The organism is Pseudomonas sp. UBA6315, assembly GCF_002438125.1.
In the GTDB taxonomy this organism is placed as follows: domain Bacteria; phylum Pseudomonadota; class Gammaproteobacteria; order Pseudomonadales; family Pseudomonadaceae; genus Aquipseudomonas; species Aquipseudomonas faucium.
In genome coordinates, this window is record NZ_DJTF01000043.1 from 1 (window position 1) to 90,638 (window position 90,638).

Annotated in this window: 74 protein-coding genes and 1 pseudogene; 41 read left to right on the top strand and 34 right to left on the bottom strand. The window is 65.5% G+C overall.

Annotated elements, in window-relative coordinates; all coding sequences use genetic code 11:
- The first annotated feature begins 7 nt into the window (after window positions 1-7).
- Window positions 8-1,252 carry a saccharopine dehydrogenase family protein gene (locus B3E94_RS05225; RefSeq protein WP_016394970.1) on the top strand — a complete coding sequence of 415 codons (1,245 nt, stop codon included), beginning with the start codon at window positions 8-10 and terminating at the stop codon, window positions 1,250-1,252.
- A gap of 102 nt (window positions 1,253-1,354) precedes the next feature.
- On the opposite strand, the gene B3E94_RS05230 is transcribed toward B3E94_RS05225, so the two are convergent.
- The gene (locus tag B3E94_RS05230) at window positions 1,355-2,401 is read right to left on the bottom strand and encodes a class I SAM-dependent methyltransferase (RefSeq protein WP_286912591.1); all 1,047 of its coding nucleotides are present in this window, start codon (window positions 2,399-2,401) and stop codon (window positions 1,355-1,357) included.
- Window positions 2,402-2,511: 110 nt separating this feature from the next.
- Entirely contained in the window at window positions 2,512-4,101 is a 1,590-nt protein-coding gene (gene mqo, locus B3E94_RS05235; RefSeq protein WP_286912592.1) for a malate dehydrogenase (quinone), read from the bottom strand.
- 209 nt (window positions 4,102-4,310) lie between these two features.
- Between mqo and B3E94_RS05240 the strand changes: the two genes are divergently transcribed.
- The 3 genes from B3E94_RS05240 to B3E94_RS05250 are packed head-to-tail and all read left to right on the top strand — an operon-like array spanning window position 4,311 to window position 6,519.
- Window positions 4,311-4,982 carry a histidine phosphatase family protein gene (locus B3E94_RS05240; protein ID WP_286912593.1) on the top strand — a complete coding sequence of 224 codons (672 nt, stop codon included), beginning with the start codon at window positions 4,311-4,313 and terminating at the stop codon, window positions 4,980-4,982.
- 2 nt (window positions 4,983-4,984) lie between these two features.
- Window positions 4,985-5,830 (top strand): phosphatase PAP2 family protein, encoded by an 846-nt coding sequence (locus B3E94_RS05245; RefSeq protein ID WP_286912595.1) that lies wholly within the window; start codon window positions 4,985-4,987, stop codon window positions 5,828-5,830.
- Between the two features lie 26 nt (window positions 5,831-5,856).
- Window positions 5,857-6,519 carry a class I SAM-dependent methyltransferase gene (locus tag B3E94_RS05250; RefSeq protein ID WP_286912596.1) on the top strand — a complete coding sequence of 221 codons (663 nt, stop codon included), beginning with the start codon at window positions 5,857-5,859 and terminating at the stop codon, window positions 6,517-6,519.
- A 70-nt stretch (window positions 6,520-6,589) separates the two neighbouring features.
- On the opposite strand, the gene B3E94_RS05255 is transcribed toward B3E94_RS05250, so the two are convergent.
- Window positions 6,590-7,468 (bottom strand): SMP-30/gluconolactonase/LRE family protein, encoded by an 879-nt coding sequence (locus tag B3E94_RS05255; RefSeq protein WP_236236501.1) that lies wholly within the window; start codon window positions 7,466-7,468, stop codon window positions 6,590-6,592.
- A gap of 228 nt (window positions 7,469-7,696) precedes the next feature.
- Here B3E94_RS05255 and B3E94_RS05260 point away from each other — a divergent pair, with 228 nt between their 5' ends.
- The 4 genes from B3E94_RS05260 (at window position 7,697) to B3E94_RS05275 (ending at window position 11,715) form a co-directional block, all read left to right on the top strand.
- Complete coding sequence (locus tag B3E94_RS05260) at window positions 7,697-8,677, top strand: aliphatic sulfonate ABC transporter substrate-binding protein (protein ID WP_286912597.1); 981 nt, start codon at window positions 7,697-7,699, stop codon at window positions 8,675-8,677.
- Between the two features lie 16 nt (window positions 8,678-8,693).
- Complete coding sequence (locus tag B3E94_RS05265) at window positions 8,694-10,058, top strand: LLM class flavin-dependent oxidoreductase (protein ID WP_286912598.1); 1,365 nt, start codon at window positions 8,694-8,696, stop codon at window positions 10,056-10,058.
- 132 nt (window positions 10,059-10,190) lie between these two features.
- The gene (locus tag B3E94_RS05270; protein WP_176515184.1) at window positions 10,191-11,027 is read left to right on the top strand and encodes a bifunctional allantoicase/(S)-ureidoglycine aminohydrolase; all 837 of its coding nucleotides are present in this window, start codon (window positions 10,191-10,193) and stop codon (window positions 11,025-11,027) included.
- An 88-nt stretch (window positions 11,028-11,115) separates the two neighbouring features.
- Entirely contained in the window at window positions 11,116-11,715 is a 600-nt protein-coding gene (locus B3E94_RS05275; RefSeq protein ID WP_176515186.1) for an START domain-containing protein, read from the top strand.
- Window positions 11,716-11,721: 6 nt separating this feature from the next.
- Here the strand turns inward: B3E94_RS05275 and sodC are convergent, their stop codons facing one another.
- A complete protein-coding gene (sodC, locus tag B3E94_RS05280; RefSeq protein ID WP_286912599.1) occupies window positions 11,722-12,237 on the bottom strand; it encodes a superoxide dismutase [Cu-Zn] SodC in 516 nt (171 codons plus the stop codon).
- A 136-nt stretch (window positions 12,238-12,373) separates the two neighbouring features.
- Here sodC and B3E94_RS05285 point away from each other — a divergent pair, with 136 nt between their 5' ends.
- From B3E94_RS05285 to B3E94_RS05300, 4 genes are all read left to right on the top strand, one after another.
- Window positions 12,374-13,237, top strand: a complete 864-nt coding sequence (locus B3E94_RS05285; RefSeq protein WP_176515190.1) for a LysR family transcriptional regulator — start codon at window positions 12,374-12,376, stop codon at window positions 13,235-13,237.
- A 103-nt stretch (window positions 13,238-13,340) separates the two neighbouring features.
- Window positions 13,341-14,258, top strand: coding sequence for an AEC family transporter (locus tag B3E94_RS05290; protein WP_176515192.1), 918 nt, complete (start codon window positions 13,341-13,343; stop codon window positions 14,256-14,258).
- Window positions 14,259-14,306: 48 nt separating this feature from the next.
- Window positions 14,307-14,918, top strand: a complete 612-nt coding sequence (locus B3E94_RS05295; protein ID WP_236236506.1) for a cell wall hydrolase — start codon at window positions 14,307-14,309, stop codon at window positions 14,916-14,918.
- 201 nt (window positions 14,919-15,119) lie between these two features.
- A complete protein-coding gene (locus tag B3E94_RS05300; RefSeq protein ID WP_176515195.1) occupies window positions 15,120-15,971 on the top strand; it encodes a CAP domain-containing protein in 852 nt (283 codons plus the stop codon).
- A 162-nt stretch (window positions 15,972-16,133) separates the two neighbouring features.
- Here B3E94_RS05300 and B3E94_RS05305 read toward each other — a convergent pair whose 3' ends face one another.
- On the bottom strand, window positions 16,134-17,096 hold the full coding sequence (locus B3E94_RS05305; RefSeq protein WP_286912601.1) for a GlxA family transcriptional regulator: 963 nt from the start codon (window positions 17,094-17,096) through the stop codon (window positions 16,134-16,136).
- A 102-nt stretch (window positions 17,097-17,198) separates the two neighbouring features.
- Here B3E94_RS05305 and B3E94_RS05310 point away from each other — a divergent pair, with 102 nt between their 5' ends.
- The 5 genes from B3E94_RS05310 (at window position 17,199) to B3E94_RS05330 (ending at window position 24,697) form a co-directional block, all read left to right on the top strand.
- Window positions 17,199-17,810, top strand: a complete 612-nt coding sequence (locus tag B3E94_RS05310) for a LysE family translocator (RefSeq protein WP_286912602.1) — start codon at window positions 17,199-17,201, stop codon at window positions 17,808-17,810.
- A 145-nt stretch (window positions 17,811-17,955) separates the two neighbouring features.
- Window positions 17,956-18,309: a cupin gene (locus tag B3E94_RS05315; protein WP_286912603.1), complete on the top strand. Its 354-nt coding sequence runs from the start codon at window positions 17,956-17,958 to the stop codon at window positions 18,307-18,309.
- Between the two features lie 124 nt (window positions 18,310-18,433).
- Window positions 18,434-20,638 carry a TonB-dependent receptor gene (locus tag B3E94_RS05320; RefSeq protein WP_286912604.1) on the top strand — a complete coding sequence of 735 codons (2,205 nt, stop codon included), beginning with the start codon at window positions 18,434-18,436 and terminating at the stop codon, window positions 20,636-20,638.
- A 239-nt stretch (window positions 20,639-20,877) separates the two neighbouring features.
- Complete coding sequence (locus tag B3E94_RS05325; protein ID WP_236236511.1) at window positions 20,878-23,295, top strand: glucose/quinate/shikimate family membrane-bound PQQ-dependent dehydrogenase; 2,418 nt, start codon at window positions 20,878-20,880, stop codon at window positions 23,293-23,295.
- A 142-nt stretch (window positions 23,296-23,437) separates the two neighbouring features.
- On the top strand, window positions 23,438-24,697 hold the full coding sequence (locus B3E94_RS05330; RefSeq protein WP_286912606.1) for a carbohydrate porin: 1,260 nt from the start codon (window positions 23,438-23,440) through the stop codon (window positions 24,695-24,697).
- A gap of 78 nt (window positions 24,698-24,775) precedes the next feature.
- On the opposite strand, the gene argE is transcribed toward B3E94_RS05330, so the two are convergent.
- Both argE and B3E94_RS05340 read right to left on the bottom strand, forming a co-directional pair.
- Window positions 24,776-25,939, bottom strand: coding sequence for an acetylornithine deacetylase (argE, locus tag B3E94_RS05335; protein ID WP_286912608.1), 1,164 nt, complete (start codon window positions 25,937-25,939; stop codon window positions 24,776-24,778).
- Window positions 25,932-26,609: pseudogene (locus B3E94_RS05340) on the bottom strand (DUF1028 domain-containing protein). Before B3E94_RS05340 ends, argE begins: the two are co-directional and overlap by 8 nt.
- A 304-nt stretch (window positions 26,610-26,913) precedes the next feature.
- Between B3E94_RS05340 and B3E94_RS05345 the strand changes: the two are divergent.
- The gene (locus tag B3E94_RS05345; RefSeq protein WP_286912610.1) at window positions 26,914-28,233 is read left to right on the top strand and encodes a flavin-containing monooxygenase; all 1,320 of its coding nucleotides are present in this window, start codon (window positions 26,914-26,916) and stop codon (window positions 28,231-28,233) included.
- The gene (locus B3E94_RS05350) at window positions 28,233-28,649 is read left to right on the top strand and encodes a RidA family protein (RefSeq protein WP_176515215.1); all 417 of its coding nucleotides are present in this window, start codon (window positions 28,233-28,235) and stop codon (window positions 28,647-28,649) included. The genes B3E94_RS05345 and B3E94_RS05350 overlap by 1 nt, the downstream gene beginning before the upstream one ends.
- A gap of 348 nt (window positions 28,650-28,997) precedes the next feature.
- Here B3E94_RS05350 and B3E94_RS05355 read toward each other — a convergent pair whose 3' ends face one another.
- Window positions 28,998-29,903 (bottom strand): LysR family transcriptional regulator, encoded by a 906-nt coding sequence (locus tag B3E94_RS05355; RefSeq protein ID WP_176515217.1) that lies wholly within the window; start codon window positions 29,901-29,903, stop codon window positions 28,998-29,000.
- 217 nt (window positions 29,904-30,120) lie between these two features.
- Between B3E94_RS05355 and B3E94_RS05360 the strand changes: the two genes are divergently transcribed.
- Both B3E94_RS05360 and B3E94_RS05365 read left to right on the top strand, forming a co-directional pair.
- Window positions 30,121-30,507 carry a VOC family protein gene (locus B3E94_RS05360; RefSeq protein WP_176515221.1) on the top strand — a complete coding sequence of 129 codons (387 nt, stop codon included), beginning with the start codon at window positions 30,121-30,123 and terminating at the stop codon, window positions 30,505-30,507.
- 77 nt (window positions 30,508-30,584) lie between these two features.
- Window positions 30,585-31,154: a hypothetical protein gene (locus tag B3E94_RS05365; RefSeq protein ID WP_286912612.1), complete on the top strand. Its 570-nt coding sequence runs from the start codon at window positions 30,585-30,587 to the stop codon at window positions 31,152-31,154.
- Between the two features lie 62 nt (window positions 31,155-31,216).
- Here B3E94_RS05365 and B3E94_RS05370 read toward each other — a convergent pair whose 3' ends face one another.
- The 3 genes from B3E94_RS05370 to B3E94_RS05380 all read right to left on the bottom strand — a co-directional run bounded on the left by B3E94_RS05370 (window position 31,217) and on the right by B3E94_RS05380 (window position 34,542).
- Window positions 31,217-32,896 (bottom strand): MFS transporter, encoded by a 1,680-nt coding sequence (locus B3E94_RS05370; RefSeq protein WP_236236517.1) that lies wholly within the window; start codon window positions 32,894-32,896, stop codon window positions 31,217-31,219.
- A 230-nt stretch (window positions 32,897-33,126) separates the two neighbouring features.
- On the bottom strand, window positions 33,127-33,540 hold the full coding sequence (locus tag B3E94_RS05375) for a VOC family protein (protein ID WP_286912613.1): 414 nt from the start codon (window positions 33,538-33,540) through the stop codon (window positions 33,127-33,129).
- Between the two features lie 75 nt (window positions 33,541-33,615).
- The gene (locus B3E94_RS05380) at window positions 33,616-34,542 is read right to left on the bottom strand and encodes an alpha/beta fold hydrolase (RefSeq protein WP_286912614.1); all 927 of its coding nucleotides are present in this window, start codon (window positions 34,540-34,542) and stop codon (window positions 33,616-33,618) included.
- A gap of 192 nt (window positions 34,543-34,734) precedes the next feature.
- Here B3E94_RS05380 and B3E94_RS05385 point away from each other — a divergent pair, with 192 nt between their 5' ends.
- Entirely contained in the window at window positions 34,735-39,600 is a 4,866-nt protein-coding gene (locus B3E94_RS05385; protein WP_286912615.1) for a dermonecrotic toxin domain-containing protein, read from the top strand.
- A gap of 6 nt (window positions 39,601-39,606) precedes the next feature.
- On the opposite strand, the gene B3E94_RS05390 is transcribed toward B3E94_RS05385, so the two are convergent.
- Window positions 39,607-42,111 (bottom strand): UvrD-helicase domain-containing protein, encoded by a 2,505-nt coding sequence (locus tag B3E94_RS05390; protein ID WP_286912616.1) that lies wholly within the window; start codon window positions 42,109-42,111, stop codon window positions 39,607-39,609.
- 186 nt (window positions 42,112-42,297) lie between these two features.
- Between B3E94_RS05390 and B3E94_RS05395 the strand changes: the two genes are divergently transcribed.
- Window positions 42,298-42,996, top strand: a complete 699-nt coding sequence (locus B3E94_RS05395; RefSeq protein WP_236193795.1) for a pirin family protein — start codon at window positions 42,298-42,300, stop codon at window positions 42,994-42,996.
- 120 nt (window positions 42,997-43,116) lie between these two features.
- On the opposite strand, the gene pgm is transcribed toward B3E94_RS05395, so the two are convergent.
- The 6 genes from pgm to B3E94_RS05425 all read right to left on the bottom strand — a co-directional run bounded on the left by pgm (window position 43,117) and on the right by B3E94_RS05425 (window position 53,056).
- The gene (gene pgm, locus B3E94_RS05400) at window positions 43,117-44,754 is read right to left on the bottom strand and encodes a phosphoglucomutase (alpha-D-glucose-1,6-bisphosphate-dependent) (RefSeq protein WP_286912618.1); all 1,638 of its coding nucleotides are present in this window, start codon (window positions 44,752-44,754) and stop codon (window positions 43,117-43,119) included.
- A gap of 85 nt (window positions 44,755-44,839) precedes the next feature.
- Window positions 44,840-47,101: an ATP-dependent DNA helicase gene (locus B3E94_RS05405; protein WP_286912619.1), complete on the bottom strand. Its 2,262-nt coding sequence runs from the start codon at window positions 47,099-47,101 to the stop codon at window positions 44,840-44,842.
- Window positions 47,098-48,747, bottom strand: a complete 1,650-nt coding sequence (locus B3E94_RS05410; RefSeq protein ID WP_286912621.1) for a VRR-NUC domain-containing protein — start codon at window positions 48,745-48,747, stop codon at window positions 47,098-47,100. The genes B3E94_RS05405 and B3E94_RS05410 overlap by 4 nt, the downstream gene beginning before the upstream one ends.
- Window positions 48,748-48,873: 126 nt before the next feature.
- Window positions 48,874-50,193, bottom strand: a complete 1,320-nt coding sequence (locus B3E94_RS05415; RefSeq protein ID WP_286912623.1) for an aminotransferase class I/II-fold pyridoxal phosphate-dependent enzyme — start codon at window positions 50,191-50,193, stop codon at window positions 48,874-48,876.
- Window positions 50,193-51,545, bottom strand: coding sequence for a hypothetical protein (locus B3E94_RS05420; protein WP_286912625.1), 1,353 nt, complete (start codon window positions 51,543-51,545; stop codon window positions 50,193-50,195). Before B3E94_RS05420 ends, B3E94_RS05415 begins: the two co-directional genes overlap by 1 nt.
- Before the next feature lie 488 nt (window positions 51,546-52,033).
- Window positions 52,034-53,056 carry a zinc-dependent alcohol dehydrogenase family protein gene (locus B3E94_RS05425; RefSeq protein WP_176517866.1) on the bottom strand — a complete coding sequence of 341 codons (1,023 nt, stop codon included), beginning with the start codon at window positions 53,054-53,056 and terminating at the stop codon, window positions 52,034-52,036.
- A 206-nt stretch (window positions 53,057-53,262) separates the two neighbouring features.
- On the opposite strand from B3E94_RS05425, the gene B3E94_RS05430 reads away from it, so the two are divergent.
- Entirely contained in the window at window positions 53,263-54,177 is a 915-nt protein-coding gene (locus B3E94_RS05430) for a LysR family transcriptional regulator (RefSeq protein WP_236193791.1), read from the top strand.
- Between the two features lie 11 nt (window positions 54,178-54,188).
- On the opposite strand, the gene B3E94_RS05435 is transcribed toward B3E94_RS05430, so the two are convergent.
- Window positions 54,189-54,713 carry a hypothetical protein gene (locus B3E94_RS05435; protein ID WP_176517867.1) on the bottom strand — a complete coding sequence of 175 codons (525 nt, stop codon included), beginning with the start codon at window positions 54,711-54,713 and terminating at the stop codon, window positions 54,189-54,191.
- Window positions 54,714-54,917: 204 nt separating this feature from the next.
- Between B3E94_RS05435 and B3E94_RS05440 the strand changes: the two genes are divergently transcribed.
- The 5 genes from B3E94_RS05440 to B3E94_RS05460 all read left to right on the top strand — a co-directional run bounded on the left by B3E94_RS05440 (window position 54,918) and on the right by B3E94_RS05460 (window position 62,783).
- Window positions 54,918-55,331: a low affinity iron permease family protein gene (locus B3E94_RS05440; protein ID WP_286912626.1), complete on the top strand. Its 414-nt coding sequence runs from the start codon at window positions 54,918-54,920 to the stop codon at window positions 55,329-55,331.
- Window positions 55,332-55,401: 70 nt separating this feature from the next.
- Entirely contained in the window at window positions 55,402-57,051 is a 1,650-nt protein-coding gene (locus B3E94_RS05445; RefSeq protein ID WP_286912627.1) for a LuxR C-terminal-related transcriptional regulator, read from the top strand.
- A 99-nt stretch (window positions 57,052-57,150) separates the two neighbouring features.
- Entirely contained in the window at window positions 57,151-60,855 is a 3,705-nt protein-coding gene (locus B3E94_RS05450; protein WP_286912628.1) for an MBG domain-containing protein, read from the top strand.
- Between the two features lie 2 nt (window positions 60,856-60,857).
- On the top strand, window positions 60,858-62,597 hold the full coding sequence (locus B3E94_RS05455; protein WP_286912629.1) for a ShlB/FhaC/HecB family hemolysin secretion/activation protein: 1,740 nt from the start codon (window positions 60,858-60,860) through the stop codon (window positions 62,595-62,597).
- Between the two features lie 15 nt (window positions 62,598-62,612).
- Window positions 62,613-62,783, top strand: a complete 171-nt coding sequence (locus tag B3E94_RS05460; RefSeq protein WP_286912631.1) for a hypothetical protein — start codon at window positions 62,613-62,615, stop codon at window positions 62,781-62,783.
- Between the two features lie 90 nt (window positions 62,784-62,873).
- Here B3E94_RS05460 and B3E94_RS05465 read toward each other — a convergent pair whose 3' ends face one another.
- The 4 genes from B3E94_RS05465 to B3E94_RS05480 all read right to left on the bottom strand — a co-directional run bounded on the left by B3E94_RS05465 (window position 62,874) and on the right by B3E94_RS05480 (window position 67,894).
- Window positions 62,874-64,178, bottom strand: coding sequence for an MFS transporter (locus B3E94_RS05465; RefSeq protein ID WP_236236532.1), 1,305 nt, complete (start codon window positions 64,176-64,178; stop codon window positions 62,874-62,876).
- Window positions 64,179-64,230: 52 nt separating this feature from the next.
- Window positions 64,231-65,388, bottom strand: coding sequence for a tricarballylate utilization 4Fe-4S protein TcuB (gene tcuB, locus B3E94_RS05470; protein ID WP_286912633.1), 1,158 nt, complete (start codon window positions 65,386-65,388; stop codon window positions 64,231-64,233).
- Window positions 65,375-66,823, bottom strand: coding sequence for an FAD-dependent tricarballylate dehydrogenase TcuA (tcuA, locus tag B3E94_RS05475; RefSeq protein ID WP_236236534.1), 1,449 nt, complete (start codon window positions 66,821-66,823; stop codon window positions 65,375-65,377). The genes tcuB and tcuA overlap by 14 nt, the downstream gene beginning before the upstream one ends.
- A 135-nt stretch (window positions 66,824-66,958) precedes the next feature.
- The gene (locus tag B3E94_RS05480; RefSeq protein WP_236236535.1) at window positions 66,959-67,894 is read right to left on the bottom strand and encodes a LysR family transcriptional regulator; all 936 of its coding nucleotides are present in this window, start codon (window positions 67,892-67,894) and stop codon (window positions 66,959-66,961) included.
- A gap of 141 nt (window positions 67,895-68,035) precedes the next feature.
- Here B3E94_RS05480 and B3E94_RS05485 point away from each other — a divergent pair, with 141 nt between their 5' ends.
- The 7 genes from B3E94_RS05485 (at window position 68,036) to B3E94_RS05515 (ending at window position 73,681) form a co-directional block, all read left to right on the top strand.
- Window positions 68,036-68,575, top strand: a complete 540-nt coding sequence (locus B3E94_RS05485) for a type 1 glutamine amidotransferase domain-containing protein (protein WP_176517869.1) — start codon at window positions 68,036-68,038, stop codon at window positions 68,573-68,575.
- 83 nt (window positions 68,576-68,658) lie between these two features.
- The gene (gene napE / locus B3E94_RS05490) at window positions 68,659-68,826 is read left to right on the top strand and encodes a periplasmic nitrate reductase, NapE protein (protein WP_176517870.1); all 168 of its coding nucleotides are present in this window, start codon (window positions 68,659-68,661) and stop codon (window positions 68,824-68,826) included.
- Between the two features lie 11 nt (window positions 68,827-68,837).
- A complete protein-coding gene (locus B3E94_RS05495; protein WP_176517871.1) occupies window positions 68,838-69,098 on the top strand; it encodes a chaperone NapD in 261 nt (86 codons plus the stop codon).
- Complete coding sequence (gene napA, locus B3E94_RS05500; protein WP_286912636.1) at window positions 69,095-71,599, top strand: nitrate reductase catalytic subunit NapA; 2,505 nt, start codon at window positions 69,095-69,097, stop codon at window positions 71,597-71,599. The genes B3E94_RS05495 and napA overlap by 4 nt, the downstream gene beginning before the upstream one ends.
- Window positions 71,600-71,610: 11 nt before the next feature.
- Window positions 71,611-72,096 carry a nitrate reductase cytochrome c-type subunit gene (locus B3E94_RS05505; RefSeq protein ID WP_286912637.1) on the top strand — a complete coding sequence of 162 codons (486 nt, stop codon included), beginning with the start codon at window positions 71,611-71,613 and terminating at the stop codon, window positions 72,094-72,096.
- A 9-nt stretch (window positions 72,097-72,105) separates the two neighbouring features.
- Window positions 72,106-72,702: a cytochrome c3 family protein gene (locus B3E94_RS05510; RefSeq protein ID WP_286912638.1), complete on the top strand. Its 597-nt coding sequence runs from the start codon at window positions 72,106-72,108 to the stop codon at window positions 72,700-72,702.
- Between the two features lie 91 nt (window positions 72,703-72,793).
- The gene (locus tag B3E94_RS05515) at window positions 72,794-73,681 is read left to right on the top strand and encodes an AraC family transcriptional regulator (RefSeq protein ID WP_286912640.1); all 888 of its coding nucleotides are present in this window, start codon (window positions 72,794-72,796) and stop codon (window positions 73,679-73,681) included.
- A gap of 5 nt (window positions 73,682-73,686) precedes the next feature.
- Here the strand turns inward: B3E94_RS05515 and B3E94_RS05520 are convergent, their stop codons facing one another.
- The 11 genes from B3E94_RS05520 to B3E94_RS05570 form a co-directional block, all read right to left on the bottom strand.
- On the bottom strand, window positions 73,687-74,400 hold the full coding sequence (locus B3E94_RS05520) for a TetR/AcrR family transcriptional regulator (protein WP_286912641.1): 714 nt from the start codon (window positions 74,398-74,400) through the stop codon (window positions 73,687-73,689).
- Between the two features lie 80 nt (window positions 74,401-74,480).
- Window positions 74,481-75,647 carry an OmpP1/FadL family transporter gene (locus B3E94_RS05525; RefSeq protein ID WP_286912642.1) on the bottom strand — a complete coding sequence of 389 codons (1,167 nt, stop codon included), beginning with the start codon at window positions 75,645-75,647 and terminating at the stop codon, window positions 74,481-74,483.
- A 152-nt stretch (window positions 75,648-75,799) separates the two neighbouring features.
- Complete coding sequence (locus B3E94_RS05530; protein ID WP_286912643.1) at window positions 75,800-76,735, bottom strand: 3-keto-5-aminohexanoate cleavage protein; 936 nt, start codon at window positions 76,733-76,735, stop codon at window positions 75,800-75,802.
- 39 nt (window positions 76,736-76,774) lie between these two features.
- On the bottom strand, window positions 76,775-77,644 hold the full coding sequence (locus B3E94_RS05535) for a fumarylacetoacetate hydrolase family protein (RefSeq protein WP_286912644.1): 870 nt from the start codon (window positions 77,642-77,644) through the stop codon (window positions 76,775-76,777).
- A gap of 34 nt (window positions 77,645-77,678) precedes the next feature.
- Window positions 77,679-78,608, bottom strand: a complete 930-nt coding sequence (locus tag B3E94_RS05540; protein ID WP_286912645.1) for a VOC family protein — start codon at window positions 78,606-78,608, stop codon at window positions 77,679-77,681.
- Window positions 78,609-78,654: 46 nt separating this feature from the next.
- On the bottom strand, window positions 78,655-79,164 hold the full coding sequence (locus B3E94_RS05545) for a flavin reductase family protein (protein WP_286912647.1): 510 nt from the start codon (window positions 79,162-79,164) through the stop codon (window positions 78,655-78,657).
- Window positions 79,165-79,204: 40 nt separating this feature from the next.
- On the bottom strand, window positions 79,205-80,425 hold the full coding sequence (locus B3E94_RS05550; RefSeq protein ID WP_286912649.1) for an acyl-CoA dehydrogenase family protein: 1,221 nt from the start codon (window positions 80,423-80,425) through the stop codon (window positions 79,205-79,207).
- Between the two features lie 259 nt (window positions 80,426-80,684).
- Complete coding sequence (locus tag B3E94_RS05555; protein ID WP_286912650.1) at window positions 80,685-81,500, bottom strand: helix-turn-helix transcriptional regulator; 816 nt, start codon at window positions 81,498-81,500, stop codon at window positions 80,685-80,687.
- Window positions 81,501-81,553: 53 nt separating this feature from the next.
- Window positions 81,554-82,972 carry an aminotransferase gene (locus B3E94_RS05560; RefSeq protein WP_286912651.1) on the bottom strand — a complete coding sequence of 473 codons (1,419 nt, stop codon included), beginning with the start codon at window positions 82,970-82,972 and terminating at the stop codon, window positions 81,554-81,556.
- 36 nt (window positions 82,973-83,008) lie between these two features.
- Entirely contained in the window at window positions 83,009-84,112 is a 1,104-nt protein-coding gene (locus tag B3E94_RS05565) for a polyamine ABC transporter substrate-binding protein (protein ID WP_176517878.1), read from the bottom strand.
- Window positions 84,113-84,212: 100 nt separating this feature from the next.
- A complete protein-coding gene (locus tag B3E94_RS05570; protein ID WP_286912653.1) occupies window positions 84,213-85,094 on the bottom strand; it encodes a LysR substrate-binding domain-containing protein in 882 nt (293 codons plus the stop codon).
- A 130-nt stretch (window positions 85,095-85,224) separates the two neighbouring features.
- On the opposite strand from B3E94_RS05570, the gene B3E94_RS05575 reads away from it, so the two are divergent.
- The 5 genes from B3E94_RS05575 to B3E94_RS05595 all read left to right on the top strand — a co-directional run.
- The gene (locus B3E94_RS05575; protein WP_286912654.1) at window positions 85,225-86,616 is read left to right on the top strand and encodes an FAD-dependent oxidoreductase; all 1,392 of its coding nucleotides are present in this window, start codon (window positions 85,225-85,227) and stop codon (window positions 86,614-86,616) included.
- Window positions 86,617-86,750: 134 nt separating this feature from the next.
- Window positions 86,751-87,917, top strand: a complete 1,167-nt coding sequence (locus B3E94_RS05580; RefSeq protein WP_286912655.1) for a 2-aminoethylphosphonate--pyruvate transaminase — start codon at window positions 86,751-86,753, stop codon at window positions 87,915-87,917.
- A gap of 236 nt (window positions 87,918-88,153) precedes the next feature.
- Complete coding sequence (locus B3E94_RS05585) at window positions 88,154-89,494, top strand: MFS transporter (protein WP_286912656.1); 1,341 nt, start codon at window positions 88,154-88,156, stop codon at window positions 89,492-89,494.
- Window positions 89,495-89,524: 30 nt separating this feature from the next.
- The gene (phnX, locus tag B3E94_RS05590) at window positions 89,525-90,352 is read left to right on the top strand and encodes a phosphonoacetaldehyde hydrolase (RefSeq protein WP_286912657.1); all 828 of its coding nucleotides are present in this window, start codon (window positions 89,525-89,527) and stop codon (window positions 90,350-90,352) included.
- A 57-nt stretch (window positions 90,353-90,409) separates the two neighbouring features.
- On the top strand, window positions 90,410-90,638 hold a 229-nt coding region (locus B3E94_RS05595; protein ID WP_286912658.1), incomplete at its 3' end, for an aldehyde dehydrogenase family protein.

Genomic DNA, 90,638 nt, shown 5'->3' on the forward strand with positions numbered 1-90,638 from the left:
AGGTAAATTGAAGAAGAACGTTCTTATCATTGGTGCAGGAGGTGTCGCCAAGGTGGTGGCCCACAAGTGCGCGCAGCATAACGACGAACTGGGTCGTATCGCTATCGCGTCACGGAACATCTCCAAATGCCAGGCCATCATCGACAGCGTCAAGGCCAAGGGTAGCCTCAAGGTACCCGCCGACATCCAGGCCTTCTCGCTCAATGCCCTCGATGTCGAGGCGACCAAGGCACTGATCCGCGAGACCGAATCGCAGATCGTGATCAACGTCGGTTCCGCCTTCCTCAACATGTCGGTGCTGCGTGCCTGCATCGATACCGGTGTCGCCTACCTGGACACCGCCATCCACGAAGAGCCGGGCAAGATCTGCGAGACCCCGCCGTGGTACGGCAACTACGAGTGGAAACACCTCGAAGAGTGCCAACAAAAGAACATTACCGCCATTCTCGGCGTCGGTTTCGACCCGGGTGTGGTGAACAGCTACGCAAAACTTGCGCAGCAGCAGTATTTCGACAGCATTGATTCGATCGACATTCTCGACGTCAATGCCGGTTCCCATGGCAAGTACTTCGCCACCAACTTCGACCCGGAAATCAACTTCCGCGAGTTCACCGGGCAAGTCTGGAGCTGGCAGAACAGCCAGTGGACCAGCAACACCATGTTCGAAGTCAAGCGTACCGACGACCTGCCGGTGGTAGGTTCGCAGAACCTGTACCTCACCGGCCACGACGAAGTCCACTCGATCTCCAAGAACCTCAACGTGCCGAACGTGCGTTTCTGGATGAGCTTCGGCGAGCACTACATCAACGTGTTCACCGTGCTGAAGAACCTGGGCCTGCTCTCCGAGCAGCCGGTCAAGACCGCCGAAGGCCTGGAAGTGGTACCGCTCAAGGTGGTCAAGGCCGTGCTGCCTGACCCGGCCTCGCTGGCCCCCGGCTACACCGGCAAGACCTGCATCGGTGACCTGGTCAAGGGCACCAAGGACGGCCAGCCGCGCGAAGTGTTCATCTACAACGTGGCCGACCACGAAGAGGCCTACGCCGAGACCGACAGCCAGGGCATTTCCTACACCGCTGGTGTGCCGCCTGTGGCCGCCGCCTTGCTGGTCGCCCGTGGCGAGTGGGATGCCAAGCGCATGGTCAACGTCGAGGAGCTGCCAGCCGAGCCGTTCCTCAAGGCGCTGGACGTGATGGGCCTGCCGACCCGCGTGAAAGATGAGAAAGGCGATCGTCCCTGGGACGCTGAAGCCTAAGCAGTAGACAGAAGGGGCGCCCATAGGGCGCCCCTTCTTTTTTGCCTGTTGCGGCCCTATCGCCGGCAAGCCGGCTCCCACGGGTATCTGTGGGGGCAGTCGCTACTTCCTGGCCTCCAGAATCAGGTTGAACGGGGTCTGCGTTGCTCGCCGAAACTTCTTGAACCCCGCCTCCTCGAACACCGCTCGCAAGCGTGCCTCACCCGCCTGCGCACCCAACCCCAGCCCCACTTCCTGGGACAGCGAGTTCGGCGTGCAGATGAAGGTCGATGCGGCATAGAACAGGCGACCCACCGGCGTCAGGTTGCCGTCCAGGGAATCCTCGGCATACGGCTCCACCAGCATCACCGTACCGTCGGCCTTCAGCGCCCGGTAGGCGTGCCGCGCCGCACCGACCGGGTCGCCCATGTCATGCAGGCAGTCGAAAAAGCACACCAGGTCATGGTCATGGCCCGGGTAATCCTTGGCCGAGGCCTGCTGGAAGCTGACGCGCCCCTCCAGCCCAGCCTCGCGCGAGCGCGCAGTGGCCGTGGCGATGGACGGCGCATGGTAGTCATAGCCAACGAACGTCGATGCAGGGAACGCCTGGGCCATCACCAGCGTGGAAGCGCCATGCCCGCAGCCCACATCCGCCACTTTCGCCCCGGCCTGCAGTTTGGCGACGACGCCGTCGAGCGCCGGCAGCCACTGGGCTACCAGGAAGGTGCGATAGCCCGGCCGGAAGAACCGCTCGGTGCCGCTGAACATGCAGGGGTGATGCTCGCCCCAGGCCAGCCCGCCGTCACCGCGCATGGCGGCCACCAGCTTGTCCTTGTCGTGGAACAGCGCCGCCACCACCGCCGCGCCGCCGGCCATGTAGGCGGGGGAATCCTCCAGCGCCAAGGCCATGGCCTGCTCCTCGGGCAGTACGAACTGGCCTTTGTCGTGGGTCATGTAGCCCGACGCCGCCTGGGCATTGAGCCATTCGCGCACCAGGCGTGGGTGGCAACCGGTCCGGGCGGCCAGCGCCTCGGGCGTGGTCGGCTGGCTGTCGGCCATGGCCCGATAGAGCCCCAGTTCGTCACCGAGGATGACATTGGCCAGGGTCGCCGCCGCGCCCATGTCGCCCACCAGCTTGCCCATGAAATCGTGAAGCCTTGCCTCGTCCATGACCAGCCCTCCTCTGCAAGAAGGCCACCGTCGACGGGGGAAGTCCGGTCCGAGGGGGCGGTGGTCATTTTTCATAGATGATGATGTCTCGTCGTAAGTCTAGCCCTCGCCTAGGGTGCGGTCGCTGGTGCGGCCGCAGCCGTCGGCGGGTTCAGCTGCAGCACTTCGTTGGTATACGCCCACTCCTTGAGCACCTCGTCAGGATGATCGTTCAGGTGCATGCCATACGAAGGGATGATCTGCTTGATCTTCGCCTGCCAGGCCGCCGAGGCCACCTTGTCCTTGAACACCTTGTTCAGCAAATCGAGCATGATTGGCGGCGCCGTGGAAGCGCCTGGCGAGGCGCCGAGCAGGCCGGCGATGCTGCCGTCCTTGGAGGTGACGACTTCGGTGCCGAGCTTGAGCACGCCGCCCAGCTGTGGGTCTTTCTTGATGATCTGCACGCGCTGGCCCGCCTGCCACAGGCGCCAGTCAGCCTTGTTCGCCTTGGGGAAGTAGGTGCGCAGGGCGTCGAAGCGGTCATCGTCGGACTGCAGCACCTGGCCTACCAGGTATTGCACCAGGTCGAACTCGCGCACGCCCACACGCACCATCGGCCAGGTGTTGTGCACGCTCACGCTGGCGAACAGGTCGAGCAGCGAGCCCTGCTTGAGGAACTTGGTCGAGAACGTGGCGAACGGCCCGAACAGGATCATGCGCTTGCCATCGAGCACACGGGTGTCCAGGTGCGGCACCGACATCGGCGGCGCACCGGTGGCGGCAATGCCATAGGCCTTGGCCATGTGCTGCTCGGCAATGGTCGGGTTGTCGGTCACCAGGAACGAGCCGCCCACCGGGAAGCCGGCATAGTCCTTGGCCTCATCGATGCCGGACTTCTGCAACAGCGGCAACGCCGCACCACCGGCGCCGATGAACAGGAACTTGGCATCGCTGGCGGCCTTGTTGCCATCCTTGAGGTTCTTGTACTCCACATGCCAGGAGCCATCATCGTTGCGGGTGATGGCCTCGACTTCGGTGGAGAGCTTGAGGTCGAAATTGGGCCGCGACTGCAGGTAGGCCACGTACTGCCGGGTGATCTCACCGAAGTTGACGTCGGTACCGATGGGCGTCCAGGTCACCGCGAGTTTCTGGTTCGGGTCGCGGCCTTCCATCATCAGCGGTACCCACTTGCGGATCTGCGCGGGGTCTTCGGAGTACTGCATGGGCTTGAACAGGGGGCTTGCCTGCAGCGCTTCGTAGCGCTTCTTGAGGAAGCGGATATTGTCGTCACCCCAGACGAAACTCATGTGCGGGGTGGTGTTGATGAAGGAGTGCGGGTTCTTCAGCACACCTTGCCTGACCTGCCAGGCGAGGAACTGGCGGGTGATCTGGAACGACTCGTTGATCTCCACCGCCTTGCTGATGTCGATCTTGCCGTCCTTTTCCGGGGTGTAGTTGAGCTCGGCCAGGGCCGAGTGGCCGGTGCCGGCGTTGTTCCAGCCGTTGGAGCTTTCCTCGGCCACCTTGTCCAGGCGCTCGACCATCTGCATCGACCAACCAGGCTCCAGTTCGTTGAGCCACACAGCAAGGGTCGAGCTCATGATGCCGCCGCCCACCAGCAGCACATCGACCTTCTTGCTCTCGGCGGCCTGGGCGCTGAGCATGCCCCAGGCCAGCGTCATGCCGGCCACCAGCAGCTTCGATTTGAGCGTGATGTTCATTTCTACTCCCGCGAACTCGCTGTCGGAAAAGTTCTGCACAAGCTTAGCTGACGGATTTTGTCGGGTATGGCCAGCGTCCAGGCTGTGCGTCCTGCATATTTTTCACATCCGCTTCACTCCAGCGCCACAAACACAAGGCTAATGTGCCGCCAGTTTCGGGTGACAGGCCAGGCGGCCCACCCTTCGGACCCGAGCCCTGGAGTGCCAGCATGCTGGAGAATGTGATCGATACACCCCTGCGCCCCGCGCGCCTCAAGCGTCGGCGCTTGCACTGGCTGTTTGGCGGGCTGCTGGCGGTGTCGTTGCTTGGCCTTTGGCATTTTTCCCGCCCCCAGGTCAGCGACCTGGGCAGCGTGCAACAGATGAGCGAGCACGGCGTCTACGCGGCCTGGGCCAAGGGCCAGGTGATTGTGCTGGTGCGCCATGCCGAACGCTGCGATCGCTCCAACCATGCCTGCCTCGATGACCCCAGCGGCATCACCGTCGATGGCAGCCAGGCAGCGCAGGCCGTGGGCGACGGCATCAGGCAACTGGGCCTGGGCGCGGCCGATGTGCTTGCAAGCCCGGAAGTGCGCACCCGCCAGACGGCATCGTTCATTTTCGGCAAGGCCATCGAAACCCAGGACTGGCTGATGCGATGCGACAGCACGTTCGCCGACGCCGCGTTTGCCCACAAGCGTGATGCCCGCAACCTGATCCTGGTGACCCACAGCGGCTGCATCGACCAACTGGAGCGCCAGTTGGACGTACCTGGCGGCCAGCGTGACAGTGGCTACGCCAGCGCGCTGTTCGTCACCAAGGGCAGCGACGGCAAACCCCATATCCTGGGCCAACTCAATGCCAAACAATGGCGCGAACTCGTCAGCGTCACAGGGAAGTAACCATGTCCAGAACCATGTCCAAAACCACACCAACCCCTTCACGCACCACGTTCTACATCAACAACCTGGCATTGCCGCTGGCGCTGGCTGTGGCGGTCTTCTTGCTGTTCGACCTCACCGAGCTGGACCGCTGGATCAGCAACCTGCTGATCGACCCGGCCACCGGCAGCTTCCCGCTGCTGCATGACCAGTGGTTCGAGAAGGTCACCCACAAATGGCCACGCATCCTGCCGGACTGGACCGGCGAGGCGGCGGTGATCGGCTCGCTGCTGTCGTTCATCTGGCCACGCCTGCAAAACCACCCGAACGCGAGGATCACCCGCCTGTTCGACAAGACCCGTATCAGCCCGGTACTGCGCTTTACCGCCCAGCATCGCCGCGACTTGCTGTATGTGGTGGTCGCCTTCGCCCTGAGCACCACGGTGATCCACTACCTGAAAAGCCACACCAGCGTGTATTGCCCGGTGGAAACCACCCTGTACGGTGGCCATGAGCTGCAAAAGGAGTGGTATGAGAACTTCACCCTGCTGAGCAAGGCCGGCGATGGCCGCTGCTGGCCTGGTGGCCACGCCTCCAGTGGTTTCACCCTGCTGGCCCTGTACTTCGTGGCATTGCGCCACCGCTGGCAGCATGCACGCAAGCTGCTGGTTGCGATCCTCTTGATTGGTTTCGTGTACGGCACCACGCGGGTGCTGCAGGGCTGGCACTACATGTCGCACACCTTCTGGGCCGGGATCGTCGTCTGGTTCGCCAGTTGGGCGACCGCGCTGCTGTTCTATGGCCGGCCAGCCCTGCAAGGCATCGAGCAGGCGGCAGCGCAAAACCCTGCGGCGGACGCCTATGCTTGAGCAATCCCACTGCACTGGAGGGTGCAATGCCCAGCCGCGAAACCGCCGTGCTGCGAAGCTGGCAGCACAATGCCCAGGCCTGGATCGACGCCGTGCGCAGCGGCGCCATCGAAAGCCGCCGGCAAGTGACCGACCAGGCGATCCTGCTGGCCATCCTGGCGCGCCAGCCTGAGCGGGTACTGGACCTGGGCTGCGGCGAAGGTTGGCTGCTGCGCGCCCTGGCCGATCGCGGCATCGACGCCACCGGCGTGGATGGCGATGCTGCGCTGGTCGCCGCGGCGCAGGCGGCCGGTTCGCCGCGGGTGTACCAGGCCAGCTATGAGCAGTTGGTCGAAAGCGCCAAAGGCGTAGGCGCCGGTTACGACCTGATCTGCGCCAACTTCGCCCTGCTGCAGCAGGACATCATCCCCCTGCTCACCACCCTGAAGACGCTGCTGGTCCCCGGGGGCGCGATGCTGATCCAGACCTTGCACCCCTGGAGCGTGGCCAACGGCGACTACCAGGATGGCTGGCGCGAGGAGTCCTTCAGCGGCTTCGCCGGGCACTGGAAGCCGATACCGTGGTACTTCCGCACCCTGGCCAGCTGGCTGAATGCACTGGACATGGCCGGGTTCAGGCTGGCCAGCCTGCAGGAGCCGCAACACCCGCAGAGCGCCGTGCCGCAGTCGCTGTTGCTGGTGGCCGAGTAACGCCGCCGCGATTCTGCTTGAGCGGCTGCGTGATGAGCGCCACCACCTAAGTTCGTCGTGACGCTGGTAGTTAGCGCTGGGCGGTGCTTTGCTCCGCTGGCGGCGTCAGGTGCAAGACCCGGTTGCGGCCGCCTTCGGCCAGCAGGTAACCGCCCTTGCCGTCCGGGGTGATGGCCTGGGGCGCCTTGAGGAAGGTCAGCACCGTGTGTTGGGTGCCATCGGCATCGACCCGCAGCAGGCGGGCACGGTGGGTGCTGTCTTCGCTGATCCACAGGCCACGCTGGTCGCACAGCAGGAAGGTGGGGTTGCGCAGGCCCTCGACCACCACCGGGTCCTGGCCATCGTCGGCCAGCGCACGCACCTTGCCGGTGGCCTTTTCGGTGTAGAGCAGGCGCCCGTCGGCGCAGCGGGTCAGGCCTTCGGTTTCGGTCAGGTTGGCGCGCAGCACCTCGAGCTTGCCGCTGGCCCACTCGTAGCGCATCAGCCGGCCATTGCCCTTGCGGTCCTCGATCGCGTACAGGTGGTCGCCATCGTTCCACAGCCCTTGCACGCTGTCGCCGTCGAACAGGTGGGTGACCTGGCCATCACGCGACAGGCTGACCGGCGCCTGCCCGCCCTCCTGGCTGAACACCCAACCGCCCTGGGCCGCGACCATGCCGTCGGGTTTGGACAATTTGTCGATCAGGACCACGCGCTCGCCCTGGGCGGTGATCTTGAGGATGCTGCCGCGGCCATCGTCCAGTTCACGGCTGACCAGCAGGCTGCCATCGGCCTGCACCAGCAGCGAGGCGGCCTTGGTCACGTCGCGGTGCAGCACATCGACGCCCCAGCCATTGCTGGCCTGCACCGGATAGAAACTTTGCCAGGCGAAGAAACCGAGGGTGGCGGTGAGCACTGCAGCGGTGGTGGTCAGGGCGATACGGGTGCCGCGCTGGCGCAGGATGGGCATGGGCTTGGGGCTCCTGGAAAGTGCAAAGGATCCTAGCAGTGGAATGTGAAAAAAATGTCAATGCGCGGGAACCTTCTCGCGGGCGTGGCGTCATGCGAAATCATCCACACACAAAAGGATATAAAAAGAACAAATCAATCTAACCAAATGGAATTAAAAAATTGAAAGCCAAACGCCATCTCCTTAGGCTGGAAACATCCCCAGCCAGCCGTTCAAGGAGCTTCTCCCATGCCCGCCCGTGCCTTCTCGCCCCTGCGCCGCCTGCTAGTCGGCGGCCTCCTGGCCACCGTCGCCAGCGCCCTGCTGCCCTGGTCCAGCGCCGTCGCCGATGACGCCAAGACCCTGCGTATCGGCTACCAGAAGTTCAACAGCATCAACATCCTCAAAGGCAGCGGCGCCCTGGAAAAAGCCCTGGCCCCGCAAGGCGTGAAAGTGACCTGGCACGAGTTCGCCGCCGGCCCGCAACTGCTCGAAGCGCTGAGCACCGGTGCCATCGACCTGGGCCATGCTGCCGATGCGCCTTCGGTGTTCGCCCAGGCCGCCGGCAAACCGGTGGTCTACCTCGCCGCCGAACAACCCTACCCACGCGGCATCGGCCTGGTAGTGCGCGAGCAGGACCACCTGGCCAGCGTGCAGGACCTCAAAGGCAAGCGTGTGGCCACCGGCCGTGGCTGGAATGCCCAGTACCTGCTGGCCGTGGCCCTGGAGCAGGCCGGCCTGAGCTACCAGGACATCACCCCGGCCTACGTCAACAATGCTGCCGATGCCGTGGCCGCCCTGCAGTCGGGCAGCGTGCAGGCCGCCACCCTGTGGGACCCGTTCCTCGCCGCCGCGCAAAGCCAGCCGGGCCTCAAAAGCCTGCGTGATGGCAGCGGGCTGACCAACAACCGCACCTTCTACCTGTCTACCGCGGCTTTCGCCGACCAGCACCGCGCGCTGCTCAAGACCTTCTTCACAGAGCTGGGCAAGGTCAGCCAGTGGGCCAACGCCAAACCTGCCGAGGTTGCCGCCTTGCTGGCGCCGCAGCTGGGCATCAACCCCAGCGTGCTGCAGGTAGCCAGCGAGCGGCGCAACTACAACGCCGTGGCCATCACCCCGCAGATCGTCGCCGAACAGCAGAAGCTGGCCGACACCTTCCAGGGCCTGGGCCTGATCCCGCACAAGCTGCAGGTGGCCGATGCCGTCTACCCGACCTCCGTGCTGCCTTGACCGAAGAGCCCCAGCCATGCCCCGCCCGATCCGCTTCAACGCCTTCAGCATGAATGCCGCCAGCCACCAGTCGCCTGGCCTGTGGCGCCACCCACGCAACACCAGCGTGGCCTTCAACCGCCTGGACTACTGGACCGATTTGGCACGCCTGCTCGAACGCGGGCTGTTCGATGCGCTGTTCATCGCCGACGTGCTGGGCATCTACGACGTCTACCAGGGCGGCCCGCAAGCCGCCCTGCGCGGCGGCGTGCAAGTGCCGGTCAACGACCCGCTGCTGCTGGTACCGGCGATGGCCGGGGTAACCGAGCACCTGGGCTTTGGCGTGACCTTTTCGCTGACCTACGAGCACCCGTATCCCTTCGCCCGGCGCATGTCCACCCTCGATCACCTGAGCAATGGCCGGGTTGGCTGGAACATCGTCACCGGCTACCTGGACAGCGCCGCCCGCAACCTGGGCCTGGCCCGCCAGCTTGGCCACGACCAGCGCTACGACCTGGCCGAGGAATACCTGCAGGTGCTGTACAAGCTCTGGGAAAAAAGCTGGGAAGACGACGCCGTGCGCCTTGAGCGCGACACCGGCCGCTACATCGACCCGAGCAAGGTGCACGCCATCGGCCATGCCGGCGAGCATTTTCAGGTGCCCGGCATGCACCTGTGCCAGCCGTCACCACAGCGCACCCCGGTGCTGTTCCAGGCTGGTGCCTCGGCGCGTGGCCAGCAGTTCGCCGCCCGCCATGCCGAGTGCGTGTTCATCAGCGGGCCGACGCCCACGGTACTGCGCCGCTATGCCGACGGCATCCGCCTTGCCAGCGAAGAGGCCGGGCGTGGCCGCGACGAGGTGCTGATCTATGCCCAGGCGCTGCTGATCGTCGCCCCTACCACGCAAGAGGCCCAGGCGCGCTTTGCCGAGTACCGCCGCTACGTCGATCTGGACGCCGCCCTCGCCCTGCTGTCGGGCTGGACCGGCATCGACTTCGCCGGCCTCGACCCTGACACCCATATCGAATACGTCGAGAACGACGCCGGCCGCGCCGCGCTGGCGGCCTTCACCGCCGCCGACCCGAACCGGCGCTGGACCGTGCGTGAAGCGGCAGAGTTCGTCGGCCTTGGCGGCCGCGGCCCGGTGCTGGTGGGTGACCCGCAGGCCATCGCCGACCAGCTGGAGCACTGGCTGGACCAGACCGGCGTGGACGGTTTCAACCTGACCTACGCCGTGCAGCCGGACGACCTCACCCACGTCGTCGAGCTGCTGATACCGGAGCTGCAACGCCGCGGTCGCTATCCCCTGAGCTATGCCGAGGGCACCTTGCGCCACAAGCTGTTCGGCAAGGGCGACCGCCTGCCAGAGGCCCATGCAGGCCAGCAGGTGCACATTCAGTAAGCAAATACCGGGTATTTCAACATTTAATTTGTGGATGCCGCGGGCTGGCCCATATGCTGTCCGCACATCCCCTGCACGCACCGGCCGGTGTGGTCCAAGGCACGGGGAGAGAACAACAAGTCGAGACCGTTCATGTCGAATCACTCCTACTTCGCCCCCCACGGTGGGCACCCGGCTCAAACCGAGCTGCTGACTGACCGTGCCATGTTCACCGAAGCCTATGCCGTCATCCCCAAGGGCGTGATGCGTGACATCGTCACCAGCCACCTGCCGTTCTGGGACAAGATGCGCATGTGGGTCATCGCCCGCCCGCTGACCGGTTTCGCCGAAACCTTCGCCCAGTACATCGTCGAAGTGGCCCCGGAAGGCGGCAGCGAGCGCCCTGAGCAAGACCCGAACGCCGAAGCCGTAGTGTTCGTCGTCGAAGGCGAAATCGACATCACCGTCGAAGGCAAGCTCCACACCCTGGGCCAGGGCGGCTACGCCTTCCTCGCCCCAGGCGCCGAATGGAGCCTGCGCAACAACAGCAAGTCCAACGTCACCTTCCACTGGCTGCGCAAGCACTACCAGAAGGTCGAAGGCCTGGACATCCCCGAGTCGTTCGTCACCCACCGCGACAACGCCACCGTCATCGAAATGCCGGGCACCGAAGGCCGCTGGGTCACCACCCGCTTCGTCGACATGGCCGACATGCGCCACGACATGCACGTCAACATCGTCACCTTCCAGCCGGGCGGCGTGATTCCGTTCGCTGAAACCCACGTCATGGAACACGGCCTGTACGTGCTCGAAGGCAAGGCGGTATACCGCCTGAACCAGGACTGGGTCGAAGTGGAAGCCGGCGACTTCATGTGGCTGCGCGCCTTCTGCCCGCAGGCGTGCTACGCCGGCGGCCCAGGCAAGTTCAGCTACCTGCTGTACAAGGACGTCAACCGTCACGTGCACCTGACCCTCAACCCCAAGCGTTGATCCCAGGTTGCTGAACGAAGCCCGCCAACCTGGCGGGCTTTGTTTTTGCCGCGCATACTGCAGTTTCCCCTTTTGCGCGGTACTCGCCATGAACCGCTGCCTGCTGCTTGGCGCCCTGCTGCTGGCCACCAGCGCCCTGGCCGACGATGGCTGGAACCTGGCCTACGACCGCGAAGGCATTCGCGTCTACCTCAGCGGCGCGGCAGATTCCCCCTACCAGCAATTTCGTGGTGTCAGCACCATCAAGGCCAGCGTGCGCACCCTGGTCGACCTGCAGGAGAACCTGCGCGTGGCCTGCAAATGGCTGTATGCCTGTGACCAGATGCGCCTGGTCGGGGTCGACGGCGACAGCACCTGGGTGTACCTGACCACCAACCTGCCGTGGCCGACGCTGCCGCGCGACATCATCCTCAAGGTCACCACCGAACGCCTGGACGACGGCACCCTGGTGCGCCACCTGAGCGCCGAGCCCAACAAGCTGCCCGAGGAACCCGGGCTGATCCGCGTGCAACACCTCAATGGCGAGTGGGTGATGAAGCCGCTGGGCGAGCGCGAAACCGAAGTGACCTACCAGTTGCAGGCCGACCCGGCCGGCGATGTGCCCGGCTGGCTGGCCAACCGCTTCGTGGTGGATGCGCCGGTCGTTACCCTGCGCACCTTGCGGGCGGTGGCCGAGCGCCAGCCCTGAGGCGCTTTACTGCACGACGCCGCAGGCGAAGCGGGCACCACCGCCGCCGAGTTTTTCCGGATGGTCGCTGTGGTTGTCAGCGCCGGCATGCACCATCAACGCGTGGCCCTTGAAGTCGTCAGCCTTGAGCCGCGGCGCCAGCACCGGGTAGCTGGCCTTGCCGTCTGCACCGACATAAAGCGCCGGCAAGTCGCCGCGGTGGCCGCTGTCGTCATACGGGCCCTTGTGCGCATTGCTCTTGCCCGGGTCCCAATGGCCGCCTGCCGCGCCGGCGGGCACGGGCTTGCCGTTTTCTTCGCTGGGGGCGCAGGACGGGTTCTGGTGCAGGTGGAAGCCATGCACCCCCGGCGGCAGGTCTTTGAGGTCGGGGGTGAGCAGGGTGCCGTATTTGTTCTGCTCGATGCTGATGGTGCCGATCGACTTGCCGGGGCCGTCTGGCCCGGCGAGCTTCAACTCCACGGTCTGCGCGGCCTGGGCGAGGCCGGTAGAGGCCAGTAATGCGGTCAATAGCGCTGCTTTCATCGGTTTTCTCCATGGCAGGTGACACGGGCATAGCGCCCGCGCAAGAGATCGGACTGCCAAGGCTTGCAGGCATTCCCTCCAGCCACAGACTGAAACACAATAGCGCCTCGCCCGCTCAACCCCGGAGCCTGCCCGCGTGTCTCTCAAAGCCCTGCGCACCCTGGTGACCATCGCCCGCCACGGCACCTTCGCCCGTGCCGCCGACCTGCTCAGCCTGACGCCGTCGGCGGTGAGCCTGCACATCAAGACCCTCGAAGACGAACTGCAGGTGGTGCTGTTCGACCGCAGCCGGCGCCAGGTGGTGCTGACCGAGGCCGGGCAGCTGGCGGTGGCGCGCGCCGAAACCATCCTGGCGGCCTACGACGAACTGGCCGATGCCCTGGCCAGCGGGCCGAGCCTGCGTGGCCGCCTGCGCCTGGGCGCGATCCACACCGTGCTGGCGCGCCGCCTGCCCAAGGCGCTGGTGTGGATCAAGGCGCACCACCCGGACCTGCACATCAGCGTGGCCTCGGGCATGTCGGCAGAGCTGGCGCGGCGCGTGGAGGACGGCGAGCTGGATGCGGCGATCACCACCGAGCCGGTCATGCCCTACCCGCAGAGCCTGGACTTCACCCCGCTGTTCGAAGACCGCTTCTGGGCCATCGCCAGCCCCGAACTCGCCGGCCAGAGCCTGCCCCAGCTGTTGGCCAGCCAGCCTTTCCTGCGCTTCGACAAGCGCGCCTGGGCGGGCCGGCAGATCGAGCAGGAGCTGCGCCGCCAGCACCTGCAGGTCAGTGAACAGATGGAGCTGGACAGCCAGGAAGCGCTGGCGAGCATGGCGGTCATGGGGCTGGGGGTGGCGATCATCCCGATGGCTGACGACGACTTGCAAAGGCTGCCAGCGGCAACCTGCCTGCCCTTCGGCGAGCCACAGCTCAAACGCCGGGTAGTGTTGCTGGAACACGAGAAAAGCCAGCGGCGGCATTTGAGCGCGGTGCTCAAGACTGCACTTGAGGCGTGACTTACCGTGCAGTTTTCCTCAACGGTGGCTGCAGAAATACGCGTTTTTAATGATTGATCGGTGCCGCTAACCTGTGCCCGTACCCGATCACGGAACGCCCGCCATGCTCCACCTGCTGCTGACCACCTTAGTGCCCATCATCCTGCTGATTGCCCTGGGCACGCTGCTGCGCATCCGCGGCTTTCTCGCCGAGAGCTTCTGGCCAGGTGCCGAACGCCTGAGCTACTACGTGCTGCTGCCGTCGCTGTTTCTCCATGGCCTGGCCACCGCCAACCTCGATGGCGTACCGGTGCTGGGCATGGTCGGTGTGCTGATGCTCTCGACCCTGCTTGGCGCCGTGCTGCTGGTGCTCTACCAGGGCGCGGTGAACCACGATGGCGCCGATTTCACCTCGGTGTTCCAGGGTGGCGTGCGCTTCAACAACTACATCGGCGCCACCCTCGCCGCCGGCATCTACGGCAGCGCCGGCATCGCCCTGGCGGCCGTGGCCAACGCTGCCATCGTGCCGCTGGTGAACCTGCTGTGCGTGCTGGTGTTCGCGCGCTTCAGCGCCCGCCACAGCTCGCCGGCCACGGTGCTGCGGGCCATTTTTGCCAACCCGTTGATCGTCGGCTGCGCCGGCGGGCTGCTGCTACGGGTGACCGGGCTGGGCCTGCCGGCGGGCCTGGAGCCGACGGTCAAGGCCCTGGGCCAGGCGGCCCTGCCCCTGGGCCTTCTGTGCGTAGGCGCGGCGCTGGGTGGCGCGAGCGTTGGCCAACAGGTGCGGCCGCTGATGGCGGCGTCGATGTTCAAGTTCCTGGTCATGCCGCTGACCACCTGGGGCCTGTGCCGGCTGCTGGGCCTGGGTGGCCAGGCGGCGGTGGTGGCGGTGTTGTTCCAGGCGCTGCCGACGGCTTCATCGTCCTATGTCATGGCCCGGCAGATGGGCGGGAACGCCCCGTTGATGGCCACCATCATCGCCCTGCAGACCGTGCTTGCCGCCGTCACCCTGCCTTTGGTGCTAATGCTTACGCTCAAGTGATGGCGCTTGGCTAGACTGTGAGGCAACGCACATTTGGGAAGCTCAACCATGCGCTGCTCGTGGATGGTGATCGGATTGACCACGGCCCTGCTCGCAGGCCCCTTGCATGCCGCCGACACTGCCAAGGCCGCAGTGGCCGAAGACAAGGCGCAGGTGCTCGAAGAAAAGGTGGCCAATGACGCCCCACCGCCGAAAAAAGCCGAAACCCTGAGCCCCGGCGAGGTCAAGGCAGTCGACCCCGCAGGCCAGGCGCCGATGGATGACAGCATTACCTGCCTGGCCCGCACCATCTACTGGGAAGCCAAGGGCGCCGATGCGCAGGACATGAGCGCGGTCGCCAGCGTGGTGCTCAACCGCCTGGGCCACGAGGGCTTCCCCAACACCATCTGCGGCGTGGTCAAGCAAGGGGTGGAAAGCAAGTCGTGCCAGTTTTCCTGGTGGTGCGACGGGCGCCCCGACCAGGTCGAGGAGGCGCAGCGCTACGACGTGGCCAAGGAAATCGCGCGCAAGGCGCTCAACCAGCAGCTCAAGGATACAACCGGCGGCGCGCTCTACTTCCATGATCGCAACGTACATCCCGACTGGGCCAAGGCCTACCGCAAGACAGCCGAAACCCGGCACTTCCTGTTCTACAAACCCAACCAGGCCCTGGCACGCTGAGCGCATCGGCAGCAGCTGATGGTGCGAATGATTACCACCCATTCGCACTTTTCTGGCGACCCATGGTCTACTCCCTCTTTTGCCGCCCGCAAGCCTTTGCCGGCGCTCAACTTTGCTTCGCACGATTCCGGGCCAAAAACCTTGGGCTTGTGTAGGATGAGCAGCGCATACCAAGACGCTGCCAGTCACAGGGAGATCCACATGCGCGTCCTGTCATCCGTTGCCGCCTTGTCGCTGGGCCTGGTCATCTCGACCGGGAGCCTGGCTGCCACCGGCGAAGAGGCGCAGCTGATCGATTCGATCAATGCCTACCGCAGCCAGGCCCAGCCCTGTGGTGGCGAGGCATCGCTGGAACTGCCGCCGCTCAACAGCGACACCCGCCTGGACCTGTCGCCGGAAGGTACCCGCGACCTGCAACAGGCCATGACCCGCGCCGCCTACCCGATGGTCAATGTCCAGGCCATCAGCCTATCTGGCCCGCGCGATGCCCGCGCCGCCATGCATGCCATCGAAGAGAGCTTCTGCCAGGTGGTGCTCGACCCGCAGTTCGTCGATATCGGTGTCAGCCAGGAGGGCCGCGACTGGCGCATCGTCCTCGCCCGCCCGCTGCTCAGCGGGCGCCTGGGCGACTGGCAGGCCGAGGGGCAGAAGCTGCTGCAGGCGATCAACGTTGCGCGCAAGGCGCCGCGCCAATGCGGCGGCCAGCCGTTCGCCGCAGCGCCGGCGCTGAGCTGGAACACCACCCTGGCCGGCGTGGCGGCGACCCATACGCGGGCGATGGCCAACCAGAACTTCTTCGACCATATCGACCGTGACGGGCGCACCCCGGGCGACCGTGCGGAGCTGGCAGGCTACCTGTACCAGCAGATTGGCGAGAACATCGCCGCCGGGCGTGACACCGCGCAGAAGGTGGTGGATGGCTGGCTGGCCAGCCCCGGGCATTGCGCGACGCTGATGAATCCGGACTACCGCGAGCTCGGCGCCGCCTATGCCGTGGACCCGAAAAGCGACGCCGGCATCTATTGGACGGGGCTGTTCGGCACCCCGCAGTGAACAGGCTGTGCTTTATGCTGCGCAAGTGCCTTGATTGTGGGAGCGGGCTTGCCCCGCGAACACGGGCGTAGCCCGTGCCAAGCAGCGCAGGTGTAAGGGCGGGCCTCTTCGCGGGGCAAGCCCGCTCCCACCAATACCCCACAAGCTCTAACCTCTGCGCCCTCAAGCGCCCCTGCGCAACGCCAGCGCCGTGCAACCAAAACGCTGGCGCACGCAGCGCCCCAGGTAGCTGGCATCGCCCAGCCCTACCTCGTCGGCAATCTGCCCCAGGCTGTGGCTGGAGTTGAGCAACCGCCAGCGCGCCTGCTGCAGGCGCATCTCCTGCCACCAGGCCTTGGCGCTCATGCCATGGCTGGCCTGGAACTGGCGGTCCAGCTGGCGCCGGCTGATGCCCAGATCCAGCGCCAACTGCTCGATGGAAAGGCGCGCCGCCAGGTGATGACGCATCAGTGCCAGGGCGCGCTGCACCTGGCGCCCCTGGCCTGGGCCGGCCTCCAGCGAGCGCAAGGCATGGCGGCTGTCCCTGGACTCGTCCACCAGCATGTCGGCCAACCCCTTGAGCGCACGCGCGCGTCCACAGCTGCGTGACAACAGCTCGACCGCCAGGTCGATGGCCGCAGTGCCTCCCGCGCAGGTGATGCGCGCCCCGTCGATGCAGTACAACTGCTCGGGCAGCAGCTCCAGGTGGGGGAAACTGGCGCGGAACTCGGCCTCGTGCCGCCAGTGCACCACCACCTTGTGCCCGTCCAGCAAGCCGCAGGCCGCCAGCAGGAACGCGGCATTGTCGATGCCGACCAGCTTCACGCCGGCCCGGGCTGCGCGCGTGAGCAGGCTTTTGTACTGCCCCGCCAAGCGCGCCGTTGCCTCGGCATTGCGACCGCCGAACAGCACCAGGTAGTCGTAGTCGGCCAGGCGCTGCTCGGCAATGGCCTCGACCTGCAGCACCGCGCCGCTGCTCGACACCACGGGTTCGCCGGCCAAGCCGCCGAGTGTCCAGGCGCAATAGCGCTGGCGGCTGTAGTCCTCATCGTCTGCACTGAAACGCAGCTTGTCGAGAAAGGCGCCAAAGGGCAGCAGGGCAAAGTCCGGCAACGGCAGAACCAGCAAGCGGATATCGGGGGTCATGACCGGCGCGTCCAGATAACACCATGGAATGTCTAGATAATACCCTCGGCATCGCGCGCCGTCCCTTAAACTGGCGGCCATCTCGAACTCAAGGCATTTTCCATGGCACTGGATACCTGGCTCCTCTACCTGCTGGCGAGCATCGGCCTGTCGCTCACCCCCGGCCCCAACAGCTTGCTGGCCCTGACCCACGGTGCGCTGTATGGCGCCCGGCGCACCTTGTTCACCATCGTCGGCGGGGTGTTCGGCTTCAGTGCGCTGATTGCCTTGGCCATGTTCGGTTTGAGCGCCCTGCTGCAAACCTCGGCTTCGGTGCTGACCGTGCTCAAATGGGTGGGCGGGGCCTATTTGCTGTGGCTGGGCATCCAGCTCTGGCGCAGCCCGGCCTTGCAGCTGGAGGCCAGCCAGCGCACGGCCAGCCTGGGCAACGCCGACCTGTTCCGCCAGGGCCTGCTGTCGGCGGTGGCCAACCCCAAGGTGCTGTTGTTCTATGGCGCATTCCTGCCGCAGTTTCTCGACCCGCAACGCGGGTTGCTGCTGCAGTTCGTGATCATGGCGGCGACTTTCGCCAGCGTGGAGTTCGTGGTCGAGTACCTGCTGGCACGGATGGCATTTCGCGTGCGCCCTTGGCTGGCCAAGGGCGGCAAGGGCTTCAACCGCTGCTGCGGCAGCCTGTTCGCGCTGATTGGCGTGGCCTTGCCGCTCAGCCGATAACGCGCAGAATCGGCAGAAACTTGTCCATATGTATCCTTTTGCCTAGCGCCTCAGAAAAGTCCTACACGCTGAGTAGGTGCCCATGAGGCGCGCCGATTTTCGATGAAGTCCATAGTGAATGAACTCCTGTAGAGCGAGATTCCCTATGACACCCTCCAACCTCCTCACCCCTCTCCCTTCCTGCAACCCCGCCGCGCCGGAGTGGGTCGACGACCTGCTCAAGCGCCCCGGGTTGCGTATCGAACGCATCGTTTCCAGCGGCCAGTGCAGCCCGTCCGGCTTCTGGTACGACCAGCCCGAAAACGAATGGATCCTGTTGCTGAGCGGCAGTGCCGGCCTGCGCCTGGAGCATGAAGCCCACACCCGGCTGCTGGCACCCGGCGATTGCCTGGACATCCCGGCCCACTGCCGGCACCGCGTGGAGTGGACCGCCCAGGGCAGCCATACCGTTTGGCTAGCCGTGTTCTACGGCACCGCAACGCCCTGGCCTGCCAGCTGACCTGATCGCCCCGACACTTTTTTCTTGAACCCCTGCGCGGCCCTTGGCCATGGCGCAGTGCCCCCGCTCGCCTGTGAAAACCACTCACAGCCCGGCTTCACTCACCAACGCTGGACATTCACGCATGCACCACCTTACAACCGACCGTACCCTGCGCAGCGCGCTGCGCAGTTCCGCCCTTGGCCTGGGCGCCGCCTCCCTGTGTGGCAATGCCCTCGCCGTGCAACCCTTGGTCGAGCTTGAAGAGACGCAGGTCAACGCGCCCGCCTCGACCAGCCCCCGTACCGAACGCTCGGCCTCGATCAAGCAACTGGCCCCATTGCTCGACACCCCGCAGACCATCACCGTGGTCCCGGCCCCGGTGCTTGCCCAGCAGCAGGCGCTGGGCTTGCGCCAGGTGCTGTCGAATGTTTCCGGCATCACCTTCAACGCCGGTGAAGGTGGTGGCGGCTCTGGCGACAACATCAACATCCGCGGCTTTTCGGCGAGCAACAGCATCCAGGTCGACGGCTTGCGCGACAGCGCCCAGACCACGCGCTCCGACACCTTCAACCTCGAACAGGTAGAGGTGATCAAAGGCCCCAGCTCAGTGTTCGGCGGGGCCGGCGCCACCGGCGGCAACATCAACCTCGTCAGCAAGCAGCCCGACCACCAGGCCTTCACCCGCCTGGGCGGCAGCCTGGGCAGCGCCGGCTATCAACGCCTGACCCTGGACAGCAACCAGCCGCTGGCCGCTGTCGGCCAGGGCAGCGCGGCGCGCCTCAACCTGATGGCGCACCGCAACGAAGTGCCCGGCCGCCCCGGCATCGACCAGCAGCGCTGGGGCATCGCCCCGGCCCTGCAACTGGGCCTGAGTGACGCCACCTGGCTGACCCTGAGCGCCTTGCACCAGGTCGACGACAACCTGCCCGACTACGGCGTGCCGGCGCTGGACGGCAAGCGCCTGGCGGGTGTCGAGCGCGACCAATACTTCGGCTGGAAGAACCTCGACAAGGAGCACATCGAGCAGAACCAGCTGACGCTCGATCTGCAACATGACTTCAACGAACAACTGCAGTTGCAGCAGTTGGCCCGCTACAGCCAGCTCAGGCGTGACACCGTGGTCTCCGCCTCCCACGTCAGCACCCGCGGTTTGCCCCCCGGGCGTTACCTGCCGGCCGGCCCGCAGGGCTACGGCCGCGACGCCACCACGCAGATGTGGATCAGCCAGACCAGCCTGCGTGGCCACCACCGGCTGCTGGGCCTGGAACATGACTGGGTGATGGGCGTGGAGCTGTCACGCGAAACGCTGGCGCTGAAAACCTACAACCATGGCCTGGGCACCCCGCGCTACCCCGCCAACGGCTACGCGCTGGAGAACCCGCCCGGTTACTGGAGCGGCCCCGTGCAAAAGGCAGTTTCGGGCTACACCGAAACCGCGCTGGACAACCAGGCCCTCTACCTGTTCGACACCATCGCCTTGAACGAGCGCTGGGACCTGCACTTGGGCCTGCGCCATGACCGCTTCGCCGGCAGCGCCAAGGGGTACTCCCCGGCCCACGAGCGCACCTCGGCCTTCGACAGCCTCGACCATACCGTCAGCAGCCGGGCCGGGCTGGTCTACAAACCCACCGAGCACGGGCGCGTCTACCTTGCCTGGGGCACCTCCTTCAACCCTTCGGCCGAGTCACTGGCCAGTAACGCGCGGGGCCTGAGCGCAACCACCGAAGGGCTCGCGCCGGAAAGGAATCAGACCTGGGAACTGGGCAGCAAGTGGCTGATGCTCGACCAGCGACTGGAGCTGGACGCCGCGCTGTTTCATATCGTCAAGAGCAACGCCCGCGAAACGCTGGCGGACGGCTCCACCGTGCTGTCCGGCAAACAACGCGTGCAAGGCCTGGAACTGGGGCTCACGGGCCACCTGAGCGAACGCTGGACGGTATTCGCCAACTACACCTTCCTCGACAGCGAGACCCTCAAGGCGGCCGCAGGTAGTAACGGCTTCGCCAGCAAGGGCCAGGCGCTGGGCAACACCCCGCCGCGTTCGCTGAACCTGTGGACCACCTACCAGCTCACCCCCACATGGACCTTCGGCTATGGCGCCCGCTATGTCAGCGAACGCAACGTCACCTCCAGCACCAACGCCAAGCTCGATGCCTACTGGCTGCACAACGCCATGGTCGGGTACCAGGTCAACCGCCAGCTCGACCTGCAGTTGAACGTCAACAATCTGTTCGACAAAGCCTACGTGGAGCGCGTGCGTCAGCAGAACGGCAACGCCGCACGTTCGTCGGCCATCGAGTATGGCGCCAGCCGAGCGGCCATCCTCACCGGCACCTATCAGTTCTAGGCAAAAAAGGGGCCTGCTTGCGGCAGGCCCTCCTTGCCTAATACAAAAGTCTGAGCAGCATTCGGAACACGAACAAACACCCACTTTTAAGGCATTGTTCACTGCCTGATCTAAACTTTTCGCGACAAACCTGCAAGTTCAAGCCTGCGACAATCAGCCTCACAAGATTATGTACTAACTTGTTAATTAGCTTGCTAAGGGCTTAAACTGCGCGCATTCCACCTGCTGAGATCCCTGGCATGAACGAAACACCGCGCGCCGTTGGCGCCACAAAAATCCTCCTGGTCGGCTTGGGCGTGGTCATCGCCCTGCTCGGCCTGCTCCTCGCCGCTGGCGGCGTCAAGCTGGCCGGCCTGGGCGGTTCCTGGTACTTCCTGATCGGCGGCCTGGCCATGGCCATCGCCGGTGTGCTCATCGCCCGCCGCAAGAAGGCCGGCGCCTGGCTGTACGCAGCCTTCCTGCTCGGTACCGCGATCTGGGCAGTGGTCGACACCGGCCTGGTGTTCTGGCCGCTGTTCTCGCGCCTGTTCATGTTCGGCGCGATCGGCATGGTGGTGGCGTTGGTCTACCCGCTGCTGGCACGTGCCAGCGGCGCCAGCGCCGGCCGCGGTGCCTACGGCATCGCCGGCGTGCTGGCCGTGGTGCTGGTGATCGCCGCCGGCAACATGTTCGTTGCCCACCCAAGCGTCGCCCCCAACGGCAAGGGCCCGGGCATGACCCCGGTCGAAGCCGGCAAGGCGCAGAAAGACTGGGCGCACTACGGCAACACCGAAGGTGGCAGCCGCTTCGCCGCGCTCGACCAGATCAACCGCGACAACGTCGACAAGCTCAAGGTGGCCTGGACCTACCACACCGGTGACGTGGCCATCAGCGACGGCAACGGTGCCGAAGACCAGCTGACCCCACTGCAGATCGGCAACAAGGTGTTCATCTGCACCCCGCACAACAACCTGATCGCGCTGGATGCCGACACCGGCAAGGAGCTGTGGAAGAACGCCATCAACGCCCAGTCCAAGGTCTGGCAGCGTTGCCGCGGCATGGCCTATTTCGACGCCACCGCCGCCATCGCCCAGCCGACCCAGCCGAACAGCTCGCCGATCACCGGCGGCAGCGTGCCGGCCGGCGCCAACTGCCAGCGCCGCCTGCTGACCAACACCATCGACGGCCGCCTGATCGCCGTCGACGCCGACAACGGCGAGTTCTGCCAGGGCTTTGGCAACAACGGCCAGGTCAACCTCAAGGCAGGCCTGGGTGACGTGCCGGACTCCTACTACCAGCTGTCGTCCGCGCCGCTGATGGCCGGTACCACCGTGGTGGTGGGCGGCCGTGTTGCCGACAACGTCCAGACCGACATGCCAGGCGGCGTGATCCGTGGTTTCGACGTAATCACCGGGCAAATGCGCTGGGCCTTCGACCCGGGCAACCCCGAGGATCGCCAGGCACCGCAGGGCGACAGCACCTACGTGCGCAGCACCCCGAACAGCTGGGCGCCGATGTCCTACGACCCGGCGATGAATACTCTGTTCCTGCCGATGGGCTCCTCGTCCACCGACATCTACGGCGTTGAACGCAACACCCTGGACCACACCTACGGCGCTTCGGTGCTGGCCCTGGACGCCACCACCGGCAACCAGAAGTGGGTGTACCAGACCGTGCACAACGACCTGTGGGACTTCGACCTGCCGATGCAGCCGAGCCTGATCGACTTCACCAAGGACGACGGCCAGACCGTGCCTGCGGTGGTGATCGGCACCAAGGCTGGCCAGATCTACGTGCTCGACCGCGCCACCGGCAAGCCGCTGACCCAGGTCGACGAAGTGCCGGTCAAGCCAAGCAACATCCCCAACGAGCCGTACTCCCCGACCCAGCCGAAATCGGTCGGCATGCCGCAGATCGGCGCGCAGACCCTGACCGAGTCGGACATGTGGGGCGCCACCCCGTATGACCAACTGCTGTGCCGCATCGACTTCAAGAAGATGCGCTACGACGGCCTGTACACCGCGCCAGGCACCGACCTGTCGCTGAGCTTCCCGGGTTCGCTGGGCGGCATGAACTGGGGCAGCATCTCCACTGACCCGGTGCATGGCTTCATCTTCGTCAACGACATGCGCCTGGGCCTGTGGATCCAGATGATCCCGTCGCAGAACAAGGCCGCAGCCGCCTCCGGTGGCGAAGCCCTGAACACCGGCATGGGCGCCGTGCCGCTCAAGGGCACCCCGTATGCGGTGAACAAGAACCGCTTCCTGTCGGTCGCCGGCATCCCGTGCCAGGCGCCGCCGTTCGGTACCCTCACCGCCATCGACATGAAGACCCGCCAGGTGGCCTGGCAGGTACCGGTCGGCACCGTGGAAGACACCGGCCCCCTGGGCATCCGCATGCACCTGCCGATCAAGATCGGCCTGCCCACCCTGGGCGGCACCCTGTCGACCCAAGGCGGCCTGATCTTCATCGCCGGCACCCAGGACTTCTACCTGCGCGCCTACGACAGCAGCAACGGCAACGAGATCTGGAAGGCGCGCCTGCCAGTCGGCAGCCAGGGCGGCCCGATGACCTACGTTTCGCCCAAGACCGGCAAGCAGTACGTGGTCATCACCGCCGGTGGCGCCCGCCAGTCGACTGACCGTGGCGACTATGTGATTTCTTACGCACTGCCATAAGCCGTACCGACCTCTTCGCGGGGCAAGCCCGCTCCCACAGGGATCACAGCTTCTTCAAGCTGCAAGGAGATCCTGTGGGAGCGGGCTTGCCCCGCGAAGAGGCCATGAATAACAGCAAAAAACCCCAGGAAAGAACCTCGCAATGCGCTACACATCCTCTGCCCTGCTTCTCGCCCTGGCCAGCACCACCGCCCTGGCCGATGGCGACCTGATGACCCGCAACACCCTGACCGGCGACTGGGGCGGCCTGCGCCACCAGCTCGAGGAAGACGGCGTCAAGCTGACCGGCGACTACAGCGGTGAAGCCGCCTACAACGCCCATGGCGGCCTGCACCGCTCGGCCCGCTACTCGCAGAACATCAAGCTGGGTGCGCAGTTCGACCTGTCGAAACTGTACGGCCTGGACAACGGCGGCAAAATCCAGCTGACCATCAACGACCGCCGCGGCAACAGCGCCTCGGAAGACCTGGTGGGCAACCGCCTGCCGATCCAGGAAAACTACGGTGGCCTGTACACCCGCCTGACCGAGCTGAGCTACGAGCGCACGCTGTTCACCCCCGCGCTCAACGTCAAGCTCGGCTACATGGCCATGGGCAACGACCTCGGCGGCCTGGACAGCGGCATCCTGTGCAACTTCATGAACGCCGGTTTCTGCGGCCACCCGCTGAACATGTCCGGCGGCAGCGGCTGGACCAACTACCCCAACGCCCACCTCGGCGCGCGGGTGAAGTACGACCTGTCGCCGTCCTGGCAGCTGCGCGTGGCGGCGTTCAACGTCGACCCGCAAAGCAACGGCAACTCCAGCCGCGCCTGGCACCTGGGGCCCAAGCACACCACTGGCACCGTGCTGCCGGTGGAGCTGGTGTACAAGCTGCAGGGCGAGCTGCCCGGTGAATACAAGCTGGGTTACTACTACGACAGCTCCGACGTGAAGCGCATCGGCAGTGACAAGCAAGTGTCCGGCCGTGGCGGCCATTACCTGCTGGTCGACCAGGCGGTGTGGAACGATGCCGGCTCGCCGGGCCGCAGCCTGCACGCCTTCGGCCAGTACTCGGCGTCGAGCGAGGCGGCGTCGCCGTTCACCAAGTGGTATGGCGCAGGCGTGGTGCTGTACCAGCCGTTCGCCGGCCGCCCACGTGACACCGTGGCGCTGGGCTATGGCCGCGCCGTGCCCAACCCGCGCAGCCGTGACGTGCTGGAAGACGCCGCGTTCAATGCCGGGCAGCCGTTCCCCAACATCGACAACGCCGAGCAGTTGATCGAACTGAGCTATGGCTACCAGGCCACGCCGTGGCTGAACCTGCGGCCCGATGTGCAGTACATCATCGAGCCAGGCGCGTTCTCCGGGAAGGACATCGACAACGCGCTGGTAGTGGGGCTGCAGGTCAAGGCGACCTTCTAAGCCCTGCGGCCCCATCGCCGGCAAGCCAGCTCCCACACCCATCCTGTGGGAGCCGGCTTGCCGGCGATGGGGCCAGCACTACTCCCCCTGCCTGAGGTAATCCACCAGCCTCAGCAACATCGCATCACATCCCTGCAACTGCTCGACACTGACGAACTCATCCGGCTTGTGCCCCTGGTCCATGCTCCCTGGCCCGCACACCACCGTGGGAATGCCGGCCTGGTCGAACAGCCCACCTTCCGTACCAAACGCCACCGTGCCGAACGCCTCCGAGCCACTGAGCAGCGCCACCAACCGCGCCGCTTCGCTGTCTGCCGGCGTGGCCAGCCCCGGGTAGGCACTCAAGGGCGCCAAACGGATCGCACTGGCGCCATTGACCTTGCGCATGCGCGGCAGCAACTCGGCCTCGGCATAGGTCTGCAACTGGTCGGCCACGGCCTGCGCCTCGAACCCTGGCAAGGCACGCACTTCGAAGTCGAATGCACATTCCTCGGGCACGATGTTCAGCGCCCTGCCGCCATTGATCACGCCGGTCTGCACCGTCGAGAACGGCGGATCGAAGCGCGCGTCATGGTGCTCGGGCAGTGCCAGTGCCTCGCCGATTTCACCCAGCTTGCCGATCAGCTTGGCGGCGTACTCGATGGCATTGACCCCATAAGGCGCATACGCCGAATGGCACGCCGCGCCCTGCACCTGGCAGCGCATGGCCAGCTTGCCCTTGTGCCCGAGCACAGGCTTGAGCTCGGTGGGTTCGCCAATCAGGCACAGCCGCGGCTTGTTCGGCCGCTGTTGCAGCGCCGCCAGCATCGAGCGCACGCCCAGGCAGCCAACCTCTTCGTCATAGGAAAACGCCAGGTGCACCGGCATGCGCAGCGGCTGCGCGAGAAACGCCGGCACCGCCGCCAGCACCGAGGCAATGAAGCCTTTCATGTCGGCGGTGCCACGGCCATACAGGCGGCCATCGCGCTCGGTCAGGCTGAACGGCTCGAGCGTCCAGGCCTGGCCGTCCACCGGCACCACATCGGTATGCCCCGACAGCACCACGCCGCCCACACCGTCGGGGCCGATGGTGGCGAACAGGTTGGCCTTGGTGCCTTCCGGGTTGAGGAACAGCTCGCTGTGCACGCCAAGCCCGGCTAGGTAGTCGCGCACGAACTCGATCAGTTGCAGGTTGGAATCGCGGCTGACCGTGGCAAAGCCGACCAACCGCGCAAGCAACGCGCGGCTGCTGAACTCACTCATCGCCCGGCACCCCGTAGCTTGGCGCGGTGGTGGGGTCCAGGGCGCGGGTGACGTAGTCCTGCATCTGCGGGCGGTAGGCCTGCCACAGGCCGTCGAGTTCACCGATCGGGTCTTGCTCGGCCTAGTCCACGCGCAGGTCCACCAGCGGCCAGGTCAACTCGCCGGCGATCTTTATCGCCGCCGAATGCACCGGCCCGGCCTCGCCACCGGCGGCCATCGCCGCGTGCATGGCCGCCAGCAGGCGATCGGCCAGGTGCCCACCGGCCTGCTCGAAGGCCTGCACCATGGCCTCTATCACCTGCACCGAAGACAACAGGTTACCGGCCGCCGCGCACTGCTCGCCGGCCACGGCGTTGTGCACGCCCAAAGCTTCTTTACCGGTGAACAGCGCCACCTGGCCGTTGCTGTCGATCACCGTGACCTGGCGGTATTCGCTCCAGCCATTGGCGCTGAGTACCCGGTCCAGCGCCGCCGCGGGTGGCAGCTGGCCTTGCTCCAGGGCATCGAGAATCTGTGGGCCCAGTGCAGGCAAGGTGATGTTCTGGGTGGCAACGGCGCCGACACCGGCCCGCACCCACGGGCAACGGGCGCCCACGGCGATGCTCGACGAGCTGATGGCAATGCCGACCTGGCCGGTTTCCTGGCAGCGCCCGATGATGGAAAAGGTCATGTGAATGCTCCTGTTGTTCTGTGCGATTGCAGGCAATCTGAACAGAACCCTCTAGTGCGCGAAACGACCTTTTTCCTGTGCCTTGAAGAGGAAAAAACTAAGGCCGCGCAGCGCCCTCGAAAACACTCGAAAAATGCCCTGAATCATCGCTGCAAGCCTTGTCTTTCAAGGCCTTCGCCGTTTTATCGGCAAGCACTAGCTAAATACTATTTTCGCGATTTCGGCGGCATCCCTAGTCTGGCCCCAGGTAACGGCGGTCCTCCACAACCGACCTGACAAAAACCGCCTGAACAAGGGCTCGGACATGACACTGAACAATATCGAAATCGACACCCTGGTAGTCGGCGCCGGCCAGGCCGGCGTGGCCATGAGCGAACACCTGAGCAAGCTCGGCGTGCCGCACCTGGTGCTGGAGCGCAAGCGCATCGCCGAGGCCTGGCGCACCGGCCGCTGGGATTCGCTGGTGGCCAACGGCCCGGTCTGGCACGACCGCTTCCCAGGCCTTGAATTCAACCTCGACGCCGATGCCTTTGCTGGCAAGGACCAGGTTGCCGACTACTTCGAGCAGTACGTGCGCAAATACAACCTGCCGGTGCGCACCGGTATCGAAGTGAAGAAGGTGGTGCGCAACGCCGACCGCCCAGGCTTCACCGTCGAAACCAACGAAGGCGTGATCCGCGCCAACCGTATTGTTGCGGCCACCGGCCCATTCCAGCGCCCGGTCATCCCGGCCATCGCGCCCAAGGATGAGCAGCTGCACCAGATCCACTCCGCGGCCTATTTCAACCCCGAGCAGCTGCCGCAAGGCGCGGTGCTGGTCGTCGGTGCCGGCTCCTCGGGCGTGCAGATCGCCGAAGAATTGATGCGCGCCGGGCGCCAGGTGTACCTCTCGGTCGGCGCCCATGACCGCCCGCCGCGTGCCTACCGCAACCGTGACTTCTGCTGGTGGCTGGGCGTGCTGGGCGAGTGGGATGCAGAAATCGCCAAGCCTGGCCGCGAGCACGTGACCATCGCCGTCAGCGGTGCCCGCGGCGGCCACACCGTGGACTTCCGCGCCCTCGCCCACCAAGGCATGACCCTGGTCGGCCTGACCCAGTCGTTCGAAAACGGCGTGGCGCGCTTCCAGGACAACCTGGCCGAGAACATCCAGCGTGGCGACGAAAACTACCTGGCCCTGCTCGATGCCGCCGATGCCTACATCGAGCGCAACGGCCTGGACCTGCCGCTGGAGCCCGAAGCACGCAAGCGCCTGCCCGACCCGGCGTGCGTCAGCAACCCGCTGCTGGAGCTGGACCTGGCCCAGGCCGGGGTCACCAGCATCATCTGGGCCACCGGCTACGGCGTGGACTTCAGCTGGCTGCAGGTCGACACCTTCGACGCCAACGGCAAGCCCCAGCACCAGCGCGGCGTATCGCGCGAGCCTGGCGTGTACTTCCTCGGCCTGCCTTGGCTGTCGCGCCGCGGCTCGTCGTTCATCTGGGGCGTGTGGCACGACGCCAAGCACGTCGCCGGCCACATCGCCACCCAACGCACCTACCTGGCCTACCGCGACCGCGAACAGCGCGAAGCGCAAGACCAGCACACCCCATCGATCAGCAACGTCAGCACCCTCGGAGCCCACTGATGCCTACTCACACTCGCATCCGCATGTTCAACACCAAGGAAACCTACCCCAACCAGACCCTGGACAACGACCTGTGCCAGGCCGTGCGGGCGGGCAACACCGTCTACGTGCGTGGCCAGGTAGGCACCGACTTCGAAGGGCGCCTGGTAGGCCTGGGTGACCCACGGGCGCAAACCGAGCAGGCGATGAAGAACGTCAAGCAGCTGCTCGAGGAAGCCGGCTCGGACCTGTCGCACATCGTCAAGACCACCACCTACATCACCGACCCGCGCTTCCGTGAGCCGGTGTACAAGGAAGTGGGCAAATGGCTCAAGGGCGTGTACCCGATTTCCACCGGGTTGGTGGTGGCGGGGTTGGCCCAGGCCGAATGGCTGATGGAAATCGATGTGATTGCCGTGGTGCCGGATCAGCAGTGATTCGTTGCTAGGGCCGGGGGCGCTTTGCGCCCCATTCGCCGGCAAGCCGGCTCCCACAGAAGCTCCACGGTCATCAGGCATGTGGGGTTTGTGTGGGAGCCGGATCAGCAGTGATTCGATGATAGGACCGGGGGCGCTTGCGCCCCATTCGCCGGCAAGCCGGCTCCCACAGAAGCTCCACAATCATCAGGCACGTGGGGTTTGTGTGGGAGCCGGATCAGCAGTGATTCGATGATAGGACCGGGGGCGCTTTGCGCCCCATTCGCCGGCAAGCCGGCTCCCACAGAAGCTCCACGGTCATCAGGCATGTGGGGTTTGTGTGGGAGCCGGCTTGCCGGCGATGCTGTTTCAGAACTTGGCCAGTTCTTCGCGGCAGAACTCCACGAACAACTGTGCAGGCTTGGTCAGTTGCACCCGCTTCAGCCGCGCCGCAGCCAGCCCCGACAGCGCAACCGGCTCGGCAATGTCCAGCGTCACCAGCTTCTGCCCGTCATAGGTGCACTCCGAATGCGGCCGGGTCACCAGCAGCGAAAAGCCGAAGCCCTGCCCCACCATCCCGCGCACCATCTCGATCGAGGGCGAGCTGAAGACGATGTTCGGCGTCAGGCCCAGCTCGTTGAACAGGCTCACGAAGTAGGTGCGGCTCGGCGCCACGTCGAGCAGGATCATCGGCTCCGGGCACAGGTCGCGCAGCGAGACCTGCGCCTGGCCGGCAAAGCGGTGTTTCTCCGGCAGCAGCACGTAGGGCTTTTGCGGCGGCATCAGCGGTTCGGCCTCGATGGTGCCGTCCAGGTCGTGGTCGTAGAGAAACGCCAGGTCGAAGGTGCCCGCCGTGAGGCCCTGGATCAGGTCTTGCTGCTCGCCATCGCGCAAGCGAATGTCAACGCCTGGGTAGCGCTGGCGAAAGCCTGCGATCAAACGCGGCAGGTACAACGGCGCCACGGTCTCGAAACAGCCGATGTCGATCTGCCCGGCCACGGTGTCGTTGTCGGCCAGGGCGTTCTGCTCGAACTCGTGGGTCATCTGCAACAGCGTCTTGGTCTTGGCGTAGAAGCGCTTGCCACTGGGGGTCAGCGACACGCCCTGGGCGTGGTGGCGGATGAACAGCTGCACGCCGAAGCTCTCTTCCAGGCTCTTGATCGCCGTGGAGATCGAGGGCTGCGCGATGTACAGCTGGCGCGAGGCCTCGGCGACGCTGCCGGCCTCGACGGTGGTGACGAAGTATTTGAGTTGTCGCAAGGTATAGGAAGCCACAGGCACCTCTTTGGCGCCGCCAGGTGGCGCCTTTGGAATTATCCTGCCACTTTACCGCGCCGCCGCAGGCGCTGGCTGCAGGATGATCAAGGATTTGCCTAAGCCTTGAGCATATTTTGCTGCGCCAGGCAGGCAGGCCTGCGCGTGCAGCAAGCTGGTGAAATGATCCAGAGGGTCTTTACTCATAGCTAACGGCCCACAGGTAGGGAGTTTGCCTATGAAGATCGTTGTCACCAGCATCCTCGTCGACGACCAGGCCAAGGCCCTGGCGTTCTACCACTACGTGCTCGGTTTCGAGCCCAAGGACGACATCCCCATGGGCCAGTACCGCTGGCTCACCCTCACCTCGCCCAACGACCCCAACGGTGTGCAGCTGGTGCTCGAGCCCGACATGCACCCCGCCGCCAAGACCTACAAGGCCGCCCTCAAGCAAGATGGCATCCCCGCCACCTCGTTCGGCGTGCGCGATATCCAGGCCGAGTACACCCGCTTGTGCAAGGCGGGCGTGAAGTTCACCAAAGAGCCCACCCACCTGGGCCCGGTCACCGTGGCGGTGTTCGACGACACCTGCGGCAACCTGATCCAGATCGCCCAGAAGCATTAGCGGCCGGCCCCTGGCAGGCCAACCAGCCTTTCGCTACATTGGCTGCTGTTGCCCGTGCGCCACAACAAGGAAAACAGATGCGCCACGAATTCAGCGAAGTGCTCAACGACCTGGTCGACTACTTTCTGGTCGGCGACATCCAGTTGCTCGAACGCTTCAAGCACCAACACCAGCTGCCCGACGACTTGGCCAGCGAGTTCACTCACCACGACAGCGGCGACCGGGCGGTGCAGGAAGGCATCGTGCTGCCGCTGGCCGGGGTCGACAACCTGCCCTACCACATCCTCTTCACCCTCGACGGCCACCCGCCCGCGCTGCTCGAACCGGGCAGCCGGCTCAAGCATCGGCGCAACGGCTATGTGCTGCAGGTCGAGAACCGCGCCGTGATGCTCTACACCTGGCGCATCCTGCAGCATTTCACGCCCAAGACCCTCGGCGACCTGCTGGCCCGCTACCAGGTGCCGGGGCGGCCGATCATCGAGCTGGACAATGGCTGGTACGACGTCGAGGTGCTGGCGGGGGCGCTGGTGCGTGACGGCTTGTACGAGCCGGCCTTCGAGTTCGTCATGAAAAAGCGCTGGAGCCGGGGTGAAGCCAAGGCTGTGGACATTGGCTATGCCTACAGCCTGCGCGGCTATTTCGACTGAATGCACTGGCCTCATCGCCGGCGAGCCGGCTCCCACAAGAGCCGGCTACCTGCCCACAAACCTCAGGTGTGGTTGATGTCCCGGTCCTTGGTCTCGGGCATGAAGAAGATCCCCAGCACCGCCGTCATCAGCGCGATGACGATCGGGTACCACAGCCCGTAGTAGATATCCCCGGTCGCCGCCACCATGGCAAAGGCCACGGTCGGCAGGAAGCCGCCGAACCAGCCATTGCCGATGTGGTACGGCAGCGACATCGAGGTGTAGCGGATACGCGCCGGGAACAGCTCCACCAGCCAGGCCGCGATCGGCCCGTACACCATGGTCACGTAGATCACCAGGATGGTCAGCAGCAACAGCACCATCGGGTAGTGGATCTTCGCCGGGTCGGCTTTTTCCGGGTAGCCGGCCTCTTTCAAGGCGCCGGTCAGGGTCGCGGTGAAGGCATCGCTCTGGGCCTTGAGGTCTGCCGGCGCCAGGGTGCTGCCGTCGAAGCTTGGGATCACCCGCTCACCGATGCGGATCTGCGCCACGCTGCCCGGCTCGGCCTTCTGGTTCTCGTAGGGGATCGCGCGCTTGGCCAGCAGGCTCTTGGCGATGTCGCAGGAGCTGATGAATTTGGCCTTGCCCACCGGGTCGAACTGGAAGGCACACTGGCCAGGGTCGGCCACCACCACCACCGGGTTCTGCTCCTGGGCGACGAACACGTCCGGGTTGCCGTACTCGGTCAGCGCCTTGAAGATCGGGAAGTAGGTCAGCGCGGCGATGATGCAGCCCGCCATGATGATCTTCTTGCGGCCGATGCGGTCGGACAGGCTGCCGAACACGATGAAGAACGGCGTGCCGATCAGCAACGAGCCTGCGATCAGCAGGTTGGCGGTCTGTGGGTCGATCTTCAGGGTCTGCAACAGGAAGAACAACGCATAGAACTGCCCGGTGTACCACACCACCGCCTGGCCGGCGGTGCCGCCGAGCAGCGACATGATCACCACCTTGAGGTTTTCCCAGCGGGCGAACGACTCGGTCAGCGGCGCCTTCGACGCCTTGCCCTCGGCCTTCATCTTCATGAACACCGGCGACTCGTTGAGCTGCAGGCGGATGTACACCGAAATCGCCAGCAGCAGGATCGACAGCAGGAAGGGAATGCGCCAGCCCCAGGCCTCGAAGGCTTCGGTACCCATCGCCGTGCGGCAGGCCAGGATCACCAGCAACGACAGGAACAGGCCGAGCGTCGCGGTGGTCTGGATCCATGCGGTGAAGAAGCCTCTGCGCCCTTTCGGCGCGTGCTCCGCCACATAGGTTGCCGCGCCGCCGTACTCGCCACCCAGCGCCAGGCCCTGCAGCAGGCGCAGGCTGATCAGGATGACCGGCGCCGCCACGCCAATGCTGGCATAGCTGGGCAGCAGCCCGACGATCGCGGTGGACAGGCCCATGATGATGATGGTGATCAGGAAGGTATGCTTGCGCCCGATCATGTCGCCCAGGCGGCCGAACACGATGGCGCCGAACGGCCGCACGGCAAAACCTGCGGCAAAGGCCAGCAAGGCGAAGATGAATGCGGTGGTTTCGTTGACACCGGCAAAGAAGTGCTTGGCGATGATCGCCGCCAGTGAGCCATAGAGGTAGAAGTCGTACCATTCGAACACGGTGCCCAGGGAGGAGGCGAAGATGACCTTGCGTTCCTCCTTGGTGATGCCACGTTGGGGCGCGCTACTGCCCGTGGATGCGCTGTCGAGAACCGCCATGGGTTGCCTCCGTCTTGTCGTGATCGCAGGCCGGAGTACCTCACACCCATTTCACCGTCGCACCCAGGCCCTAGGGCTTGCTTTGGTTGCGCGAAGCACGACGAGGCGGGCCGCCTCGAATCGCAGCAAGGTATCTGAAGCATAATCGGCTTTGCCGGGATATCCACTTGCCAGCATCGGCGGATGCCATCACCCCAGAAACCGGTGCACCCTGGCAAGGCGTCTCGCCGTCAAACCGGCACCGGGCCCTTGAGCTCGACCTGATTGCCGTCGGGGTCGTAGCAATACAGCGACAGCCCCTCGCCTTCTGCGCCATAGCGTTTTTCCGCAGGCTCGACCGCCACACCGGCTGCCTGCAGGTAGGCGGTAATGGCCTGCTCGTCGAACGGCTCGATGCGCAGGCAGAAATGGTGCAGGTTGCGCCCCTCGGCTCCCGGCGCCGCGCCGCCTGGGCGCCCCAGCGGGCCATCGAGGGTCACCAGGTCGATCATCGCCGTGCCGGTCGCCAGGTGGACCATGCCTAAGTCCGCGCGCTCGCGGCTGACCGTGCAGCCCAGCAGGTCGCGGTAGAACGCCACGCTGCGCGGCAGGTCACTGACGCGCAACACCAGGTGGTCGATGTGCTTGAGGCTGAACGGTCGCATGCCAGGTCTCCTTGTGGCGGTTGCTCGGTGGCGTCAGCCACCATAGCCCAGCCAGCGGCAGGCTGGCCATGTTGCTCACTCGTTGACCAGGCGTTGCAACAGCCCGCCTTCATGGCGGCTGAGGATACGCAGGATCTGCTCGGCCAGCGCACGCTCCGGCGCCTCCAGGTGCAGATGGTGCCCGCCCGGGTGCCAGGAAACCCGGGCGTGGTCAGGCAAGGCCGGCTGGCGCTGCTCGAAGGCAGCGCCGCTGAACGCACCCTGGCGGCCCAGCAGCAGGTACAGCGGGCAGCGGATTTCGCGCAGCAGGTCGCAAGCCTCGCGCTCGGTCAGCGGCATCGGCTCGGGCAGTACCAGGCGCGGGTCATGCCGCCAGCAATAACCCTCGCCCACTTGCAATAGGTCGCGCAGCGCCAAAAGCCGCGCCGCCTCTTCCGACAGCTCGCCATCCAGGCGCTTGCGCCGCTGCTCCAGGGCCGCTTCGAGGTTGTCGAAGCGGCTGCCATCGGCCTCAGCAAAACCCTGCAGCTGGCTGCGCTGTACCATGCGCTTGAGCCGGTAGGCGCGGGCCAGATGCTGCACGCGGTCGCTCTCGGCCACGGTGAACGGCGCGCCCATGCCGTCGAGGAAGATCATGCTGGCGATGCCACTGCTCATGGCCGCCAGCAGCGAGGCGATGCCGGTGCCCATGCCATGGGCCAGCACATGGAACTGGCCCAGGCCCAGGCTTTCGGCCACCGCCAGCATGTCCTCTGCGTGTTCCCACAGGTAGTAGCCGCTGTCGTGGCGGCGATGGTCGGAGCGGCCGTGGCCGACCAGGTCCGGGGCCACCACGAAGCAGCCTTCGAGCATCGGTGCCAGGCGCTCGAACGAGGCGGCGTTGTCGAGCCAGCCGTGCAAGGCCAGCACCGGCATGCCGTCTTGCGGGCCCCAACAGCGCACGGCAATTTCTATTCCGTCGAGGTCCAGCAGATGGTCCTTGGGACTGAACGGCGAACGCATGCTCTCTCTCCCTGGCTGGTGCCTGGCGCGTACTCGTCAGGCCGGCACCCTACCATGGCCCAGCCGGCCGGCCGCCGCTGGCCCCTCGCCGACAGCCGCATATGTGTGACCGACGCCCCTCACGCAACTAATTACCGCACGGCAAGCGCTCTGCTGCGGCCCCATGGCGCCTCCTTCGACTGGAGAAACGCCATGACTTACACGCCGTACCACCACGCCCAGATCCTGCGTACCCTGCCTGGCTGGAGCAAGGCCCTGCACCCGGATCATGCCAGCCGCATCGTGCAGAGCCTGCGCAAGGACTACCTGGATGCCGACGGTGTCGCCTATCCCTGGTACGAGGCTGCGGACATGCCCACCCGCCAGGCACTGCAGCGCACCATCGCCCAGCGTGACGCCAGCCGCCAGGCTTTGCAGGCGGCCTTGGGCGCCCTGCAGAACCTCGCCACGTTCTGCACGCCGCTGCTGCAACAGCAGTTGAACCTGAACATCCCGGTTGACCGGGCGCAGTACGTGTACCAGCCCACCGAAGTGAAACTTCCCATTGGCGTGCCCCCTGGGTCTCGCCCCCCATCAGAGCTCAACGAAATCGTGCCTAAGGGCCCTGCGCAGTATCGCAGCCTGCTGGAAGCCGCCCTGCACAACTTCGAAGGGCCCGCCGACACCACCTCGCTCAGCCGCCTGCAGCGCAGCCACCAGGACATTCTGCCAATCGAGGGCCTGAGCCTCGGCGAGTTCATCGAACAGACCCGTGCGCTGGACCTGGGCCAGCGTTATCAAGCGCATCTGGACGCCATCTTCGAAGGCCCCGAAAAAAGCCGGCTGCATGATCTGGCCGTAGCCGCACGGCGTGATGCGTTTCGCGTGCAGGTGCGCATCGCCGCCTGCAAAGGTTTGCTTGATGCCACCGCCTCGGACGCCCTACACCAGCTGTGTGCCGACGAAGCGAACCCCACTTATGACGGCCGCCCCCTGCGCTGCTGGCAGGTACAGCTGTTTGGCGCCCCCATTCATGAAGTGCTGTTCATCGCACCTGAAGAAAACCGCAGCCATGACCCGGTGTTCCTCTACAACCCCGCAGACGAAGACTCGGTCAATGGTTTCGCCTCTCTGGGCGAGGCCTACCAGCATCTGCGTACCCAGCTGCTGAACAGCGACTACCGCCGGCGCTTCGTGGCGTTGGCCCTGCAGGCCCAGCAACCCGACCTGAACACGCGCCTGCAGCAGGCACTGTTCAGCAACGCCGACAAATTGCCCGACGAACCGCCACAAGTGCGCGACTCCATCCACCTTGAAACCCAGGAACACCCCCTGCCCACCCGCCCCTGGTCGGCACTGGAGGCAAGCCACCTGGTGCGGCTCAGGGCAGATGCCCGCAAGATCGCCGTACCCACCGCCGATGTCGATGCCCAGGTACGCCTGCGCAATCTGGCGTACTGGTTCGACATCGGCCTGAACGTGGTCAACGTCGCGGCCATGTTCGTGCCCTGCCTGAACCCGATCATGCTCACCCTCGGTGCCTCGCAGATCCTGCAGAGCGTGTTCGAGGGCGTCTCGGCCTGGGAGGACGGCGACAATGCCCAGGCCCTGGCGCAGCTGGAGTCGGTGTTGCTGAACGTCGCCGTGGTCGGTGCGGTAGGCGTCGGGGGCGTTGCGCTGAAGGCCTCCGGTTTCGTCGACGGCCTGCAGAGCATCGTCAAGGACGGCAAGGAGCAGCTCTGGAGCGGTACCTTGAAAGGCTATGCCAACGCCCAGTCGATTCCAGAACACCTCGAACCTGACGCCCAAGGCCGCTACACGCTCGAGGGCCGCTACTACGTGCGAATGGAGGGTGAGCTGTTCGAACAGGTGCAACAGGACGGCCGCTGGCAGGTGAACCACCCGCAAGATCCACAGGCTTATCGGCCAGCGCTGCTGGGCAACGGCGAAGGCGCCTGGCGCACCGTTCATGAAAACCCCGCCGAATGGGACCAGCGCCGCCTGCTGCGGCGCCTGGGGCCGATCAGCGAAGGCCTGGATGACAGCGCGCTGAACGCCGCGATGCAATGCGCCGGGGAACACGCCGACACCCTGCGCCACGCCCAAGTTGGCGCACAACCCACCCCCGCGCTGCTGGCCGATATCCTCGACCGCCTCAGGTCCACTCGCCAGGTGGACGACATCATCGACCGTGTGCGCCATGACAAGCCGCTTGCTGCCTACAAGAACTTCGCCCTACCAAGCATCACCGAGCTCGAAGACTGGCCCCAGCAGCACGTGATCAAAGCCTACAGCGGGCCGGAAAGCTGGGGAGACTACACGCGCTACGGCAAGGCGGATGAAGCCTACCCGGTGCAGATCGAGATCAACCGCAGCGAACTGGAGAACGGCCAGCTCAGCGCACGGATCGTGGCGCAACTCGATGAGCAAGCCATCAACGGGCTGGGGCTGGAAGGTAGCGACACGGCCGCCCAGGCCAAGGCGTTGAGCGATAAACTCGCCCGCCACCTTCACAGCAATCGCCAAGCGCTGTTCGAGCGCGTTTACAGCCGCCATGCATCCGCCCTGCCCCAGGAGGCCCAGACCATTGCCGGGCAGTTTCCCGGCGTACCCCACCGGGCCCTGCAGCAGGTCATGGCCAGGATCAGCGCCGGCGAGCGTCAGCAGCTGGGCAATGGCCGGGTGCCCCTGCGCGTTGCCGAGGAAGCGCGTGCGCTCCAAGCTCACGCCCGGTTGAACAAGGCACTGCTGGGGCTGTACCGGCCAGAACTGGCCAACGCCGACAGCGCAACGCTCGATGCGGCCCTGAAGGCCGAGCATCCCGACGCCGATGCCCAGCAACGCTTCGAACGCGCTGCCGCCGACCGCGCCCATGCGGCCAAGCTGATCGGCCAGCATCCGATCCGGCCTGGCTACCGTTCGCCCATGCGCCTGGCGGATGGGCGCGCGGGTTATCTGCTCAGTGGCCGGCGGCCCTTCGCCAACCCGGCGCAGCGACAGCTACGCGCACTGTATCCGGGCCTGTCCGAGCCTGAGCTCAGCGCATTGCTGCGCCAGCTGCGCCAGCGCGGCGATCTCGCCGGGCAAATTCGTGCGCTGCAATTCGAGCGAGACACCCTCGCCGATGCCTTGCGCCAATGGCAGGAACAAGCGCCCGAGCCAGAGCGCGCCAGGCGCGCCTCGGCGAGCGATCTGTTCAACCGCGCCTGGCGCCGGGACGACCCCGACAGCCTGAACCTGGAAACCCTGGAGATCGGAGGCCTGCCCTCGCTGCCGGCGCGCTTCGACCACATCACCTCGATGAACATCCGCAACATCGGCATCCGCACCCTGCCCGGAGACTTCTTCCAGAGCTTCCCCTCGCTGCGCACGCTTCGCGTCGCGCAAAGCCCGGAGCTGGACTTCGAACAGCTGTTCGCGGCACTTGCCTACACCCCGCAGCTGGAAGTGCTGGAGCTGGGCAACAACCAGCTCGATGCCCTGACCGCGAACATGCGCCAGCGCCTGGCTGGGCTGACCCGCTTGCGCCGGTTGAACTTGCGCCTCAATCAGCTGCAACTGACGGATGCAGATCTGCAGACCCTTTCCCAGCTGCCCATCGAATACCTTGATCTGGAAAACAACCAAATCGCCCTGACACCAGACTTGGCCGCGCGCTTCTCCAGCCTGGCCCAGTTGCGCGAGCTGCGCCTGACCAACAACCCCCTGCAGCACGCACCGGATGTGACCGGCCTGGCCCAGTTGGCCAACCTGCAACTGCGCAACTGCGTGTTGCACAGCTGGCCAAACGGGCTCACGGCGCTGATGACCCGGGCTGACCTGCAACTGCGCATGCTCAGCCTGAGCTACAACCCCATCACCGCGCTACCAGACCTGGAGCCAATTCTCGCCAGCCCGTTCGCCCAGGCCCTGCACACTGGCCGGGTAAACGGTGGGTGGGACTTCAATGCCAATGACCTGGACGCGCAAAGCAATCGCAGGCTGCGTGCCACGGGCGTGGAAATTGACAGCGACAGCGAACTGTCCGACGCCAGCGAAGACTTCTGGCCGCAGCACGCCAGCCCTGATCGGCGCGCGCTCTGGGACGAACTGTTCGCAGGCAATGCCAATCCCCATTTGCGCGACGTCGTGGAACGTGTCGCAGGTTCGGCGCAGGCCCGGGACAACCTGCCGGAGATGACCAATCAGGTCTGGCAGCTGCTGGAACAGGCCGGGAGGGATCAAGCGCTGCGCAGCCACCTGGAGACGGTCGCGCAAGAATACCCACCGACTTGCGGTGATGCCGGTGCCGATGGTTTCAGCGCCCTCGAACTCGAAGCGCTGGCCTTCAGGGAGCTTGCCCAGGAGGCCGACCGCCCCTACTACCTGTTCAATTTCTTCAGAAGGCTCTATCGCCGCGAAATGGTCAACGCACTGGCCGAGCAGATCCAGCTCGCCCGCCTGGCGCGCCAGGCACGTTTGCTGGAGCTGGAACGCCTGCCGCCCGAGGCGCCGCTTGAAGACCTGGCCCTGCCCGCTCTGGATGAACTCGATGGGCTGGCTGACGATCGACTGTTGCTAGGCGGCACGGACCTGATCGAAATCCGCCTGGCATTGCGCCAGTCATTGGCGTACGTACTGGATTTTCCGGAAACCCGCCAAGGCATGCTCTACCGTGCCGAGGCGATGGTTTCAGAGTACGTGGTAAGAAACGTGGAGTACGCGGTGCTCGCCCTTGACCAGGCGGCAGCCCAGCGCCGGGCCTGGGTGGCGCGCCTGCCCATTTGGCAACGCTATCTCAGCCAGCACTTCGCCGAACAGTTTGCGGCCTTCGATGAACGCTGGTACCAGGGCTTGCAGTATCTGGACTACTGCCTGGACGCGGAAAACGAAGCGGTGGCCTCGCTGGATCAGGCGGTCTTGCAGGCCATCACCGACGTGATGCCCCAGCCGCCGCTGGATGAAGCCGGCCAATTGCGCCGGATGGACCTCGACAGCCAGGCCTACGACCAGGCCAGCCGGCGCCTGAACGCCGGCCGCGACCTGGCTCGCCAGGCCTTGTTCGAGCAACTGACCGGCGAGCAGGACCCCAACAACTGAGGCCCGCTACTGGCCGCGCAGGTCTTCGAAGTACACCTGCCGGCCATCCACCTGGCTCGACGCACGCGGCAACGCCGCCACTTCGCCGTTGGCCGCCTCCACATGCCAGTAGCAGTGCCTGACCGCGCGGGTTACCGCCACGTAGGCCAGGCGCTGCACCTCCTCCTTCTGCGCCGTGTCGAACGGCTGGGCATCGCCGGCACGCCCCAGGCCGGCCTGGCGATAGACCTGGTTCTTGTAGGACGAGCTGGTCAGGTACTGGCAGTCGCCCAGCATGAACACGGCATCGGCCTGCAGGCCCTTGGCGCTGTGGTAGGTGAGCTGGCGCAGGCGGCGCTGCTCAGGCGCAAGCCCAGCCTCGGCCTGCAGCACCGGCTGCAGGTGCTCGCCCATCAGGGCTTTGTCGCTGCCTTTGCGGTACAGCATCATCACCGATTCGCCGCGCTGGTAATGCTCGATCAGCGTTTGCCCCAACGCCGCCTCGTCGCGCTCGAACACTTTCACCGGCGAGCCCGCAAGCTGTGCCGCAGGCCCGGCAGCGCGGGCTTTCTTGCCCGCGATGGCCGGCGTGCCCTTGACCAGGTGCTCGGCGGCGTCGATCACCTGCTGCTGGCAGCGGTAGTTGTCGACCAGCATCACCCGGGTGTTGGCCGGCGACGGGAAGGCCTTGGCGAACTCCATGAAATACTTCGGCGAACTGCCGCGCCAGCCATAGATCGACTGCCAGTCATCGCCCACGCACATCAGCGAGGAGTGCTGGGCGTGGCGCCCGGTGTGCATGGCCGGGCCACGCCGGCGGATTTCGGCGAGGCTGGCGCGCAGCCAGCTGACGATCTGTGGCGATACGTCCTGGAACTCGTCGATCATCAGGTGCGCCAGCGGGCGCAGCAGAGGGTCGGGCAGCAGTTGCAGGTTTTCCGGGTTGTTCTCGCCGAACAGGGCGAACATGCGGTTGTAGCTCATCACCGGCGGCGACTGGCTCAGCAGGTGGGCTTCCAGCGCTTTCCAGTACAGCGCCAGGGCCTCGAAGAACAGCGCGTCGGGGTCGCCGGTGGGGAAGCTCATCGCGGCCACCGCGCTGTTCACCTCCAGGCCCAGGTTCTCGATGAAGTTGGCGGCGCCGACGAAGGCGTCCAGCAACGGCGCCGGGGCCAGTTCGCCCTTGACCTTGTATTCGAAGCCAGGGCCGGCCACTGCATCGCCCGCCAAGGAGGCCGCCAGGCGCCGCGCCATGGCGTAGTTATCCAGCCAGATCAACGGCTTATCGCAGAAAGCTTGAAGTAACGTGCGCTTTACCGCCCACTCCGCGCGCACCGCGAGCTTGGCCCCAGGGCGCTGGTACTGCGCGCTTTCAGAAGGGTCGAAACCCAGCACCACCCAGGCATCGAGCCCTTCCAGGCGGCCGTGGACGTGGAAGCGACTGCCGCGGATTTCGAGCGTTTCGCGGCACGGCTCGATGCCCTTGATCGGCCAGGCGCCGGCGGCGAACCACAGATCCTCGATCACATCGCACAGTTCTTCGTCGCGCTGGGCGGCCAGCTGCGTCACCTGCACGCGCTTCTGCACATCGGGGTGGTCCGGGTCCAACGGCTTGAGCTGCAAGGCTTCACGGCGCAGGGTGGCGATGATCTGGGCAAAGCGCGGGCTTTCGCCGAGCAGGTCGCGGTAGCACAGGTTGAGCTGCTGGCGCTGGGCGTCGTTCAGGCGCAAGTCGAACGGGTTGCTGTCGGCTTCGGCTTCCTGCCCGGCCGGCATCTCGTTGCCCAGGGTCTCGAACGCACGCAGCTGGCCGAAGCCCGGCAGGCTGCGCACCAGCGGCAGGATGCGCGAATGGAAGGTGCGCACCAGTTCGCGGGCGCGGGCCGCTGGCAGGTCGAGCTGCCACAGGGCGAACACCTGCATCAGGCGCTTGATGAAGTCCTTGCGCGACTCGCGGGTGAAGGTGACCACGGTCATGGCGTCCAGTTCGTAGCCCAGGTAGTGGCGCAGCAGCAGGATGCGCAGCACCAGCGAGGTGGACTTGCCCGCCCCGGCCCCTGCGACCACGCAGGTGGAGGGCGTGTCGCTGAAGATCAGCTTCCACTGCGCGGCGCTGGGCTGGGCCTCGGCGGGCAGGCGCTGGGCCACGTCGGACTTGAAGCGCTTCTTCAGCTCGGCGGTCAGCGGCAGGCGCCAGTCGTCGAACAGCTTGTCGTCCTGGCCGGGCACGGCGGCGATGTCGGGGCGCGAATCGCGGATCACCAGCACCTGGCGGCCAGCTTCGTAACCCTCCACCCGCCCCTGCTCGAAGCCTTCGCGCACGCCATCGGCATGGCCGCTGCGCTGGCCACTGGCGTGGCCGTGAAACCAGGAGTCGCGGTGTTGCGCCTGCAGGCCGGTCAGGCCACGGCCCAACAGGCGCGCCAGCAGGCGACGGAACCAGGGCAGCTGGGCGGGCGGGGTCAGTTCGGCGAGGGCCTGGGGTTGCTCGTGGGCCACGGTCACTCCGTTGAAATTCCAATCAGCGGGCATGTTCGCCCCATCTGCCAAAAATCGCCAGCGAATGCTTGCAGATCAGTGGATTAGGCGACGAACCGGAGAATGAATCGCGGATATAAATATCGATTTAATCGATTATAATAAGCCGATATTTACGCTTATTTTCGATCTTTCTTTGGCGCATCATGGCTCCATTCCACCGATTCAAGGAGCACGACCATGCTGCAACTGCGACCCTTCGAAAGCCTGGGCCATGCCAACCACGGCTGGCTCGACGCCCACCACCACTTCTCGTTCGCCGAGTACCACGACCCGGCGCGCATGCACTGGGGCAACCTGCGGGTCTGGAACGACGACCTGATCGCCGCGGGCAGCGGTTTCCCGCCGCACCCGCACCGCGACATGGAAATCATCACCTATGTGCGCGAAGGGGCCATCACCCACCAGGACAACCTGGGCAACAAAGGCCGCACCGAGGCCGGTGACGTGCAGGTGATGAGCGCCGGCAGCGGCATCGTGCACAGCGAGTACAACCTGGAGAAGGTCGACACGCGGATCTTCCAGATCTGGATCATCCCGGAGCGCGTGGGCGATGCACCGTCGTGGGGCACGCGGCCATTTCCCAAAGGTGAACGTGGCGAAGGCTTCGTGACCCTGGCCAGTGGCCGCGCCGGCGATGAGGACAGCCTGCAGATTCGCACCGATGCACGGCTGCTGGCAGCGACGCTGAAAGCGGGCGAAACGGCCGAATACCGCTTCGATGCCGGGCGCCGGGGTTACCTGGTGCCGGCCAAGGGGCTGGTGGAGGTCAATGGAGTGCAGGCCAAGGCCCGGGATGGGCTGGCCATCGAGGATGAAGCAGTGCTGCGGGTGACCGCAGTGCAAGACAGCGAGATCGTGCTGGTCGATGTCGCTTGAGTGACCGGGGCCGCTTAGCGGCCTCATCGCCGGCAAGCCGGCTCCCACAGGGTTAATTGCCCTGTGGGAGCCGGCTTGCCGGCGATTGGGCTGCAAAGCAGCCCCCGGCTCACCCCTCAATCAGGCAATCGCGGCATCCACCAACACCTGCGCTTCTGCCACCAGGCGCTGCAGGTGCGCCTCGTCGATGAAGCTCTCGGCGTAGATCTTGTAGATATCCTCGGTGCCCGAAGGCCGCGCGGCGAACCAGCCGTTGGCAGTCATCACCTTCAGGCCACCAATCGCCTGGCCGTTGCCGGGCGCGTGGCTGAGGATCTGCACGATCGGTTCGCCAGCAAGCTCGGTGGACTTCACCTGCTCCGGCGCCAATTTGCTCAGCAGTGCTTTCTGCCGTGGGTCGGCCTTGGCCTCGACCCGCGTGGCGAACGGCTTGCCCAGCGCCGCGGTGAGGTCGGCATAGGCCTGGCTCGGGTTGCGCCCGGTGCGTGCGGTCATCTCGGCCGCCAGCAGCGCCGGAATCAGGCCGTCCTTGTCGGTCGCCCAGACCGAACCGTCCCTGCGCAGGAACGAAGCACCCGCGCTCTCCTCGCCGCCAAAGCCCAACGAACCGTCGAACAGGCCCTGGGCGAAGAACTTGAAGCCCACTGGCACTTCATACAGCTCGCGCCCCAGGCGCTCGGTCACCCGGTCGATCAGGCCGCTGGACACCACGGTCTTGCCCACGGCCGCGTCGCTGCGCCATTGCGGGCGGTTGCGGTACAGGTAGTCGATGGCCACGGCCAGGTAGTTGTTCGGCTGCAGCAGGCCATCGGCGGTGACGATGCCGTGGCGGTCGTGGTCCGGATCGCAGGCGAAGGCCACGTCGAAACGCTCGCGCAAGCCGATCAGGCCCTGCATGGCGTAAGGCGAGGATGGGTCCATGCGGATCTGGCCGTCCCAGTCCACGGTCATGAAGCGGAAGGTCGGGTCGACCTCGGTGTTGACCACTTCCAGGTTCAGTTGGTAGCGCTCGGCGATCGCCGACCAGTAGCGCACCCCTGCCCCGCCCAGCGGGTCGACGCCCAGGCGCAGGTTGGCGGCGCGGATCACCTCGAAATCGATGACATTTTCAAGGTCGGCCACGTAATGCGCGACGTAGTCATGGCGCTGGGTGGTCGCGGCCTGCAGCGCCTGGGCGTAGGCCATGCGCTTGACCCCGGCCAGGTCCGCCGCCAGCAGTTCGTTGGCCTTGGCCTCGATCCACTTGGTCACGTCGCTGTCGGCCGGGCCGCCATTGGGCGGGTTGTACTTGAAGCCGCCGCTTTGCGGCGGGTTGTGCGACGGGGTGATGACGATGCCGTCGGCCAGGCCCTGGGCGCGGCCACGGTTGTAGCAGAGGATGGCGTGGGACACCGCCGGCGTCGGGGTGTACTCATCGTCCTTGGACAGCATCACCTGCACGCCATTGGCCGCCAGCACTTCCAGGGCACTGGCGGCAGCCGGGGCGGACAGCGCGTGGGTGTCGGCGCCGATGAACAGCGGGCCATCGATGCCCTTTTCCTGGCGGTACAGGCAGATGGCCTGGGTGATCGCCAGCACGTGGTTTTCGTTGAAGCTCAGGTCGAACGAACTGCCACGGTGCCCCGATGTGCCGAAGGCCACGCGCTGGGCCGCCACGGCGGCGTCGGGGCGGCCGGTGTAGTAAGCGGTGAGCAGGCGGGGGATATCGACCAGCACGCTGGCCGGAGCCGGCTTGCCTGCCAAAGGACTGAGCGTCATGCAAAAACCTCGAGTTCAACGAATGTTGGGGTTGGAACACGCAGTGTACTGGGAGTTGCAAAGCCGCGCGACGGCCCGTCGGGGATTATTCGCTGGCCGTTCGCCACCAGCTGGGAAACATCTGCTGCACCCGGGCTTCGGCGAAGCGCTGGTCGATCAGCACCAGCACGCCGCGGTCCTGGTCGCCGCGAATCACGCGGCCTGCCGCCTGGATCACCTTGCGCACGCCGGGGTACAGGTAGGCATAGTCGAAGCCTGCGCCAAACTGGCGGCCCAGGCGCTGCTTGAACTGCTCGTTGACCGGGTTGACCTGGGGCAGCCCGAGGGTGGCGACGAAGGCGCCGATCAGGCGCGTGCCGGGCAGGTCCACGCCTTCGCCGAAAGCGCCACCGAGCACGGCAAACCCGACCCCCTGGCCATCGGCAACGAAGCGCTCGAGAAACGCCTGGCGCGCGGCTTCGTCCATGCCGGGCGCCTGGGCCCACAGCGTGATGCCCGGGTGCTGCTCGGCCAGCAGGCCGGCCACTTGCTGCAGGTATTCGAAGCTGCTGAAGAACGCCAGGTAGTTGCCGGGCTGGCGCTGGTACTGCTCGGCAATCAGCGCGACGATCGGCGCCAGCGAGGCGTGGCGCTCGTGGTAACGGGTCGACACCTGGCTGGCGATGCGCACTTGGAGCTGCTCGGCCCGAAACGGCGCGGCCACCTCCAGCCAGGCGGTATCGGCCGGCATGCCCAGCAGGTCGGTGTAGAAATGCCGGGGGCTGAGAGTGGCGGAAAACAGCGTGACGCTGCGCGCCGCCTGCATGCGCGGGCCAAGCAGCCGGGCCGGGTTGACGTTGCGCAGGCACAAGGTGGCCAGCCGGCGCTTGCGCGGGCCCTCGCGCTGGGTGATGTCGAACAGGAAATGCTCGTCGAACAGCTCGGCAACCCGGCTGAACTGCAGGGCCTGGTAGAAAAACTGCAGCACCTGCGGGTCCAGCTCGGTGGGCTGCTGGTTGAGCCGCTCCTGGATCAGCCCGATGCATTGCTGCAATGCGCTCAACAACCCCTCGGGCAAGCGCTCGCTGGCTTCATACGGCGCCCGCTGCGCCTTGTACAGGGCATTCCATTGGCGGTTCAGGCGGTCCAGCGCGCTGGTCAGGCCCGGCGGTTTGCTCTGGCGCAGGGCGAGCAACTGGCCCTGGTCGAGGCTGGCGCTGTACATGCCACGGCCGCGCTCGACCAGGTTGTGCGCCTCGTCCACCAGCACCGCGACCCGCCACTGGTTGGCCTGGGCCAGGCCGAAGAGCAAGGCATGGGCATCGAAGTAGTAGTTGTAATCGGCGACCAGCACATCGACCCAGCGGGCCATCTCCTGGCCCAGGTAATACGGGCAGACCTGATGCGCCAGGGCCACCTCGCGCAGGGTGTCGCGATCGAGCAAGGGTCGCTGCGCCGCTGCCTCGCGTGCCGCCGGCAGGCGGTCGTAAAACCCCTGGGCCAGCGGGCAGGACTCGCCGTGGCAGGCCTTGCCCGGGTATTCGCAGGCCTTGTCCCGGGCGATCAGCTCCAGGGTGCGCAGGGCCGGTTGGGGCGACGCCGCGTGCACCTGGCGCAGGGCATCCAGGGCCAACGCCCGGCCCGGGGTCTTGGCGGTCAGGAAGTACAGCTTGTCGAGCTGCTGCGGGACCATGGCCTTGAGCAGCGGAAACAGCGTCCCCAAGGTCTTGCCGATGCCGGTGCTGGCCTGGGCCATCAGGCAGCGCCCGGTGCTGACGGCCTTGTACAGGGTCTCGGCGAGCTGGCGCTGGCCCTGGCGAAACTGCGGGTAAGGGAACGCCAACGCCTGCAAGGCCCTGTCGCGCTCGGCCAGGCGCTGCTCCTGGCCCTGGGCCCAGGCCAGAAAACGCCTGCACTGGGTTTCGAAGAATTCGCGCAGCACTTCAGCGCGGTAAGGCTCGCTGATCAGCGTCTGGCCGTCGTTGTCCACGTCCAGGTACACCAGCGCCACCTCGATGGCGGGCAACTGCCGCGCCTGGCACATCAGCCAGGCATAGACCTTGGCCTGGGCCCAGTGCAGCTGGCGATGGTTGGCGGGCTGGCGGGCGAGGTCGCCGCGGTAGGTCTTGATCTCTTCCAGGCGGTTGGCGACGGGGTCGTAGCCATCGGCGCGGCCGCGCACCTGCAGGCCTTGGTACTGGCCTTCGAGGGCCACTTCCGCCTCATAGCCCGCGGCACGCCGCGCCACGACCCGGCGGTGGCCTTCGATGCCCTCCTGGGCGGTGGGCGACGGCGTGAAGCGCAGGTCCAGGTCACCGACCTTGGCACTGAACTCGCACAAGGCGCGCACCGCCACCTTGTAACTCACGCCGGCTCGCTCCAGCGCACATGGCAGACCGCCACCTGCAGGCCGTGTTCGGCGCAGAAGGCCAGCCAGCGCAGTTGGTTGTCTTGCAGGCGATCGCCCGGCCCCTTCACCTCGACCATGCGGTAGGCCCCCTGCTCGGGCCAGAACTGGATCAGGTCGGGCATGCCGGCGCGGTTGTTGCGGATGTCCTGCAGCAGGCGCAGGAAGCACTGCTTCAGGTGCGCCGGCGGCAGGCAGGCCAGGGCCTGTTCGAGCAAGGCCTGGTCGAGCATCGGCCAGAACACGAACGGAGATTGCAAACCGTGCTTGGCGGCAAAGCAGTCGAGGATGGCCTGGCGGTGGCTGCCATCGTCGAGCCGCCCCAGGCAGGCGTCGAACAGCGCGGCGCGGCGCAGCTGGAAGTCGCTGTCGTGCAAGTCTTGCGGCGCGGCCTGGAACGGGTGGAAGAAGGCGCCGGGGATCGGCGCGAAAATCGCCTCCCAGCACAACAGCCCGAACAGGCTGTTGAGCAAGGTGTTTTCCACGTAGTGCACCTGCCCGCCGGCTTCGGCCAGGTGCTGGCGCACGGCCTCCTCGACGCCCAGCGCAGCGAGTTCACGCGGCAGTTCCAGCTCGATCAGGTGCGGCGCCGTGCTGCGCTGGCGCGGCTGTGCAGGCCCGCCGAGCTTGCGCGCCAGGCGCGGCAACATGCGCTGCAGGGCCTGCACTTCGAGGGCATTGGCGGGTGCTGCGGCCAGTTGCATGGCCAGTTCGTGGGCTTGGGGCCAGCGCTCGCAGCGTTCCAGCACGCGCACCTGGCGGATGCGTGCTTGCGCATGGTTGCTGCGGGCATAAACCGCCAGGGCCAGGTCCCAGTCGCCTAAGCGTTCGCACTGCTGGCCCAGGGCGAACAGCAGCCGCCCGTGGCGCCGCGCCAGCCAGGGGTTGTCACTGCGCCAGTGGGCCAGGGCCTCGAGGATCACCGCCGGCGCCTCGCCCTGCTCCAGGCGCTCGGTGCAGTGGTGCAGGGTCATTGCCAGGTCGATTTCGCTGCGCTGCTGCAAGGCTCGGGAACCGGGGCTGAACGGCACCTGCTCGTAGCGCAGCAGGCCCAGGTCGGCCAGCACGAAGTCCGACCAGTCCTGGTACAGGTTGCCGAAGAACAGCAAGCGCATGCGGTCGCACAGCGGCTGCAGGCACCACTGCAAGATGCCCACCGGCGCCTCGGCGAACCAGTGCGCCAGCGGCCGGGGTGGCAGGGCCAGGGCTTGCAGCTGGGCGAACAGCTCGCTCTTGGCGGCGCGCGGCCGGCTCAGTTGCCCGGCAAAGCCGTGGGCGAGTTCGTCCTTGCGTAGCAGCGCGAACAGCTGCTCCAGGCTCAATTGTTCAGGCTCGCGTACCCAGCCCAACGCCTGCAGGGGCTGCAGTGCGTGCAAAGTATCGCCAATCTCGGCGTAGTCGAGCCGGTCACTGCGAAACAGCTCGCCCTTGCGCATCACCATGCGCACCATCAGCGCCTGGGCCGGCTGCTCCAGGGCGGTGAAGGCCTGCAGAAAAGCCAGCTCCTGGGCGTCGAGCAGGTCGGCGTAGCGCTGTTCGACCCACTGCAATACCTGGCGGAAGTTGTGCAGGTAGTACAAAGGGTCTTCGACGGAATGGGCGATCACGGGCAAGGTCGGGCAGCAGGAATGGACACTGTTTATACATACAGATAACACGCACTGGCAAGCACCATGGATCGCATTCCCCCACGGCCGCGCATCGGCCGACGAAAGGTGCCTGCTCGCCCTTCTTCAGCCGCCTGGCATCGCCAGCGCTTCGCCCAACCTGCCCAAGGCCTCGGGCAGCGCGCCCAATTGCTCCCCGGTCCAGGTCAGCAACAGGTAGTGCTGGTAGCGCCCCTGCAGGCTGAACTGCGACCCCGCCAGAACCAGCAACGCGGTGCCCGCCGTCGCCGACTCCAGGCGCTGCGCTGGCACCGGCTGCAGCATGCGCACCCACACGCCATGGCCGCCTTCCGGCAGGCTGAAGGCCAACTGCCCACCCAGCTGTGCGTGCAATAGCTGGCAAAGCTGCCGCATCACCTGGCCCAGCGCCACGCGCCGGCGGCTGAGGTGCTGGTCGATCTCGCCCTTGCCTAACATCTGCGCCAGCGCCTGCTGGCGCAGCGGCGGCAACTGGTAGGCACGCCGGGCAAACGCTTCGCCCAACACCGGGTGACGACCCAGCACATAAGCGTAAGGCGCCTCGGCGCCCACCGTGGCCTCCAGCGAACCCAGCACCAGCAACCAGCGCTGATCGACGCGGTCGCGCAGGCGCATGGCGGGTAATGCGGCAAAGCAGCGTTCGCTGTCCAGGTCGTTTTCCAGCAGCCACACCGGGTGCCCTGCCAGCATCCGGGCCACTTGCTGCTGATCCTGCACCGAGATCATCTGCCCACCCGGCAGGCTCAGGCACGACGGCATGATCAGCATGCGCACCGAACCTTGCCCGAGCATCTGTGCAAGGCTTGCCAGGTCCAGGCCGCCCTGGCTGTCCCAGGGCACTTCCAGCACCTGCATGCCAAGGCGCTGCAACACCTGCAGCAGGCGCCAGCAGCAAGGTGATGCCACCACCACCGTGCCGCCCTGCAGCGCCAACGCCGTCAGCAGCGTTTCCAGCACGGCCTGCACGTCGGGGCCCAGGTGCACGTGGTCGGCCTTCCAAGGCGGGTGGGCCGCGCGGTTGTAGCGGTGGGCCAAGGCCTCGCGCAGGCGCACGCCTGCGCCGCCCGGTGCTACCGGCAAGGCTTGCGCACGTTGGCGCGCCAGGCGCCGTTCATGGGCGAACAGCGTGCGCTCCAGGCCCGACTGCAGCGGCTCGGTACTGCGCTGCACACGCGCCTGGGCGGTGTTCACGACAAGCTGGGCGAAGTAGCCGGATTTGGCCACCGAGCGCACACGTCCCTCATTTTCCAGAAGGCCATACGCGGCCTGCACAGTGGCCAGCGACACCCGCAGGCGCCGGGCCAGGGTGCGCAACGACGGCAGGCGCTGCTCGCCGCCACGTTGCGCCTGATCGACCAGCGCCTGCAAGTAGCGATACACCTTGTGGTAGGCGAACTCTCGCCCCATCAGCGGGCTGCCTCGCGAGCCAGCCAGCGCAGTTGCACATCACGCCGCGCCAGGCCCGTCAGCAGACGCCGGGTGGCGCTGTGCAGGCGCCCGCCATAGATGGCGCGCAAGTGCCCAAGGGCAAGGCCACTGGTGTTGACCAGCCAGTGCTTGACCGCATCCGGGCAGGTTTTGCCCTGCAGGGCGCGGTGCAGGTAAGGCAAGGCCACCAGCATGTCCGGGTGGCGACAGCGCAAGAAGCGCTCAAGGCCCCGCCCGCGCTCGGCGAACGGGCCATACAGCATGCAGATGAGCTGGGCCTGGTCGATGCCATAGGCCTGGGTGAAGCGCGCCTGTTGCGGCCCTGGCTGACTGCCCGACGCCCGCTGCCCGACCAGGCGCAGGGCCTCGCGCCGCGGCGAAGGCGCCAGGCAGCGGGCGTGCAGCTCCTGCAACTGGGTCAGTGCCAGCGGGTCCAGGTAGGCCGCCAGCGGCGTGGCATCGTGGGCAGGCTCGGTACGGTGGCCTATCATGCGGTCGAGTTCACCTTCGTTCACCAACTGGGGCAACAGGTCGTCGATCGCCAGCAGCCTCAGCGGTGCCTGTTCGGGTTGCTCATGGCCGGGCATTTCCGGCTCACCCACCGGCAGGCTGGCCAGCCCATGCAATTGGCCCAGGCGCTCGGCCAGGGCCGCCAGGCAGGGCTGCTCGATGACCAGGCCGTTGTCCCCCGCCAGGCGCAGGCTCCGGCGCGCCCAGGCCAGGTAGCGGCGCCGCTGGCGCAAGGGCATGGCAGTGACCAGTGCGTCCGCACACGGCTGGCCTTCGCACGCCAGGCCCACCGCCGCCGCTAGCTCCAGGTGCAGCCGGCTGCCCAGCAGCGCCTCGGGCCGCGCGTCGGCCAGGTGGCCGAACAGCAGCAAGGCATCGCGGGCCAGCAGCCAGGGCTCGCCGACCCGGGGCTGGCGGTTGAAGGGTTCGACCATGCCGGTGTTGACCATCTGCAAGTCAACGCGCGGGTCGTCATGCATGAACAGCGCATCGAAATTGCGCTCGTGGTGCTGCAGCAAGGCGCCGCTGGCTGCCGGCAGGCCCACCACCCGCACCTGCAGTTGGAAGGTCACCGGCGCGCGCAGGGCGATGCTCAACTGCGCCGCGCGCAAGATGGCCAGCAGGCGCGTGCTGCGGGTATCGGCGCCCTGCACCACCAGCAACCTGAAGGTGCCGATGTAATCCGGCCCTCCGGCCGCCAACAGCAGGCGCTGGATCAGCAGCTGCAAGGAAGCGCGCTGGGGTTGCGACATATGGGCCAGCAAGCGTTCCAGAACTTGTTGGTAGATATAGTGCATTGCCTGATCGTGAATATTGCTCACGGCTTACCTCACTGCTTCAGTCATGCACCGCACAGTTAGTGTCTGCACGAACAATTGCGCGGTGAAATTAATCTGGGAAATTTCCTGTTTGAAGTCAGGAAAACTGAAGTAGCTAAACGCTGTCGCCAAGCCATGGAGAAAAAGCACCCCCTTCGCCCACCCACCGCCTGGCGCCCAGAGCCGCCGCGGGGCCTCGCCCTCTCCATCGCACGCTCCTTGCGTAAACTGTCATTGCGCCATTATCAAGTGTTGCCGAATGAATAAAAGATACAGACAGCGGTAAAAAAACCATGCAGGTTCAAGGACAAAACCAACCCACACAATCTCTTTATCTATAGGCGGCAGACGTTTGAAGGCAATAACATTGCGCAGCAATTTTCACTCGGAATGGATATAGGAAGATTGAACTTTAAATGTAGGAATTTTCTGTTTAACAGGCAGAAAAAACCCGGGACTCAGCCCGGGTCACTTTCAGGATGACAGCGCGTTCAGGGTTGCCCCATGTCCAGCACCACGCGCCCGCCACAAGGGCATTCGTCCATGCAGCGATGCGCCTCGACCACCTGGCTGAACGGAAACACCTTGATGATCTGCGGCGTCAGCAGCTGGTCGGCGGTGAACTGGTTGATGTCGCGCAAGGCCCGCTGCAAGGCCACCTGGTCCTGGCTGATGCCAAGCTCCGGCTTGCCGGTGAAGTTGCCGATGCAATGCACGTAGAACTGAATGTTCTTCTGGAACGCCGCACAGGCTGGGAACGGCGTCTGGTTGCCGCCCTGCAGGCCATACAGCACCAGGCTGCCGCGCGGCGCCAGCACATCGCCGAGCAACGACATCTGCGGCCCGCCCATGCCATCGAGCACCATGTCCACGCCACGCCCGTCGGTGTACTTGCCCACCTGCATCAGCAGGTCCTGCTCTTCGGTGACGATCACCTTGTCGGCGCCCAGCCCCAGCAGGTATTCACGCTGCTCGGGCTCCTTGGTGGCGGCGAACACCTTCAGCCCCAGCGCCTTGCCCAGCTGCACGAAGGCAGGCCCGGCGCAGTGGCTGGCGTCGGTCACCAGGGCGGTCTGCCCGGCCTTGGCCCGGGCCAGGTCGACGTAGGCGAAGTAGGCGATGAGCAACGGCGTGTAGTGCACGCTGGCCTCGATCGGCGTGAGCACGTCGGGGTAACGGGTGATGGCCGTGCGCGGCAGCACGATCACATCGCCATACACCGGGTGCTCGTTGGCGCTGGCGGCCGGGAAGCTGGCCACCCGATCGCCCACCGCGATATCGTCGACACCCTCGCCGACCGCCGTCACCACGCCCGCCATCTCACTGCCGATCCCGGCTGGCAGGCGGGCCTGGGTCGGTGCCAGGTTCTGCCGCCAGAGCACGTCGTACCAGCTCACGCCGATCGCCTCGACGCGGATCTGCACCTCGCCGACGGCTGGAGACGGTTCGGCCTGCTCCTCGCAACGGAGCACATCGGCAGCGCCGAACTTGTGGAAACGGATCATGCGGGACATCGCATACCTCGCCTTTGTGAATCTCGTATTACCACGGACTTTATCCGGGCTTTAGCCGTTAGACCATCAGTGGCCGTTAATAGTCGACATGCCTGTCATCGATTGGGCACCTGACTTTGCTGTGCATTGGCCCCCGGAAATCGGTGCAGGGTAACAGCCTTTGGCCTTAAGATTCACCCCTGCCCCACTTTAGGCGAAGCACACCGATGAATCGAAACGACCTGCGTCGCGTAGACCTCAACTTGCTGATCGTGTTCGAAACCCTGATGCACGAGCGCAGCGTGACCCGCGCCGCCGAGAAACTGTTCCTCGGCCAGCCGGCGATCAGCGCGGCGCTGTCGCGCCTGCGCAACCTGTTCGACGACCCGCTGTTCGTGCGCACCGGCCGCAGCATGGAGCCTTCGGCGCGCGCCCACGAGATCTTCGCCCTGCTGTCGCCGGCGCTGGACTCGATCTCCACCGCGGTCAGCCGCGCCGCCGAGTTCGACCCGGCCACCAGCAACGCGGTGTTTCGCATCGGCCTGTCGGACGACGCCGAATTCGCCCTGCTGCCGCAACTGCTCAAGCGCATTCGCGCCGAGGCGCCCGGCATCGTCCTGGTGGTGCGCCGGGTCAACTACCTGTTGATGCCGACCTTGCTGGCCTCGGGCGAAATCTCGGTGGGCGTGAGCTACACCAGCGATCTGCCGGCCAACGCCAAGCGCAAGGTGCTGCGCCGCAGCATGCCCAAGCTGCTGCGCGCGGACAGCGTGCCCGGCAGCATCACTCTGGACGACTTCTGCGCCCGCCCCCATGCGCTGGTGTCGTTCGCCGGCGACCTGTCCGGGTTCATCGACGAAGCGCTGGAAGAAATCGGCCGCAAGCGCCATGTGGTGCTGGCGGTGCCGCAGTTCAACGGCCTGGGCAGCCTGCTGGCCGGCACCGATATCGTCGCCACGGTGCCGGACTACACCGCCGATGCGCTGACCGCCGCCGGCGGCCTGCGCGCCGAAGACCTGCCAATCGAGGTGCGCAGCTTCGAGCTGCACATGGCCTGGCGCGGCGCCCAGGACAATGACCCGGCGGAGCGCTGGCTGCGCTCGCGCATCCAGATGTTCTTCGGCGACCCCGACAGCCTGTGACAGGCCCGCGATCACGCCAACTGGATATAAACCGCGTAAATCCCCAGCAAGATCCAGAAGCCGAGAAAGATCCAAGGCGTGCGCAGCGAGAACAGTAGCGATTTGCGGTGCCCTTCCCGTGAAGTCTCAGCCTCGCAGAACAGCGGCGATTCGTCATACGCCAGGCCCATCATCGGCTCGCTGCGCAGCAGGTGGCTCTGTTTGAGCTGCCAGTGCTCGATGATCCGGTAGGCGGCGCGGATGCCCGGCCAGGCATTCAATGAACTGAGCACGCCGAGCGATGCCAGAAACACCGGCATGAACAAGGTGAACATCTCGCCCCAGCTGGGGTTGAGGTTGTTCATCGATGCCACGAAGGCAATGACCAGGAACGACTGGGCGGCCAGGTAGGCGTCGGTGCGATTGGCCAGGATCGTGGTTTCGTACTGGATTTCGCGCCGGTAGAAATCCAGGCGCTCCTTGGGCGTGCCGAACATCCGCGCACTTTTCTGCTCGATCTCATGTTCAGGTGTGGCGGGCGTGATGATGCGAGGCACTCGGACACTCCAGGAAGTCGTTGGGCGGTGCCTGACCTGCGGATCTGGCCTGCACGCCGCCATTCCCTACAGTGATGCCAGGCCGGGCTGCTAAGTTCAGGCCAAATTGCTGGCTGGGCAGGATTTCCATCGGCGGGGTAAATGTAAAAAAAAATTTCAACGCTCCGTCGTGGTCAGAATCTCAGACCGAGTTGGAGATTGACCATGAAATTTGCCCAGTTCTGCCAATGGCTTGCCAACAATGCCGGCAAGCCCAGTACGTTTCTGATTGCCGTCATCCTGATCGCCATGTGGGCAGCTTCCGGCCCGTGGTTCCACTACAACGATACCTGGCAGCTGATCATCAACACCTCCACGACCATCATCACCTTCCTGATGGTCTTCTTGATCCAGAACACACAGAACAGGGACAACGACATCATTCATGTGAAGCTGGACGAGCTGATCCGCGCCACGAAATCGGCAGAGCGCTCGGTGCTGGACCTGGAAGCCCTGGACAACAAGGACATCCGCAAACTGCGCAAGGAGTACCGTGCCATGGGCAGCGCCTGCGAGCCCTGCCCGCGGCCAGTGGCAGAGCCGTCGGCAGATGGCGTGCGCGATAACCTGCAGCGCTAGCAGTGAGGCGCGGGTGTTGCTGGCCCGATTGACTACGCTGTGTAGCGGACCCCTTTCTGGCGCGCACGCTATGGCCACTGCTCTGATCATCGACCGATCGCCGCTGAGCGCCCTGGGCCTCAAGAGCGCCCTGGAAAACGCCGGCCACAGCGTGCAAGGCGTGGCCCACAACGGCCTCGACGCGCTCGACCTGGCGGCCCGCCAGCCCGCCGGCCTCATCGTTCTGGACCTGGACATCCCCAAGCTCGGCGGCCTCGACCTGATCAAGCGCCTGCACGCACGCCTGCCCACCACGCCCCTGCTGGTGTTCACCGCCTTTCCCGGCGAAGTCTACGAACCGCTGTGCATCGAAGCCGGCGCCTCAGGCTTCATCGCCAGGGACGACAGCCTGGACACCTTCATGGACGCCGTGAAAAAAGTGCTCGCCGGCAAGACCTGGTTCCAGGCCCGCGCCTTGCACGGCCACCCCGCCACTCAGGATGCGGCGCCTGGCGAGCAGCTCACCGCCCGCGAGATCACCGTGCTGCACTACCTCGCCGAAGGCTACCGGGTGAAGCAGATTGCCGATGAACTGGCGATCAGCGACCGTACCGTCAGCACCTACAAGTCACGCTTGCTGGAAAAGACCGGCACCCATTCGCTGGTCGACCTGCTGCAGGTGGCCAGCCGGCGCGGCTTTCTCGACGCCAATGCGAATACCCCCGCAGCGGGCGCCGGGCAATTCAACACGCTGCTCGACAAAGTGCCGTTTCCCGTCTCGCTGCGCGCCCCGGACGGCAGGATCCTGGTCGCCAACCAGGCCTTCCTCGACCTGATCGGCCTGTCGATGGACCAGGTCATCGACACGCGCCTGCGCGACGTCGGGATCATCGACCTCGAACACCTGGACTACGCCTACAAGACCTTCCACGCCGCCGTGGAGCAGCGCATCCCCTACATGCTGGTGGTGGCCGTGCAACTGCATGGCGAGCGGCGCATCTTCAAGACCAGCGGCCACCCCGTGCTGGGGGCCGACGGTGAATTGCTCGGCATGCTCAGCACATCGGTGGATATCGGCGAAGAACAACGCCAGATCGAGACGCTGCGTGAACAACTGGCCAGGCTCACCTTCCTGCGCAGCCGCCGCGGCCGCTACCTGCTGCAGCACGGCCAGCAGGTCGGCACTTGCCTGGAACAGGCCAGGCAACTGCTCGAGCGCCCCGGCGAAGTCGACCGCCACGCGCTGCTCGCCGTGCTGGAACAGGTGGCGGCCAGCGTGGCCCAGGTCTGCGAGGCCGTGCGCCTGGAGCTGGGCGAGGTCAGCCTGCAACCCGGCACCGAAGACCTCAATGCGCTCACCGCGCTTGCCTTGCAGGACAGCCCGGTCACCTTCGAAGTGCTTTTCACCCCGGCGGCCAATGCTGCCCACGCCTGGGTAGATGCCACCCGCTACGCCGGCTTGCTGCAGTCGCTGCTGCTGCACCTGCAGGCCCAGCGGGCACGCACGCTGACGATCGAGGCCCATGCCTTCGAAGGTGACCCGGGGCAACTGGACTGGACCCTGCAGCTGCAGGCAGCGGTCGCGCCCACCCCCTTCAGTGCGGCGCCGATCATTCACCTGGCCCTGGCCAGCAAGCTCTGCGCGTTGTTCCAGGGCGACCTGAAGGTCACGCGCGATGACCACACGAGCTTCCAGGCGACCTTGCAACTGCGCCTGCCAACCGCCGCCCGGGCACGCTAAATCAGGCGCGCACTACAGGCGTTTGCACGAACCCACCATTACCGCGCCGTGATGCCGGATCGATGATTTCTCCCAGTTGAAACATTCGGGAGAAACACCATGGACAAGCATTGCGAGCCAGTGGCAGGGCAGCCCCGCCCTGCCTTGACCGTTCTCTGCATCTCGATCGCCCTGGCGCTCGCCGGCATCGGCAGCCCGCAGGCGAGCGCCGTGGCAGCCGACCTGCCCCAGGGCGGCCAGGTCATCGGCGGCCAGGCGAACATTCGCCACGATGGCCAGGCGATGCAGATCGACACCGCCAGCGAGCGCACCGCGATCGACTGGCACAGCTTCAATGTCGGCCCCAACAACCAGGTCACCTTCAACCAGCCCAATGGCAAGTCCGTCACCCTCAACCGCGTGCTGGGCGGCGATCCGTCGAAGGTCTACGGCGCCGTCACCTCCAACGGCCAGCTGATCTTGGTCAACCCTGCCGGGGTCTGGGTCGGCCCCAATGCGCACATCGCCTCCAGCGCCCTGGTCGCCAGCGCCGGTTTCCTCACTGACGAACAGGCCCGCCAGTTTGCCGCCACCGGCAAGCTGGATATCCAGTTGAGCGGCCAGGTGGCCAATCACGGCCGCATCACCGTGCACGACAACGGCATGGTCGCGCTGCTTGGCGCGCAAGTGGTCAATGCCGGCGTGATCCAGGCGCGCAAGGGCCGCGTGCAGCTGGCCAGTGGCCCGCAGGCCACCCTCGATTTCCATGGCGATGGCCTGCTGAACATCGCGATCGGCGGCGCTGCGGGTGAGCGTGACAGCGTCAACGCCGACGTCACCGGCGGCGTGCACAACAGCGGTGAAATCGACGTGGGCAATGGCATCGTCGCCATCAGCGCCGCCCAGGCCGCCAGGCACCTGGACTCGGTGATCAACCTGGGCGGCAAGGTCAGCGCCGATGCGGTCAGCGACGACGGCGGCACCATCGTGCTGGGCAACGCGGCCCGCACCCATGTCGATGGCACCCTCAGCGCAACCGGCAGCAACGGCGGCTCGATCAGGGTACAAGGCAATGACGTCAACATCGCTTCCAGCGCCAGGCTCGACGCCTCGGGGAGCCAGGGCCAGGGCGGCAAGGTGGTGGTCATCGGCGATCAGGCCACGCACTTCGCCGGCACTGCCTCGGCCACCGGCAGTACCCGCGGCGGCGTGGTGGAAACCTCCGGCAAGCAGTTGACGGTCAGCGCCCAGGCCAAGGTCGACACCCGTGGCGCCAAGGCCAACGGCACCTGGTTGCTGGACCCTGAAACCGTCAACATCGACGATACCGGCAACGCCGGTTCCGTGGCCGCCAGCAGCATCGTCAGCAACCTGGCGCTTGGCAACGTGGTGGTCCAGGCCACCGACACCATCAACGTCAATGCCCCGATCATCGCCACCAACCTGGCCAGCGTCGACAACGACGGGCGCCGCGCGCCCGCTACCCTGGCGCTGATCGCCAGCGGCAACCCCGGCCTGATCAGCACCTACGAAGGGGCCGACAAGAGCCACGCCAACGGTGCGGTGAACATCCGCGCGCCGATCCTGCTCAAGGACGGCAACCTGTACATCAGCGCCACCGGCGACATCCGCCTGATCGACGACGCCCCTGCCGGCACGACCGGCGCAGGCGCCTATGCCAGGCGGGCGATCATCGACGTCGGCTCGGGCATCGCCTGGCTCAGGACCACCGACACCGCGTCGATCTTCCAGCACGACAACACCGCGCTGATTGCCGGCCACGCGGCGCTGGAAGGCGCCAGCGTGCGCATGGACAGCGGCCTGAATCATGCCGGCGTACTGGCCGGCAAGGCCAGCAACGGCATCTTCACCTTCAGCCAGACCAACGCCACCGGCACCGGCCCGGATACCCGCCAGGCCGTCACCGCCCCCCTCACCGGCGAGACGCTCAGCGGGGTCAAGGCCTACGCACTGACGGCGGTGGGCACCCAGCTGGTCATGGCCAACGGCGAGGTAGACCGCCAGGTAAACCTCGCGCCCGGCAATGGCCAGACCTTCGACTACGTCGTCTTCGAGGCGGTGAACCTGCGCGACGAGAACGGCAACGAGATCCCCCAGGCCGACGTGCTGCGCTACCTGGACAGCTCCGACTACCTGCTCTACGGCATCAGCTTCCGTGACGCCGACGGTGCGCTATGGCAGTTCAAGCCCAACCCCGATGACGTCAATGCCCCGATCGTCACGCGCAATGGCGAACACGTGGGGGTGCCCGTGGGCTTCTCGCTCAGCCCGGTCAACGGCACGCTGGCCGTCGGGGTGCTGACCGGCACCGGGTACTGGGGGGTGGACGGCGAATACCTGCCGGGCCCGGCCAACCAGCACGAACTGCAATACAAACCCGCCACCGATACCTCCGAGCAACTGGTCTTCAAGCTGCAAGGCCAGACCGATGCGCTGCTTGCCCAGATCGGCTGGCTGGCCGATGACCGCCCCTGGATGACGACCAGCGATGGCAAGCCGATCAGCCAGAGGAGCCTGCTGGAAACCGCGCGAGTGCAGTTTCTCTCGACCCAGGACAAGACCGACAGCAATGTCAGCCTGACCAGCCACCAGGCGCGGATAACCGCCACCCCCGTCGATGTCAGCCGCGAATATGGCGAGCAGAACCCGGCGCTGGGCCAGCGGGTGGACAGCAACGGCGCCACCACCGAGCAGGTGCGCGGTATCGACCAGTATGTGGATGCCCAACTGGGCCGCAGCGGCGTTACCCTGGCAGCGCCTTCGACCTCGGCCACCCAGAGCTCCGATGTCGGCCAGTACAGCATCGACGGCGGCATCAGCGGTGATGCCTTTGCCACCCAGCGCTACACGCTGCACAGCGACAAGGGCACGCTGACCGTGACCCCGGCCCAGCTGACCGTCACCGCCAAGGACAAGCACAAGGTCTATGGCGACCAGGACCCGGCGCTGGAGCATGAGGTTACCGGCGCCAAGCTGGGCCAGGCCGCCAGCGACCTGCTGCAAGGCGCGCTGCAACGCCAGGTGGGCGAAAACACCGGCCGCTACGGCATCGGCCAGGGCAACCTGGTGCTCAGCAGCGGCAACTACAGCATGGTGTTCAAGGACGGCGAGCTGACGATCACCCCTGCCCCCCTCCAGGTGCGCGCCGATGACAAGGCCAAGGCCCTCGGCACGGCCGACCCGGCGCTGACCTATCAGCTCGGCGGCCTGAAAAACGGCGACAACGCCAGCATCGTGCAAGGTTCACTGCAACGCGCCCCCGGTGAAGAGGTGGGCGCCTACGCCATCGGCCAGGGCAGCACGTTCCAGGCGGGCAATAACTACACCGTGACCTTCCACGACGGCGTGCTGACCATCGACGGCCCGCTGGCACCGCTGCCCCCCGAGCCGCAGATACCGGCCGACGATCCGCCGGCGCCGCAACAGCCCCCACAGCCCCCGCAGCCCGAAGCAGCGGCCGGCGATCCGCCACTACCGGCCCCGCCCGCACAGCCCGGGGTGCCGGCAAATGCCCTGCCGATGACCGCCCAATCACCGGGCAACACCCGCTGCACCGCGCTGGAATCGCCTTCGGCGGTCTCGGCCAACTACACCGTCTCGCCCGCCGTGGCCCGTACCTACACCGTGCAACTGATCTGCAAGCCGCGCGCCTATGGCGACGGCACGGTCAGCAGCGTGCCGGACATCCACGACGTACTGAGCTACGCCAACAGCCATTTCAAGGACGGCCGCTTCATCGTTCCCGACTGGAACCGCAACGTCATGCCGCGGGACCTGAAGGCGCCGGAAAAAGGAGGTAGATGATCATGAACCTGACCCTCAACCGCATTGCCGCCGCCGTGTGCTGCGCCTTGCTGGTGCTCTCTGCCCAGGCCCCGGCCGCGCCGCTGGGCCAGCTCAACCCCGGCCGGGTCGAAGTGCCCGACCGCAGTGGCAGCCGCAGTTCGCCAACGCAGATGCCGGGCACCCTGGAACTGCCGCAGACCGAGGTGGTACCGCAGGACGTGGCGCCCCCCGCAGAAATGACCGCGCTGCCCGCCAACCAGTCACGCTTCAAGGTGACCGAGGTGACCCTGCTTGGCGTTGCCAGCTACCCGGCAGCGACCTTCGAGCCGTTGCTGGCGCGCCTGCGCGGGCATGAGGTGAACCTCGCCGAGATCTACGCGGTAGCCGATGCCATCACCCAGCGCTACCGCCAGGCCGGCTTCCTGCTGGCCAAGGCCTACGTGCCTGAACAGCGCCTGCAGGGCGGCCGGCTGACGTTGCAGGTGTTCGAAGGCAAGGTCAACCAGGTCACCTTCAGCGGCCCCGCCAATCAGGCCCTGGAGCGCTATGCCGACAACATCCGCCAGCAGCAACCGCCCACCAGCGCCAACCTGGAGCGCAACCTGCTGCTGATGAACGACCTCTCCGGCAACGACAGCCGCGCCGTGCTCCAGGCCTCGCCGGTGCAAGCCGGCACTGACCTGGCGGTGGAGAACAGCCTGCGCAAGTACGAAGGCTTCGTCGGCTTCGACAACCGTGACAGCCGCTACTTCGGGCCATGGCAGATGTACGGCGGCTTTGGCATCAACGACTTGAGCGGGCGTGGCGACCACCTGGGCATCCGCGCAGGCAAGTCCATCGAAGGCAACAAGATGACCTTCTTCGAAGGCCAGTACGAGTTGCCGGTCGGCAGCCAGGGCGATGTGCTCAGCGTGCTGGCCCAGCACAACGATGGCCACGCCGACACCTATTCGTTCCTCGATGCCAACAGCTCCGGTGACACCCTGGCGGTGCGCATCACCCGCCCCTGGGTGCGCCAGCGCGATGAAACCTTCAAGACCTCGGCGGCCTTCACCTACTTCAACGGCCGCTCCGAATACCTGCACGAGCCCGACCTGCCGCCTTCCAGCGAAGACCGCATCCGCGCCCTGCGCCTGGGCGCCAGCTACGACTTCGTCGACGGCCACGGCGGCAAGAACCTGCTCAAGGCCGAGTACAGCAAGGGGCTGTCGGTCATGGGCGCCAGCAACGACAGCCGGTACAACCCGTCACGCGAAGGTGGCCGTACCGGCTTCAGCAAGCTGCAGGTCGACGCCCAGCGCCTGCAGGACCTGGGCGGCGTCATCAATGGCCTGAACCTGTACCTGGCCGCTACCGCCCAGACCTCGTTCGGCCAACCATTGCTGGCGCCGGAGCAGTTCGGTGTCGGTGGCAGTGAGTTCGGGCGCGGCTACGACCCCTCGGAAATCACCGGCGACAGCGGCGTCGCGGTCAAGGCCGAGCTGCAGTACAACCGCCTGCATGCGCTGGGTGGCCACGAAGTACCGAGCCAATACTACGCGTTCTGGGACGCCGGCAAGGTGTGGAGCGAAGACCCGGCCTGGGTCAGCCAGCAAAGCCTGGCCTCGACAGGGCTCGGGGTTCACCTGCAGGTATTCAAGGACACCTTCGTTTCGCCCGAGATCGCCTTCCCGCTCACCCGCGCTGTCTCTGCCCAGGAGCTGGACGACGACAACGGCAAGGCGCCGCGGCTCTACATCAACTTCCTCAAGCTGTTCTGAGACCAGGAGAAGGCCATGAAACGCTGGATCAGCAAGCTGCGCCGTCATTCGCACGGGCGGCGCGACTCGTCCCGAGCCGCACTCGAGAGTGCCCTGGCTGCGCAGGAAGCCATCAACCTAGCCTGGGTGGCGCAGCACCTGCAGGTCGACTGCGGCCCACACGGCGAACGGCTGCACCGCCGATGAACGCCAGCTAACCCCTGTAGGAGCGGGCTTGCCCCGCGAACACCGGCAAAGCCTGTGCCATGCACCGCACTGCCCGCTCCCACAAGCCGCTTATGACGTCACCTGGCCAAGGCCGCCATTTACACGCCGCTGCCGCCCATAAAGCGCAACCGTCGCACCCAACCCACACACCGCGGCGAACATCAGCCAGTAGGCCGGCGAAGCCTTGTCACCGGTTGCCTGCACCAGCAGCGTCGACACCGCAGGCGTGAAGCCGCCGAACAGGGCCGTGGCCAGGCTGAAGGCCAGGGAGAAGCCGACCACCCGCACGTTTTGCGGCATCACTTCGGTCAGCGCCGCGACCATGGCGCCGTTGTACAGGCCGAAGAACATCGAAAAGTACAACAGCACCGCCAGCAGGCGCTCGAAGCTCGGCGCCTGGGCCAGCCAGTGCATGGCGGGATAGGCGCTGAGGATGCACAGCACGGTGATCGCCAGCAACTGCGGGCGACGGCCGATGCGGTCGGACAGCGCACCGCCCAGGGGCAGCCAGATGAAGTTGCTGACACCCACCAGCAAGGTGACCACCAGGCTGTCGGTGGTGCTCAGTTGCAGCACCGACTTGCCGAAGGTGGGGGTGTACACGGTGATCAGGTAGAAGGTGGTGGTGGTCATCGACGCCAGCAGGCCGCCAGCCAGGACCGTGCGCCAGTTGTCGCGCATCGAGCGGAACACTTCGGCGGCGCTGGGGTGGTGGTTGCGTGCCTTGAACGCTTCGGTTTCCTGCAGCGAACGGCGAATGATGAAGATGAACGGGATGATCACGCAGCCGATCAAAAACGGGATGCGCCAGCCCCATGCGGCCACTTCGCCCGCCGCCATGTGGGCATTGAGGGCATAGCCCAGCGCCGCCGCCACGACGATGGCGACCTGCTGGCTGGCCGACTGCCAGGCGGTGTAGAAGCCGGTGCGGCCCGGGGTGGCGATTTCCGAGAGGTACACCGACACCCCGCCCATTTCCGCCCCGGCCGAAAAGCCCTGCAGCAGCCGGCCGAGCAGCACCAGCAAGGGGGCGAACAAACCGATGCTGGCGTAGCCAGGCACCAGGGCGATCAGCACCGTGCCGGCGGCCATGATCGACAAGGTCACGATCAGGCCCTTGCGCCGCCCCACCTTGTCGATATAGGCACCGAGCACGATGGCGCCCAGTGGGCGCATCAAGAACCCCGAGCCGAATACCGCGAAGGTCATCATCAATGAGGCGAATTCGCTGCTGGCCGGGAAGAACGTCTGCGAGATGTAGGTGGCATAGAAGCCGAACAGGAAGAAGTCGAACTGTTCGAGAAAGTTGCCGCTGGTGACGCGCAGGATGGCGCCCAGCTTGGAGCCTGTGCCTTGGGAGGTCGTGTTCATCATGGCTACCGTTGTGCTCGTTAATTGTTGTTGTAGAACCCAGGTGCTCGAGCGGTCAGTCGCTGCCCGCATTGATCGGGTTGGGTTGGCGCTTTTCGATGGCGTGCTTGAGCAGCGCGGCGCTGCGGAAGATGCCGTGGGCGAACTTGCTGTAGGGCATGGTCAGGAAAAACGCCATGACCAGGCCCAGGTGAACAGCCAGCAACAGCCCAAGGGCGGCGGTTTCACGAAACGCCAGCAGGGCCAGGCCGCTGGCACTGACCAGCAGCAGCAAGGCGATGAAACCGCGGTCCATGGGCTTTTGCCGGGCGTCGCCATGGGCCGGGTCGCGCCGCAGGTTCAGCCACAGCAGCCCGGCCGGGCCGACCAGCAAGCCCAGGCCGCCAGCGACGCCCAGCAGCACCGGCAGGCTCAGCAGCGGATATGGCGCCGCCAGGCCCAGCAGGTAGTGATAGAGCGTTGCGGTGCCGGTGGCCGCGAAGCACAGCAGGAATCCATAGAAGGTCAGGTGGTGGAAACGCCGGCGCCACAGGGTGAAGCGGTCGTCGGCGTTGTTGCAGCCTTCGCCATGGCCACCGTCCAGGTACTTGAGGGTGGCCACGCTGCCCGTCGCTTCCAGCGTGGCGGCGGTTTTCAGAGGCACCGCTGCGCTTGCTGGCGAGACCGCGCGCCAGAAGCGCCGCACACCGAGGGTCAAGGCCAGAACCGCAAAACCGAAGACCGCGCCGAACATCGAGGCCAGGGTGTTGTGCGGGAAGATGCCGTAGAAATTCCCGCCCGGCACGGCGCGCAGCAGGTTGCCCATCACCAGCAAGGTCAGGCACAGGAACAGGGCCAGCCCGAAACCCGAGGCCAGCGCCAGGGTCAGCCCGTTGCGCTGGTACAACTTGCCCAATGCCTGGGGCCAGGCGTATTCGGCGTAGGTGTCCAGGCGCACCTTGGCCATGGCCTGGGGCACGTTCACCGCGAACTCGTGGGGCGCGGCGTACTGGCAGGCATGCAGGCAGGCGCCGCAGTTGTGGCACAGGTTCGCCAGGTAGTGGATGTCGGCCTGGCCGAACTCCAGCCGGCGGGTCATGGCCGGGAACACGGCGCAGAAGCCTTCGCAGTAACGGCAGGCGTTGCAGATGCTCATCTGCCGTTGCACTTGTTCCTCGTGCACGTTCAGCACAGCAATGAGGTTGCTCGAGGCGGTGGGGTCAAACAGTTGCATGGCGCAGCTCCAAAGTGTTCATCGCATGGCCTGCGCTGGCAGCGGCCTGGACCCCGGCGATGCGGCCGAAGGCCGTACCGATGGCCATGCCGATGCCGGCGGTGTAGCCCTTGCCCAGGACGTTGCCGGCCATCATTTCCCCGGCCACGAACAGGTTGCGGCTGGGCTTGCCGCCAAAGTGCACGGCAGCGGTCTCGTCGGTGGCCAGGCCCAGGTAGGTGAAGGTGACGCCGGGCCTGAGCGGGTAGGCGTAGAACGGCGGCTTGTGCAGCGGGCGCGCCCAGTGGGTCTTGGCCGGTGTCAAGCCCTGGGTGTGGCAGTCGTCGAGCGCGGTGTGGTCGAAGGTGCCGGGCTGGCAGGCCTTGTTGTAGTCATCGATGGTCTTGAGGAAGGGCGCTTGCGGCAGCTTCAGTTGCCGCGCAAGCTCCGCCAGGGTCATGGCGCGGGTGCCGGGGAAAACCGGGGGCATGAAGCGCCCGATGGCCTGCTGGTCGATGATCGAATAGGCCTGCTGGCCCGGCTGGCCGGCCACCAGGCGGCCCCAGATGGCATAGCGCTTGGGCCAGAAGTCCTCGCCTTCGTCATAGAAACGCTGGCCGTCACGGTTGACCACCACCCCCAGGGACACGCAGTCGATGCGCGTGCAGATGCCGCCGTCGTACAACGGCGCGCGCGCATCGATGGCGACCATGTGCGCCTGGGTCGGGTCGCCGATCACGTCGGCGCCCAGCTCGCCCATGCGCTTGAGCAGCACGCCGGTGTTGAAGCGGGTGCCACGGATCAGGAAGTTATCCGACGGCCACTCGCCGCGCTCATTCTGGCCCCAGGCCTCGCGCAGCCATTCCCGGTTGGACTCGAAGCCCCCCGCCGCCAGCACGCAGGCCTTGGCCTGGATGCGTTCGGCGGGAAGGCGCTGGCCGTCCACTTCCCGCTCGCCAAGGTGCGCGGCGACGAACTGGCCATCGTGCAACTCGATGTCGGTCACCTGCGCGTTGTAGCGCACCTGCACGCCCAGGCGCTCGGCGCTGCGAAAATAGGCATTGACCAGGGCCTTGCCACCGCCCATGAAGAACGCATTGGTACGCGCCACGTGCAACGCACCGGACAGCGGTGGCTGAAAGTGCACGCCATGGGCGCGCATCCAGCCACGGCAGCTGGACGATGCGCGAATGGCAATGCGGGCGAGCTTTTCGTTGGTCAGGCCGCCGGTGACCTTCAGCAGGTCCTGCCAGTACTCCTCTTCGGGGTAGGCCTCGACCAGCACATCCTGCGGGGCATCGTGCATGCAGCGCAGGTTGCGCGTGTGCTGCGAGTTACCACCGCGCCAGGCTTTCGGGGCGCCCTCCAGCAGCAGCACGCTGGCCCCCGCCTCGCGGGCCATCAGCGCCGCGCAGAGCGCCGCGTTGCCACCGCCGATTACTAGAACATCGATCATCATCGCTCCTCAGTTCACAAGGAAACCGAACAACCTTGCGAGTGGGGAGCAAATTAGGGGAGCAGGCGGTTTGCCGAAAGGCCGCTTTCGCCATGGGGTGTTTAGTTTCAGTAAACACCTGCAGGGCCAGAGGCGTTACTCGGCAACCTCTTGAAGCCAGGCGGCACCGGGCCATCGATGATCTTCGACCAGCTGCCGTGCCACCTCGGTAATGACCCGGCGGGTGGCCAGCGCCGCAGGCGAGAGTTCGTCTTCTGCCAGGGTCGCCAGCAGATTGCGCCGCCCCACATGGGCGTCGGTGATCTCGGCGACCAACAGCCCCGGCTCGCCTTTGAGCGCGGCGGCAGCGCCGGGTTGAATGGTCGCGGCATGGCCTGCGCGCACCGCGTTCATCAGCACTGCCAGGCCATCGACCTCCATGATGATGTTCGGCACCAGCCCTTCCCTTTCGAAGGCGCTGGTCAAGGCCGAGCGCAACCCATGCTGGGCGCTTGGCATCACCAGCGCCAGGCCGCCCAGGTCAGCCAACTGCACCCGTTCTGCACGGGGTGCGTCGGCTAACTGCGGGGAGGCGATCATGAACAGTTTCTCGTCCAGCAGCGGCGTCACGCTCCAGCGCTTGCCGCCCTCGAGCTGGAACAGGATGGCCAGGTCGATCTGCCGCGCGTTGAGCTGCACGGCCAGGTGGCCCGAGAGCATTTCCACGATATGCAGCTGGATGTCCGGGTAGCGCGTGCGCATCGCGCTGATCAGGGGCAGGGCCAGCACCGTTGCCGTGGTAGGCGGCAGGCCGACGCTGACATAGCCGCTCATGCGCCCGCGATGGGCGGCGAGCACGGCGTTTTCTGCCTGGCGCAGGGTCAATTGCGCATGGTGGAGAAAGGCTGCGCCGGCACTGGTCGGGGTGACGCCACTGCTGCTGCGGTTGAGCAGCCGGGTGCACAGCTCGCTTTCCAGCTTGCCGATCTGCTGGCTCAGCGCCGACACACCCACGTCCAGCTCCAGGGCCGCCCGGCCCAGGCTGCCATGCTCGATGATCTTTACGAAATAGCGCAGCTGTCTTAGTTCCAAAATGGCAGTACTCCGTGAAAAGCGCTGCCATTTTGCACGCCCCGGGCATTCGCGCAAGGCAACCGCTCACGCACCGCGCAGGAACTTTGCCGCCTTGTCGCCGGCCCCCTATTGCAGGCCCATCGAAAAGGAGACACCCCCATGAGTGCACAACTGAACGGCAAGCGCGTGGCCATTCTGGTTACCGACGGCTTCGAACAGGTCGAGCTCACCGGCCCCCGTGACGCTTTGAAGCAGAGCGGCGCCGTGGTCGATATCCTCAGTGACAAGGCAGGCTCGGTACGCGGCTGGCATCACGACAAGCCCGCCGACGCGTTCGCCGTGGACGCAACCTTCGACGACGCCCAGCGCGACCTCTATGACGCCCTCGTGCTGCCCGGCGGCGTACAGAATTCCGACACCATTCGCCTGATCCCCGGGGCGCAGCAATTGGTGAAATCCCACGATGCGGCCGGTAAGCCGCTGGCAGTCATCTGCCACGGCGCATGGTTGCTGGTGTCGAGCGGCCTGGCCAAGGGCAAGCGCATGACCAGCTACAAGACCCTGCAGGACGATATCCGCAACGCCGGTGGCAACTGGGTGGATGAGAAGGTGGTGGTGGATGGCAACCTGATCACCAGCCGCCAGCCAGACGACATTCCGGCCTTCAACGAGCAACTCCTCAAGGCCCTGGCGGGCTGAAGTCCAGTTAACCACTGGTCGTCGCGAGAACACCCGCCAACTGTGTGATCTAGTCTTCAGGCATCCTGCCTGGAGGCTGATCCATGCCACCTGACCCTGCGCAAAAAAGCCAGCGCGGCAAGGAAACCCGCCTGTTCCTGTTCCTTGTCGCCTGCCTCTTCCCCTTGCTGTCGGTGGTCATCGTCGGCGGCTACGGGTTCATCGTGTGGTTCTCGCAACTGCTGCTCGGCCCACCCGGGCCGCCCAACTGATGGCCAAGCCCATGGATGAACCCGTGCACATCGCCAGCCTGCTGGTGCACGCCCGCCCCGAGCTGTTTGCCGCGGTCAAGGCCAACCTGCGCCTGCTGCCAGGCCTGGAGCTGCACCAGGAAAGCCCCCTGGGCAAGCTGGTGGTGGTGCTCGAGGCCGCGCACGAAAGCCAGATTCTTCGCTGCATCGAACAGATCGGCAGCATGCCCGGTGTACTCAATGCCGCGCTGGTCTACCACGAACTGCTCGACCCCGCAGGAGGCCTGGAATGAGCCTGACTCGCCGACAATTCGCCAAGCTGCACGCCGCCGCCATCGCCGCGACCGCCGCCGGCCTGCCGGTCTTCAGCAGCGCCAGCAACCTGGTGACCGACGCCGACCTGGTCACCCTGGACTGGAACAAGGCGCCCTGCCGCTTCTGCGGCACCGGGTGCAGCGTGATGGTGGCCACCCGCGACAACCGCGTGGTCGCCACCCACGGCGACATCAAGGCCGAGGTCAACCGCGGCCTCAACTGCGTCAAGGGCTACTTCCTGTCCAAGATCATGTACGGCGTCGACCGCCTGACCCAGCCGCTGCTGCGCATGCGCAACGGCCAGTACGACAAGCAGGGCGAATTCCAGCCGATCAGCTGGGACCAGGCCTTCGACATCATGGCGCAGAAGTACAAGCAAGCCTTGAAAAGCAAAGGCCCCGAGGCCATCGGCATGTTCGGCTCGGGGCAATGGACGGTGTGGGAAGGCTACGCCGCCAACAAACTGATGAAGGCCGGCTTTCGCAGCAACAACATCGACCCCAACGCCCGCCACTGCATGGCATCGGCGGTGATGGGCTTCATGCGCCCCTTCGGCGCCGACGAGCCGATGGGCTGCTACGACGACATCGAAGCCACCGATGCCTTCGTGCTCTGGGGCTCGAACATGGCCGAAATGCACCCGATCCTCTGGACCCGGGTCACCGACCGGCGCCTGAGCCAGCCCCTGGTCAAGGTGGCGGTGCTGTCGACCTTCGAGCACCGCAGCTTCGAGCTGGCCGACATCCCCATGGTGTTCAAGCCGCAGACCGACCTTCTGATCCTCAACTACATCGCCAACCACATCATCGAAAGCGGCGCGGTCAACCAGGATTTCGTCACCAGGCACACCCGCTTCGCCCAGGGCGCCGACGACATCGGCTACGGCCTGCGCCCCGACAACCCCCTGGAAACCCGCGCCAAGAATGCCGACAAGGCCAACACCTGGAGCGATATCTCCTTCGAGCAGTTCGCAGCGTTCGTCAAACCCTACACCCTGGAGCGCACCGCCAGGGAATCCGGGGTGCCGGCCGAGCGGCTCAAGGCCCTGGCCGAGCTGTATGCCGACCCCAAGCGCAAGGTCGTGTCGTTCTGGACCATGGGTTTCAACCAGCACACCCGTGGGGTGTGGGCCAACAACCTGATCTACAACATCCACCTGCTCACCGGCAAGATCAGCCAGCCCGGCAACAGCCCGTTCTCGCTGACCGGGCAACCTTCGGCCTGCGGGACCGCCCGTGAAGTCGGGACCTTCTCGCACCGCCTGCCGGCCGACCTGGTGGTCACCAACCCCAAGCATCGGGCCACCGCCGAGCAGATCTGGAAGCTGCCGGCCGGCACCATTCAGGAGAAAGTCGGCTTCCATGCCGTGCAGCAGAGCCGCATGCTCAAGGACGGCGTGCTCAACGTGTACTGGACCCAGGCCAGCAACAACATGCACGCCGGCCCCAACGTCATGCAGGAGGTGCTGCCGGGCTGGCGCCGGCCCGAGAACTTCGTGATCGTTTCCGATGTGTACCCCACCGTTTCCGCCCAGGCCGCCGACCTCATCCTGCCAAGCGCCATGTGGGTGGAAAAGGAAGGCGCCTACGGCAATGCCGAGCGCCGCACCCAGTTCTGGCATCAGCTGGTGACTGCACCGGGGGATGCCAAGTCGGACTTGTGGCAGTTGCTGGAATTCTCCAAACGCTTCACCACCGACGAAGTCTGGCCTGCCGAGCTGTTGGCCAAGGCGCCCGAGTATCAGGGCAAGACGCTGTACGAGGTGTTGTTCAGAAACGGCCAGGTCGACCAGTTCCCCGTCGAGCAGATGCAAGCCGGTTACAAGAATGACGAAGCCCAGGCCTTTGGCTACTACGTGCAGAAGGGCCTGTTCGAGGAATACGCCCGCTTTGGCCGCGGCCACGGCCACGACCTCGCCGATTTCGACCTGTACCACCAGGAGCGCGGCCTGCGCTGGCCGGTGGTCGACGGCAAGGAAACCCGCTGGCGCTACCGCGAAGGGCTCGACCCCTATGTGGAAAAAGGCAGCGAGGTGCAGTTCTACGGCTACCCCGACAAGAAGGCGATCATCTTCGCCCTGCCCTACGAGCCGCCCGCCGAAGCCCCGGATGCCGAATACCCATTCTGGCTGAGCACTGGCCGGGTACTGGAGCACTGGCACACCGGCAGCATGACCCAGCGCGTCGAAGAGCTGTACAAGGCCGTGCCCGACGCCCTGGTGTACATGCACCCCGAGGATGCCAAGGCGCTGCAGGCGCGCCGTGGCAGTGAAGTGAAGCTGGTCAGCCGGCGCGGTGAAATCCGTGCGCGCATCGAAACCCGGGGGCGCAACAAGCCGCCGCGGGGCCTGGTGTTCGTGCCGTTTTTCGACGCCAACAAGCTGATCAACAAAGTCACCCTCGATGCCACCGACCCGATCTCCAAGCAGACCGACTACAAGAAATGCGCGATCCGCATCGAGTTGATCAGCCTGGCCTGAGGAGGCCCGCCATGCCTTTTCCAATGCTGCCCCTGTTGCTGCTGGCCACCCTTGGCCTGGCGCTGGCCGCCGAGGTCGACTATCCCCTCGATGCGCCGGGGCCCGACGGCCGCCGGCCAGGCGGCACGCTGACCCAGAGCATGCCCGCCGCGCCCATCGCCAACGACGACAACCGCGACCTCAAGCGCGAACGCAACTACCCCGACCAGCCGCCGACCATCCCCCACGCCATCCGCGGTTACCAGATCGACATCAACGGCAACAAGTGCCTGAGCTGCCACAGCCGCGCCAACAGCGCCAAGAGCCAGGCCACGGCGATCAGCATCACCCACTACATGGACCGCGACGGCCAGGCCCTGGCCGCGGTGTCGCCACGGCGCTACTTCTGCAACCAGTGCCATGTGGTGCAAAAGGACGTGCAGCCGCTGGTGGGCAACAGCTTCGAGACCATCGACCAGCTGCTGCAAAACGACGCCAACGCCGCGAAAAAACCCTGAGGAGGCGCCATGAAAGCACTGCTCGCCCTGCTCAAGGACTACTGGGGCGTCCTGCGTCGCCCCAGCGTGTACTACAGCCTGGGCTTTCTGACGCTGGGCGGGTTCATTGCCGGGATCATCTTCTGGGGCGGCTTCAACACCGCGCTGGAGCTGACCAACACCGAGAAGTTCTGCACCTCGTGCCACGAGATGCGCGACAACGTGTTCGTCGAGCTGCAGGACACCATCCACTACACCAACCGCTCCGGTGTGCGCGCCAGTTGCCCCGACTGCCACGTGCCCCATGAGTGGACGCACAAGATCGCGCGCAAGATGCAGGCGTCCAAGGAAGTCTGGGGCAAGCTGTTCGGCACCATCGACACCCGCGAGAAATTCCTCGACCACCGCCGCGAGCTGGCCGAACACGAATGGGCCCGGCTCAAGGCCAATGACTCGCGCGAGTGCCGCAACTGCCACAACTTCCAGTTCATGGACTTCACCCGCCAGAGCAAGCGCGCCGCCGCCATGCACTCGACCTCGCTGGCCAGCGGCGAAGCCACCTGCATCGATTGCCACAAGGGCATCGCGCACAAGCTGCCGGACATGAGTGGGGTGAAGGGTTGGTGATTTAAGAATACATTCGAGCAAACACGGCTAGGCGCCCTGGCTGCCCCAAAAGAGATGCTACCGCTCACCGCACCCCAGGAGGTTCCCCTCGGTGACTGACCTACCCAGCCGTCACGCCTACGCAAAACGTTTCCAAGCCGTGCTTGCCCATATCGACAGCCACCTCGACGCTGACCTGTCGGTAAACACCTTGAGCCGGATCGCCCACTTCTCGGCGTTCCATTTTCATCGGCAGTTCTCGGCCTACGTGGGCGTTCCGGTTTCCCAGTACGTGCAGTTGATGAGGCTTCGACGTGCAGCGCACCGGCTGGTCGCAGAGCCGGCAACGGCTGTGCTCGACGTGGCACTCGATGCCGGCTTCGAGAGCCCCGAGGCGTTTTCCAGGGCGTTCAAGCGTGCCTTCGCCATGGCGCCGAGCATGTTCGCCAAGGCCCCGAACTGGCAGGCCTGGAGTGCGGTATTCGTCGTCCCCCACTTTTCCAGGAGTATCACCATGCAGATTCGTATCGTTGAGTTCCCCGAAACCCACCTGGCTGCACTCGAACACCACGGCGCGCCCGGCCTGCTGGGTGAAAGCGTCGAGCGCTTTCGCCAATGGCGCATGCAAAGCGGCCAGTCGCCGGTGGCCAGCAGCCGCACGTTCGGCATCCCCTATGGCAACCCCGACACCACGCCCAGCGAGGATTTTCGCTTCGCCATTTGCGGCGAGCTGGAGGAAGCGCTGCGGCCCAATGCGTTCGGCGTGCAGGAAAAGATCATCCCGGCCGGGCGCTGCGCGGTGGTGCGCCATGTGGGCTCGCCCGACTACATCGGCGAATCCATCTACCCGCTCTACCGTGACTGGCTGCCTTCGAGCGGCGAGGAGTTGCGCGACCATCCACTGTTCTTCCACTACCTGAGCGTGCACCCCGAGACACCGTTGGATCAGTGGCAGACGGATATCTACGTGCCGCTCAAACCCGCCGCAGCCAGCCAATAGGCCGTTCAGCTCGCGGCAGGCTGGGCGCCGTTGCTGCTCAGGTCGATGCGGACAATGCGCTGCGCCTCTGCAGGGTCCACGCCCAGGCCGCTGAGTACGAACTGCACCATGCTTTCCACCGCCGAGAGCGGCCGCGTACCTTCCAGTACCTTGCGCAACAGGTAGAGCATGCCGCCGACAATGCAATCGACTGTGGCTGCAATATCGACGACCTGGAAGACACCCTCGTCGTTGCCGATCTGGATATCCCGGGCCAGTGGGTTGCCCATGGTCTCGATCATGTCGTTGATGCTGTAGACCGAGTGCACCAAAAACCAGCCCCACACCGGGTCGGTCAGGCCCCGGTGCAGGGTATGGCGTATGTTGATCCCCACCCTTTCGGCAATGCCTGCGCGCGGGCTGGTGGCGGCATCGAGTGCCTCGATCATCAGCAACGCATCTTCGATGAACACGGCACGCGCTACCTCTTCCTTGCTGGAAAAGTAGTTGTAGAACGAGCCGAAAGACAGCTCGGCCTCCTCGGTGATGTCGTTGATCGCCGTGGCTTCGATACCCTTGCGCCCCATTACCGAACGGGCTGCGCGCAGCAACTTGCTGCGGGTACGCTGGCGTGCCTTCTCATTGACCCGAGGCTTGCGTGGCGCTGCTGCGTCGGCTGCGGTACTGCCGGCCACAGGTTGCTGGGTGGGCTTGGGGACGGGGCCTTGGTTATCGTTCATGGTTCCGGTCGGCTGGCGCTGGTGAGTCGTGCCGGTCATGATACCCGACTCGCCCCGCCGCGCCAGCCGACCGCGCCCGCTCAGTAACGCATGCCCAACCCCAGCAGCAGCGACGAATAATGGGCGCCGATGTTGGTACCGGTACTAGGGCCTTTGCCGCGCAGCGTTTGCGGGATCTCGTATTCGTAGCCCAGGGACAGGTCGGTGGTCGGCGACAGCTGATAGGTAAACCCCGCCGACAGCGAATTGTTCAGGATGCCGGGCGAGAAGTAGTTGGCATTGGTGTGTTCGGCGTCCACCGCCTTGGTTGCGTGCTTGAAACCTGCACGCAACGTCCAGGCCGGGCTGGCATTCCAGGACATGCCTGCGCGCCAGACATCCTGGCTATTCATCCCGGCGCCGTCGGGGTTGTTGAAAAAGCCGACCTCATCCCACTCGATGCGCAAATAGTCTGCCGCCACTGTCAGTGTTGGTGTCAGCTGCACCGCGATGCCGATTCCACCCTGCTCCGGCAGGTCCAGGTGGCCACCGGAAATCGCCAGCAGGTCGTCCTTGTAGCCATCCGCATCACTGAAGCGCATTTTCGGCGAGTACGCCGCGCCCAGGCTGATGCGCGAACTGAGCTGCCACAAGGCTCCCACCCGCCAGCCCAGGCCAGTGCTGGTGGCAATGCCATGGGTGGGGGACACGCCGAGGCTGCCGTCGGCCTGCGGCACCACCAGCCCACGGGCCTGCACCTGCTGCACCCCAACCAGAGCCGACAGACCCAGTGACAGGTCCGGGGTGACCTTGTAAGCCAGCGTGGGGGCGAAATTCAGGTAGGCGATCTTGGTCTTCACTGCCGGAAAGCCCATGCCCGGGATGGCGGCATGGCTGTAGTCGGAGCCGGAGCCAATGGAGTACATCGACAGCCCCAAGGTGGTGCGTTCGTCGAACTGATAGCTGATACCGCCACTGGGGATCGGCGCGGTCACCTTGAAATCATCCCGGTTGTTTTCGTTGCCGAAACTTGAACGAAAACTGCCGAAGAACAGCTGCAAGCCACCGTCGATCCGGTTGCCCAGCACGGCCATGCCGGCGGGGTTGTCGCTGGCAATGGCGGCGGACTGGGGAAAGGCCAGTGAAGCACCGCCCATCTGCGCCGACTCGATACTGCTGGAGGTCGGGATATTGAAGTTCATGGCCTGGGCCAATGGGCACGCACACAGCATCAGCACGCCACAGGCCTGCTTGGTTTTAGGGTTCATGTTTTACGCCTGCACAGTTTGTTTATTGTTCTTGGAACTGGTGAGCCAAAGCGTCTTGAAGCAACTTCTGCCGCCCGCTGGCGGGCACGGCAGTGCCCGCCGCCGCAACAGCGGGCGCTGGCGGACAGGGAGTTGCAAAGCAGAAACGGGAATCAGAAGGCGACGTTGTCGCGCCCTTTCAACTGCATGATCGCGCGGGCTTCATCAGGCGTCGCCACACTAAAGCCCAGCGCCTCGACCAGCGCCTTGATCGCGCGCACCTGCTCGGCATTGCTCTGTGCCAGGCGCCCCTTGCCCAGCCAGAGGTTGTCCTCCAGGCCCACGCGCACATGGCCGCCAAGCAACAGCGACTGCAGCGCGATGCGTGGTTGCATGGCCCCCACGCCCAGCACCGACCAGTGATAGCTGTCGCCAAACAGGCGATCCGCGGTGCGCTTCATGTGCGCCACATCTTCCGGGTGGGTGCCGATACCGCCGCGAATACCGAACACCGACTGAATGAACAGCGGGTCTTTGAGCAACAGGCGCTCGCGAAAGTGTGCAGCCGTATATAAATGCCCAATGTCGTAACACTCGATTTCAAAGCGCGTGTTGTTTTCACCGCACGCCGCCAATATCTGTGCAATGTCCTTGAAGGTATTGCGAAAGATGCGCTCTTCGCTGGCTTGCAGATAAGGCCGTTCCCAATCGTGCTGAAACTCGCTGTAGCGTTGCAGCAACTCATACATGCCAAAGTTCATCGAGCCCATGTTCAATGAGGCTATTTCCGGGCTGAACTGCAGTGCCGGGGCAATGCGCTCCTCCACCGACATGGTCGGCGCACCGCCCGTGGTGAGGTTGATCACCACGTCGGATTCGCGCTTGATCTGCGGTAGAAATTGCTCGAACAGCCGCGGGTCCTGGCTTGGCATTCCGCTCTGCGGGTCGCGGGCATGCAGGTGCACCACGCCAGCTCCCGCCTCTGCCGCCTCGATCGCAGAGCGGGCGATCTGTTCAGGCGTTATGGGCAGGTACGGCGACATCGACGGTGTATGAATGGAACCTGTAATCGCACAGGTGATGATCACTTTCGAATTTTTTGCAGCCATGGCAGTTTCCTTCCTTCAAACGGCCCCGCCGGGGCCAGTTCAGCGAGGTTCGTCGACGATGGTGTTTTCCAGGTGCCCCAGGCCGGAAATCTCGACCCGCACCACGTCACCTGCCTTGAGGAACACAGGCGGTTGCATGGCGATGCCGACCCCCGATGGGGTACCGGTGATCAGGATGTCGCCGGGCTCCAGGGTCATCACCTCGCTGAGGTAGGCGATCTGCTGGGCGATGCTGTAGGTCATCAGCTCGGTAGAAGAGGCCTGGCGCACCTCACCATTCACGCTCAGGCGCACGGTCAGTTGCTGCGGGTCGGCAATCTCGTCGGCCGTGGTAATCCATGGCCCGATCGGCCCGTGGGTATCGAACGACTTGCCAAGGGTCCAGGTCGGGCTTTTGGCCTGCCAGTCCCGGGCGCTGACGTCATTGGCCACGAAGTACCCGGCCACATGCTGCAGCGCCTCGTGCTCGCCGATGCGTCGCCCGCCTTTGCCAATTACCACGCCCAGCTCTGCTTCGTAGTCCAGACGTTCGCAGACGGCTGGGTGATGTACATCGTCGAAGGGGCCGTTGATGCAGGTGACCTGCTTGCTGAACCAGACCTGCGAGCTGGGGATGGCCACGTTCAGGCGACGGGCTTCGGCTTCGTGGTCCTTGTAGTTCATGCCCAGCGCCATGAACTTGCCGGGGCGCAGGATCGGCGCCTGCAGCCGCACCTGCTCCAGGGCCACGCTGTTTTCAGCGCTGGCCTGCAGTGTGCGGGCAATGCCCATGGCCTCGTCACGGGCCAGCAGCGTCGCGACGTCCACGTGCCCCGTCGCAGGCAGCAGCGGGTCGAGGTTGATGACGCGATCACCCTGGATCAGGCCGATGGACGTCTTGCCGAGATAGGTATAGCGAGCCAGCTTCATGGGTATTCCTTTCGAATGGGGTAACGAGGGGTGGTCAATCGAGGAAGTCTGGAGCAAGGGGTGGCGCCCACTGCGCCAGGGCATCGGGGGTCAGCGGTGCATGGCTCGCGGCCATGCTGTCGTTGACCAGGTCGCCATCGGTCCAGTGCTCGACCTTGTTGCGGTAGGGGTCGAGCCAATAGTCGAACACCTGGCTGCCCTGCACATGCCGGCCAATGCCCCAGGAGTGGCGCCGACCCTGCTGCTGGAGAAACTGGCTGCCGCTGGCCAGGTCATCCCAGTCGAGCACCTCGAAGGCACAGTGATCGAAGCCTGCCTGCGCAGAGCCGAGGTTGAGCAAGGCCACCGTATGGTGGTCGGTATAGGTCTCGCCCAGTCCGCAGTGCATGAACACGGCCACAGTGTTGTCCAGGCTGGCGGCGTAGTAGCTGTCGGAGACGCGCAGGCCCAGCACGTCGTGGTAGAAGGCGAACATGGCCGGATAATCGACCGTCTTGAGCACCACGTGCCCCAGCCGCATCACTCGCGAGGGCTCCAACCCAACCCGGTTGGTGCTGCCACGCCGCTGGCGGCGATCGGCGGTGTTCAGCGTCAGCGCCGGTCGTACCGCCTCGGCGGCGACACACTCGCCGCCGAACAGCAGGTCGACCCGCAGGCCGTCCGGGTCTTGCAGGGTGACGATCCAGCCGGCACCCAGCTCATCGTTGGGCATCACCTCGGTGCCCAACCGCGCGGCGATGCCCTGCAATGCCTGCAGGGTGTCGCAGCGATAACCGACACCGAGGGCCCTGACGGGGCCCTGCTCGGCGATGTAGGCAGGGTAACCCCCTTGATAGGCGGCCATCTGCAGTGATGTGGCCGTGCGCACGTGGTGGCGCAGGCCGAAGTCGCGCAGGAAGCTGGCCTGAACATCCAGGTCCGGCACCTGATAACGCACATAAGCGATATCGCGTACAGCAATCATGCTGCACTCCTCTTGTCATTGTGGGTGGGGGCGTTGCGCGGGTGGGCTAGCCGAGGTCGAACCAGCAGGTGGCCGGGTCCAGGGCATGAAGCTGCTTGTAGGCGCCTGAATAGAACAGCAGGGGGCGGCCGTCCGACTCCTCGATGGCTTCCACCTCGGCGGTGTAGATCAGGTGATCGCCGCCTGGGTGCACCGCGCTGGCACGCACGGCCAGTTGCACCAGCGCCCCACCGAGTACCGGCGACTGCCCGAGCAGGCGATAGTCCGCGGCCAGCGCCGCCTGGGGGCGGCCGCCAAAATGGCTGCTCAGCGCCTCATCTTCTTCACGTAGGAAGTTGATGCCGAAGGCATCACCCGGTTTGACGCTGGCAGCGAACCGCGCCTGGTTGCGCACGGCGATCAGCACCATGGGCGGGTCCACCGACAGGGACATGAAGGCATTGGCCGTCATGCCGCCGGGTTGCCCATCCTGGTTGTAGGTCAGCACCGTCACACCCGTGGCGAACTTGCCCATCACGCGGCGAAAGGCCCGCGCCTCCAGCTGTTTGCTCTGCATGCTTGGCATTCCTCGTGCAAATACGTTGCGGGTTCGCCAATCAAATGAACGGCGTGCCAGGGGTATTGCCGCAGAGAATCCGGCCGTAGGTTTCGAAGTTGGTGTTGGGGCTGACGATGCCGTGCAGCGAGGCGATCCGCGCGTCCTGCCAGATGCGCGTCATGGGGTTGCCGACCGCGGCCAGCGAACCGCCGGAAGCGGAGGCCAGCAGGTCGACGGCTTCCCAGATCAGCTTTTCGGCGTACCCCACATCACGGCGCACCTTGGCCCGCTCCTCGAAGGCCATGTACGTGCCGGATGCCGCGCTGGCGTCGATGGCGTCGGCGTGGCGTTCAAGGATCACCCGCGCAGCGTCGATCTTTGCCGATGCTTCGCCGACCTGCAGGTGGGTGATCGGTGCCTCCGCCTGTTTCGTGTACCAGGAATACTGGATGCCGCGCCGTGGCAGCGACTCGAGGAAGGTTTCCAACGCCGCCACCCCCAGGCCCAGGGCCGGGAACGCCAGGATGATCGCCAGCATCGGCATGCAGGCGCTCTGGTATAGCGGCTGGTCGGCCAGATGGCTGGCCAGGTACTGGCCCTCGATGGCCTGGGTCACCGAGGCGATGCGCGATTGCGGCACGAATACCTGGCTGGCCGTGACGCTGCAGCTTCCGCTTGCGCTGATGCCGATGACGTTCCAGTCGTCGAGGATCTGCAGTTGCTCCACCGGGATCAGCGCCACGCCCTGGTCCACCACCTTGCCGGCCTCATCCACCAGCGGAATGCCAAGCATGTCCCAGGTGGCATGCTTGACGCCGGAGTTGAAGCCCCACATGCCCTCTTCGATCAGGTAGCCGCCTTCGACTTTGCGCACCACCGCCTTGCGCGGTGACAGCACGCCGGTCACCCGCGCAGGCCTGGAACCGCCGAACACTTCCTTGGCGGCGTCTTCGCCGAAGAACGCCGCCGCGCACCAGGTAGTGACGTTGGTCAACGCGGCGACCCAAGCCACGGACGCATCGGCGCGCCCCAGCTCGGCGACCACGTTGAGGAAGGTGCGCACCGATACCTGGCTGCCCCCGTAGCGGTGCGGCGTGGTCATGGTCAGTAACCCGCCCGCTTCGAGGTCGGCGATGGTCTCGGCCGGCAGGCGACCGAGCTGCGCGGTCTGCTTGCTGCGAGCCTTGAGTACCGGCAGCAGGCCGCGGGCATGATCGAGCAGCGCGGCAGCAGTGGCGGCGCTGGACAGCGGGGGTTGGGAGGAAACAACTGCAGTCATGGGTTCACCTTTTTTTCGTGTTGTTTTTATCAGCCTCCAGACCTGGCGGTGTCACCCTGCCGGAGCGTTATTGATATATTCATCATTTTTGATGAAGTCATCAATAGTGATTTTTAGAACACATTGGCAATGCGGCGATCACAGCTAGAACCTAGGGTTCTAACCGGGATCGTCGCAGGCAAGGGAGAGCCAAGAAGAAAAGGCAAGCGAAAGCGGCAGCTTGAGCCGCCAGAGGGTAACCGTCAGGGTTCAACCCACGTCAGGTTCGGCGCAGCCAGCCAATGAACTGGGCAAACAACTCCGACTGCGAGTTGATCTCAAGCTTCAGGTAGAGGTTCTTGCGGTGCATGCGCACGGTCTCCGGCGAAATCCCCAGCTCATGGGCCGTGGATTTCACCGAGTGCCCCTGCAGCACCATCTGCGCCACTTCCCGCTCGCGCTGGGTCAGCACCCCGCAGCCAAAGCTGTCGAAGGCCGCCTGCACGCTGCCCTTGGCTTGCGGCGCCTGGGCCAGGCCATGCTTGGCAAAGCGCGTGAGCAGCTCGCGGACCATCGGCTCCACGGCCTGCAGCAGGTGCAGCTGCTCGACGCCCAGGCGCGCCCCGCTGCAGCCCTGGAACAGGCTCAGGGAGATCTTGCTGTCGTTGCCCAGGTCGACGATGAAGTAGCTGTCCTCGCTGCACCCGGTGCCCAGGTAGTAGGACTTGTAGTACTCGCTGTCGAAGAAGTCGTCCGGGGCGATGTCTTCCAGGTGATAGAAACCCTGCGCCAGGCCCTTTTCCACCGCCAGGCAGAACGGGTCGAGCAGGTAGCCCGCGGCGAAATAGCGCTCCAGCACCGCCTCGTGGTAGCGGTCCGGGATGCCCTGCTGGTACAGCAGCTGCGGCGGTTGGCCCTTGCGTTCGAGGCTGATCAGCATCGACTCGGCGCCCACCAGCTGGCTGATCGCCGCTGCCAGCCAGGCCAGCGCGTCGGCGCCCTCGCTGTGGGCGAAGGCTTGTTGCAGGGCGCTGTGCCATTGCTGCAGGGCATGAAACGGCAGGTTTATTGTGGTGTTTTCGTGTGCTCGGCTCATGCCCCGCAGTCTACCGGCCGGGGCATGCGCGCGCACCTTTGCGTGCAGGTGGGTCATTGGCCGTGGTACAGGCCCTGCTCGGTCAGCTCGCGGGCAGCATCGAGGATGCAGCTGCGCAGGGTGTCGACGATCTGGTCGACCTGGGCATGGGTGATGATCAGCGGCGGCGACATCACGTTCAGGTGCATGATCGGCCGCACCAGCAAGCCCTTGGCCTGGGCCCGCAGGTGGATGCGCTCGCCGATGTTCACCTCGTCGGCGAACAGCGCCTTGGTCTTCTTGTCGGCCACGAACTCGACGCAGGCCATCAGCTTCATGCAGCGCACCTCGCCCACCAGCGGCAGGCTTGCCAGCGTCTGCAGGCGCTGCTCCAGGTAGCCGCCGACATCGTTCACATGGGCCAGCAGGTTTTCCCGCTCGATGATCTCGATGTTCTTCAGCGCCGCCACGCAGCACACCGGGTGGCCGCTGTAGGTGAAGCCGTGGGTGAAGCAGCGGCCCTTGCCGGGTTCTGCGATCACCTTCCAGATACCCTCGGAGAAGATGCACGCCCCCAGCGGCAGGTAGGCCGAGGTCAGGCCCTTGGCGGTGGTGATGATGTCGGGGGTGACGCCGAACAGCGCCTCGGAGGCGAAGAAGGTGCCCAGGCGGCCGAACGAGGTCACCACCTCGTCGGCGACGAAGAGGATGTCGTAGGTCTGGCACACCTGCCACATGCGCTGGAAGTAGCCCTTGGGCGGGATGATCACCCCGCCCGAACCCATGATCGGCTCGGCGAAGAAGGCGGCGACGTTGTCGGCGCCCAGGGAAAGGATCTTGTCCTCGAACTCGGCCACCAGGAAGTCGAGGAACTCGGCCTCGTCCATGTCCTCGCCGGCCCGGTAGAAGTTGGGGTTGGAGACGTGGTGGATCAGCTCGTGGGCGTAGTCGAACTCCGGCACCCGGTCGGCGGCCTTGTTGCCGATCGACATGGTCAGGCAGGTGGAGCCGTGGTAGGCGTTGTAGCGGGCGATCACGTGCTTCTTGTGCGGCTTGCCGCGGCAGTTCTGGTAGTACTGGATCAGCCGGTAGGCGGTGTCCACGGCGGTGGAGCCGCCGGTGGTGAGGAACACGTGGTTGAGGTCACCCGGCGCCAGGCTCGCGAGCTTTTCGCAGAGCTCGATGGCCCTGGGGTTGGCCATGTCGGAGAACGGGTTGGAATAGGCCAGCTGGCGCACCTGGTCGGCGATGGCCAGGGCCATTTCCTCGCGGCCCAGGCCGATGTTGGTGCACCACATGCCGCCCACGGCATCGAGGAAGCGGTTGCCGTCGGTGTCGTAAATGTAGGCGCCTTCGCCGGCTTCGATGTTCAGTGCGCCTTGCTCGGCGTGTTCGTCGAACATGTGGTAGCCGTGCATGTAGTGGGCCTTGTCGGCCTCGACCAGCAGCGCGTTGAGGGGGGCGGCGGCCAGTTTGCGAGTCGGGGTAGCCATGAGCGGTTCCTTGTCGGATCGGTACGGTAGAAGGTGTCAGATGCCGGTCTTGACCGTGCTCCAGACCCGGGTGATGGCGCGCATGGCCTGCGGGTCCTGGGATTTCTGGGTGAACAGGCGTTCGCGGGTCTGGTCGTCCGGGTAGATCGCCGGGTCGTTGCGGATGTCGGCCTGTACCAGGGGCGTGGCGGCGGCGTTGCTGTTGGCGTAGTGGATGTAGTTGGTCACATCGGCCATGGTCCGGGGCTGCAGCAGGTACTCGATGAAGCGGTGGGCGTTGGCCACGTGCGGGGCGTCGTTGGGCAGGTAGAGGCTGTCGAACCAGATCAGCGAGCCTTCCTTGGGAATGAAGAACGCCAGGTTGATGTCCTTTTTCGCCTCCACCGCGCGGGCCTGGGCGGTGGCGTAGTCGCCGGACCAGGTCAGGGCCATGCACACGTCGCCGTTGGGCAGGCTGGTGAGGTAGTTCACCGAGTCGAACTTCTTGATGTAGGGGCGCACGCCCATGAGCACGTCCTGGGCGGCCTTGAGGTCGGCAGGCTTGGCGCTCTGCGGGTCCTTGCCAAGGTACTTGAGGGCCAGCGGGATGACTTCGCTGGGGGCGTCCATGATGGTCACGCCGCAGTCGGCGAAGCGCGAGACGATTTTCGGGTCGAACAGCATCGCCAGCGAGCCGATGGGCGCATCGGGCATGCGCTGCTTGATCTTGTCGACGTTGTAGGTGATGCCGGAGCTGCCCCAGGTGTACGGCGCCGAGTACACCATGCCGGGGTCGAAGGCCTGCATGTGCTGCACCACCTGCGGGTCGAGGTTGGCCCAGCTGGGCAGCTTGGACTTGTCCAGCGGCTGGAACACCTTGGCCTTGATCAGCGGCGGCACCAGGGAGGCGTTGAGCATCACCAGGTCGTAGCCGGAACGGCCGGTGAGCAGTTTGGTCTGCACCGTCTCGTAGCCGTCGAAGGTGTCGTAGATCACCTTGATGCCGGTCTGCTTTTCGAAATCGGCGAGGGTGTTTTCGCCGATGTAGTCAGTCCAGTTGTACAACCTGAGCGTGTTGCTGGTGTCTGCCTCGCCGGCCAGGGCGGCCGTGGCGGTACAACACATCAACCAGCTGGAAATCACCTTCAATGCCTTGCGCATAGCAACTCCATCGTGTGATCAGGATCGGCTCGGGCGAGCTGATGGAGCCACTATCCGGTGGAATCTGCCAGGGGGCCATAACCCGAATGGGTGGGGTCGCTCAGCGATCGCCTTGCAGCGTCTCGCGCACCACGTCGAAGAAGGTGGCCAGGATGCGCCGCGAGCTCTGCGCGCGCAGGCATACCAGGGTTTCGCTGAAGCGGTGCTGGCTGTCGGTGATCGGCAGGCCGCGGATGCGCGAGTCCGAGCCCAGCTCGGCCGCCGACACCACCCCTACCCCCATGCCGATCGCCACCGCCTCGCGCGCCGCCTCACGCCCCTCGACCTCGATGGCCTTGCGCATCGGCAAGCCGGCGGCCGCCATTTCCTCCTGCACTGCCAGCCGGGTCACCGAGCCCTGCTCGCGCAGCACCAGCGGCGCCGTGGCCAGGTCGGCCAGGCTGACCGACGCGTGCTGCGCCCAGGGGTGGTCATGGGCGACGAACGCCAGCATCGGGTCACTGCGAAGGGGCAGGCACATCAGCCGCTCGTCTTCGATGTTGCGGCCCAGCAGCGCGATGTCGGTCTTGTAGCCGAACAACCGCTCCAGCACCTCATCGGTGTTGCCGGTTTCGACCTTCACATCGACCCCGGGGTAGCGTGCGCAGAAGCGCGCCACATAGGGCAGCACATGCACCGGCGCGTCCACCGCCAGGTTCAGCGCCCCGGTCGAGAGCGTGCGGTAGTCCATCAGCATGTCATGGGCATCGACGCTGATGTCGAACAGGCGCTGGGTCATGCCGAACAGGCGCTCGCCCACCTCGGTGAGGCGCACCTGGCGCTTTTCGCGAAGAAACAGCAGCACGCCGTAGCAGTCCTCGAGCTTGCGTACCTGGTCGGACACCGACGGTTGAGACAGGCACAGCTGCTCTGCCGCGCGGGTAAAGCTCGCGTGCAGGGCCACCGCATGAAAAGCCTTGAGCTGGGTGTGTGAAATCGCCATGGGTTTCCCTCCATAGGACTGGCCTATGCATGCATACGTTTAATCGATTTTATTTATGCACAGTGCACTGCGAGGATGCTTTTCGCAAGGCACCACCCTGCATGGCGCCCCCTTTTTTCGGAGACACCCGATGCGACCTTTCTGGCTCGAACAAGCGCTGAAAACCCAGCAAGATGCCCCCTGCCCGCCCCTTGAGCAGCACATCCAGGCCGATGTCTGCATCGTCGGCGGCGGCTATACCGGCTTGTGGACCGCCATCATGCTCAAGGAGCAGAACCCCGCACTCGAAGTGGTGATCGTCGAAGCCGACATCTGCGGCGTGGGGGCCAGTGGGCGCAACGGCGGGTGTGCGCTGTCCTGGTCGGCGAAGTTCTTCACCCTGGAGCGGCTGTTCGGGCTGGAAGAGGCCGTGCGCCTGGTCAAGGCGTCGGAGCAGAGCATCTACGCCATCGGCGACTTCTGCAAAAAATACGCGGTGGATGCCGATTACCGCCTCGACGGCACGCTGTACACCTCCACCAGCCAGGCGCAGGTCGGCTCGACGGATGCGGTGGTCGCTGCGCTGCAGCGCCATGGCATCAACACCTTCGCCAAGCGCCCGCTGGCCGAGGTGCAGCGCATGGCAGGCTCGGCCCAGCACCTGGAGGGCTGGTACTCGCCCGCCGCGGCCAGCGTGCAGCCGGGCAAGCTGGTACGCGGCCTGCGCCGCGTTGCCCTGGGGCTGGGCGTGCGGATTCACGAAGGCACGCCGATGGTCAGCCTGGATGAAGGCTTGCCGGCCACGGTCACCACCCCCCGTGGCGCAGTCACCTGCAAAAACGTGGTACTGGCGATCAATGCCTGGATGGCCCGGGCATTCCCGCAGTTCCAGCGTTCGGTGGCAATTGTCTCCAGCGACATGATCATCACCGAACCGCGCCCCGACCTGCTCGAGCGCATCGGCCTGACCAGCGGGGTGACCGTGCTCGACTCGCGCATCTTCGTGCACTACTACCACAACACCCCCGACGGGCGAATCATGCTGGGCAAAGGCGGCAACACCTTCGCCTTCGGCGGGCGCATGCTGCCGGTATTCGACCAGCCGTCGCCGTATGCAGGCCTGCTGCGCGACTCGCTGGAAAAGTTCTTCCCCGCCTTCACCGGCGTCGACATCGCAGCGACCTGGAACGGCCCCTCCGATCGCTCGGTCACAGGCTTGCCGTTCTTCGGCCGCTTGGGCGGCAAGCGCAACATCTTCTATGGCTTCGGCTATTCCGGCAGTGGTGTGGGCCCTTGCCACATGGGCGGACAGATCCTCTCATCGCTGGTGCTGGGGCTGGACAACGCCTGGACACGCTCGCCGTTGCTCAACGGCCCTCTGGGCTATTTCCCACCCGAGCCGATCCGCTACCTGGGTTCGTTGATGGTGCGCAATGCCATACGCCGCAAGGAGCACGCCGAGGACCACGACCGCCGCCCGCGCCGGCTGGATGTGCGCCTGGCCAAGTTCGCCGCCGCCGCTGGCAAGGCGGACAAGGCCTGAATCAACGCCTGCAAGGCCAGTAATAAGCTCAGCTTATTTGTGAAATGTGATAAATCGATTTTCTTTATTTCAGCGCCAATGTTCTGATCACGCCATGCATCACTCCTTACAAAAACAACATGCCGGAGAAGATCATGACCAAAGCCGAGTTCCCCATCTCCCACCCGCTGGCACCCCCCGCCCTGGGCGAACCCTACCTGTTGACGCCAGGCCCGCTGACCACCTCCAAGGCCACCAAAGAAGCCATGCTCCGCGACTGGGGTTCATGGGACAAGGCGTTCAACGAGGTGACGGCAGAGGTGCGCAAGCGCCTGCTGGCCATGGCCGGCGTGGCCGATGACAGCTTCGCCTGCGTGCCGCTGCAAGGCAGTGGCAGTTACTCGGTGGAGGCCGCGCTGGCCACCGCCATCCCCCGTGATGGCAAGGCCCTGGTGCTGATGAATGGCGCCTACGGCCAACGCGCCACCAAGACCCTGGAGTACCTGGGCCGCGCCTTCGTCACCCTGGACAAGGGCGATTACCTGCCGCCGCAGCCCGAAGAAGTGGACGCCCTGCTCAAGGCCAACCCCGACGTCACCAACGTGTTCCTGGTGCACTGCGAAACCAGCTCGGGCATCCTCAACCCGCTGCGCGAAATCGCCGAGGTGGTGAAGGCCCATGGCAAGAGCCTGATCATCGACGCCATGAGCTCCTTCGGCGCGGTGCCGTTGACCGTGCAGGACATCGCTTTCGACGTGGTGGTGTCTTCGGCCAACAAATGCATCGAGGGCATCCCGGGCTTTGGCTTCGTCATCATCCGCCGCAGCGTGCTGGAAGCCGCCAAAGGCCGCGCCAACTCGCTGAGCCTGGATCTGTACGAGCAATGGCTGTACATGGAAAAGACCGGCCAGTGGCGCTTCACCCCGCCGACCCACAGCGTGGTGGCCTTCCACAAGGCGCTGGAGCAACACGACGCCGAAGGTGGCGTGCACGGGCGCCTGGCGCGCTATACGCGCAACCGTGACGTGCTGGTGGCCGGCATGCGCGAGCTGGGGTTCAAGACCCTGCTCGAAGACCGCTGGCTGTCGCCGATCATCACCACCTTCTTCAGCCCCGAGCACCCCAACTTCGAGTTCAAGCGTTTCTACGATGAGCTGAAGGCGCGCAACTTCATCATCTACCCCGGCAAGCTGACCGTCGCCGAAAGCTTTCGCATCGGCTGCATCGGCCAGATCGACGAACACGTCGTCCACCAGCTGCTGCGCGCCATCGCCGACAGCCTGCTGGCGATGAACGTCGAGATGCAGCACGCCACTGCCTGATCACACCGTTTAAAGGCCCTTGCCAGATCGAGCAGGGGGGCGAGTGGATCGCCCCCTTGGGCAAGGGCCTTTTCTTGACCCTGCAACCCCTGACTGGTCGCAACACATGACCGGCCGATGCCCGCGCGCGGGCACGGCTGGCGGGGTACGCATGGAGGCCTCGTGCAGTCTCGAAAACAACCACAAAAAACCATGACCTTGCGCTGTCTGGCACCCCACCACGGGATCAGAACACCATGAACAATCCTGCAAGCCCTCTCGCCACAGGCTGGAAATCGCTGCAACGTTGGCGCGTGCAAGTCTTTCTCATCACCTGGGTGGCCTATGCCGCCTTCTACTTCACCCGCAAGGCGTTTTCCGTCGCCAAGCTAGGTATCGGCGAAGACCCGGATTTCGTCCTGGAAAAGGCCATGATGGCCAACCTCGATGCCCTGTACCTGACGGCCTATGCCGTCGGCCAGTTCCTCTGGGGCAACTTCTCCGACCGCTTCGGCCCGCGCGTCGTGGTGCTCAGCGGCCTGGTGGTCTCGGCGCTGGCGGCCCTGCTCATGGGCACCTACGCCACCCTGCCGATCTTCGCCACCTGCATGCTGGTGCAGGGCCTGGCGCAGTCCACCGGCTGGTCGGGGCTGTGCAAGAACGTGGGCAGTTTCTTCAGCACCAGCGAACGTGGCCGCGTGCTCGGTTACTGGAGTACCTCCTATGCCTTCGGCGGGCTGGTGGCCACGCCCTTCGCCGGCTGGTGGGCGTATGACGCCTACCACGACTGGCGCATCGCGTTCTTCAGCAGCGCCGCGGTGGTGCTGGTGGTGGCCGTGCTGTTCTTCCTGATGCAGCGCAACCGCCCGGAAGACGTGGGGCTGCCACCGGTGGAGATCGAGCTGGAACCGGTCAGCCAGCTGGCGGTGCCGCGCGAAAGCATGTGGGCCGGCCTGCGCACGGTGATGAAGAACCGCACCGTGCTGTTCCTGGGCCTTGCCTACTTCATGCTCAAGCCCGCCCGCTACGCGATCCTGCTGTGGGGCCCGGTGATCATCTACGAGCGCATGCCCGAGATCGGCAAGGTGGCATCGGCCATCGTGCCGACCTCCTTCGAGCTGGCCGGGCTGATCGGGCCCATCCTCATCGGCATTGCCTCGGACAAGTACTTCGGCGCCCGGCGCATCCCCGCCTGCGTGCTCAGCCTGGTGGTGCTGACCGTGTGCCTTGCGCTGTTCGTGCCGGCCATGCAGAGCGGCAGCCTGTATGTGGTGGTGGGCCTGCTGTTCATGATGGGGCTGACCCTGTACGGGCCGGACTCGATGATCAGCGGCTCGGCCGCCATCGATTTCGGCAGCAAGGATGGCGCGGCCTCCGCCGCCGGTTTCGTCAATGGCTGTGGTTCGGTCGGTGCAGTGCTCGGCGGCCTGCTGCCGGGGTACTTCGACACCATCACGGTGTTCCTGGTGTTCACCGGTGCCGCACTGCTGGCCAGCGCAATGCTCATCCCGTTCTGGAACAGCCGCCCGAAAACCGTGGAAACCACGGTGCTGGAGCCGGCGCCCCTGCAGCCTGCCGTTGTTGGCAGCACCTCTTGAACCGCCTGACCTTTCCCTGGAGCACCTGCCATGCATTATGAAAAGCCTTCGCAACTGCAAGCCGTCGTCCTCGACTGGGCCGGTACCGTCGTCGATTTCGGCTCGTTCGCGCCGACGCAGATTTTCGTCGAAGCCTTCGCCGAGTTCGGGGTTTCGGTATCGCTGGAAGAAGCCCGCGGCCCGATGGGCATGGGCAAGTGGGACCACATTCGCACCCTGTGCGACCTGCCGGAAATCGCCGAGCGTTATCGCAAGGTGTTCGGCCGCACGCCCACCGATGACGATGTGACCGCGCTGTACAAGCGCTTCATGCCGCTGCAGATCGACAAGATCGCCGTCCACTCGGCGCTGATCCCGGGGGCGCTGGAAGCCATCGCCGACGTTCGCCGGCGGGGCATGAAGGTCGGTTCCTGCTCCGGCTACCCGAAGGTGGTGATGGACAAGGTGGTGGAGCTGGCCCGGCACAACGGCTATGTCGCCGACCACGTCGTGGCCACCGACGAAACCCCCAACGGGCGGCCGTGGCCGTCGCAGGCACTGGCCAACGTCATCGCCCTGGGCATCGACGATGTGGCGGCCTGCTTCAAGGTCGACGACACCTGGCCGGGCATCCTCGAAGGGCGCAAGGCGGGCATGTGGACGGTCGCCCTGACCTGTTCGGGCAACGCGCTGGGGCTGCCTTACCAGCTGTACCAGGCGCTGCCGTCGGACAAGCTGGCCGAAGAGCGCGCACGCATCGTCAAGCTGTTCGAGCCCTCCCGCCCGCATTACCTGATCGACACCATCGTCGAGCTGCCGGCAGTCATCGATGACATCAACCGGCGCCTGGCCCGCGGCGAAACCCCGCAGGCCTGCTGAGCCGCCCTGCCCTTACCCGAACGACAACACGCACTCGTGACACCCAGGAGAATCCCCATGCGTTATGCACACCCCGGCACGCCAGGCGCCAAGGTCAATTTCAAGCCCCGCTACGGCAACTTCATCGGCGGTGAGTTCGTGGCCCCGGTCAAAGGCCAGTACTTCGAAACCACCTCCCCGGTGAACGGCAAGCTGATCGCCGAATTCCCCCGCTCCACCGCCGAAGACATCGACAAGGCCCTCGACGCCGCCCACGCCGCCGCCGACGCCTGGGGCCGCACCTCGG

Bases quoted from the DNA above. Each gene is read 5' to 3' on its own strand.
- B3E94_RS05230 (WP_286912591.1), bottom strand. From the start codon at position 2,401: ATGGACGAGGCAAGGCTTCACGATTTCATGGGCAAGCTGGTGGGCGAC.
- mqo (WP_286912592.1), bottom strand. From the start codon at position 4,101: ATGAACATCACGCTCAAATCGAAGCTGCTGGTGGCCGGCATGACGCTG.
- B3E94_RS05240 (WP_286912593.1), top strand. From the start codon at position 4,311: ATGCTGGAGAATGTGATCGATACACCCCTGCGCCCCGCGCGCCTCAAG.
- B3E94_RS05245 (WP_286912595.1), top strand. From the start codon at position 4,985: ATGTCCAGAACCATGTCCAAAACCACACCAACCCCTTCACGCACCACG.
- B3E94_RS05250 (WP_286912596.1), top strand. From the start codon at position 5,857: ATGCCCAGCCGCGAAACCGCCGTGCTGCGAAGCTGGCAGCACAATGCC.
- B3E94_RS05255 (WP_236236501.1), bottom strand. From the start codon at position 7,468: ATGCCCATCCTGCGCCAGCGCGGCACCCGTATCGCCCTGACCACCACC.
- B3E94_RS05260 (WP_286912597.1), top strand. From the start codon at position 7,697: ATGCCCGCCCGTGCCTTCTCGCCCCTGCGCCGCCTGCTAGTCGGCGGC.
- B3E94_RS05265 (WP_286912598.1), top strand. From the start codon at position 8,694: ATGCCCCGCCCGATCCGCTTCAACGCCTTCAGCATGAATGCCGCCAGC.
- B3E94_RS05270 (WP_176515184.1), top strand. From the start codon at position 10,191: ATGTCGAATCACTCCTACTTCGCCCCCCACGGTGGGCACCCGGCTCAA.
- B3E94_RS05275 (WP_176515186.1), top strand. From the start codon at position 11,116: ATGAACCGCTGCCTGCTGCTTGGCGCCCTGCTGCTGGCCACCAGCGCC.
- sodC (WP_286912599.1), bottom strand. From the start codon at position 12,237: ATGAAAGCAGCGCTATTGACCGCATTACTGGCCTCTACCGGCCTCGCC.
- B3E94_RS05290 (WP_176515192.1), top strand. From the start codon at position 13,341: ATGCTCCACCTGCTGCTGACCACCTTAGTGCCCATCATCCTGCTGATT.
- B3E94_RS05295 (WP_236236506.1), top strand. From the start codon at position 14,307: ATGCGCTGCTCGTGGATGGTGATCGGATTGACCACGGCCCTGCTCGCA.
- B3E94_RS05300 (WP_176515195.1), top strand. From the start codon at position 15,120: ATGCGCGTCCTGTCATCCGTTGCCGCCTTGTCGCTGGGCCTGGTCATC.
- B3E94_RS05305 (WP_286912601.1), bottom strand. From the start codon at position 17,096: ATGACCCCCGATATCCGCTTGCTGGTTCTGCCGTTGCCGGACTTTGCC.
- B3E94_RS05310 (WP_286912602.1), top strand. From the start codon at position 17,199: ATGGCACTGGATACCTGGCTCCTCTACCTGCTGGCGAGCATCGGCCTG.
- B3E94_RS05315 (WP_286912603.1), top strand. From the start codon at position 17,956: ATGACACCCTCCAACCTCCTCACCCCTCTCCCTTCCTGCAACCCCGCC.
- B3E94_RS05320 (WP_286912604.1), top strand. From the start codon at position 18,434: ATGCACCACCTTACAACCGACCGTACCCTGCGCAGCGCGCTGCGCAGT.
- B3E94_RS05325 (WP_236236511.1), top strand. From the start codon at position 20,878: ATGAACGAAACACCGCGCGCCGTTGGCGCCACAAAAATCCTCCTGGTC.
- B3E94_RS05330 (WP_286912606.1), top strand. From the start codon at position 23,438: ATGCGCTACACATCCTCTGCCCTGCTTCTCGCCCTGGCCAGCACCACC.
- argE (WP_286912608.1), bottom strand. From the start codon at position 25,939: ATGAGTGAGTTCAGCAGCCGCGCGTTGCTTGCGCGGTTGGTCGGCTTT.
- B3E94_RS05345 (WP_286912610.1), top strand. From the start codon at position 26,914: ATGACACTGAACAATATCGAAATCGACACCCTGGTAGTCGGCGCCGGC.
- B3E94_RS05350 (WP_176515215.1), top strand. From the start codon at position 28,233: ATGCCTACTCACACTCGCATCCGCATGTTCAACACCAAGGAAACCTAC.
- B3E94_RS05360 (WP_176515221.1), top strand. From the start codon at position 30,121: ATGAAGATCGTTGTCACCAGCATCCTCGTCGACGACCAGGCCAAGGCC.
- B3E94_RS05365 (WP_286912612.1), top strand. From the start codon at position 30,585: ATGCGCCACGAATTCAGCGAAGTGCTCAACGACCTGGTCGACTACTTT.
- B3E94_RS05370 (WP_236236517.1), bottom strand. From the start codon at position 32,896: ATGGCGGTTCTCGACAGCGCATCCACGGGCAGTAGCGCGCCCCAACGT.
- B3E94_RS05375 (WP_286912613.1), bottom strand. From the start codon at position 33,540: ATGCGACCGTTCAGCCTCAAGCACATCGACCACCTGGTGTTGCGCGTC.
- B3E94_RS05380 (WP_286912614.1), bottom strand. From the start codon at position 34,542: ATGCGTTCGCCGTTCAGTCCCAAGGACCATCTGCTGGACCTCGACGGA.
- B3E94_RS05385 (WP_286912615.1), top strand. From the start codon at position 34,735: ATGACTTACACGCCGTACCACCACGCCCAGATCCTGCGTACCCTGCCT.
- B3E94_RS05390 (WP_286912616.1), bottom strand. From the start codon at position 42,111: ATGCCCGCTGATTGGAATTTCAACGGAGTGACCGTGGCCCACGAGCAA.
- B3E94_RS05395 (WP_236193795.1), top strand. From the start codon at position 42,298: ATGCTGCAACTGCGACCCTTCGAAAGCCTGGGCCATGCCAACCACGGC.
- pgm (WP_286912618.1), bottom strand. From the start codon at position 44,754: ATGACGCTCAGTCCTTTGGCAGGCAAGCCGGCTCCGGCCAGCGTGCTG.
- B3E94_RS05415 (WP_286912623.1), bottom strand. From the start codon at position 50,193: ATGGGGCGAGAGTTCGCCTACCACAAGGTGTATCGCTACTTGCAGGCG.
- B3E94_RS05425 (WP_176517866.1), bottom strand. From the start codon at position 53,056: ATGTCCCGCATGATCCGTTTCCACAAGTTCGGCGCTGCCGATGTGCTC.
- B3E94_RS05430 (WP_236193791.1), top strand. From the start codon at position 53,263: ATGAATCGAAACGACCTGCGTCGCGTAGACCTCAACTTGCTGATCGTG.
- B3E94_RS05440 (WP_286912626.1), top strand. From the start codon at position 54,918: ATGAAATTTGCCCAGTTCTGCCAATGGCTTGCCAACAATGCCGGCAAG.
- B3E94_RS05445 (WP_286912627.1), top strand. From the start codon at position 55,402: ATGGCCACTGCTCTGATCATCGACCGATCGCCGCTGAGCGCCCTGGGC.
- B3E94_RS05450 (WP_286912628.1), top strand. From the start codon at position 57,151: ATGGACAAGCATTGCGAGCCAGTGGCAGGGCAGCCCCGCCCTGCCTTG.
- B3E94_RS05455 (WP_286912629.1), top strand. From the start codon at position 60,858: ATGAACCTGACCCTCAACCGCATTGCCGCCGCCGTGTGCTGCGCCTTG.
- B3E94_RS05460 (WP_286912631.1), top strand. From the start codon at position 62,613: ATGAAACGCTGGATCAGCAAGCTGCGCCGTCATTCGCACGGGCGGCGC.
- B3E94_RS05465 (WP_236236532.1), bottom strand. From the start codon at position 64,178: ATGATGAACACGACCTCCCAAGGCACAGGCTCCAAGCTGGGCGCCATC.
- tcuB (WP_286912633.1), bottom strand. From the start codon at position 65,388: ATGCAACTGTTTGACCCCACCGCCTCGAGCAACCTCATTGCTGTGCTG.
- tcuA (WP_236236534.1), bottom strand. From the start codon at position 66,823: ATGATCGATGTTCTAGTAATCGGCGGTGGCAACGCGGCGCTCTGCGCG.
- B3E94_RS05485 (WP_176517869.1), top strand. From the start codon at position 68,036: ATGAGTGCACAACTGAACGGCAAGCGCGTGGCCATTCTGGTTACCGAC.
- napE (WP_176517870.1), top strand. From the start codon at position 68,659: ATGCCACCTGACCCTGCGCAAAAAAGCCAGCGCGGCAAGGAAACCCGC.
- B3E94_RS05495 (WP_176517871.1), top strand. From the start codon at position 68,838: ATGGATGAACCCGTGCACATCGCCAGCCTGCTGGTGCACGCCCGCCCC.
- napA (WP_286912636.1), top strand. From the start codon at position 69,095: ATGAGCCTGACTCGCCGACAATTCGCCAAGCTGCACGCCGCCGCCATC.
- B3E94_RS05505 (WP_286912637.1), top strand. From the start codon at position 71,611: ATGCCTTTTCCAATGCTGCCCCTGTTGCTGCTGGCCACCCTTGGCCTG.
- B3E94_RS05510 (WP_286912638.1), top strand. From the start codon at position 72,106: ATGAAAGCACTGCTCGCCCTGCTCAAGGACTACTGGGGCGTCCTGCGT.
- B3E94_RS05520 (WP_286912641.1), bottom strand. From the start codon at position 74,400: ATGAACGATAACCAAGGCCCCGTCCCCAAGCCCACCCAGCAACCTGTG.
- B3E94_RS05525 (WP_286912642.1), bottom strand. From the start codon at position 75,647: ATGAACCCTAAAACCAAGCAGGCCTGTGGCGTGCTGATGCTGTGTGCG.
- B3E94_RS05530 (WP_286912643.1), bottom strand. From the start codon at position 76,735: ATGGCTGCAAAAAATTCGAAAGTGATCATCACCTGTGCGATTACAGGT.
- B3E94_RS05535 (WP_286912644.1), bottom strand. From the start codon at position 77,644: ATGAAGCTGGCTCGCTATACCTATCTCGGCAAGACGTCCATCGGCCTG.
- B3E94_RS05540 (WP_286912645.1), bottom strand. From the start codon at position 78,608: ATGATTGCTGTACGCGATATCGCTTATGTGCGTTATCAGGTGCCGGAC.
- B3E94_RS05545 (WP_286912647.1), bottom strand. From the start codon at position 79,164: ATGCAGAGCAAACAGCTGGAGGCGCGGGCCTTTCGCCGCGTGATGGGC.
- B3E94_RS05550 (WP_286912649.1), bottom strand. From the start codon at position 80,425: ATGACTGCAGTTGTTTCCTCCCAACCCCCGCTGTCCAGCGCCGCCACT.
- B3E94_RS05555 (WP_286912650.1), bottom strand. From the start codon at position 81,500: ATGAGCCGAGCACACGAAAACACCACAATAAACCTGCCGTTTCATGCC.
- B3E94_RS05560 (WP_286912651.1), bottom strand. From the start codon at position 82,972: ATGGCTACCCCGACTCGCAAACTGGCCGCCGCCCCCCTCAACGCGCTG.
- B3E94_RS05565 (WP_176517878.1), bottom strand. From the start codon at position 84,112: ATGCGCAAGGCATTGAAGGTGATTTCCAGCTGGTTGATGTGTTGTACC.
- B3E94_RS05570 (WP_286912653.1), bottom strand. From the start codon at position 85,094: ATGGCGATTTCACACACCCAGCTCAAGGCTTTTCATGCGGTGGCCCTG.
- B3E94_RS05575 (WP_286912654.1), top strand. From the start codon at position 85,225: ATGCGACCTTTCTGGCTCGAACAAGCGCTGAAAACCCAGCAAGATGCC.
- B3E94_RS05580 (WP_286912655.1), top strand. From the start codon at position 86,751: ATGACCAAAGCCGAGTTCCCCATCTCCCACCCGCTGGCACCCCCCGCC.
- B3E94_RS05585 (WP_286912656.1), top strand. From the start codon at position 88,154: ATGAACAATCCTGCAAGCCCTCTCGCCACAGGCTGGAAATCGCTGCAA.
- phnX (WP_286912657.1), top strand. From the start codon at position 89,525: ATGCATTATGAAAAGCCTTCGCAACTGCAAGCCGTCGTCCTCGACTGG.